109 protein-coding genes, 3 tRNA genes and 1 pseudogene (2 of these 113 running past the window's edge) are annotated in these 113,141 nt (G+C 63.6%); 81 read left to right on the plus strand and 32 right to left on the minus strand.

Going from position 1 to position 113,141, the window contains the following annotated elements; translation table 11 throughout:
• The 3 genes from C7449_RS06265 to C7449_RS06275 all read left to right on the plus strand — a co-directional run.
• Window positions 1–329 carry the final stretch of a GNAT family N-acetyltransferase gene (locus C7449_RS06265; protein WP_108001908.1) on the plus strand. It extends 748 nt beyond the left edge of the window, so only the last 329 of its 1,077 coding nucleotides appear in the window; the start codon falls outside the window, past its left edge; the stop codon is at window positions 327–329.
• 242 nt (window positions 330–571) lie between these two features.
• Window positions 572–1,597, plus strand: coding sequence for a lipid II:glycine glycyltransferase FemX (locus tag C7449_RS06270; RefSeq protein ID WP_170115811.1), 1,026 nt, complete (start codon window positions 572–574; stop codon window positions 1,595–1,597).
• Window positions 1,598–1,693: 96 nt separating this feature from the next.
• The gene (locus C7449_RS06275; RefSeq protein WP_108001910.1) at window positions 1,694–2,629 is read left to right on the plus strand and encodes a sialate O-acetylesterase; all 936 of its coding nucleotides are present in this window, start codon (window positions 1,694–1,696) and stop codon (window positions 2,627–2,629) included.
• Window positions 2,630–2,925: 296 nt separating this feature from the next.
• On the opposite strand, the gene C7449_RS06280 is transcribed toward C7449_RS06275, so the two are convergent.
• The 10 genes from C7449_RS06280 to C7449_RS06325 form a co-directional block, all read right to left on the minus strand.
• Window positions 2,926–3,001, minus strand: a tRNA-Phe gene (locus tag C7449_RS06280).
• Window positions 3,002–3,176: 175 nt separating this feature from the next.
• Window positions 3,177–3,383, minus strand: coding sequence for a DNA gyrase inhibitor YacG (gene yacG / locus C7449_RS06285; protein WP_108001911.1), 207 nt, complete (start codon window positions 3,381–3,383; stop codon window positions 3,177–3,179).
• 3 nt (window positions 3,384–3,386) lie between these two features.
• Entirely contained in the window at window positions 3,387–4,007 is a 621-nt protein-coding gene (locus C7449_RS06290) for a Maf-like protein (RefSeq protein WP_108001912.1), read from the minus strand.
• A gap of 49 nt (window positions 4,008–4,056) precedes the next feature.
• Window positions 4,057–4,275: a translation initiation factor IF-1 gene (gene infA / locus C7449_RS06295; protein ID WP_004435948.1), complete on the minus strand. Its 219-nt coding sequence runs from the start codon at window positions 4,273–4,275 to the stop codon at window positions 4,057–4,059.
• A gap of 117 nt (window positions 4,276–4,392) precedes the next feature.
• Window positions 4,393–4,836 carry an arsenate-mycothiol transferase ArsC gene (locus C7449_RS06300; RefSeq protein WP_374828160.1) on the minus strand — a complete coding sequence of 148 codons (444 nt, stop codon included), beginning with the start codon at window positions 4,834–4,836 and terminating at the stop codon, window positions 4,393–4,395.
• Window positions 4,837–4,873: 37 nt separating this feature from the next.
• On the minus strand, window positions 4,874–5,341 hold the full coding sequence (locus C7449_RS06305) for a UPF0262 family protein (RefSeq protein ID WP_170115817.1): 468 nt from the start codon (window positions 5,339–5,341) through the stop codon (window positions 4,874–4,876).
• A gap of 16 nt (window positions 5,342–5,357) precedes the next feature.
• A complete protein-coding gene (gene hisD / locus C7449_RS06310) occupies window positions 5,358–6,656 on the minus strand; it encodes a histidinol dehydrogenase (protein ID WP_108001915.1) in 1,299 nt (432 codons plus the stop codon).
• A 130-nt stretch (window positions 6,657–6,786) separates the two neighbouring features.
• On the minus strand, window positions 6,787–7,224 hold the full coding sequence (locus C7449_RS06315; RefSeq protein WP_108001916.1) for a DUF2948 family protein: 438 nt from the start codon (window positions 7,222–7,224) through the stop codon (window positions 6,787–6,789).
• Between the two features lie 172 nt (window positions 7,225–7,396).
• Window positions 7,397–8,689 carry a UDP-N-acetylglucosamine 1-carboxyvinyltransferase gene (gene murA, locus C7449_RS06320; RefSeq protein WP_108001917.1) on the minus strand — a complete coding sequence of 431 codons (1,293 nt, stop codon included), beginning with the start codon at window positions 8,687–8,689 and terminating at the stop codon, window positions 7,397–7,399.
• A gap of 246 nt (window positions 8,690–8,935) precedes the next feature.
• Entirely contained in the window at window positions 8,936–9,157 is a 222-nt protein-coding gene (locus tag C7449_RS06325; protein WP_108001918.1) for a hypothetical protein, read from the minus strand.
• A 156-nt stretch (window positions 9,158–9,313) separates the two neighbouring features.
• Between C7449_RS06325 and C7449_RS06330 the strand changes: the two genes are divergently transcribed.
• A tRNA-Thr gene (locus C7449_RS06330) sits at window positions 9,314–9,388 on the plus strand.
• A 174-nt stretch (window positions 9,389–9,562) separates the two neighbouring features.
• Window positions 9,563–9,760, plus strand: a complete 198-nt coding sequence (locus C7449_RS06335) for a hypothetical protein (RefSeq protein WP_108001919.1) — start codon at window positions 9,563–9,565, stop codon at window positions 9,758–9,760.
• Between the two features lie 47 nt (window positions 9,761–9,807).
• On the opposite strand, the gene abc-f is transcribed toward C7449_RS06335, so the two are convergent.
• On the minus strand, window positions 9,808–11,430 hold the full coding sequence (abc-f, locus tag C7449_RS06340; protein WP_108001920.1) for a ribosomal protection-like ABC-F family protein: 1,623 nt from the start codon (window positions 11,428–11,430) through the stop codon (window positions 9,808–9,810).
• Between the two features lie 279 nt (window positions 11,431–11,709).
• On the opposite strand from abc-f, the gene pncB reads away from it, so the two are divergent.
• From pncB to visR, 14 genes are all read left to right on the plus strand, one after another.
• The gene (gene pncB / locus C7449_RS06345) at window positions 11,710–13,014 is read left to right on the plus strand and encodes a nicotinate phosphoribosyltransferase (RefSeq protein ID WP_108001921.1); all 1,305 of its coding nucleotides are present in this window, start codon (window positions 11,710–11,712) and stop codon (window positions 13,012–13,014) included.
• Window positions 13,015–13,640: 626 nt separating this feature from the next.
• Window positions 13,641–15,230 carry a globin-coupled sensor protein gene (locus tag C7449_RS06350; RefSeq protein WP_108001922.1) on the plus strand — a complete coding sequence of 530 codons (1,590 nt, stop codon included), beginning with the start codon at window positions 13,641–13,643 and terminating at the stop codon, window positions 15,228–15,230.
• A 115-nt stretch (window positions 15,231–15,345) separates the two neighbouring features.
• Window positions 15,346–15,645 (plus strand): STAS domain-containing protein, encoded by a 300-nt coding sequence (locus C7449_RS06355; protein ID WP_108001923.1) that lies wholly within the window; start codon window positions 15,346–15,348, stop codon window positions 15,643–15,645.
• Window positions 15,642–16,007 (plus strand): chemotaxis response regulator CheY1, encoded by a 366-nt coding sequence (gene cheY1 / locus C7449_RS06360; protein ID WP_108001924.1) that lies wholly within the window; start codon window positions 15,642–15,644, stop codon window positions 16,005–16,007. Before C7449_RS06355 ends, cheY1 begins: the two co-directional genes overlap by 4 nt.
• 16 nt (window positions 16,008–16,023) lie before the next feature.
• Window positions 16,024–18,303 (plus strand): chemotaxis protein CheA, encoded by a 2,280-nt coding sequence (locus C7449_RS06365; protein ID WP_108001925.1) that lies wholly within the window; start codon window positions 16,024–16,026, stop codon window positions 18,301–18,303.
• A 4-nt stretch (window positions 18,304–18,307) separates the two neighbouring features.
• The gene (locus C7449_RS06370) at window positions 18,308–18,772 is read left to right on the plus strand and encodes a chemotaxis protein CheW (protein WP_108002086.1); all 465 of its coding nucleotides are present in this window, start codon (window positions 18,308–18,310) and stop codon (window positions 18,770–18,772) included.
• Complete coding sequence (gene cheR / locus C7449_RS06375; protein ID WP_108001926.1) at window positions 18,769–19,671, plus strand: protein-glutamate O-methyltransferase CheR; 903 nt, start codon at window positions 18,769–18,771, stop codon at window positions 19,669–19,671. The genes C7449_RS06370 and cheR overlap by 4 nt, the downstream gene beginning before the upstream one ends.
• Window positions 19,668–20,738: a protein-glutamate O-methylesterase CheB gene (cheB, locus tag C7449_RS06380; protein ID WP_108001927.1), complete on the plus strand. Its 1,071-nt coding sequence runs from the start codon at window positions 19,668–19,670 to the stop codon at window positions 20,736–20,738. The genes cheR and cheB overlap by 4 nt, the downstream gene beginning before the upstream one ends.
• Window positions 20,725–21,114, plus strand: a complete 390-nt coding sequence (locus C7449_RS06385) for a response regulator (protein ID WP_108001928.1) — start codon at window positions 20,725–20,727, stop codon at window positions 21,112–21,114. Before cheB ends, C7449_RS06385 begins: the two co-directional genes overlap by 14 nt.
• Complete coding sequence (cheD, locus tag C7449_RS06390; RefSeq protein WP_108001929.1) at window positions 21,111–21,665, plus strand: chemoreceptor glutamine deamidase CheD; 555 nt, start codon at window positions 21,111–21,113, stop codon at window positions 21,663–21,665. The genes C7449_RS06385 and cheD overlap by 4 nt, the downstream gene beginning before the upstream one ends.
• An 85-nt stretch (window positions 21,666–21,750) precedes the next feature.
• Window positions 21,751–22,143 (plus strand): hypothetical protein, encoded by a 393-nt coding sequence (locus C7449_RS06395; RefSeq protein ID WP_108002087.1) that lies wholly within the window; start codon window positions 21,751–21,753, stop codon window positions 22,141–22,143.
• 336 nt (window positions 22,144–22,479) lie between these two features.
• Entirely contained in the window at window positions 22,480–24,162 is a 1,683-nt protein-coding gene (fliF, locus tag C7449_RS06400) for a flagellar basal-body MS-ring/collar protein FliF (RefSeq protein WP_108001930.1), read from the plus strand.
• A 577-nt stretch (window positions 24,163–24,739) separates the two neighbouring features.
• Entirely contained in the window at window positions 24,740–25,480 is a 741-nt protein-coding gene (visN, locus tag C7449_RS06405; protein WP_108001931.1) for a transcriptional regulator VisN, read from the plus strand.
• Window positions 25,481–25,491: 11 nt separating this feature from the next.
• On the plus strand, window positions 25,492–26,235 hold the full coding sequence (gene visR, locus C7449_RS06410) for a transcriptional regulator VisR (protein WP_108001932.1): 744 nt from the start codon (window positions 25,492–25,494) through the stop codon (window positions 26,233–26,235).
• Window positions 26,236–26,257: 22 nt separating this feature from the next.
• On the opposite strand, the gene C7449_RS06415 is transcribed toward visR, so the two are convergent.
• From C7449_RS06415 to motA, 6 genes are all read right to left on the minus strand, one after another.
• Window positions 26,258–26,716 (minus strand): hypothetical protein, encoded by a 459-nt coding sequence (locus C7449_RS06415; protein ID WP_108001933.1) that lies wholly within the window; start codon window positions 26,714–26,716, stop codon window positions 26,258–26,260.
• Window positions 26,713–27,804 (minus strand): flagellar biosynthesis protein FlhB, encoded by a 1,092-nt coding sequence (gene flhB, locus C7449_RS06420; protein ID WP_108001934.1) that lies wholly within the window; start codon window positions 27,802–27,804, stop codon window positions 26,713–26,715. Before flhB ends, C7449_RS06415 begins: the two co-directional genes overlap by 4 nt.
• Before the next feature lie 148 nt (window positions 27,805–27,952).
• Window positions 27,953–28,987, minus strand: a complete 1,035-nt coding sequence (gene fliG / locus C7449_RS06425) for a flagellar motor switch protein FliG (protein WP_108001935.1) — start codon at window positions 28,985–28,987, stop codon at window positions 27,953–27,955.
• Between the two features lie 46 nt (window positions 28,988–29,033).
• The gene (gene fliN / locus C7449_RS06430) at window positions 29,034–29,660 is read right to left on the minus strand and encodes a flagellar motor switch protein FliN (RefSeq protein WP_108001936.1); all 627 of its coding nucleotides are present in this window, start codon (window positions 29,658–29,660) and stop codon (window positions 29,034–29,036) included.
• A 51-nt stretch (window positions 29,661–29,711) separates the two neighbouring features.
• Window positions 29,712–30,638, minus strand: coding sequence for a FliM/FliN family flagellar motor switch protein (locus C7449_RS06435; protein ID WP_108001937.1), 927 nt, complete (start codon window positions 30,636–30,638; stop codon window positions 29,712–29,714).
• Window positions 30,639–30,656: 18 nt separating this feature from the next.
• Window positions 30,657–31,532 (minus strand): flagellar motor stator protein MotA, encoded by an 876-nt coding sequence (gene motA, locus C7449_RS06440; RefSeq protein WP_108001938.1) that lies wholly within the window; start codon window positions 31,530–31,532, stop codon window positions 30,657–30,659.
• Between the two features lie 184 nt (window positions 31,533–31,716).
• Here motA and C7449_RS06445 point away from each other — a divergent pair, with 184 nt between their 5' ends.
• From C7449_RS06445 to C7449_RS06625, 37 genes are all read left to right on the plus strand, one after another.
• A complete protein-coding gene (locus C7449_RS06445) occupies window positions 31,717–32,496 on the plus strand; it encodes a DUF1217 domain-containing protein (RefSeq protein ID WP_108001939.1) in 780 nt (259 codons plus the stop codon).
• On the plus strand, window positions 32,496–33,221 hold the full coding sequence (flgF, locus tag C7449_RS06450) for a flagellar basal-body rod protein FlgF (protein WP_108001940.1): 726 nt from the start codon (window positions 32,496–32,498) through the stop codon (window positions 33,219–33,221). Before C7449_RS06445 ends, flgF begins: the two co-directional genes overlap by 1 nt.
• A gap of 6 nt (window positions 33,222–33,227) precedes the next feature.
• Window positions 33,228–34,649: a flagellar protein export ATPase FliI gene (gene fliI / locus C7449_RS06455; RefSeq protein ID WP_108002088.1), complete on the plus strand. Its 1,422-nt coding sequence runs from the start codon at window positions 33,228–33,230 to the stop codon at window positions 34,647–34,649.
• Between the two features lie 2 nt (window positions 34,650–34,651).
• Window positions 34,652–35,206 carry a flagellar protein gene (locus tag C7449_RS06460; RefSeq protein WP_108001941.1) on the plus strand — a complete coding sequence of 185 codons (555 nt, stop codon included), beginning with the start codon at window positions 34,652–34,654 and terminating at the stop codon, window positions 35,204–35,206.
• A gap of 178 nt (window positions 35,207–35,384) precedes the next feature.
• Window positions 35,385–35,765: a flagellar basal body rod protein FlgB gene (gene flgB, locus C7449_RS06465; RefSeq protein ID WP_108002089.1), complete on the plus strand. Its 381-nt coding sequence runs from the start codon at window positions 35,385–35,387 to the stop codon at window positions 35,763–35,765.
• Window positions 35,766–35,767: 2 nt separating this feature from the next.
• Window positions 35,768–36,187 (plus strand): flagellar basal body rod protein FlgC, encoded by a 420-nt coding sequence (gene flgC / locus C7449_RS06470; protein WP_108001942.1) that lies wholly within the window; start codon window positions 35,768–35,770, stop codon window positions 36,185–36,187.
• Window positions 36,184–36,525, plus strand: coding sequence for a flagellar hook-basal body complex protein FliE (locus tag C7449_RS06475; RefSeq protein ID WP_108001943.1), 342 nt, complete (start codon window positions 36,184–36,186; stop codon window positions 36,523–36,525). The genes flgC and C7449_RS06475 overlap by 4 nt, the downstream gene beginning before the upstream one ends.
• Before the next feature lie 10 nt (window positions 36,526–36,535).
• A complete protein-coding gene (gene flgG / locus C7449_RS06480; protein ID WP_108001944.1) occupies window positions 36,536–37,318 on the plus strand; it encodes a flagellar basal-body rod protein FlgG in 783 nt (260 codons plus the stop codon).
• A gap of 21 nt (window positions 37,319–37,339) precedes the next feature.
• A complete protein-coding gene (gene flgA / locus C7449_RS06485) occupies window positions 37,340–37,858 on the plus strand; it encodes a flagellar basal body P-ring formation chaperone FlgA (protein ID WP_108001945.1) in 519 nt (172 codons plus the stop codon).
• A complete protein-coding gene (locus C7449_RS06490; protein WP_108001946.1) occupies window positions 37,855–38,970 on the plus strand; it encodes a flagellar basal body P-ring protein FlgI in 1,116 nt (371 codons plus the stop codon). The genes flgA and C7449_RS06490 overlap by 4 nt, the downstream gene beginning before the upstream one ends.
• On the plus strand, window positions 38,967–39,509 hold the full coding sequence (locus C7449_RS06495) for a MotE family protein (protein WP_108001947.1): 543 nt from the start codon (window positions 38,967–38,969) through the stop codon (window positions 39,507–39,509). The genes C7449_RS06490 and C7449_RS06495 overlap by 4 nt, the downstream gene beginning before the upstream one ends.
• Window positions 39,506–40,216, plus strand: a complete 711-nt coding sequence (gene flgH, locus C7449_RS06500) for a flagellar basal body L-ring protein FlgH (protein WP_108001948.1) — start codon at window positions 39,506–39,508, stop codon at window positions 40,214–40,216. The genes C7449_RS06495 and flgH overlap by 4 nt, the downstream gene beginning before the upstream one ends.
• 33 nt (window positions 40,217–40,249) lie before the next feature.
• Window positions 40,250–40,759 (plus strand): flagellar basal body-associated FliL family protein, encoded by a 510-nt coding sequence (locus tag C7449_RS06505; protein ID WP_108001949.1) that lies wholly within the window; start codon window positions 40,250–40,252, stop codon window positions 40,757–40,759.
• Window positions 40,756–41,496, plus strand: coding sequence for a flagellar type III secretion system pore protein FliP (gene fliP / locus C7449_RS06510; protein WP_108001950.1), 741 nt, complete (start codon window positions 40,756–40,758; stop codon window positions 41,494–41,496). Before C7449_RS06505 ends, fliP begins: the two co-directional genes overlap by 4 nt.
• A gap of 331 nt (window positions 41,497–41,827) precedes the next feature.
• Window positions 41,828–43,018, plus strand: coding sequence for a flagellin N-terminal helical domain-containing protein (locus C7449_RS06515; protein ID WP_108001951.1), 1,191 nt, complete (start codon window positions 41,828–41,830; stop codon window positions 43,016–43,018).
• 307 nt (window positions 43,019–43,325) lie between these two features.
• Window positions 43,326–44,516, plus strand: coding sequence for a flagellin N-terminal helical domain-containing protein (locus C7449_RS06520; protein WP_108001952.1), 1,191 nt, complete (start codon window positions 43,326–43,328; stop codon window positions 44,514–44,516).
• 228 nt (window positions 44,517–44,744) lie between these two features.
• The gene (locus C7449_RS06525) at window positions 44,745–45,989 is read left to right on the plus strand and encodes a flagellin N-terminal helical domain-containing protein (protein ID WP_108001953.1); all 1,245 of its coding nucleotides are present in this window, start codon (window positions 44,745–44,747) and stop codon (window positions 45,987–45,989) included.
• Window positions 45,990–46,340: 351 nt separating this feature from the next.
• Window positions 46,341–47,336: a flagellin N-terminal helical domain-containing protein gene (locus C7449_RS06530; RefSeq protein ID WP_108001954.1), complete on the plus strand. Its 996-nt coding sequence runs from the start codon at window positions 46,341–46,343 to the stop codon at window positions 47,334–47,336.
• A 330-nt stretch (window positions 47,337–47,666) separates the two neighbouring features.
• Entirely contained in the window at window positions 47,667–48,293 is a 627-nt protein-coding gene (locus C7449_RS06535; RefSeq protein WP_108001955.1) for a hypothetical protein, read from the plus strand.
• On the plus strand, window positions 48,290–49,519 hold the full coding sequence (locus C7449_RS06540; protein WP_108001956.1) for a MotB family protein: 1,230 nt from the start codon (window positions 48,290–48,292) through the stop codon (window positions 49,517–49,519). The genes C7449_RS06535 and C7449_RS06540 overlap by 4 nt, the downstream gene beginning before the upstream one ends.
• A 4-nt stretch (window positions 49,520–49,523) precedes the next feature.
• Window positions 49,524–50,825, plus strand: coding sequence for a chemotaxis protein MotC (gene motC / locus C7449_RS06545; protein ID WP_108001957.1), 1,302 nt, complete (start codon window positions 49,524–49,526; stop codon window positions 50,823–50,825).
• Window positions 50,822–52,225, plus strand: a complete 1,404-nt coding sequence (fliK, locus tag C7449_RS06550) for a flagellar hook-length control protein FliK (RefSeq protein WP_146165054.1) — start codon at window positions 50,822–50,824, stop codon at window positions 52,223–52,225. Before motC ends, fliK begins: the two co-directional genes overlap by 4 nt.
• Entirely contained in the window at window positions 52,161–52,727 is a 567-nt protein-coding gene (locus tag C7449_RS06555; RefSeq protein WP_108001959.1) for a transglycosylase SLT domain-containing protein, read from the plus strand. The genes fliK and C7449_RS06555 overlap by 65 nt, the downstream gene beginning before the upstream one ends.
• Before the next feature lie 269 nt (window positions 52,728–52,996).
• Window positions 52,997–53,668 carry a transcriptional activator Rem gene (gene rem / locus C7449_RS06560; protein WP_108001960.1) on the plus strand — a complete coding sequence of 224 codons (672 nt, stop codon included), beginning with the start codon at window positions 52,997–52,999 and terminating at the stop codon, window positions 53,666–53,668.
• 120 nt (window positions 53,669–53,788) lie between these two features.
• Entirely contained in the window at window positions 53,789–54,988 is a 1,200-nt protein-coding gene (locus C7449_RS06565; protein ID WP_108001961.1) for a flagellar hook protein FlgE, read from the plus strand.
• A gap of 38 nt (window positions 54,989–55,026) precedes the next feature.
• Window positions 55,027–56,460 carry a flagellar hook-associated protein FlgK gene (flgK, locus tag C7449_RS06570; RefSeq protein ID WP_108001962.1) on the plus strand — a complete coding sequence of 478 codons (1,434 nt, stop codon included), beginning with the start codon at window positions 55,027–55,029 and terminating at the stop codon, window positions 56,458–56,460.
• Window positions 56,461–56,464: 4 nt separating this feature from the next.
• Window positions 56,465–57,526, plus strand: a complete 1,062-nt coding sequence (locus C7449_RS06575; RefSeq protein WP_108001963.1) for a flagellar hook-associated family protein — start codon at window positions 56,465–56,467, stop codon at window positions 57,524–57,526.
• Between the two features lie 38 nt (window positions 57,527–57,564).
• The gene (flaF, locus tag C7449_RS06580) at window positions 57,565–57,912 is read left to right on the plus strand and encodes a flagellar biosynthesis regulator FlaF (RefSeq protein WP_108001964.1); all 348 of its coding nucleotides are present in this window, start codon (window positions 57,565–57,567) and stop codon (window positions 57,910–57,912) included.
• Complete coding sequence (gene flbT / locus C7449_RS06585) at window positions 57,909–58,355, plus strand: flagellar biosynthesis repressor FlbT (RefSeq protein WP_108001965.1); 447 nt, start codon at window positions 57,909–57,911, stop codon at window positions 58,353–58,355. The genes flaF and flbT overlap by 4 nt, the downstream gene beginning before the upstream one ends.
• Complete coding sequence (gene flgD / locus C7449_RS06590; RefSeq protein WP_108001966.1) at window positions 58,349–58,762, plus strand: flagellar hook assembly protein FlgD; 414 nt, start codon at window positions 58,349–58,351, stop codon at window positions 58,760–58,762. Before flbT ends, flgD begins: the two co-directional genes overlap by 7 nt.
• 6 nt (window positions 58,763–58,768) lie before the next feature.
• Window positions 58,769–59,035: a flagellar biosynthetic protein FliQ gene (locus C7449_RS06595; RefSeq protein ID WP_108001967.1), complete on the plus strand. Its 267-nt coding sequence runs from the start codon at window positions 58,769–58,771 to the stop codon at window positions 59,033–59,035.
• A gap of 131 nt (window positions 59,036–59,166) precedes the next feature.
• Window positions 59,167–61,254 carry a flagellar biosynthesis protein FlhA gene (gene flhA, locus C7449_RS06600; protein WP_108001968.1) on the plus strand — a complete coding sequence of 696 codons (2,088 nt, stop codon included), beginning with the start codon at window positions 59,167–59,169 and terminating at the stop codon, window positions 61,252–61,254.
• A complete protein-coding gene (gene fliR, locus C7449_RS06605; protein WP_108001969.1) occupies window positions 61,251–62,000 on the plus strand; it encodes a flagellar biosynthetic protein FliR in 750 nt (249 codons plus the stop codon). The genes flhA and fliR overlap by 4 nt, the downstream gene beginning before the upstream one ends.
• A gap of 7 nt (window positions 62,001–62,007) precedes the next feature.
• Window positions 62,008–62,406, plus strand: a complete 399-nt coding sequence (locus C7449_RS06610; protein ID WP_108001970.1) for a hypothetical protein — start codon at window positions 62,008–62,010, stop codon at window positions 62,404–62,406.
• Between the two features lie 203 nt (window positions 62,407–62,609).
• On the plus strand, window positions 62,610–63,179 hold the full coding sequence (locus C7449_RS06615; protein ID WP_108001971.1) for a rod-binding protein: 570 nt from the start codon (window positions 62,610–62,612) through the stop codon (window positions 63,177–63,179).
• A gap of 14 nt (window positions 63,180–63,193) precedes the next feature.
• Window positions 63,194–63,562: a hypothetical protein gene (locus C7449_RS06620; RefSeq protein ID WP_108001972.1), complete on the plus strand. Its 369-nt coding sequence runs from the start codon at window positions 63,194–63,196 to the stop codon at window positions 63,560–63,562.
• Window positions 63,559–64,074 (plus strand): hypothetical protein, encoded by a 516-nt coding sequence (locus C7449_RS06625; RefSeq protein WP_108001973.1) that lies wholly within the window; start codon window positions 63,559–63,561, stop codon window positions 64,072–64,074. The genes C7449_RS06620 and C7449_RS06625 overlap by 4 nt, the downstream gene beginning before the upstream one ends.
• Before the next feature lie 78 nt (window positions 64,075–64,152).
• On the opposite strand, the gene C7449_RS06630 is transcribed toward C7449_RS06625, so the two are convergent.
• A complete protein-coding gene (locus C7449_RS06630) occupies window positions 64,153–64,947 on the minus strand; it encodes a WecB/TagA/CpsF family glycosyltransferase (protein WP_108001974.1) in 795 nt (264 codons plus the stop codon).
• 391 nt (window positions 64,948–65,338) lie between these two features.
• Between C7449_RS06630 and folD the strand changes: the two genes are divergently transcribed.
• The 6 genes from folD to C7449_RS06660 all read left to right on the plus strand — a co-directional run bounded on the left by folD (window position 65,339) and on the right by C7449_RS06660 (window position 71,976).
• A complete protein-coding gene (gene folD / locus C7449_RS06635; RefSeq protein WP_108001975.1) occupies window positions 65,339–66,238 on the plus strand; it encodes a bifunctional methylenetetrahydrofolate dehydrogenase/methenyltetrahydrofolate cyclohydrolase FolD in 900 nt (299 codons plus the stop codon).
• A 459-nt stretch (window positions 66,239–66,697) separates the two neighbouring features.
• The gene (locus C7449_RS06640; RefSeq protein WP_108002090.1) at window positions 66,698–68,056 is read left to right on the plus strand and encodes an ABC transporter substrate-binding protein; all 1,359 of its coding nucleotides are present in this window, start codon (window positions 66,698–66,700) and stop codon (window positions 68,054–68,056) included.
• 114 nt (window positions 68,057–68,170) lie between these two features.
• Window positions 68,171–69,181, plus strand: a complete 1,011-nt coding sequence (locus tag C7449_RS06645; RefSeq protein WP_108001976.1) for a carbohydrate ABC transporter permease — start codon at window positions 68,171–68,173, stop codon at window positions 69,179–69,181.
• Window positions 69,182–70,327: a carbohydrate ABC transporter permease gene (locus C7449_RS06650; RefSeq protein WP_108001977.1), complete on the plus strand. Its 1,146-nt coding sequence runs from the start codon at window positions 69,182–69,184 to the stop codon at window positions 70,325–70,327.
• A gap of 36 nt (window positions 70,328–70,363) precedes the next feature.
• Window positions 70,364–71,455 (plus strand): ABC transporter ATP-binding protein, encoded by a 1,092-nt coding sequence (locus tag C7449_RS06655; protein WP_108001978.1) that lies wholly within the window; start codon window positions 70,364–70,366, stop codon window positions 71,453–71,455.
• Between the two features lie 107 nt (window positions 71,456–71,562).
• Window positions 71,563–71,976, plus strand: a complete 414-nt coding sequence (locus C7449_RS06660; RefSeq protein WP_108001979.1) for a hypothetical protein — start codon at window positions 71,563–71,565, stop codon at window positions 71,974–71,976.
• Between the two features lie 25 nt (window positions 71,977–72,001).
• Here C7449_RS06660 and edd read toward each other — a convergent pair whose 3' ends face one another.
• The 5 genes from edd to C7449_RS06685 all read right to left on the minus strand — a co-directional run bounded on the left by edd (window position 72,002) and on the right by C7449_RS06685 (window position 79,016).
• Window positions 72,002–73,822: a phosphogluconate dehydratase gene (gene edd / locus C7449_RS06665; RefSeq protein ID WP_108001980.1), complete on the minus strand. Its 1,821-nt coding sequence runs from the start codon at window positions 73,820–73,822 to the stop codon at window positions 72,002–72,004.
• A 94-nt stretch (window positions 73,823–73,916) separates the two neighbouring features.
• Window positions 73,917–74,615 carry a 6-phosphogluconolactonase gene (pgl, locus tag C7449_RS06670; protein WP_108001981.1) on the minus strand — a complete coding sequence of 233 codons (699 nt, stop codon included), beginning with the start codon at window positions 74,613–74,615 and terminating at the stop codon, window positions 73,917–73,919.
• A 9-nt stretch (window positions 74,616–74,624) separates the two neighbouring features.
• Window positions 74,625–76,097 (minus strand): glucose-6-phosphate dehydrogenase, encoded by a 1,473-nt coding sequence (zwf, locus tag C7449_RS06675; protein WP_108001982.1) that lies wholly within the window; start codon window positions 76,095–76,097, stop codon window positions 74,625–74,627.
• 91 nt (window positions 76,098–76,188) lie between these two features.
• Window positions 76,189–77,475, minus strand: a complete 1,287-nt coding sequence (locus tag C7449_RS06680; RefSeq protein ID WP_108001983.1) for an NAD(P)/FAD-dependent oxidoreductase — start codon at window positions 77,473–77,475, stop codon at window positions 76,189–76,191.
• A 104-nt stretch (window positions 77,476–77,579) separates the two neighbouring features.
• On the minus strand, window positions 77,580–79,016 hold the full coding sequence (locus C7449_RS06685; RefSeq protein WP_108001984.1) for a glutamine synthetase family protein: 1,437 nt from the start codon (window positions 79,014–79,016) through the stop codon (window positions 77,580–77,582).
• Between the two features lie 181 nt (window positions 79,017–79,197).
• Between C7449_RS06685 and C7449_RS06690 the strand changes: the two genes are divergently transcribed.
• Window positions 79,198–80,379: a BaiN/RdsA family NAD(P)/FAD-dependent oxidoreductase gene (locus tag C7449_RS06690; RefSeq protein ID WP_108001985.1), complete on the plus strand. Its 1,182-nt coding sequence runs from the start codon at window positions 79,198–79,200 to the stop codon at window positions 80,377–80,379.
• Window positions 80,380–80,592: 213 nt separating this feature from the next.
• On the plus strand, window positions 80,593–80,736 hold the full coding sequence (locus C7449_RS21735; RefSeq protein ID WP_170115812.1) for a hypothetical protein: 144 nt from the start codon (window positions 80,593–80,595) through the stop codon (window positions 80,734–80,736).
• A gap of 80 nt (window positions 80,737–80,816) precedes the next feature.
• Here C7449_RS21735 and C7449_RS06695 read toward each other — a convergent pair whose 3' ends face one another.
• Together C7449_RS06695 and aceA are read right to left on the minus strand one after the other, a co-directional pair.
• Entirely contained in the window at window positions 80,817–81,056 is a 240-nt protein-coding gene (locus tag C7449_RS06695; protein WP_108001986.1) for an SMc00767 family acetate metabolism repressor, read from the minus strand.
• Between the two features lie 210 nt (window positions 81,057–81,266).
• The gene (gene aceA / locus C7449_RS06700; protein WP_108001987.1) at window positions 81,267–82,556 is read right to left on the minus strand and encodes an isocitrate lyase; all 1,290 of its coding nucleotides are present in this window, start codon (window positions 82,554–82,556) and stop codon (window positions 81,267–81,269) included.
• A gap of 241 nt (window positions 82,557–82,797) precedes the next feature.
• Between aceA and C7449_RS06705 the strand changes: the two genes are divergently transcribed.
• The 5 genes from C7449_RS06705 (at window position 82,798) to C7449_RS06725 (ending at window position 88,425) form a co-directional block, all read left to right on the plus strand.
• Window positions 82,798–84,213, plus strand: a complete 1,416-nt coding sequence (locus C7449_RS06705; RefSeq protein WP_108001988.1) for a helix-turn-helix domain-containing protein — start codon at window positions 82,798–82,800, stop codon at window positions 84,211–84,213.
• Window positions 84,214–84,376: 163 nt separating this feature from the next.
• Entirely contained in the window at window positions 84,377–85,477 is a 1,101-nt protein-coding gene (locus C7449_RS06710; RefSeq protein ID WP_108001989.1) for a polyamine ABC transporter substrate-binding protein, read from the plus strand.
• Between the two features lie 72 nt (window positions 85,478–85,549).
• The gene (locus C7449_RS06715; RefSeq protein ID WP_108001990.1) at window positions 85,550–86,689 is read left to right on the plus strand and encodes an ABC transporter ATP-binding protein; all 1,140 of its coding nucleotides are present in this window, start codon (window positions 85,550–85,552) and stop codon (window positions 86,687–86,689) included.
• 4 nt (window positions 86,690–86,693) lie between these two features.
• Window positions 86,694–87,605: an ABC transporter permease subunit gene (locus C7449_RS06720; protein ID WP_108001991.1), complete on the plus strand. Its 912-nt coding sequence runs from the start codon at window positions 86,694–86,696 to the stop codon at window positions 87,603–87,605.
• Window position 87,606: 1 nt separating this feature from the next.
• Window positions 87,607–88,425 (plus strand): ABC transporter permease, encoded by an 819-nt coding sequence (locus tag C7449_RS06725; RefSeq protein WP_108001992.1) that lies wholly within the window; start codon window positions 87,607–87,609, stop codon window positions 88,423–88,425.
• 52 nt (window positions 88,426–88,477) lie between these two features.
• Here the strand turns inward: C7449_RS06725 and C7449_RS06730 are convergent, their stop codons facing one another.
• The gene (locus C7449_RS06730; protein ID WP_170115813.1) at window positions 88,478–90,223 is read right to left on the minus strand and encodes an AsmA family protein; all 1,746 of its coding nucleotides are present in this window, start codon (window positions 90,221–90,223) and stop codon (window positions 88,478–88,480) included.
• Between the two features lie 237 nt (window positions 90,224–90,460).
• On the opposite strand from C7449_RS06730, the gene C7449_RS06735 reads away from it, so the two are divergent.
• On the plus strand, window positions 90,461–92,395 hold the full coding sequence (locus tag C7449_RS06735; RefSeq protein WP_108001994.1) for an acetoacetate--CoA ligase: 1,935 nt from the start codon (window positions 90,461–90,463) through the stop codon (window positions 92,393–92,395).
• A 260-nt stretch (window positions 92,396–92,655) separates the two neighbouring features.
• On the opposite strand, the gene C7449_RS06740 is transcribed toward C7449_RS06735, so the two are convergent.
• Both C7449_RS06740 and C7449_RS06745 read right to left on the minus strand, forming a co-directional pair.
• Window positions 92,656–94,323 carry an ABC transporter permease gene (locus tag C7449_RS06740; RefSeq protein ID WP_108002091.1) on the minus strand — a complete coding sequence of 556 codons (1,668 nt, stop codon included), beginning with the start codon at window positions 94,321–94,323 and terminating at the stop codon, window positions 92,656–92,658.
• A 161-nt stretch (window positions 94,324–94,484) separates the two neighbouring features.
• Window positions 94,485–98,051 (minus strand): ATP-binding protein, encoded by a 3,567-nt coding sequence (locus C7449_RS06745; RefSeq protein WP_108001995.1) that lies wholly within the window; start codon window positions 98,049–98,051, stop codon window positions 94,485–94,487.
• Between the two features lie 233 nt (window positions 98,052–98,284).
• Here C7449_RS06745 and C7449_RS06750 point away from each other — a divergent pair, with 233 nt between their 5' ends.
• A complete protein-coding gene (locus C7449_RS06750; protein WP_108001996.1) occupies window positions 98,285–98,734 on the plus strand; it encodes a phasin in 450 nt (149 codons plus the stop codon).
• Window positions 98,735–98,895: 161 nt separating this feature from the next.
• Window positions 98,896–98,972 (plus strand) — tRNA-His (locus C7449_RS06755).
• A gap of 44 nt (window positions 98,973–99,016) precedes the next feature.
• On the opposite strand, the pseudogene C7449_RS22520 reads toward C7449_RS06755, so the two are convergent.
• Window positions 99,017–99,139: pseudogene (locus tag C7449_RS22520) on the minus strand (transposase); the annotation flags it as partial.
• A 645-nt stretch (window positions 99,140–99,784) separates the two neighbouring features.
• On the opposite strand from C7449_RS22520, the gene C7449_RS21540 reads away from it, so the two are divergent.
• The 4 genes from C7449_RS21540 to C7449_RS06780 all read left to right on the plus strand — a co-directional run bounded on the left by C7449_RS21540 (window position 99,785) and on the right by C7449_RS06780 (window position 105,462).
• Window positions 99,785–101,665: a N,N-dimethylformamidase beta subunit family domain-containing protein gene (locus C7449_RS21540; protein WP_146165055.1), complete on the plus strand. Its 1,881-nt coding sequence runs from the start codon at window positions 99,785–99,787 to the stop codon at window positions 101,663–101,665.
• Between the two features lie 42 nt (window positions 101,666–101,707).
• Window positions 101,708–102,454, plus strand: coding sequence for a TylF/MycF/NovP-related O-methyltransferase (locus C7449_RS06770; RefSeq protein WP_108001999.1), 747 nt, complete (start codon window positions 101,708–101,710; stop codon window positions 102,452–102,454).
• 268 nt (window positions 102,455–102,722) lie between these two features.
• Window positions 102,723–103,751 carry a polysaccharide pyruvyl transferase family protein gene (locus C7449_RS06775; RefSeq protein ID WP_108002000.1) on the plus strand — a complete coding sequence of 343 codons (1,029 nt, stop codon included), beginning with the start codon at window positions 102,723–102,725 and terminating at the stop codon, window positions 103,749–103,751.
• A 229-nt stretch (window positions 103,752–103,980) separates the two neighbouring features.
• A complete protein-coding gene (locus tag C7449_RS06780) occupies window positions 103,981–105,462 on the plus strand; it encodes a lipopolysaccharide biosynthesis protein (RefSeq protein ID WP_146165056.1) in 1,482 nt (493 codons plus the stop codon).
• Between the two features lie 226 nt (window positions 105,463–105,688).
• On the opposite strand, the gene C7449_RS21545 is transcribed toward C7449_RS06780, so the two are convergent.
• The gene (locus C7449_RS21545) at window positions 105,689–106,240 is read right to left on the minus strand and encodes a hypothetical protein (RefSeq protein ID WP_146165057.1); all 552 of its coding nucleotides are present in this window, start codon (window positions 106,238–106,240) and stop codon (window positions 105,689–105,691) included.
• An 841-nt stretch (window positions 106,241–107,081) separates the two neighbouring features.
• Window positions 107,082–107,741: a GntR family transcriptional regulator gene (locus C7449_RS06790; RefSeq protein ID WP_108002003.1), complete on the minus strand. Its 660-nt coding sequence runs from the start codon at window positions 107,739–107,741 to the stop codon at window positions 107,082–107,084.
• An 87-nt stretch (window positions 107,742–107,828) separates the two neighbouring features.
• Here C7449_RS06790 and C7449_RS06795 point away from each other — a divergent pair, with 87 nt between their 5' ends.
• The 4 genes from C7449_RS06795 to C7449_RS06810 all read left to right on the plus strand — a co-directional run bounded on the left by C7449_RS06795 (window position 107,829) and on the right by C7449_RS06810 (window position 111,435).
• The gene (locus C7449_RS06795; protein WP_108002004.1) at window positions 107,829–108,446 is read left to right on the plus strand and encodes a TRAP transporter small permease; all 618 of its coding nucleotides are present in this window, start codon (window positions 107,829–107,831) and stop codon (window positions 108,444–108,446) included.
• On the plus strand, window positions 108,446–109,711 hold the full coding sequence (locus C7449_RS06800; protein WP_108002005.1) for a TRAP transporter large permease: 1,266 nt from the start codon (window positions 108,446–108,448) through the stop codon (window positions 109,709–109,711). The genes C7449_RS06795 and C7449_RS06800 overlap by 1 nt, the downstream gene beginning before the upstream one ends.
• 28 nt (window positions 109,712–109,739) lie before the next feature.
• Window positions 109,740–110,738 carry a TRAP transporter substrate-binding protein gene (locus C7449_RS06805; protein WP_108002006.1) on the plus strand — a complete coding sequence of 333 codons (999 nt, stop codon included), beginning with the start codon at window positions 109,740–109,742 and terminating at the stop codon, window positions 110,736–110,738.
• A 373-nt stretch (window positions 110,739–111,111) separates the two neighbouring features.
• Entirely contained in the window at window positions 111,112–111,435 is a 324-nt protein-coding gene (locus C7449_RS06810; protein ID WP_245414298.1) for an ATPase inhibitor subunit zeta, read from the plus strand.
• 162 nt (window positions 111,436–111,597) lie between these two features.
• Here C7449_RS06810 and C7449_RS06815 read toward each other — a convergent pair whose 3' ends face one another.
• A complete protein-coding gene (locus C7449_RS06815) occupies window positions 111,598–112,479 on the minus strand; it encodes a LysR family transcriptional regulator (RefSeq protein ID WP_108002008.1) in 882 nt (293 codons plus the stop codon).
• A gap of 120 nt (window positions 112,480–112,599) precedes the next feature.
• Here C7449_RS06815 and C7449_RS06820 point away from each other — a divergent pair, with 120 nt between their 5' ends.
• A protein-coding gene (locus tag C7449_RS06820; RefSeq protein WP_108002009.1) for a CoA-acylating methylmalonate-semialdehyde dehydrogenase crosses the window boundary here: on the plus strand, window positions 112,600–113,141 show its beginning. The gene runs 955 nt beyond the window's last position; only the first 542 of its 1,497 coding nucleotides appear in the window; its start codon is at window positions 112,600–112,602; its stop codon lies off the right edge, out of view.

Genomic DNA, 113,141 nt, shown 5'->3' on the forward strand with positions numbered 1-113,141 from the left:
ATGGCCGCACTGCAGCCGCACGTTTCGCTGTGGAATGCGGTAATCGGTTGTGGGATCTGAAGATGGGCTACGATGAAAGCTTGAGCGAGTGTTCGCCGGGCGTGCTGCTCACCCAGGAAACAATGCGCGATGCGATCGATCGAGGGCTGGAAGCCCATGAGTTTCTAGGCAAGGCGGAGGCCTGGGAACGCCACTGGCCGTGCGAGCAGAATGATCTGACCTCGATCAGGATCTATCCCTTTTCGATCAATGGGGGGCTCTCCGTCCTTCGGGATGGCTATCAGTTCGCCTCGAAGCGCGTTTTTAGCCAAACTAATGCTGAGAGTTGATCCGCTTATGCGGAGCCGGATGTTGCCGATCCTCCAGTACAGTCGCGCTTGTTTGGCTGGCCGCGCCGATGGCAGCGTTGCGCGTGGCAGGAGGACATCAAGTGCCCATCGAGCCGTGAGATCGGCCTTTACGTGTAAGTATTTTGATGAGGTTGACCCGCCATCCATGGTGTGGAGAAAATGCCCTTGTCGTGTTGCGTGTCGCATTCCTGGTTGGTCCAGTCAAAAATGGAGTGTCCGAGATGCCGATGCGCGGTTCTGTGGCAGAGTATCACTATGAGCATGCCGACGTGGACGATTGGCGCAACTGGTTACGCCGCGCGCCGGTCAGCTATGTGGGGCAAAGCGATGCCTACGGTGAAGGCAAGGCCACGCAAGGCTGGTCGGTTTCACGGGTTGTTTTCCGAAACCGCAACAGGGCCGTAGCCGCATGCCAGATCCAGGAACGCCGGATCGCCGGCATTCTTGTCGTATCCCGGGTGCATCAGGGGCCGCTTTTTTTCGACTCCAACCCGTCCCCGGATGTCGTGCTCGGCGTCTATCGTGCCTTGCGTAAGGGCTGGGGCCGGCTATGGACCGGACCGCTGGTGATTTCGCCTGCTCTCGTCGATACCCCGGAGAACCGCAAGATCCTTCGCCTGGCGGGCTACCGGAAGCGCTCTGATGTCGCGGTTCAATCGGCCCTGCTCGATTTGAACGGCACCGAGGGAGATCTTTTCGCCCGGCTATCGTCAAACTTCCGCAATCGTTGCCGGAAGGCCGAGAAGGCGGGCGTCACGGTGGACGTTTCCAACAGCCCCGAGGTCATTGACTGGCTGGTCAGGAACAATATCAACACTCTGTCCGCCAAGAATGTGTTCGCCAACACGGTCGAGTTTTATCAGGCGGTCGCAAGAGCGGCGGGTGACGATTTCTTCGTCCTGCGAGCACTTCACGGCGACGAACCTGTTGGCGGAGCAATCTTCCTGCGGACGGGAAACACGACCAAGTACGAGATCGGCTGGCGTTGCCCGAAGGCCCATAATCTGTACCTTGGATATGCCCTCATGTGGAATGCGATCAAGGAAGCGAGGCGGCGCGGGGCAGTGCTCTATGATGTGGGTGGCCTGGGCGATGCGGGCGGCTTTACCCGGTTCAAGCGCGAAATGAAGGGCAGGGAATACCAGCTGATCGGGGATCACATCGGCTTTGACCTGCCCGATACCCCGAGCCTGCGCCTGATACCCAGCCAAATCGGGCAGTTTGCCGCGCTCGCGATCGTCACTTGAGCACGGCCCTGCAAGCTTCCGGCGCATAGCTAGCCTGTCGGGATGCTCGGATCTCTGCGGTATGCATGGGGAAGCTGATCAGTATTCGGTGGCGAAATGCGAAAAGTAGTTGCTGGCCTGATCGTGCTCCTTTTCATGTATTTCTTCGGTGCCATGAGTGCACGGCACGACATCTTCCCTTGGCCGCAGCTTGTCGAACTGAGAGAGCGTTTCCCCAGGGCAAAAGCCGCAGAGGAAAGCCGTTACATGTTCGAGCCTGACGGCCGCCTCATTGCCGACGAAACCAAAACCGCCGTTTCCTGCCCGAGGCAAACCGATCGAACCGCGGTTCTACTGGTACTCGGCCAATCCAATGCTGCAAACCATGCCGGCCAGCGGTACAGATCGCAGTATGGCCCGCGGGTCGTCAATTTTTACGGAAAACGATGTTTTGTCGCGGCTTCGCCACTCCTTGGGTCGACCGATACGAGGGGAGAGTATTGGACATTGTTGGGAAACCTGCTGATCGCATCGGGTGACATCGACAACGTGGTGATCGCGCCCCTCGCGTTTTCCGGCTCGGAGATTGCACGATGGGCGCAAGGTGGCGACCTCAACGCACTTTTGGTCGATACGGCGAGGCAACTTAAAGACGCCGGTTATCGCGTGACGGATGTCCTATGGGATCAGGGGGAGGCCGACTACGTCAAGGCTACAAGCGCGGACACCTACCGTGCGGGATTACTGTCCATGGTCGATACCCTGCGTCAGGAAGGTATCGACGCTCCCGTCTACATTACCATTGCCTCGAAATGCCTGGAGCCGAGCAACGGAGGCTTGAAGACACATGCGCCGGACAATGCAATCGTGCGTGCTCAGTTGGCCTTGTCCAAGGGTGGAAACGGGTTGAAGGAGGGCGTGAATACCGACGCACTGCTCGACGAAGTCGATCGTTACGACGATTGCCACATGGCTGCCACCGGCGCGGAGAAGGTGTCGCGGGCATGGGCTGGCCTTCTGCTCGCTGATCGCCAGACAGCGCATGCCCAATGATCAGAGCAAAGGATCTCCGCGGGCGTCCTTCTGCTGGCGGTCGCGCGGACCGCGGCTCCAGTTTCACCATCGCTGGCGAACTGCGGCACCTTCCTTGGGCGGCGCGGATCGAGACTGCGATCTCTCCCAGGCAACGTCGATCTGCAGAAGAGGGGCTGGGCCCATTGCCATGTTGCAATCATGTCGCGTGGATTTGCCGAAGTCGCTTGGGAAATGCAGGAGATGCCCTTGCAACATGGCGCAACATGAATTTCCGCATGAAGCGGCTTCTGTTCTGACAGTTTCGCCTGGAAAAATGGTGCCCGGAGGCGGATTTGAACCACCGACACGCGGATTTTCAATCCGCTGCTCTACCAACTGAGCTATCCGGGCATCCGTGTGGTTCTCGATTGAAAACCGCGGGGCGCTTGGTTTCGCCCCGGAAGCGAGCGGGGTTATAGCATCTTGCTCGACGGTGTCCAGCCCCCAGAACGGTTTTTCGCCGGAAAAAACTGGTTTAGGCAAGCTGCGGAAAAGATTGATCTTTCGTTCCGCTATGCGACAGCCGCTACTGGTCTTCGTCGGGCTTTGCCTCGTCGTCGCTGACCGGAATGGAATAGGAACCGGACAGCCAGCGGTTCAGGTCAAGGCTTCGGCAGCGCTCCGAACAGAAGGGATAGTGCTCGCGTGTCGATGGACGGCCGCATTCGGGGCAGGGGCGCGTTTTACGCAGCGGTTCGACCTTGGCGGCCGGCTTTTCAGTCTTGGGTGTCATCTCTCAGGCCTCGGCCCAGCGCCGTTGGACGTCATAGCCCTCGCCCGAAAGCAGGGCCAGCGTTTCCTGCAGCGGCAGGCCGACGACATTGCTGTACGATCCGACCAGCTTGACGACGAAGCTGCCGGCGATCCCCTGGATCGCATAGCCGCCCGCCTTGCCGCGCCATTGTCCCGAAGCAAGATAGCTCTCGATGTCGCGGCTGGAAAGCCGCTTGAACCGGACCTTGGTGTCGACGATCCGTTGCCGGATCTTCCTGTCGGGCGTGACCAGGCAGATTCCGGTGAAGACGCGGTGGCTGCGGCCGGAGAGAAGATGCAGGGCGCCGGAGGCCTCGTCGACCATCTCGGTCTTCGGCAGGATGCGTCGGCCGACCGCCACGACGGTGTCGGCGGCGAGGATGTAGCTGCCCTCGGCGCCCGGATCGCCCTTGATCGCCGCAAGTGCTGCTTCCGCCTTGCCGGTGCACAACCGCCTGGCCAGCGAGCGGGGATGCTCCGATCGCTTCGGCGTCTCGTCGATGTCCATGGGCATCAGCCGGGCGGGCTCTATTCCCACCTGCGCCAGAAGCTCCACGCGGCGCGGCGAGCCGGATGCCAGGATGAGCTTGTTTTCGAAAGCCATGGAACCTCGAGGAAGCCGGGCGGGCAGGGCGGCGGCCGGACGAGCGGGATTACTTGAAGCGGTAGGTGATGCGGCCCTTGGTCAGGTCGTAGGGCGTCATCTCGACGAGCACCTTGTCGCCGGCAAGCACGCGAATGCGGTTCTTGCGCATGCGGCCGGCCGTATGGGCGATGATCTCGTGTTCGTTCTCGAGCTTTACTCGGAACGTGGCGTTCGGCAGCAGTTCCGTGACGACGCCGGGGAATTCGAGGACTTCTTCTTTTGCCATATTGTAGTGGTGATCCTTCGTTGACGGGCGGCAGGATGCCTGCCTGTCGAATTTTGCCGGAAACTACACAATCGCCGGTGTTTTGTGAACACCAATGATCCGGCTTTCTGCATTTGCTCAATTGGAGACCGGCATGCCGGGTCCGAGCCGGGTCGCGATCAGCGAAGCCAGGTGGTTCCGAACGTCGCGGTAGGCGGACAGAATCTGGTTGCGCGTGCCGGTGGCGACCGTCGGGTCGGGCGTCGCCCAGTAGACGACCTCGATGGCATTGGCGCGTGTCAGCTCGAGCGCCGCATGGTGTGCCTCGGGCGCGAGCGTGACGATGAGGTCGAAATAGTCGTCCTCCAGCTCTTCGAACGAGCGGGGTGCATGGCTGCCGATCGAAAGTCCGATCTCGTCGAGGACCGCGTCGACGAAGGGGTCGCGCTCGCCGGGACGGATGCCGGCGGAGGCCACATAGGTGCCGACCGGCAGGACACTGCGGGCGATCGCCTCGGCCATCGGCGAGCGCACCGCATTCATGCGGCACAGGAAAAGCACCGACCGAGGGGTTCGCATCATGGCCTGCCCCTGTGCGTCGTGCCCCGCCACCATCCGCTCACCCGCGCCAGTAGAGAACGCAGACCAGGGTAAACAGCCGCCGCGCCGTATCGAAATCCAGCTTGATCTTGCCGGCAAGCCGGTCCATCAGCGTCTGCGATCCGTCGTTGTGCACGCCGCGACGCCCCATGTCGATCGCTTCGATCTGGCTCGGCGTCGCCGAGCGGATGGCCTGGTAGTAGCTCTCGCAGATCAGGAAGTAGTCCTTCACGATCCGCCGGAACGGCGTCAGCGACAGGATGTGGGTGGCGACCGTGCTGCCGTCCTCGGTGGTGATGGCGAAGATCAGCTTCGAATCCAGCAACGACAGCTGCAGCCGGTAGGGACCGCCCGAATGACCCACCGGCTCGAAGAAATTTTCCTCGATGAGGTCGAAGATCGCCACCGCCCGTTCATGCTCCACATCCGGAGTGGCCCGGCCGATCGTCTCGTCCAGGACCACGTCGCACAGCCGGAACGCGGGCATCTTCGTCATCCCGTCGTCACCCCGACGGGTTGAGCCGGATGGCGACGGAGCGGGCATGGGCACCGAGCCCTTCCGCCTCGGCAAGCGTGATCGCAGCCGGCCCCAGGCTCCGCAGCTGGTCCGGACCGAGCCGCAGGATGGAGCTCCGCTTCATGTAGTCGAGCACCGAAAGGCCCGAGGAAAAGCGCGCCGAGCGGGCGGTCGGCAGAACGTGGTTCGGTCCGCCGACATAGTCGCCGATCGCCTCGGGCGTATGGCGGCCGACGAAGATCGAGCCGGCATTGCGGATCTTCGGCACGAAGCTCTCGGCATCGGCGGTGGCGATCTCCAGGTGCTCGGCCGCGATGCGGTTGGCGAGCGGCACCGCCTTCTCGAGATCGGGCACGAGAATGATCGCGCCGAAATCGCGCCAGCTCGCCTCGGCCGTCTCCGAGCGCTCCAGCGTCTTCAGCTGGCGGGCGACCGCCGCCTCGACCGCATCGGCGAGCTCCGCGCTGTCGGTGATCAGGATCGACTGCGCGCCGCGGTCGTGCTCGGCCTGGGCGAGCAGGTCGGCGGCCAGCCAGTCGGGGTTGTTCTCCCCGTCAGCAATCACCAGCACTTCTGAGGGCCCGGCGATCATGTCGATGCCGACCGTGCCGAAGACCTGGCGCTTGGCGGCGGCGACGAAGGCGTTGCCGGGTCCAGTGATCTTGGCGACGGGCTCGATCGTCTCGGTGCCGTAGGCGAGCGCCGCCACGGCCTGGGCGCCGCCGATCCGGTAGATCTCGTCGACGCCGGCGATGCGCGCGGCGGCGAGCACGATCGGGTTGATCGCGCCTTCTTTCGCCGGCACCACCATGACGAGGCGCGGCACGCCTGCGACCTTAGCGGGCACGGCGTTCATCAGCACCGAGCTCGGGTAGCTGGCGGTGCCGCCCGGAACGTAAAGGCCGACCGCGTCGATCGCCGTCCAGCGCGAGCCCAGCCCGACGCCGATCTCATCCTCGTAGACGTCGTCCTTCGGCAACAGGCGGGCGTGGTGTTTCTCGATCCGCGCGGCGGCGAGTTCGAGCGCCGCGATCAGGTCGGCCGGCGTGTCGCTATAGGCGGCTTCGATCTCCTCGGCGCCAACCCGCATGGGCGTAACGGCAAAATCAAGGCTGTCGAAGCGCAGCGAATAGGCCGCCAGCGCCTTGTCGCCGTTTTCGCGCACGTCCTCTATGATGGCGCGAACCGTCGCGTTCACGTCCTCCGAAACCTCGCGCTTGGTTGTCAGGAAGGCGGCGAACCGTGTTTCGAAGTCGCCGTCGCGATAGTCCAGCCTGATCGCCAATCTTTTAACTCTCGTTCGGGGACAAGACGTCCCGCTGCATCGTTGAAATAAGGGCCGGTGAGGGCAGCAGCAATCTGAGATCGCGGCTGCGCATTGTGCCTCAACGGACGTCGAAAAACTCCGGGTGAGCCTAGCCTGCCGGGTGGCTGGGCTTCAAGCCGGTTTCCCACGTAGCGCCCGTATCCGCAAGCTGACTTTCGATGCATTCAACGTCGAGGGCGATGGACGCCGCGCCCGACATCAGCAGTTCGATCGTTCCGTCCGGACCGTCCTCCTTCGGAGTGAAACGAATCGCCAGCAGGCAGAGCACAGCGTCGTGGTTGGACTGGTCGATGCCGATGGAGCGCACGGCCTGTACGCGCTTGAAGGCAACCAGCGTCCGCCGCCGCTGGAAACCCTTTCGACCTTCGGCGGCCTTCTCCCACACGAAACGGTTCAGGGCTATGGTGAAGACGCCATGGCGCGCATCCCAGGTGATGTCGCCGACCTTGAAGACAGCGTCCTGCAGATGGGCAGAGACGACTGCGAGATCGTCGGCATCCAGTGCCATCAGCTTCAGACTGTCCATTACGCTCCTTTTCCGCGGGCCACGGGCCCCCTGATCCCTGCCTGGCATCCCTCGTCGGCACTTCCGGCCAGGCGGGGGGCGTGCCGCTTACCTGGCCAGCAGATAGGGTGTCAGGCGCTGCGCCGCAACCGCGCAGGAGATGTTTCGGCAGGTCCGACGACCGCGTCGCCGATCAATCGCTGACCCGTTCGACCGACGCGCCGCAGCGCCGCAGTTTCTCCTCGAGCCGCTCGAAGCCACGGTCGAGATGGTAGACCCGGGAGACCATCGTCTCGCCCTCCGCGGCCAGGCCGGCGATCACCAGCGAGACCGAGGCGCGCAGGTCGGTCGCCATGACAGGCGCGCCGCGCAGGCGCTCGACGCCCTCGATCTTGGCGGTCTGGCCGGACAGCGAGATCTTCGCGCCGAGGCGGGCAAGCTCCTGCACGTGCATGAAGCGGTTCTCGAAGATCGTCTCGGTGATGTGCGAGACGCCGGTGGATTTCGTCATCAGGCCCATGAACTGGGCCTGCAGGTCGGTCGGGAAGCCCGGATAGGGGTCGGTGACGATGTCGACCGGCCGAATGCCGCCGCCGTTGCGGACGACGCGGATGCCGCTCTCGGTCGCGGTGATCTCGGCGCCGGCCCGGCGGATGGCCTCGAGCGCGGTCTCCAGAAGGTGGCAGTCAGTGCCCTCGAGGACGACGTCGCCGCCGGTCATGGCAACCGCCATGGCATAGGTGCCGGTCTCGATCCGGTCCGGCAGCACGCGGTGGCGGGCGCCGGAAAGCGAGGTGACGCCCTCGATCGTGATCGTGCTGGTGCCGGCGCCGGTGATTCTGGCGCCCATGGCGTTGAGGCACTTGGCGAGGTCCTGGACCTCCGGCTCGCGGGCCGCATTGCCGATGACCGTGGTGCCGCGGGCGAGCGTCGCCGCCATCATCATCACGTGGGTGGCGCCGACCGAAACCTTGGGGAAGGTATAGCGCGCGCCGATCAGGCCGCCATCCGGCGCGGTGGCGTCGACATAGCCGCCGTCGATCTCGATCTTCGCGCCGAGCGCGGCCAAGCCCTCGATGAACAGGTCGACCGGGCGCGTGCCGATCGCGCAGCCGCCCGGCAGCGATACCCGCGCCTTGCGCTCGCGCGCCAGAAGCGGGCCGATCACCCAGAAGCTGGCCCGCATGCGGGCCACCAGCTCGTAGGGCGCGGTGGTGTCGACGATCTGCCGGGAGGTGAAGTGGATGGTGCGCGAATAGCCTTCGCTCTGGCGCTCGCGGCGGCCGTTGACGGAGATGTCGGCGCCGTGATTGCCGAGGATGCGGATGAGCTGCTCGACGTCGGCGAGGTGCGGCACGTTTTCCAGCGTCAGCGTGTCGTCCGTCAGGAGCGAGGCGATCATCAGCGGCAGGGCTGCGTTCTTGGCGCCGGAAATCGGGATCACGCCCCTGAGCTCGTTGCCGCCTACAATCCTGATACGATCCATGTGCACACTACGGGCCCGTGCCCGCCCTTCTCAAATGCGGCTCCTGAGGAAGGCGCCTCTTTAGAGCATCGTTGTCTGAAAATGAAGTCCGCCGCATTCTCGCGGGGTCGGAGTATTGTGTATGACGCCGATCAGTCCATGCGGGAGAAACCTGCCGACCCCGACCGCATGCTGGCGACGCAACGCGCCGATACATCCATCGCGGGATCGTCGCCGGTTTTCGCGCCGAAGCAGCGGCCGGGCACCCTAGGACGGCGATTCGTCCTTTTTTGCGGCAGGCAGGCCCTCCGTCTCGTCGGCATCGCCGGCCCGCCGTGCGCGCGCCTGCTGCTTGCGGCGGGCAAGATTGTCGCGCAGCGCCCTGGCGAGCCGCGCCTTGCGCGCGGCATCGTAGCCGGATGGCTGCGCCTTGCCTTTTCGCCCCTCGCGGTTGCTGTTTTCCGGGTCTTTGTCGTCGTCGTCCTGCATGTCCTATCGATAGCGCGGATCGGCGTTCTGCAAAAGCGCGCCGTGCCATCCGGGAAATTGTTGTCGGCTTCATGCGTTTGCGGCTTGCATAGGGGGGAAGACTATGGCAATAGGCGCCTCGCTTGACGCGAACGCAGCCACACTGCTTCGCCGGATGCTGCTATAGCTCAGGGGTAGAGCACTCCCTTGGTAAGGGAGAGGCCGAGAGTTCAAATCTCTCTAGCAGCACCATCAAATTCCCGGAAATATCAATGCTTTGCGGGGCGCCATACAGACGCCCCACAGCCCGACATACAGTGACTTGGGCACTTATTTGCGCACTCTTGCCTCGGACTTGCGCGCGCCGGCGGTCGGTGAATTCCGCGAGCGTTCAGGACGGGGCTCCGACAGGTTGTGAAACGCTTTTTGATCCTGTTCGCCGATGCGCTGGCGGCTGCTCAATCCACCGCTGACGAAGAAGCGGCGCGCTTCATCAACGGCGTGGCCATCGTGCGGTTCATGGAGGCGACGGTTGTGGCGCCAACCGATCGGTGCGAGAGCGACGGCAAGCCCGTGATGATCGCGTCCAAGGTCTCCTCATGGGAAGAGTTAAATGCCGCCTGAGCGGCATCGCGGCGCTACACCGTAGGCACCCAGGGAGCAGCGGCCTGTCACCCGCGCAGGCCCGGTGCCTCCTGTCCGGTCCGTTCCACATACTCGGTATAACCACCACCATACTGGTGGATCCCGTCCGGGGTCAGCTCCAGCACCCGGTTGGAAAGCGCCGACAGGAAGCGGCGGTCGTGCGAGACGAACAGCATGGTGCCTTCGTAGGCCGAGAGCGCCTTGATCAGCATCTCCTTGGTGTCGAGGTCGAGATGGTTGGTGGGCTCGTCCAGAACAAGGAAATTTGGCGGGTCGAACAGCATCGCCGCCATCACCAGCCGCGCCTTCTCGCCGCCGGACAGCACCCGGCACCGCTTCTCGACGTCGTCGCCGGAGAAGCCGAAGCAGCCGGCGAGCGCTCGGAGCGGCGCCTGTCCGGCCTTCGGAAAGCGTTCCTCCAGCCATTGGAGTATGGTGCTGTCGCCGTCGAGCAGGTCCATGGAATGCTGGGCGAAATAGCCGAGCTTGACGCTGGCGCCGAGCGATACGTTGCCCTTGTCCGGCGTGGTCGTGCCGGTGACCAGCTTGAGCAGCGTCGACTTGCCGGCGCCGTTGACGCCCATGATGCACCAGCGTTCGCGCCGGCGCACCATGAAGTCGAGGCCGTCATAGATTATACGGCTGCCATAGGCCTTTTGGACGTTCTTCAGGTTGACGACGTCTTCGCCGGAACGCGGCGCCGGCGGGAAGTCGAAGGCGACCGTCTGGCGGCGGCGCGGCGGCTCGACACGGTCGATCTTGTCGAGCTTCTTGACGCGGCTCTGCACCTGCGAGGCGTGAGAGGCGCGGGCCTTGAAGCGCTCGATGAACCTGATCTCCTTGGCGAGCATGGCCTGCTGGCGCTCGAACTGGGCCTGCTGCTGCTTTTCGTTCAGCGCCCGCTGCTCCTCATAGAAGCCATAGTCGCCGGAATAGCTCGTCAGCGCGCCGCCATCGATCTCGATGATCTTGGTGACGATCCGGTTCATGAACTCGCGGTCATGCGAGGTCATCAGCAGGGCGCCGTCATATCCCTTGAGAAAATCCTCAAGCCAGATCAGGCTTTCCAGATCGAGGTGGTTGCTCGGCTCGTCGAGCAGCATGACGTCCGGGCGCATCAGCAGGATGCGGGCGAGCGCCACGCGCATCTTCCAACCGCCCGACAGCTTGGCGACGTCGCCGTCCATCATCTCCTGGCTGAAGCTGAGACCGGCGAGGACCTCGCGGGCGCGCCCCTCCAGCGCATAGCCATCGAGCTCCTCGTAGCGTGCCTGGACCTCGCCGTAACGCTCGATGATCGCATCCATTTCGTCCAGCCGGTCCGGATTCGACATCGCCGCCTCCAGCTCGCGCAGCTCCGCCGCCACCGCGCTCACCGGTCCTGCCCCCTCCATCACCTCGGCAACGGCCGACCGTCCGGCCATCTCGCCGACGTCCTGGTCGAAATAGCCGATCGTCAGGCCCTTCTCGACGGTGACCTGTCCCTCGTCCGGCAGTTCCTCCCCGGTGATCAGCCGAAAGAGCGTCGTCTTTCCGGCCCCGTTCGGGCCGACAAGCCCGATCCGTTCGCCGCGGTTCAAGGCCGCCGAGGCTTCCATATAGAGGATGCGGTGACTGTTGGACTTGCTGATATTCTCGATGCGGATCATTGAAGGACGGCCCGGTTGGTTGGGAGCACGCCTATGCCACGGGCGGGCGCAGCTGTCACGCGAGCTGACATCCTTTGTCGCCCGGCCGCCGCGTCGATCGACCAGGCTCTCGGCGCTCAGAAGCGGTGGTTCCGACCTGCCCGGCGAGCGGTGCGCAGGTACCTGCATCTTGCGACAGTCATGCAACCCGTGCCATGAGTGCGGCTGGGTGGCGCGCGGGCGGCCTCGGTCCGACGCAACGGGCCGTCACAGGGCAGCGGTGCAGCGAGGTGCGGTTTGATGACCAAGACGGATATTGCCCGTCGCGTATACGACAATGCCTGGAAGCTCGACCCGATCGTGCGCAGCCTGCTGGATACGGACTTCTACAAGCTCTTGATGCTGCAGATGATCTGGAAGCTCTATCCGGACGTCGACGCCACGTTTTCTTTGATCAACCGGACAAAGACGGTGCGGCTCGCCGACGAGATCGACGAGCAGGAACTGCGCGACCAGCTCGACTATGTGCGCACCATCCGCTTCACCAAGAAGGAGATGATCTGGCTCGCCGGCAACACCTTCTATGGAAAGAAGCAGATCTTCTCGCCCGAGTTCCTGGCCTGGCTCGCCGATTTCCAGCTGCCCGAATACCATCTGGCGCGCCGGGACGGCCAGTACGAGCTGACGTTTGAGGGGCGCTGGTCGCACACGACGATGTGGGAGATCCCGGCGCTCGCCATCGTCAACGAGCTTCGGTCGCGATCGGCGATGCGGGGCATGGGCGAGTTCGCGCTGGACGTCCTCTATGCGCGCGCCAAGGCCAAGATGTGGGCCAAGGTAGAACTTTTGCGCCAGCATCCGGACCTGCGCATCTCCGACTTCGGCACCCGCCGGCGCCACTCGTTCCTCTGGCAGCGCTGGTGCGTCGAGGCGTTGAAGGAGGGGATCGGGGCCTCGTTCACCGGAACCAGCAACGTGCTCCTGGCAATGGATACGGATCTGGAGGCGCTCGGCACCAACGCCCACGAACTGCCGATGGTCGCCGCCGCACTGGCGGACACCGATGCGGAACTGGCGGCGGCCCCCTACAAGGTCTTGCAGGACTGGAACCGGCTCTACGGCGGCAACCTGCTGATCGTGCTGCCGGATGCCTTCGGCACGGCCGCCTTCCTGAAATATGCGCCGGACTGGGTCGCCGACTGGACCGGCTTCCGTCCCGACAGCGCGCCGCCGATCGAGGGCGGCGAGAAGATCATTGCCTGGTGGAAGAAGATGGGGCGCGACCCGCGCGAGAAGCTTCTGATCTTCTCGGACGGCCTCGACGTCGACACGATCATCAGGACCTATGAGCACTTCAACGGGCGTGTGCGCATGAGCTTCGGCTGGGGCACGAACCTGACCAACGACTTCGTCGGCTGCGCGCCGAAACGATTCCGGGGGCTGGATCCGATTTCGGTGGTCTGCAAGGTCAGCGACGCGAACGGCCGTCCGGCCGTCAAACTGTCCGACAATCCGCAGAAGGCGACCGGCGATCCGGCGGCGGTGCAGCGCTACCTGAAATTTTTCGGCACCGAGGATTTTGTCGATCAGGCCGTGCGGGTGTAGGCCAATCCCGGAACAGCTGCCGGCGGCCCGCCGGTTCCTGCGTTCCACGACATGCAGGCGCGCCAGCGCACATGCCCGCTGGAACAATGCCGGCGGGGGTCAGAATATCGCCGCGGTACGGGCGGAGCGCCGGCCGTCGATTCCGATCAGTGCGGCGAGGGCGGCAAGGGTCGCGACGGTCAAAAGCATCGCGCTCATCCAAAGAACAATCATTGCTCGTTTCCAGAGGACGTCATCGTCTCGAATCGCTTATAGCAGGCAAACCTTGCTGATGGCTTGCTGATTTTGCGGCCTGCAGGGCCGCATGCGGGCCATGGCTGAAGCATGGGGTGGCCCATTAACCTTCAGGCAAGGAATTAACCATAAACATGACGCCACGCGTCGGAATGGGAAATCGCACCGCTTCCCAGCCAGGCATGATGCCGTACCGCCCGGACCGGTTTCGACCCGGTATCAAGCTTCAACTGAAATCGACCATGGACCGGCAAGCGGTTGCCATCATGCGCCGAGCGATCGGAGCAGCGTGGATGATCGTCCCCGCATGACGCTGGCACCCTCTCCATGGCGAAGTCACCGGTCCGGCCCGCGACAGCGGCCGCCGGACCGCAGCGGATGTAGGGACCAACGTGCAGGAACAGCCAGCAGAACAGGCTCCGACAGCGCAGGCGGCAAGCCTTCGCGACCGCCTGAGATTCGCTGGCGTCGAACCTGCCCACGGCGAGGTGCTGCGTACCCATCGCCAGACGCTGGAGCGCCATGTCGAGACGGCGCTGCGCGACCTCTTCCAACGCTTCCAGACCTTCCCCGACGCGGCGCGCAACTTCCAGAGCGAGCGCGCGATCGATCGCCTGCACGACCTGCAGGCCTCCCACTGGAGCGTGCTGACCGATGCACGCTTCGACAGTCTCTATGCCGAGCGGGTCAAGGTGTTGGCCGATGCGGAAAGCCAGATGGGCCTCGACCCGCGATGGCGCATCTCCGGCCACGCGATCGTGCTGGAGCACGTGATCGGCGGGCTCATTGAGGAGTACTGGCCGAAGGCGATCCTTCCCGGCGCGCGGAACACGCGCCGCAAGGAACTGGCCGAGCTGATTTCCGCCTTCGTCCGCATCGCCATGGTCGATGCTGAAATCGGCGTCTCGCTGCGCTTCAACCAACTGCGCCACAATCACCACCGCGCCATGGGCGAACAGCGCCAAGCCGACCGCGGCGCGCTCGAGGATGTCTTCGGAGAGCTCATCCGCAGCCTTGCCAACCTCGACTTCACCCACAGGACCGGTGGGCAGATGCCCGAAGACTGGCGCGAACTCGCCGGCACGCTCGACGGGGCGCTTGACGAGGTGCAGCGCGGCCTGGGCGACGTCATCGCGCGGGGGGAGGAGTCCGCCGCGCTGGCGCAGGCCCTTTCGGCCCAGGCGGAACAGGTGTGCGCGCGCTCGGCGGCGCAGTCGGCTGAGCTGGCCGGTACCGTGTCGACCCTCGAGGAGATCGGCGGGCGGCTGAAGCTGAACCTGGCCGAAACACGCAAGGCCGAGACCGCCGCACAGGCGACGCGGCAGTCGGCCGAGCAAAGTGGCCGCATCGTCGGCGAGGCGATGTCGGCAATGGCCGACATCGAGGCCTCGGCCGAGAAGATCGGCCAGATCATCGGCGTGATCGACGAGATCGCCTTCCAGACGAACCTGCTTGCGCTCAATGCCGGGATCGAGGCGGCGCGGGCGGGTGACAGCGGCCGGGGCTTTGCCGTGGTGGCGCAGGAAGTGCGCGCGCTGGCGCAGCGCTCGGCGGATGCGGCGCGGGAGATCAAGCAACTCGTCACCGGCACCAAGGCGCAGGTAGATGCCGGCGTCGACCGCGTCAATCGCACGCAGGACGCCATCGGCGGCATCGTGCGCCAGGTGGCGGATATCAATGATGCGATCGCCGGCATCGTCCAGCAGGGGGCCGAGGAGATCGGCGGGCTCGACGCCGTTGCCGGCGATCTCGGCCGGATCAGCGCCCAGGCCAGGGCCGATGCCGAGCTTGCCGGGAACACCGGTCAGTCGGGTGCCGACCTTCATGCCGTCATTGCCGAGCTCGGAAGGACGATCCGGCAGTTTCACATCGGCAATGAGGCGGTGGCGGGCAGTCCGGCCGGCCGGACAGAAGCGGCGCCACTTGGCCGCCCAGCGACAGCGACGCCCCTGCTTGCCGCCGGCTATGGAGGCGGACGATGAGCTTGCGTCATGTTTTTTCGACCGAGTCGAGCCGGCGCGGCGGTGCCAGTCGATGTCCGGTCGCATCGGGCCCCCGGACTTCCAACGTGCACAGACGCAGACAAGGAACACAGTGATGGCGAGCAAGAAGGCGGCTCCGAAAAGCTTGAGCCTGGCACCCGTGCTTGATCTCAACGAGGCGACGGCGCTTCGCGACAAGCTGATGGCGCTGAAGGGCAGCGACCTGTCGATCGACGCTTCGGCGGTCGAGCGGGTCGGCGCGCTCTGCGCGCAGGTGCTGGTGTCGGCCGCCAGGAACTGGGAAGTCGACAAGCGCGCCTTCTCGTTCAGCAGTGCGTCGGAGCCGTTCCTCAAGACGATGCAACTCATCGGCGTCGACATCGAACACCTGCTGGCCAAGGAGACTCAGCGATGAAGAAGAAGGTGCTTACCGTGGATGATTCACGGACGATCCGGAACATGCTTCTGGTGACGCTCAACAATGCCGGGTTCGAGACGATCCAGGCGGAGGACGGCGTCGCCGGGCTGGAGGTCCTGGAGGAGGCAAACCCGGACGTGATCGTCACCGACATCAACATGCCCCGCCTCGACGGCTTCGGCTTCATCGAGGGCGTGCGCCGCAATGAGAAGTATCGCGCCGTTCCGATCCTCGTGCTGACCACCGAAAGCGACGCCGAAAAGAAAAACCGCGCCCGCCAGGCCGGCGCGACCGGCTGGATCGTCAAGCCGTTCGATCCCACCAAACTGATCGATGCAATCGAGCGCGTAACCGCCTAAATCGAGGTTCTTCCCGATGGACATGAACGAGATCAAGGAAATCTTCTTCCAGGAGTGCGAGGAGCAGCTCGCCGAACTGGAATCCGGTCTCTTGAAGCTGAACGACGGCGATCGCGACCCGGAGACGGTCAACGCCGTGTTCCGCGCGGTGCATTCGATCAAGGGCGGCGCCGGCGCGTTCGGCCTGGATGATCTGGTGTCTTTCGCGCATGTCTTCGAGACCACGCTTGATTGCGTTCGATCCAACAAGCTCGAGCCGAACCAGGATGTGCTGAAGGTCATGCTGAAGTCGGCCGACGTGCTGGCCGATCTGACCAATGCTGCCCGCGACGGCGGCAGCGTCGACGAGGCGCGCAGCAAGCAGCTGATCCGGGAACTGGAAGCGCTGGCTAACGGCGAAATGTCCGCCGCCGCCGAAGCTCCGGTCGCCCGCGCCGCGCCAGTGGCGGCGCCGGTTCCGGCTGCCACCCCGGCGGTCAACGATGAAGGCTTTCAGCCGATACCGTTTTCGTTCGACGATTTCGGCGATGAGGAGCAGCCGGCCGAATCTGGCGTGCCGACCTACGAAATCCTCTTCCGGCCCAAGAGCGAGCTCTACGCCAAGGGCAACGAGGCGTCCCTTCTGCTGCGCGATCTTTCACGTCTCGGCGAAATGAGCATCCATTGCGACACGGACGCCCTGCCGCTGCTTGAGGACATGAACCCGGAGGAGGCCTACTTCGCCTGGAAGATCTCCATCACGACCGACAAGGGCGAGGATGGGATTCGGTCGGTGTTCGAATTCGCCGAGTGGGACTGTGACCTCGAGATCCGCGCCGTCGAGAAAAAGAGCGAAGCGGGCGTGGAGGCGCAGGACGAACTGCCGATGCAACCCGTCCCGTTCGACCTTTCGATTCTCGACGAGCCGACGGACGTGATCGTCAGCGAGCCCGAGCCGGTCTCGCCTGCATCCGCTGCGGACTTCGGGAGCAACGTCGTGCCGATGGCCGGTGCCGGGCGCGACGAGGCTCCGGCAAGCGAGCAAAGGGCAGCTGTCGCACAGCCGGCCGCCGGGCCCGCGGCAGCATCCGCCGCATCATCGGCAGCGGCTGCGCCGACCATACGCGTCGATCTCGATCGGGTCGACCGGCTGATCAATCTCGTGGGCGAGCTGGTCATCAATCAGGCGATGCTGTCGCAGAGCGTGATCGAGAACGACAACAACGGCCTGTCCTCGATCAACATGGGGCTCGACGAGTTGCAGCAGCTGACGCGCGAGATCCAGGACTCGGTCATGGCGATCCGCGCGCAGCCCGTGAAGCCGGTGTTCCAGCGCATGTCGCGCATCGTCCGCGAGATCGCCGACGCCACCGGCAAGTCCGTCCGGCTCGTCACGGAAGGCGAGAACACGGAGGTCGACAAGACGGTCATCGACAAGCTGGCCGAACCGCTGACCCACATGATCCGCAACGCCGTCGACCACGGTCTCGAGCCACCGGAGAAGCGCCAGGCGGCCGGCAAGAACCCGGAAGGCACCGTTCGCCTGACGGCCAAGCACCGCTCGGGCCGGATCGTCATCGAACTGGCCGACGACGGCGGCGGCATCAACCGCGAGAAGGTCCGCCAGAAGGCAATCGACAACGATCTGATTGCGCCGGATGCCAATCTGTCGGATGAGGAGATCGACAACCTGATCTTCCATGCCGGCTTCTCGACGGCCGACAAGATCTCGGACATCTCCGGCCGCGGCGTCGGCATGGACGTGGTCAAGCGGTCGATCCAGGCGCTCGGCGGCCGCATCTCGATCTCGTCCCGCCCCGGTCAGGGGTCGGTGTTCACCATGAGCCTGCCGCTGACGCTGGCCGTGCTCGACGGCATGGTCGTCACCGTCGCCGGCCAGACGCTGGTGGTGCCGCTGACGGCGATCGTCGAGACGCTGCAGCCGGAAGCCTCGGCCATCCATTCCTTCGGTGCCAGCCAGCGCCTGATCTCGATCCGCAACTCCTTCTGCCCGCTCGTGGACGTCGGGCGGATCCTGAATTTCCGTGCCACGCAGGCCAATCCCGTCGAGGGCGTCGCCCTCTTGGTCGAATCCGAAGGCGGCGGCCAGCGGGCGTTGATGGTCGATGCGATCCAGGGCCAGCGGCAGGTCGTCATCAAGAGCCTGGAGGCCAACTACACGCACGTACCCGGCATCGCCGCGGCGACGATTCTCGGTGATGGGCGCGTGGCGCTCATCCTCGACGTCGATGCGGTCGTCGCCGCTTCACGCGGGCAATCCCTGAAACAGGAAATCTCGCTTGCAGCGACTGGATGACGAGATGACAAACAAAGCCAAGACCTTTGCCGAGGGCCGCGAGATCATCGCCTTCCGGATCGGCGATCAGGAGTTCTGCGTCGACATCATGTCGGTGCGGGAGATCCGTGGCTGGACGCCCGCCACCGCCATGCCGCATGCGCCACACTATGTGCTCGGCGTCATCAATCTGCGCGGCGCGGTCTTGCCGATCGTCGATCTCTCGCTGCGGCTCGGCATGAAGGCTGCCGAACCGACGATGCGGCACGTCATCATCGTCGCACAGGTCGGCGCCAAAACCGCCGGCCTGCTCGTCGATGCCGTGTCGGACATCCTCACCGTCACCGACGCCAACCTGCAGCCGACACCCGACATCGCCAGTGACCTGGAGAAGAACTACGCCCGCGGCATTCTCGCGATCGAAGGGCGCATGATCTGCATGATCGAGCTCGAGGCGCTGTTCCCGCAGATCGAAAGCGAGGCGGCATGACCGTGTCGATGGCCTTCGATCCCAGGCTGCCTCCGGACGAGTGTCTGGCAAGCGGGGAATTTCCGCTGACCCGCCGCGACCTCTCGGAAATCGCCGCGATGATCTACGCCGATGCCGGAATCTACCTCAACGAGACCAAGGCCTCGCTCGTCTATTCGCGCCTATCGAAGCACATCCGCAGCCTCGGCCTCAAGGGCTTCCGGGAGTATTGTGCGCTCGTCTCATCGCCGGCCGGTGCGCAGGCACGTCGCGAGATGCTGTCGCACCTGACGACGAACTTCACCCGCTTCTTCCGAGAGAACCACCACTTCGAGCACTTGAAGACGGAGGTTCTTCCCGAACTGATCGCGCGGGCCAAGGCCGGCGGCCGGGTGCGCATCTGGTCGGCGGCCTGTTCGGACGGGCAGGAGCCTTATTCGATCGCGCTCACCGTACTGTCGATGCTGCCGAACGCCAGCGACTACGACTTCCGCATCCTGGCCACCGACATCGACCCGAAGATCCTCGCCCAGGCCCGTGCCGGAGCCTACGATGCCACGGCGCTGGAGACGGTGACACCGGCAATCCGGAACCAGTACTTCCGCGAGGTCGATATCGACGGTCGCCGGAGATGGCAGGTCGACGAGCGGGTAAAGCGGCTGATCACCTACAACGAGCTGAACCTGATCGCGCAATGGCCGTTCAAGGGGCCGTTTGACGCCATCTTCTGCCGCAACGTCGTGATCTACTTCGACGAGCCGACGCAGATGAAGATCTGGTCCCGGTTTGCCGGCATGCTGACCGCGGGCGGCTACCTGTACATCGGCCATTCCGAGCGGGTATCCGGCGAGGCCAAGGCCAGCTTCGACAATACCGGCATCACCACCTATCGATACAACGGCAAGGAGAGACGCGCATGACCGCACCCGCACGCGTACTTGTCGTCGACGACTCGCCCACCATGCGCGGACTGATCACGGCCGTCCTCAACGCGGATCCGGACGTAAACGTCGTCGGCCAGGCCGGCGACGCCATGGAGGCGCGCAACGCTATCAAGCAGCTCGATCCGGACGTCGTCACCCTCGACATCGAAATGCCGAACATGAACGGGCTGGAGTTCCTCGACAAGATCATGCGGCTGCGCCCGATGCCGGTGATCATGGTTTCGACGCTGACTCATCGCGGCGCCGATGCGAGCCTGGCGGCGCTCGAGATCGGCGCCTTCGACTGCGTCGGAAAGCCCCAGCCGGGCGACAGCCGCCCATTCGCTGACCTGGCCGAAAAGGTGAAGGCCGCAGCGCGCTCGCAGCGCCGCCACCTGCGGCCGGAGCCGCCTGCACCACTGGCCCCGGCCGCGAACGTGAATGCGCCGGGCGCATATCGGCCCGGCCGGAAGGTCGTGGCGATCGGCGCCTCCACCGGCGGCGTCGAGGCCCTGATCACGGTGCTGCAGAAGTTCCCGGTCAACTGCCCGCCGACCGTGATCACCCAGCATATGCCGCCGAGCTTCACCAAGAGCTTCGCCGAGCGTCTCAACCGGCTGTGCGCTCCCCGGGTCGAGGAAGCGGTGGACGGCGCCCGGCTGGAAATCGGCAGGATCTATCTGGCACCCGGCGGAGACCGTCACCTGCAGATCGCCAATGCGTCGGCCCCGTGCTGTCGGCTGGTGGAGCGCGATCCGGTCAACGGCCACCGGCCGTCGGTCGATGTGCTGTTCGATTCGGTTGCCGAGCTTGCCGGCCGCAACGCCGTGGGCGTCATCCTGACCGGGATGGGACGCGATGGCGCGGCAGGGCTATTGAAGATGCGACACGCCGGTGCGCACACCATCGGCCAGAACGAAAAGACATGTGTCGTATATGGGATGCCGAGAGTGGCATATGAGTTGGGCGCCGTGGAGCATCAGCTTCCGCTCGCGTCCATCGGGGAGGAAATCCTGAAGAACACCGCGGCCGCAGGGAAGGAAGCGAACAATGTCTATCGCTGAGAAAATCAAGGTACTAATCGTCGACGACCAGGTCACCAGCCGCCTGCTGCTCGGCGACGCGTTGCAACAGCTTGGCTTCAAGCAGATCACCGCGGCCGGCGACGGCGAGCAGGGCATGAAGATCATGACCCAGCAGCCGCACCACCTAGTGATCTCCGACTTCAACATGCCGAAGATGGACGGGCTGGTGTTCCTCCAGCACGTTCGCGCCAATCCGGCGACGAAGAAGGCGGCCTTCATCATCCTCACGGCCCAGGGCGATCGGGCGCTGGTGCAGAAGGCGGCGGCGCTCGGCGCCAACAACGTGCTGGCCAAGCCCTTCACCATCGAAAAGATGAAGGCGGCGATCGAAGCCGTGTTCGGGGCCCTGAAATGACCAGTGATGCCGGGATGCGTCGCATCCACGTGATCCAGGGCGAGTACAAGGTGGTGAGCGGTCCGGACGTCGTGCTGACGACGATTCTGGGGTCCTGCGTCGCCGCCTGCATGCGTGACCCAGTCACCGGTGTCGGCGGCATGAACCATTTCCTTCTGCCGGGTTCGGCCGAGGCGATGGCATCCGGCGGCGACGCAACCCGCTACGGGGTGCACCTGATGGAACTGCTGATCAACGGCCTGCTGAAGCAGGGCGCGCGCCGCGACCGGCTCGAGGCCAAGATCTTCGGGGGCGCCCGGACGATCGCTCGCTTTTCAAACGTGGGTGAGCAGAACGCCCAGTTCGCGCGGCAGTTCCTGACCGACGAGGGCATCAGGATCGTCGGGGAGAGCACCGGCGGCGAGCATGGCCGCAAGCTGGAGTTCTGGCCGTCGACGGGGCGGGCCCGCCAGTACGCTTTGACCGGGGCCGAAGCGCAGCGCGCCGTCGCGCTGGAGCAGCGGCCGATCCCGGCACCGAAGCCCGCCGAAAGCGCGATCGAATTCTTCTGAGGGCGGCAGCGGCTTCGGAAACACAGAAATGAACCAGCCGCAGGCAGGGCCCGGCTTGGCCGCAACGGCCGAAGATGGAGACGAAATGAAAGCCGAGTACCTGAGTGAAGCGTCTGACAGGGCGGAGTCCCTTCCGGCCGTGCTGATGCGGGTGGTTTCCGAGCTCCACGACGTTGCCATTCTGATCGAACGGGTCGAACCGCAGCTGGTCGCCCTCCACCCGGAGGACGGGCCGAACTCGGCCGAGCGCATGAGAGTGCTGCAAGGGCTCGACCTCGCGGTGCAGAAGGCCCGCGGCCTGGCTGACTTCATCGGTGAGATCACGTCCGACATGCCCGAAGGCTGGGCGGTCGACGTCACGACTGCGCTGAACCTGGTTAAGCTCGCCGACATGCAACAGGCGTTGGCCGACGGCGGATGCCGCGACGACCATTCGCAGCCGCTCTCCGTCGCCTCGGGGGATTTCGAGGCCTTCTGATTCGGCACCCCAGCGCATCGACCGCAAGTGCATCGATCTCCAAGCGATGCACCGACTTTTGGCGCGATCAAACCCAATCAGTTGAAAACGCTCGCTAAAAACCAATCTCACGTTGCGTCAGGCAGATCGCGCGCACTTTCCCAGGCTGCAATTCCGCGAAACGTTCGCGCAAGTTTCGCCGTCTAGCTTGCCGGGCGGGTCGGTCTGACCTGCGTAATTCTTGGGGCTGAAGGGGCCGATGGCTGTGGCACCTTTCCGGGATTGGGCAATTTAAACTGATCGGGCGTTGCCATTTCATGGCCGTTGGCAGCCCGGGAAAGTTCGTGCGGGAACAGAATGAATCTGTTGGAACAGCTAAAGGGTATGGCCAGGAACCTGGCTTCGCTGGGGCAGGCGAAGTTGGCAATCCTGGCCGGTGCAGGGGTCGTCACCGTCGGGCTGGTGCTTGCCGCCGCCCTGTTTGTCAACAAGCCCGCCTACGAGACCCTGTATGTCGGCCTGGAAAGCTCCGACGTCAATCAGATCAGCATCGCGCTGGCGGAAGCCAACATCGATTTCTCGACCGGGGCGGATGGTGCGAGCATCCAGGTTCCCGTCGGCGATACCGGCAAGGCGCGGCTCTACCTTGCCGAACGCGGCCTGCCGAGCAGTTCCAATGCCGGCTACGAGCTGTTCGACAAGGTCGGATCGCTGGGCCTGACGTCCTTCATGCAGGAAGTCACCCGGGTGCGGGCCCTGGAAGGCGAAATTGCCCGCACGATCCAGCAAATCAACGGGATTGCCGCTGCGCGCGTCCACATCGTCATGCCGGACCGGGGTAATTTCCGCAAGGCGCAGCAGGCGCCCACGGCTTCGGTGATGATCCGCGCCAGCAGCACGGCCGGCCGCAAGGCCGCCGCCTCCATCCGACACCTCGTCGCAGCCTCGGTCCCTGGTCTCGAAGCCGAGCACGTGACGATCCTCGATTCCGCCGGCCAGCTGCTCGCCTCGGGCGACGACGCGGACAACAACTCGCTCAACCGCTCGCTCAACATCGTCCAGTCCGTCCAGGAGGACATCGAGCGAAACATTGAAAAGGCGCTGGCGCCGTTCCTCGGCATGGACAACTTCCGGACCAGCGCCATGGTGGCCCTCAACACCGACTCCCAGCAGACCCAGGAGACCGTCTACGATCCGGAATCGCGCGTCGAGCGTTCGGTACGGGTGACGCGGGAAAGCCAGAAATCGAACCAGAGCACGCTGCAGAAGCCTGCGACGGTCGAACAGAACATTCCGCAGGGCGGCCCCGAGGCGGGGGTAGGTCCGCAATCGAGCGACGAAGCGGACAAAAAGGAAGAGCAGACCAACTACGAGATCAACAGCAAGACGGTCGCCACTGTCCGCAACAGCTACCAGATCGAGCGCCTCTCGGTCGCCGTTGTCATCAACCAGGGACGGCTTGCCGCACTGGTCGGCGAACCGGCGGACCAGGCCAAGATCGATGCCTACCTGGCCGAGATGCAGAAGATCGTCACGTCCGCCGCTGGCCTCGATCCGCAGCGTGGCGACGTCGCGACGCTCACGGCCATGACCTTCCTCGACCACCAGCTGCTCGACGAGGCCGTTCCGGGGCCGGGCGTACTGGAGACGCTTACACGCAATCTGTCGACGATCATCAACGCGCTTGCATTCGTCGCCGTCGCCTTCCTGGTCGTCTGGTTCGGGTTCCGTCCGGTGGTCCGCTCCATCGCGGGTGGCAATGCGACAGCCCTGGAAGCCGACTCGGCCGGCCTCGAGCTGCCCGACTTCTCTCCGGCCGTCGGCGTGGGCGCTGGCAGCGGCGCGCTGATGGATGGCTTCGGCTCGGACTTCGGCTTCGACAGCACGGACGATCTCCTCAGCGCCGGCGACGACAGCGAGAGCGTCTTCAACCGCCGCGTCAAGGAAGGGCCGGAGCGGCGTCTGGCCCGAATGGTCGAGATCAGCGAGGAGCGTGCGGCCAAGATCCTGCGCAAGTGGGCCGAAACACAGGCCGCCTGATCGCCAGCCAATCCTCGATTATGGCCCCGCCGCACTGGCCGGGCATCTGCTTGAGCGCAACAGGGTGTTCTCAGCCCGCTCAATCGGCCGGTCTGGCAGGTAGGCAGAGCGCTTTTCTTGCGGACTGTGACTCAAAAGAAACGATTTCAGGGTGCCGGATGGGCAGAGTATGTCACATGCCGGTAATTTTTCCGCCGGGACCCCACCTCCGTGAAAAAAAATGCACGCGGTGACGAAAGCGTGCGGCAAACCGAAGAGCACGATCGGCCGAACACAAGGCGGTGGCCGATCGGTTCGCCAGTTCCTGAAACGCAATTCTTAACAGAAGTTTAAGGCCTGGGGGTCGTGAGGCTGCCCGCGGGTCTTCGAGTTGCGGGCGAATCGATTCAGAACTTCGCCGGGCTGTAAAGCCGCTGGTAGTGGTCGTGGCTTTTGAATCACGTCCATGTACACTCTTAGTCACTGATTCGTTTGGTGAATCCCACCAATGCGGCTTGATCGCCAACGGCGCCGGAGTTGCGGCGCGGGGCGAGGGGACGGCGGGATGATCCAGCCGAATTCGGCAACGGGGGCTGTAATGGAAACGATCAGGGCGGATGTTGCGCCCCGGGAATCCTATGGATTTCCTGCGGTAGCCGGTGAGCGAAAGAGCGGGCGCGAACTTCTTGTGCATCAGTTGGGACGTTGCAGGGATCGTGCCAGCCTGCCGGCCGGCATGCGTGCCCTGACCCAATACGTCAATGCGTCGCACTATCTTCTTGTCCGCCACGACATGTCGTTCGAAACCGACATCGGGTTCGTTGTGGCCTCCGACTGGCCATTCGACATGGTGCGCAAGCTCGCCGGATCGATCAGCGCGGCGCAATCGCGCATGAGCGAGTTCGACCGCTGCTGCAAACTGATGCAGCCGACCTTTGCGCAGTTCGCCGACGACGTCGCCTTGCCGGCCGGGCTGAGCCGCGAATACTGCGCCATCGCCTTCAATGTCGGCCGGGTGCGCATGACCCTGCTCCTGCTGTTTCCGGAACATTACGTTCTCTCCCAGAGCAAACTGCGCGACACCGGGCTGCTGGTCGGCTACTTCGCCAGCGTCTGTTGCCAGCCGACCGCGCGGCAGGAGCGCGAATCGGAGCTGACGGACCGCGAAATCGAGTGCCTGTACTGGATCGCCGAGGGCAAGACGAGCGACGATATCGCCGTGATCCTCGGCATCTCGAGGAACACCATCAACAACTACATCACCAGCGTGATGCGCAAGACCGGGACCAGGACGCGTTCCGAGGCAATTGCGTGGGCGGTGCGAAACAATCTCGTCTGAGAGGAGAGCCGATGGAGATCCAGCTCTCAAAAAATGCTGCTGTCAAACCGGACGCCCTGAATGCCAGGCTTTCCAAGCCGCAACGCGCGGCGGACACCGTGGTCGCCCTGCAGTCCATGCAGAAGAAGATCGGCGCCGAGGATTTCGCCGTGCTGCGGGTCCGCGGCCATGGAGCGCCCTCGGCACGGCGGTTGGGCTGCACGCTGAGCAGCTGGGCCGACCGCGCCGAACACAATGCAGCGGCGCTGCTCGAGGCTTACGGCGATGGCCTGATGGCACACCTGGAAACCTCGATGCTCCCGGTCGTCTGGGAGGGGGCTGCGGTTTGCGAGCTGGCAGCCACGGAACAGATGCCCTTCATCGAGCGGTTTCCGTCACAGCGCCTGCCGTGCCGCGGCATTGCCTTCCCGGTTCGCCTTGCAGCCAGCGGCAGCGGCTTCGTCGTGTTCACCGGCGATTTCCTCGCAATCGACAGCGACGTGATTGTTGACCTGCACATGCGCGCCAACCGCATCATGGTCGATCTTCTGGCTGCGGACGAAAGGAAGATGCAGCCGGCCGAAGCGCTGAACGAGCGCGAGATCGCCTGCCTGCAGATGGCCGGCGACGGCTGCATCAGCGAGGCCATCGCCGAAAAGATGGGCCTGTCGGTCCACACCGTGAATGCCTACCTCGGCACCGCGACCACCAAGCTGGATGCGGTCAACCGCATCCAGGCGATCGCCAAGGCCATCCGCCTCGGCTATATCCGCTGAGTTAGCGCTGCTTTAAGCGTCTCTAGGCGGCGGAGCGCGCCTCGAAGCCGCCCGTGGTCGAGCCCAGGCGCTTGAACTGCGCGTCCCGGAGGCTTGCGGCGAGCAGGGCGGTGTTGTCGTCCGGATCGGCAGCCGGATTGTCGAAGGCGACGTGGGTGATCTCTACGCCCGCCCGCTCGTTGCCGAGCTGCAGCCGCGCATAGACGGTGACGCCCTGCGGACGCAGTTCGAGGTCCAGCGTCACTTCCGGCTCGTCGCCCCAGTCGAGTTTGTAGTCGCCGCCAGCACCAAATACGACGGTGCCGGGCAGGAAATAGAGCTCGGCGGCCGATGCGACCAGATCAGCCAGGTTCCCGTAGCACTCGAAGCGCAGCAGCGATACCAGGTCGGCCGCGTCGAGCAGCCGCAGTTCCGATGCAACCGGGCTGATGGCTTCGGCGACAATCCTCTCGCGCTGGGCGGAATAGGTGCATTTTCTCATCGGATCTCGTTTACCCGTCTGGTCTGGGGCGAAGCTTGGTAGACCCGGTGAATCAGCTCCGCCACGGCTTTGTAAAACACCGGCGGAATGACACTATCGACCGAGACTTGCGCAAACATGGAGCGTGCAAGCGGCGGATCCTCGAAAACCGGAATCCCGTTCTGCTCGGCAAGCTCGCGAATCTTCAGCGCGACGAGGTCCTGGCCCTTGGCGACCACGATCGGAGCATCCTGTTCCTCCCGAACGTAGCGCAGCGCCACGGCGAAATGGGTCGGGTTGGCAATGACGAGAGTGGCGCGCGGCACCGAGGCGATCATCCGTTTGCGGGCACGATCGCGCTGGATCGATCGCAGCCTGCTCTTGACGATCGGGTCACCCTGCGCCTGCTTGTGTTCCTCCTTGACCTCCTGCTTCGTCATGCGCAGTTCGGAGAGCCAGTGATGGCGGGTCCAGGCGAAGTCGATGCCCGCGATCGCGGCCGTGGCGAAGAGAATGACCATCATGATCGCGCTGGCCTTGTCGGCGATGATCCGAAGAATCGCCGCAGGATCGATGAACATGGTGTTGAGCGCCGCGAAATAGTCGTCCCACAGGACCAGGACGACGATGACGGAAACCACGCCGATCTTGATGAGCGACTTGCCGAACTCGACGAGGCCCGGCTTGCCGAACAGCCGGCCCAATCCCTTCATCGGGGACAGGCGCGACATCTGTGGGCGCACCCGCTCCAGAACCGGGCTCGGCATGTTCTGAAGAACCGAGGCGGCGAGCCCGAACAGCATCATCATGGCGAGCGCCGGCAGGAGCAGCGCGCCGGCTTCCCAGGCGAGATGGCTGAAAAGGGCGACGACGTCGCCGCTGGTCTCGAGATCCCAGGCCTCGGGCTGTTCGAAGAGGTCCCGCAGCGTCTCGGCGATTCGCGCCAATCCGCCCGGCAGGAAGAAGACGAGAAAGAGATAGATGGCGACGGTTGATGCGAAGACCGGGATCTCGCGGGCGAACGGCGTGTTGCCTTTCTCGGCCGCGTCGCGCAGCTTTTTCTCGGATGGGGCCTCTGTCTTGCTATCCTTGTCCTCGCCGTCGGCCATGGACACCACTCCAGCAACGCGCCGGCCAGCCGCTCGGCTGCCATCGCCGCGTATTCGCCGCCATCGCGGCATGAAAAAGGGGACCCGCCTCCTTCGAGATTCGGGTCCCCTGGACGCTCGGTCCCCGCAGCGGGGGAGTCAAGCCGGATCAGGCCGCGGCCTGTGTCTCGTCCTGGTCTTTCAACTGAATCTGGCCGGCAGCGGCCAGGCGGATCGCTTCCTGCGTGATCGACCGGCGGGCGATCGCCACCTCGCGCGGATTGCCCTGGTCCGGCACCGCCAGATCCTGTTCGATCATCCGCCGCTGGCGGGCGCCGATCGACGACAGCACCGCCTCGCGCAGAGCCGGCGGGGCGCCGCGCAGCGCTGCGGTGATGATGTCGCCGGCCACGTCGTTGAACAGCGCCACCCGGCTCCGCTGCGGCATGGCGAGCAGATCCTCGAACAGGAAGATCTTCGGGCGGACCTTCTTCACCGAAGCTGTGCTGATCGTCCCGAGCGAGGCGAGCATTTCGTCGACCTGCTCCTTCTCCAGTTCGTTCATCATCTCGGCGACCTTCACCGAGCCGGGCGAATTGCGCTCGGCCTCGAAGGCATTCATCATGTCGATCACACGGTTCTCGATGATGGCGGCCGCCTTCGGGCTGACATCCTTGAGATTGACGGTGCGGTTGATGATGTCGGCGCGGCTTGCCTCCGGCACTTCCAGCAACACCTTGGCGCCGAAAGCCGAGGGCATCATCGACAGGATGTAGGCAATGGTCTGCGGGTGCTCCTGCAGCAGGAAGCGGGTGATGAAGGCGGCATCTGCATCCTGGAGGCGATCCCAGATGGTCGTCTCGTAGGCCTGGAAGGCGGTCCGGCGGCCGAGCAGCCCGTCCACCTCGTCCGGCGTCAGGCCTTCCTCGAGGATGCTCTCCATCATCTTGGCGTTGTCCATCAACCCGGCGCCCTCGGTGAAGAGGTCCTCGAATTCGTTGACGAGTTCGAGCAGTTCATGGGGCGGGATCGGCCGGAGGTTCTGAGCCGCGGCGATGATGCCCTGCAGTTCGCCCTGGGTGAAGTACTTCAGGAGCTTGCCGGCGACCGGCTTGCCCATGGCCAGCAGCACCGCCGCAGCCTTGTCTACCGGAGTGAGCGGCGCGCCAACTGCGGTGCTGCCGAAATTTTCGAAATCCATCATGGATGCCTCCTGAGACCTAGAGCAATCAATCTGCTCTGATACCGGTTCAGTTTCTGGATGTGCTCAAGACCTCGATCAGCTTGACCCCGAAGCGGGTGTCGTCGTTCTCGAGGATGGTGATTTCGCCCCGCCCGATGACGCGGCCGTTGACCATGACGTCGACCGGTTCGCCGATGCGACGCTCGAGCGCGATCGTCGCGCCCTCGCTCAGGTTCATCAGCGCCGAAACCGGCATCTGCGACGAACCGAGGACGATCTGCATCTCGATCGGGATGTCCATGATCAGGCCGAGGTTGGCCTCAAGGGCGCTGCCCGGTCGCGGCTGCGTGGTGTCCTCGAACGCGGCACCGCCGAAATCGCCGCCGCCGAAATCGCCGCCGGCAAAGCCGGTGTCGTCGAAGCTGGTCTCGCCGAAGCTGGAGGCCGCGCCGGTTCCGAAGTCGCCGCCGAAGTCGTTTCCGGTCGCCGCCGTACCGAAGTCGCCGCCGAAGGCAGCAAGGGGGTCGCTGTCCTGGCTCGCCGGAAAATCCATGCCGAAGTCGGTGGCCGCCGGGCCACTGGCGTCCTGCTTCAGGACGCCGCGCAGATCGTCGATGGCCTGCTCGAGCTCCGCGTCGTTAGCGTTGATGGTCGAGGCGAGGTCGTCTGCGAGGGGTGCTTTTTTCGGTGCCATGTGATCACTATTCCATTCGAAACTTGCCCGAGGCGTGTTGCCGGCCTGATCCTATCCGACGATGTGTTGCAGCAGTTCGTCTTCCGATCCGTACGTATCCTTGACGCGGACCGTGTAGCGGGCGCCGGAGCGGCCGAATTCGCAGACATAGAGCTTGCTGCCGTTGGCGCTGACGTCGACGCGGACGTCGCCGCTGTCGTGGAACGGGATGACGTCGCCGGCCTGCAGGCGGGCGATGGTTTCGAGCGTCTGGCGCTCCAGCCGGATCCTGGCCTCGAGCTTGACCTTCGAGCGCTTCACCTGTTCGCTCAGCTGGTCGCTCCATTCGCGTCGCGTATTCGTCGTTTCGCCCTGGCGCGGAGCGGCAATCGCCGATTTCAGAAGCACGCCCTGCGGTACGACCACGAAGAAGCTTGACAGCACCGGACCGACGCCGACGGACATCTTCACCATTGCGGCAAATCGGTCCTCCGAGCCATCGTCCGGCGACCGGCGGCTTTCGACGTTGTGAGCCGCTCCGATCGCCGGTGTGCTGGTGTTGCCCACCGCCTTCGGCAGCACGCTGCTGATCCGATCGACCACCATGGCGGCGACGTCGAGTTCGATCTGCGACAGTGGACGCGGCTCCGGTTCCTCGACCGAATCGCTGATCGCGCCGAGCATGTTTTCGACGAGCGTGATGATCAGGGGGCTGTCGCAGATGACCGCGTAATGGTCGCTCCACTGTGGCAGCGCGCAATCGGCGAGCGCCATCGCTCCTCCGAGGTCGGAGACCAACTGGCCGTAGCGGCCGACTTCGTAGCCGGCATAGGAGATCGCGACCTCGAAGCCGAACTCGCGTTGCAGGATGTCGGGCAGGAACGCGGCAAAGTTCTCGCCGAGGGCGGCGCAGCGCCTGGAGATCGTCTCACGGTCGCCGAGCTGGCCGGTGAGGCGGGCGAGCACGATGGGATCGTGTTTCGGCATTGCTGACGTCATGATCTTGTTTCCGCTCCCTTACGCCGCCCTTGCGTCGCCGCCGCCGGGGTTCATCATTTCCTGTTCGACCGCGTCGATCGACGGGCGCTCATAGGACGAAATGGTCTTGCGGCCGTATTCCAGAGCCACCTGCGGGACCGAACCGTTCATGTAGGCGAGCAGGGTCTGCTTGACGATGATGTAGAGCCGGTTCTGCTTGGCGCGGACCGACTTGATGGTGGTGGCGATCGGCGAGACGACCGAATAGGACAGAAACACCCCGAGCAGCGTCCCGACGAGCGCGGCGGCAATCTTGCCGCCCAGGATCTCGGGCGATTCGTTGATGGCGCCCATCGCCTTGACCACGCCGAGCACGGCGGCGACGATGCCGATCGCCGGCAAGGCGTCGGCAACCGTGTTCAAGGCTGCATAGGGCTTCATCTTGTCGCTGGTGATGGTCTGGATTTCCTCGTCCATCAGCGCCTCGATCTCGTGGGAGCGGGCATTGCCGATGATGATGAGGCGGACGTAGTCGCAGATGAAGGTGGTCAGTTCCTTGTTCTGCAGGACCGTCGGGGCCGACTGGAAGATCGTCGATTCTTCCGGATTGTCGATGTGGCTCTCGATCTCGTTGCGCGACTTCGTGCGCAGGTCGCGCATCAGGCTGTAGAGAACGCCAAGCGTGTCGAGATAATGGCGTTCCTTCGGCACCTTGTGCTTGAAGGCTTCGCCCAGCGCCTTGCCGGTGTCCTTCACCACTTTCATCGTGTTGGCGATGATGAAGCCGCCGAGGCCGGCGCCGCCGATGATCAGGAGTTCGAAGGGCTGGTTGAGCACCTCCAGGTGCCCGCCCATGGCCATATAGCCGCCTAGGACGCAGCCGAAGGTGACGATCAGACCGATGATGATGTTCATTGTAAGCCCACAAGCCTCGACAGAATTCCGACGGGTATCTGCATAGGGTTCCAGCCTTGTGTGAGGCTGTACCACGTACCTCCGTGAAATCGTCGCCAGTTACAGGTTCGCACAAGCAAGGGCCGGCAGGTTGGCGCCGCATGGGGCCCTGCGTCCCGACCAGCCAAAAGTGCGGACAGCGATCGTGACGACGACCTATACGAGCTACAGACTGATCACCGCCGACCTCGCGACCTCGCTCAAGCGGGTCGCCGAGCAGCCGGACGTGAAGCGTGAAAGCGCGTACTACCTGTCGAAGATCGGCTCGATCAAAACCATCGACGCATTCTTCGCCGACAGCCGTCTCTACAATTACGCGATGAAGGCGCACGGCCTGGAGGACATGGCCTATGCCAAGGCCTTCATGCGCAAGGTGCTGACGGAAGGCATCGACAGCGACGACGCCTTCGCCAACAAGCTCTCCGACAGCCGCTACAAGGACCTGGTGCAATCGTTGAATTTCGCCCGACATGGCGAGGCGGCGACCAGCTTCGACCGCGCCGGGCAGGGGGTCGTCGACAAGTACAATCGCCAGACGCTGGAAGTGAACGCCGGCGAGGAGAACACCGGGGTGCGGCTGGCGCTCTATTTCGAGCGGATGGCGTCTTCGATCACCAGCGGCTATTCGATCATCGCCGACGACGCGATTTCGCAAGTCGTCCGCACGGCGCTCCAGCTGCCCGCCGAATTCGTCGGCACCGACGTGGATCGCCAGGCCGCTTACTACGAGGATGTGCTGGACCTCGAGGATTTCCAGGATCCGGTCAAGGTCGGCAAGTTCCTCGAGCGCTTTACCGCGATGTGGGAACTCGACAACCCGTCCGGCTCCTACGATCCGTTGACGGTGTTCCGGTCGAGCAGCCTGACCGGAATTTCTACCGATCTGCTGATTTCCATCAACAACCTGAAACTTGGAGGCCGGTAATGGAAACTGGGCTTTATGTCTCGCTTTCGTCCCAGATCGCGCTCGACCGTCGGCTGACGACGCTTGCAGACAACGTCGCCAATGCCAATACCGTCGGGTTCCGGGCGACCGAGATCAAGTTCAACGACGTCGTCGCCAACAACGGCAAGGCCAAGATCGCCTTCGTGAACGAGGGCAACGAATATCTCTCGACCCGCAACGGCGGCATGACCGAGACCAACGGCATGCTCGACTTCGCGATCCGGGGTGAAGCCTGGTTCGCAGTCCAGACGCCCGCCGGACAGACGCTCACCAGGGATGGCCGTTTTACGCTGACGGAGAACGGCGACCTCGTGACGCTCAACGGCTATCCGGTCCTGGACGCCGGCGGCGCCCCGATCCAGATCGACGGCAATGCCGGACCGGTGAAGATCAGCGCCGATGGCCAGCTGAACCAGAACGGCCAGCCTATTGCGGCCCTCGGCCTGTTCGAGGCGGACCTGTCGGCCGGCTTCGTCCGGGCCGGCAACAGCGGCATCATTCCGACGCTGGCTCCGGAGCCGGTCGTGGATCGGATGGATGTCGGCGTCGCCCAGGGCTTCGTCGAGGAATCGAACGTCAACCCGATCTCGGAGATGACGCAGCTCATCACCGTCACCCGCGCCTTCGAAAGCATCAACTCGCTGCTGCAGCAAAGCGAGTCCTCGATCGACAACGCCATCAAGACGCTCGGCGGCAGCCGGTAAGACATGATGAGCACTGCGGGGAACGAGAAGAACGATCAGCCGGCGGCCGGCGACGGCGCCCGCAAGCTGAATGCGCTTGCGGGTCTCGTGCAGCGCTATTCCGATCCCGAGTTCTCGGTCGCCCATGGCGGCCACGTGCAGACGATCGCGGCCGGTAACTACACGGTCAGCGGGTTGTCGCGGCATGTACGGCTCGGAGAGTTCGTCGCCCACCGCAGCCCCACCGGCATCCATCTTGGCGAGGTCGTGCGCGTCGAGCCGGATACCGTCGTCGTCTGCCCGATCGAGCCGGGCGAGCCGATCGGCATTCATGATACCGTCATCCGCAAGGGGGCCTTCCGGATAGCGCCGACGGCGGGATGGTGCGGCCGCACCATCAACGCGCTTGGCGAGCCGATCGACGGGCGCGGGTCCCTGGCGCAGGGCGACGTGCGTCGGTCGATCTCCAATACCGCGCCGCCGTCGATGACCCGCCGGCGCGTCGAGACCGGTTTTACCACCGGCGTCCGCGCCATCGACATCTTCGCGCCGCTCTGCCTCGGCCAGCGTCTCGGCATCTTCGCCGGCTCCGGCGTCGGCAAGTCGACCCTGCTGTCGATGCTGGCGCGCGCGGACGCCTTCGACAAGGTGGTGATCGCGCTGGTCGGCGAACGAGGCCGCGAGGTGCGTGAATTCATCGAGGACACGCTCGGCGACAACCTCTCGAAGTCGGTCGCGGTCGTCGCCACCAGTGACGAAAGCCCGATGCTGCGCAAGATGGCGCCGCTCACGGCCGTCACGATCGCCGAGCATTTCCGCGATCAGGGCGACAACGTGCTTTTGATCGTCGACAGCGTCACCCGCTTTGCCCACGCGATCCGCGAGGTGGCGACCGCCTCCGGCGAGCCGCCGGTGGCGCGTGGCTATCCGGCCTCGGTCTTCACGGAGCTGCCGCGCCTCTTGGAGCGTGCCGGCCCGGGAGAGGAGGGGACGGGCACGATCACCGCGATCATCTCGATCCTCGTCGACGGCGACAACCACAACGACCCGATCGCCGATTCGACCCGCGGCATCCTCGACGGCCATATCGTGCTGGAGCGCAGCCTCGCCGACGAGGGCCGATATCCGCCGATCAATCCGCTGTCGTCGATTTCGCGACTGGCCCGCAAGGCCTGGACGCCGGATCAGGAGAAACTGGTGGCGCGGCTGAAGGCGCTGATCCACCGCTACGAAGAGACCCGCGACCTGCGCCTGATCGGCGGCTACCGCCCCGGCAGCGACGCCGACCTCGACATGGCGATCAGGCAGGTACCGGTCATCTACGACGTGCTGCGCCAGACGCCGGCCGACGGTGTGGCGGTCGATTCGTTTGCCGACCTGGCTCTGGCGCTGCGCAACGCGCCGGCGAACCAGCCGGGCGGTGTTCCTAATGCGAGGGCAAGAGGTTGAGCATGACCGATTATGATGCGGACAAGGTGGTGCCGGCGTTGAGGCGGCGGGACGGCGATCAACGCAACCTGAGCGACCGTGTGCTGACCGTCGCCGGCGTGACACTGGCGGCAGGCGCCGCCTTCTTCCCCTGGTACGTCTTCCTGCATCCGCAGGATTTCTCCGTTCCGCTCTGGAAGGGTGACAGGCGCGACCTCCCCGATTCCCCCGCCCGCGATGTGATGAGCGTTTCGCCGTCGGCCATGATCGATGACGACCAGGACTCGCCGGAGCGTGGAATCGATCCGATCAGGACGGCGACCGTGCCGAACCTCGGCAATGAGAACAAGACCGGCGCGACGCCGGAGGGCGCGCGTGACCAACCGCTTCCCCCGGCCGCCAGCTTCCGGCTGATGCATGTCGCCAACGGCCGGGCCCTGATCGAGGACGCGACGGGCATGTACATTGTTCGCGTCGGCTCCATCCTGCCGGACAACAGCCGGCTGGCGACGCTCGAGCAGCGCGACGGTGAATGGGTGATCGTGACCTCCACCGGCGACGTCTACAAGCGAAACTGATTCGCCTGATCGCACCGTCCTGCAGTCGACAGCCGCCGGAGAGAAACCCGGCGGCTTTCGCGTTGAAGAGCCTCGATTTTGAGGCAAATCGGCCGAAATGCGAGGAACGCTAGGCCGGCAAGTCCCACGCAAGATTGACGCCATAGGTTCCGGTCGAACAAGGATGGAGCTTGTCGTCATGCAACCAATTCAATTCTTCGAACTGGCTTCCAGACAGGCCGAATGGCTCTCGGTGCGCCAGTCAGTGGTTGCCGGCAACATCGCCAACGCCAACACGCCCGGCTATCTGGCCAAGGACGTGACGCCCTTCCAGTCGGTGCTCGAGAACACCGGCATCCGGATGGCCGCCACCAATCCCGCGCATTTCACCGAAGCGCGCCTCAGCAGCGAGATCACCGATGTCGAGCCGAACGAGGATGTGGGCGTGCAGATCTCCGGGAATTCGGTCGGTCTGGCCGAGGAACTGATGAAGCAGGGGCAGGTCAAGCGTGAGTTCGAGCTCAACGCGGGCCTCGTCAAGGCGTTTCATCGCATGATGCTGATGACTGTCAGGAAATAACAATGGATCCGCTTGTCGCTTCAATGAAGGTCGCCGCCTCCGGTCTGGAGGCGCAGTCCACCCGCATCCGCATCGTTTCGGAAAACCTGGCCAACGCCCGCTCGACGGGCGATGCCCCCGGCGCCGACCCCTATCGCCGCAAGACCATCACCTTCGTTTCCGAGCTCGACCGCACCAGCGGTGCCGCGCTGGTCGAGGTCGATCGCCTTGCCGAGGACGAGAGCGATTTTTCGGCCGAATTCGACCCGGGCAATCCGGCGGCTGACGAAAAGGGCATGGTCAAGATCCCGAACGTCAACGTGCTGGTCGAAATGGCCGACATGCGGGAGGCGAACCGCTCCTACGAGGCCAACCTGCAAAGCATCAAGCAGTCGCGCGACCTGATCAGCGCGACCATCGACCTTCTGAGGGCATCGCAATGATTGAACAGGTCCGGAGCGTATCCTCGCTCTTTACGACATCGGGTCCGGCCGGCGCCACGATGGAAACCTCCATCGCCGGCAGCGCGGCACAGACGGCAATGCAGCCGGCGGCGCAGCCGCCGATGAGCTTCGCCGCGGTTCTGGGCGACGTGGCGACCGATGCGGTCAACGCGATGAAGCTGAGTGAAACGAAATCCTTCGAGGCGATCCAGGGCAAGGCGAGCACGCGCGAAGTCGTCGACGCGGTGATGAACGCCGAGCAGGCGCTGCAGACGGCGATCTCGATCCGCGACAAGGTCGTGACCGCCTATCTCGAAGTCGCCCGCATGCAGATCTGAGGACCGTGCCATGAAAGCTCTTGCCATCGCCGCAACCGGCATGAACGCGCAGCAGACCAATCTCGAGGTCATCGCCAACAACATCGCCAACATCAACACCACCGGCTACAAGCGGGCGCGGGCCGAATTCTCCGACCTGCTCTACCAGACCGAGCGGGCCCAGGGTGTGCCGAACCGCGCCAACACGGCGATCGTGCCGGAAGGCGCCATCATCGGCCTCGGCGTCAAGACCGCCGCGGTGCGCAACCTGCATCTGCAGGGCGGCCTGACGCAGACCGGCAACTCTTTCGACATCGCGCTGGTCGGGCGCGGATGGTTCCAGATCGAGGCGCCGGACGGCACGATCCTCTACACGCGCTCGGGCGCCTTCAACACCAATGCCGACGGCCAGCTCGTCACGCTCGACGGTTACGCGGTCGCTCCGGGGATCACCGTGCCGGCCGATGCGACCGACATCACGATCAACCGGTCGGGCCAGGTCTTCGCCACCGTCGGCGGCCAGCAGCAGGACCTTGGCCAGATCACGCTGGCGACCTTCGTCAACGAGGCCGGCCTGGAGCCGCTCGGCGAGAACCTCTTCCGTGAGACCGAAGCCTCGGGGGCTGCAACCGTCGGCGCGCCGGACGAGAACGGCATCGCCTACATGCAGCAGAACTATCTCGAGGCCTCCAACGTCGATCCGGTGAAGGAGATCACCGACCTGATCTCGGCCCAGCGCGCCTATGAGATGAACTCCAAGATCATCCAGGCGGCGGACGAGATGGCGGCCGTTGTGAGCAAGAACCTCCGATAATCTGAAGCAGACGAGGGAAACATGATGTTTCGCCTGAAACAGACGAGCGCAGGGAAGAAAACGAACGGAAGGGCGAGAACGTTCGCCGCGTTCCTCGCCCTGACGTTTGCAGGCGTCGCGGTCGGACTGGACGCAGCTCCTGCCGTTGCCCAGGTGCGCTATGCGGTCGTGCCGAAGCGAACCATCTATCCCGGCGAGCAGCTCGACCCGACGCAGCTCGAAGAGGTGGAGGTCACCAATCCCAACATCGCCCCGGGCTTCGCCGAGGAGATCAATGCCGTCAGCGGACTGGTCACGAAGAAGACGCTGCTGGCCGGGCGGATCATTCTCGTCTCGGCACTGCGAGAGCCCTTTGCGGTGGCGCGCGGCAAGACCGTCCGGCTCGTCTTCCAGAACGGCCCCCTGACAATCTCTGCGTCCGGCATGCCGCTCGAAGACGCCGGCGTCGGCGACCTCATCAAGGTCCGCAACATGGATTCGGGCGTCATCGTCTCGGGAACCGTGATGGGCGACCATACAGTGCACGTGGTGGCAAAATGATCAGACCGCTCCTGTCGCGCCTCTTGGGCGTCGTCGTCGGGCTCGCTCTTACGGTTGCGCCGGCCCATTCGGCCGCGCGCATCAAGGACGTCGCATCCCTGCAGGCGGGACGCGACAACCAGCTGATCGGCTACGGTCTCGTCGTCGGACTGCAGGGAACCGGCGACAGCCTGCGCTCCTCGCCCTTCACCGAACAATCCCTGCAATCGATGTTGCAGAATCTCGGCATCAACACCGAGGGCGAGCGGTCGCGCGCGCGCAACGTCGCAGCCGTGCTCGTCACGGCGACGCTGCCGCCATTCGCCAGCCCCGGAAGCCGCATCGACGTGACGGTCGGGTCCCTGGGTGACGCGACGTCGCTGCGCGGCGGGTCGCTGGTGATGACCTCGCTTTCCGGCGCCGACGGGCTGATCTATGCGGTCGCGCAGGGGTCTGTCGTCGTGACCGGCTTCAACGCGCAAGGCGATGCCGCGTCGATCCAGCAGGGTGTCACCACCGCAGGCCGCGTTCCGAACGGCGCAATCATCGAGCGCGAACTGCCGGCCCGTTTCAAGGACAGCGGCGACCTGGTGCTGCAGCTGCGAAACCCGGACTTCTCCACCGCGGTTGGAATGGCCGATGCGATCAACCGCTTCGCCGCGGCCCGGTTTGGCGGCCCGATCGCCGACGCCCGCGATTCGCAGGCGGTGTACGTTTCGAAGCCGAAGCGTGCCGACCTGGCCCGACTGATGGCGGATATCGAAAACCTGGTGATCGAGACCGACGTGCCCGCGCGTGTCGTCATCAATGAGCGCACCGGCACGATCGTGATCGGTCAGGATGTGCGGATCTCTCAGGTGGCGGTCAGCTATGGCACGCTGACGGTCCAGGTGACGGAGATGCCCCAGGTGGTGCAGCCGGAGCCATTCTCCCGTGGCGTGACGGCGGTGGAACCGAACACCGACATCGTCGCCCAGCAGGAGGGCGGCACCGTCGCTATCCTGAACGGCCCGAATCTCCGCACCCTCGTCTCTGGGCTCAACAGCATCGGCGTGAAACCCGACGGGATCATCTCGATCCTGCAGGGGATCAAGTCCGCCGGCGCGCTTCAGGCAGAACTGGTGCTGCAATGACGATCAGGCAAAAACGGCTTTCCCTTTTCCGCAAGCTGCGCCCGGTGCTGCTGCCGGCGGCGGCCGCACTCATGCTCGCCATTCCCGGCGCGCTTGCCGAGGAGCGCCCGGTGATCGTCACCAGCAAGGCGACGGCAGACGAGATCCGCGAGTTCTGCACCAACATCTCCGACAAGGCGCGTGACCAGCGCTACCTGCTGCAGAAGCAGGAGCTGGAAAGCCTGCAGAAGGATGTCGACGGCCGCATCGCAATGCTCGAGAAGCGGCGGGCGGAATACGAGGACTGGCTGAAGCGGCGCAACGATTTCCTTAAGGTCGCCGAGGCCGGCCTGATCGAGATCTACAAGAAAATGAAGCCCGACGCGGCCGCAGCCCAGCTGCAGAAGATCAATCCCGAGATCGCCTCGGCGATCGTCATGAAACTCAATCCGCGCATGTCCAGCCTGATACTCAGCGAAATGCAGCCCGACAAGGCCGCCTTGCTCGCCAGCATCATCGCCAGCGCCGCCGACCCGAACACCTCGAAGGACCCGTCATGAAGAAGCTCGCACTCGCCATGATGGCAACTTCGCTGCTGTCTGGCTGCGCCAACCAGGCCGTCAGGGAAATCGGCCGGGCGCCATCGATGAGCCCGATCGGCAGCGGCCTGCAATACGCGCAGACGCCGCAGATGGCTTTGTATCCAAAGCAGCCGGACAACCGCATGGCCGGCTATTCGATCTGGAGTGATGCGCAGGCGAACCTCTTCAGGGACTTGCGCGCGATCAACGTCGGCGACGTGTTGACCGTCAAGATCCGCCTGAACGATGAGGCCGCCTTCGACAACAAGACCAACCGCAGCCGGGTAAACAAGAGCGGCATGAACTTCGGCATCAGCGGGCAGACGCAAGACGCCAGTATCGACACCAAGGGAGACCTCAACTACGGCTCCTCGACCAGCACCAAGGGCGATGGCAAGACCGAGCGCTCGGAGCGCTTGAGCCTTATGGTCGCAGCCGTCGTCACCGGCGTGCTCGAGAACGGCAACCTCTTGATCAGCGGTTCGCAGGAGGTACGGGTCAACCACGAACTCCGCATCCTCAATGTCGCCGGCATCGTGCGGCCGCAGGATGTGGATTCGAACAACCGGATCTCCTACGAGAAGATTGCCGAGGCGCGCATCTCTTACGGCGGCCGCGGCCGCTTGACCGAGGTGCAGCAGCCGCCATGGGGTCAGCAGGTCGTGGACCTCTTCTCGCCGATCTGACCGGCGTCTACGAATCAGGAGCGGAACACGGACATGGCGGACGTAGACCAGGGCGGCGAGGCACCGAAGAAGGCCTCGCCCATCGTCACCATCGCGATCGTCGCGGGCCTCAGCGTCGTCGCCGCTGGCGGCGGCTGGTTCGTCGGCAACATGCTGGCGCCGGCCCCTGCCGAAGCCGAGGCGACGGCCGTCGCGCCGGAAGGCGAACAGGCCGGCAAGACGGGTAAGGACGGCGAAATCCCGCGCCTTGCAACCGAAGAGAACGGCATCATCGCGCTGGAGCCCTTCACCAGCAATCTCGCCTATCCGGCCGACAACCTCGTGCGCATGGAAGTGGCGCTCGCCTTTAAGGGCGCGCCGGACCCGGTGCTCGCCGAGGCGATCCACCAGGACATCATGGCCTACATGCGCACGGTGTCATTGCAGCAGATCCAAGGGCCGCGCGGCTTCCAATATCTCCGGGACGACCTGAAGGAGCGGGTTGACCTTCGCTCTGAAGGCCGCGTAACGAACATCATGTTCCGGACCTTTGTGATCGAATGATTCGATTTCTGACGACGACCTTCGTTGCCCTGCTGGCGATGACCACCATTGCATTTGCGCAGCAGACGCCGGCGCAGCTTCTCAACACGCCGATCGACGGCTCCGTCGCCTCCTGGATCATCCGCACCTTCGGGCTCTTGACCGTCCTCTCGGTAGCGCCGGGCATCCTGATCATGGTGACGAGCTTCCCGCGTTTCGTGATCGCCTTTGCGATCCTGCGCTCCGGCATGGGGCTGGCGACGACGCCGTCGAACATGATCCTCGTCAGCCTTGCGCTGTTCATGACCTTCTACGTGATGGCGCCGACCTTCGACCGTGCCTGGGAGAGCGGTGTCCAGCCGTTGCTCGCCAACCAGATCGACGAGACGGAGGCGGCCAAGCGCGTCGCCGAGCCGTTCCGCGCCTTCATGACCGCCAACACCCGCGACAAGGACCTGCAGCTCTTTGTCTCGCTCGCCGAGGAGCGCGGGCAGACGGTGGTCGAGGACGACAAGGTCGACCTGCGCGCCGTCATCCCGGCCTTCATGATTTCGGAGATCCGCCGCGGCTTCGAAATCGGCTTCCTGGTCGTTCTGCCCTTCCTCGTCATCGACCTGATCGTCGCCACCATCACCATGGCGATGGGCATGATGATGCTGCCGCCGACGACGATCTCGCTGCCCTTCAAGATCTTGTTCTTCGTGCTGATCGACGGCTGGAACCTGCTGGTCGGCAGCCTGGTGCGCTCGTTCAGCTGATTTTTCGTGTCATCCGGTCGCCGTTTTCGCTCCTCCGGCACGCCCACTGGCCATGCAGGAGGCGTTGACTCTTGATCGTGGTTAATTTGCTTGGTTTATACTTTGTTGCACGGAGCATTCCATTAACTATGGCCCTGCTCGGCTCGAAATCTGCCTGCCACCATTAAGAACCTGGCAAGAATCCGAACCTAGTTTCGGTCGCACACGACAGGTTTGGTTTCCGAAATGTTATCTCAGGAGCCAAGTGGCATGAGGCCGATCTGTAGTAGCCGGTAGTATTAAGAAGTCCGGTATGTCCCACCAGTAGTATTCCGTAATAAGGGACAGTAACATGACCAGCATCCTGACCAACGCCAACGCCATGGCAGCGCTTTCGACGCTGCGCTCCATCTCCTCCAACATGGAAGACACGCAGAGCCGTATTTCGTCCGGTCTGCGCGTCGGTCAAGCCGCCGACAACGCCGCCTACTGGTCGATCGCCACGACCATGCGTTCGGACAACATGGCGCTTTCCGCCGTGCAGGACGCCCTCGGTCTCGGCGCCGCGAAGGTCGACACCGCCTATGCCGGTATGGAATCGGCCATTGAAGTCGTCAAGGAAATCAAGGCCAAGCTCGTTGCCGCCACCGAAGACGGCGTCGATAAGTCCAAGATCCAGGAAGAGATCAACCAGCTGAAGGATCAGCTGACCTCGATCGCCTCGGCCGCTTCGTTCTCGGGCGAAAACTGGCTGCAGTCCGACCTGAGCGTTTCGACCACCAAGTCCGTCGTGGCCTCCTTCGTTCGCGACGACCAGGGCAACGTCTCCGTCAAGAAGGTCAACTACGCGCTGAACGGCGGCAACGTGCTGTTCGACACCTCGGGCGGCAACCTGGGCATTCTCGACAAGACCTACAATGTCTCCCAGAAGAGCGTCACCGTATCGGTCAACACCGATGGCGTTTCCTCCGAGCACACCGTTGCTGCTTACTCGGTCGACGACCTGATTGCACAGAACGCCACCTTCACGACCAACACGGTCGGTGGCAAGACGACCCAGCTCGCTGACGTCGGTGGTGCCTACTACGTCAAGATCGACGACAACAACTGGGTCGCAGCTGTCGACGTCACGGGCACCGGCCAGGAAGCGGTTCACGACGAAGGCGGCACCTACTACGGTATCGATACCAGCGCTGCCCCGGCCACCAACGTGTCCGCTCCGAGCTCGATCAAGGACATCAATATCGTCGGCATGAACCCTGCTCAGCTCGACGCCCTGATCTCCGGCGTTGACGCGGCCCTTACCGACATGACGAGCGCTGCTGCCGACCTTGGTTCGATCGGCATGCGTATCGACATGCAGGAAGAGTTCGTCAAGAAGCTGAGCGAATCGATCGACAAGGGTATCGGTCGCCTCGTCGACGCCGACATGAACGAAGAGTCCACCCGCCTCAAGGCTCTGCAGACGCAGCAGCAGCTGGCCATCCAGGCTCTGTCGATCGCCAACTCCGACTCGCAGAACGTTCTGTCGCTCTTCCGTTAATCGGACGGCACATTCGTGGCATGACGGCAAACGAGCCGCACCCGGAAACGGGTGCGGCTTCATCATTCTTTAAGCATCTTCTGGCACGCGCGCGCACACGCGAAAGGTGCAAAATAAAATCACTGGCTGTGCCATTTGGCGGGTCCGTTTAGTGCTTCATTAACCAACCATGGGTTAGCTAAGCCTCATCGAGACGGCGAGTTAACCTTGAAAATTAACGGGTTAGCAAGCATGACGCTGTGCGCCGGCTCCCGGTACGGTCCGGAATGTCCCTTCACACATCAGCCATTCAAGGGGCACCCACGAAATGACTAGCATTCTGACTAACGTCGCAGCCATGGCTGCGCTTTCGACGCTGCGCGGAATCGCCTCCGGCATGGAAGAGACCCAGGCTCGCGTATCCTCCGGTCTGCGCGTCGGTCAAGCTGCCGACAACGCCGCCTACTGGTCGATCGCCACGACCATGCGTTCGGACAACATGGCGCTTTCCGCCGTGCAGGACGCTCTCGGTCTCGGCGCCGCGAAGGTCGATACCGCCTATGCCGGTATGGAATCGGCCATTGAAGTCGTCAAGGAAATCAAGGCCAAGCTCGTTGCCGCCACCGAAGACGGCGTCGACAAGTCCAAGATCCAGGAAGAAATCGACCAGTTGAAGGATCAGCTGACCTCGATCGCTGCTGCCGCTTCGTTCTCGGGCGAGAACTGGCTGCAGTCCGACCTGAGCGTTTCGACCACCAAGTCCGTCGTGGCCTCCTTCGTTCGCGACGACAAGGGCCATGTCTCCGTCAAGAAGGTCGACTACGCACTGACCGGCGGCAACGTGCTGTTCGACACCTCGGGCAACAACCTGGGTATCCTCGACAAGCAATACAACGTCTCGCAGAAGAGCGTCACCGTATCGGTCAACACCGATGGCGTTTCCTCCGAACACACCGTTGCTGCTTACTCGGTCGACGAACTGATTGCACAGAACGCCACCTTCACGACCAACACGGTCGGTGGCAAGACGACCCAGCTCGCTGACGTAGCAGGTACCTTCTACGTCAAGATCGACGACAACAACTGGGTCGAAGCTGTCGACGTCACGGGCACCGGACAGGAAGCGGTTCACGACGAAGGCGGCACCTACTACGGTATCGATACCGCCGCTGCGCCGGCCACCAATATTGCCGCACCGTTTTCCGTCGCCACCATCAACATCATCGGCATTTCGAACGCCAACCTCGACGCCCTGATCTCCGGCGTTGATGCGGCCCTCACCGACATGACGAGCGCTGCCGCCGACCTCGGCTCGATCGGCATGCGCATCGACATGCAGGAAGAGTTCGTCAAGAAGCTCAGCGAATCGATCGACTCCGGTATCGGCCGTCTCGTCGACGCCGACATGAACGAAGAGTCGACCCGCCTCAAGGCCCTGCAGACCCAGCAGCAGCTGGGCATCCAGGCGCTGTCGATCGCCAACTCCGCTTCGGAAAACATCCTGACGCTCTTCCGTTAATCGTTAAGATATTTCACGAAATCGAGAGCCGCCCCCCAAGGGCGGCTTTTGCGCATTGTTAAACTTCATAAACGCTCTTTAAGATTTGTTAACCATCGCCGGCTTAACTGCGCTCATCGTAACGATGGGTTAACCAAGACGAAGCAGCGGTTAACGGCATCAGGCCAGACCATCGTGCCCGGCGCTTCCGGGATGTCCCTCATCTAGCCAATCCAGGGGCAAATCATCATGACCAGCATTTTGACCAACGTCGCAGCGATGGCTGCACTGCAGACCCTCCGCTCGATCGACACGAAAATGGAAGAAACGCAGTCGCGGGTCTCCAGTGGTCTCCGCGTGGGCACCGCCTCCGACAATGCTGCCTATTGGTCGATCGCGACCACCATGCGCTCTGACAATATGGCCTTGTCCGCCGTTCAGGACGCTCTCGGGCTGGGCGCCGCCAAGGTCGACACAGCCTATGCTGCAATGCAGACAGCTGTCGAAGTCGTGAAGGAAATCAAAGCGAAGCTGGTCGCCGCGACGGAAGAAGGGGTTGATCGATCCAAGATTCAGGAAGAAATTGAACAGCTGCAGGCGCAACTGCGGACGATTGCCTCGGCTGCAAGCTTCTCCGGCGAAAATTGGCTTCAGGCCGACATAACCACTCCTGCGACAGTAGTGACGAAAAGCGTTGTCGGCTCTTTCGTGCGAGCAGCCGATGGAAGCGTCTCGGTCAAGAAGATCAACTATAATCTCGGTGCAGACACCGTTCTTTTCGATACGTCTGGAAACAAAAACGGCATCCTCGACAGAGTATTCAATGTTTCCCAGAACGCCGTGACGCTAACCGTAAATACGAGCGGCGTCGGCGCGGAGCACACGGTTGCGGCATATACGATCGACCAGCTGATCGCCGCAGGAGCGACCTTCACCACCAACACCGTCGGAACCACAACGACGCAGCTTGCGCAAGCGACCGCTGACCTGATCGTCGGCGGGGTTACGGTCATCACCAACGGCGACTACTTCGTTCAGGTAAGCGGCAACACCTGGGCGCGGGCTGTCGACGTGACCGGAACGGGCCAGGAGGCGCTCCATTACGACGGTGCCGCGATCTACTACGGCGTTGACACCAGCAACACCCCGGCAATCGACATCCCGGCACCGGAGTCGGTTGATACGGTAGACATTACACTTCTGACCAATAATGAACTCGACGTCATGGTGAGCGCCGTTGACAAGGCTCTCGAGGTTGTCATTAGCGCCAGTGCCGACCTTGGTTCGATCGCAATGCGCATCGAAATGCAGGAAAATTTCGTCGCGAGCCTCACAGATTCCATCGACTCCGGCATCGGCCGCCTCGTCGATGCGGACATGAACGAAGAGTCGACGCGACTCAAGGCGCTGCAAACGCAGCAGCAACTGGCCATCCAGTCGCTGTCGATCGCCAACACCAGTTCGGAGAACGTTCTCCAGCTCTTCCGTCAGTAAGCGGCGTCCCGGGCTAGGGGGCGACTTCGTCCCGCCCTGAAGGAGAAAATCCGCGGTTCCGCAAGGGACCGCGGATTTTGCGTTTGTCATGGTGAACGACAACCGTGCTCATCCACTCGCCCGCCTTGCGCCAAGCTTGCCGGATTGTCGAATATTTACAAAACCGTCACAAAGCCTAATAGAGCCTTAATGGCGTTAACCATTCGTTAACCATTTCTCGTTAACCCTTCGTTAGTAGAACGACGGACTGTCGCCCAGGGCAAACGGTTGGCGGCAGCGCGCATGACGCAGCTCCGCCGTTGCCGGTTGCCACTCCGGCCTGAAGCAGATTTTCCAGCCAAGGCGTTTCAGATGTCCAGCATATTGACCAATGCGGCCGCCATGGCCGCGCTTCAGACTCTGCGTTCCATAGACAGAAGCCTCGAGACCACCCAGGCTCGAGTCTCCTCCGGCATGCGCGTCGAGACCGCCGCCGACAACGCGGCCTACTGGTCGATCGCCACGACGATGCGCTCCGACAACCGCGCACTTTCCACCGTCCAGGATGCACTCGGTCTCGGCGCCGCGAAGGTCGATACCGCCTACGCCGCCATGGAAAGCGCCATCGAGGTGGTCAAAGAGATCAAGGCGAAGCTGGTCGCCGCCTACGGCGTCGGCGTGGACCGCTCGAAGATCCAGGAAGAAATCGAACAACTGCAGCAGCAGTTGACCAGCATCTCCGAATCGGCCTCCTTCTCCGGCGAGAATTGGCTGCAGGAGAAGATAAGCGACGGCGGAACGCCGCCGGCGCCGGTCACCGTCAACAAGCAGGTGGTGGCCTCCTTCATCCGCAATTCTTCCGGCAACGTCGCAGTGACGACGGTGGATTATCCGCTCAACGGCAGCTCCGTCCTGTTCGACCTCAGTGGCGGCAAGCTCGGGATCCTCGACAAGGAAGCGACGGCGGGTGCGGCGCCCGGAACGGCACTCGGCTTTTCCGTCTCGACCCTCGACATCAAGGACCTCGCAGCCGTCGCAGGCGTGCTGGACACGGCGCTGCCGCCGGGGCCGCACACCCCCGAGGACGCGCTCGACGCCATGGTCCAGTTCGTCGATTTGCAGCTCGAAGCAATGACGAGCGCCGCCTCGAGCCTCGGCTCGATCCAGAGCCGCATCGACATGCAGGAAAGTTTCGTCTCCACCCTGATCGACGTGATCGACAAGGGCATCGGCCGTCTTGTGGACGCGGACATGAACGAGGAGTCGACCCGTCTGAAGGCCCTGCAGACGCAGCAGCAACTCGGCATCCAGTCGCTGTCGATCGCCAACACCAATTCCGAGAACATCCTGCAGCTCTTCCGGCAGTAGTGCCGATCGGGCACCGCTGAAGGTCGGTGACCTTCGGCGCAAGCATACCGGCGCGTCATGGACATCGGCGCGGCGGGACGCTTGGGCCGCGCGATTTGCCCTGGCGCGGCCCAAGACCTTCATCCTCGCACAAGTTTGGCGATCTAGTCTCGAAGGCTGCAGTGGGATTGTGCGCCAGCCGGCGGGCGTCGGACGCGCGGATCCCCGAAAAGATAAGGCAGCGGCGTTGAAGGATGGACATGGGTCGAGGCACGGAACAGGGCGATGCCGGGTGGGGCACTGCGGTGCGGCAGCCGCGCCGGCGGCAGGCGCAGTGAACGGAAAAGCACCATGAGCCTGCAGCTTGCCAGATACCTGAAGGACTTCAGCCCGCCGCGGCAACCGCATTCGCATGCGCGCGATGGCGCGGACGAAGTCCCGTTCGACTTGCCCGAGCCACTGCCGCAGATCGATATCGAAGCCGAGCGCGCTGAGGCGTTTGCGGCCGGGCGTGCGCAGGCCGAAGCCGAACTTGCCAGCCGGCACCACGACGAGCTCGAGGCGCTCCGGCTCGCCCACGCGGCGGAATTGGCTGCACTGCGCACCCACTGCGACCAGCAGGCCGGCGCACGGATCGCGCAGCGCTTTGCGCAGATGGAAGTGCAGGTTGCCGAGCTGGTCGCCAGCCAGACGGCGAACGTGCTGGCGCCGATCCTTGGCGAGGCCTTGTCGCGCAAGGCCATCGCCGACCTGGCGGCGATGGTCCGCGCCGGACTTTCTGGTGGCGAGGGTTTCGTCGTGACGGTGACGGGGCCGACGCATCTGTTTGAACAGTTGAGGTCGCATTTCGAGGGCGAGGCTGCGGTGTTCCGGCACCAGGAAGCCGATGACCTCGACCTTGCGGTCGAATTCGGGGAGACGGTCCTGGTGACGCGCATGGCGGCCTGGGCCGACACGATCCGCAAGGTGCTGGCATGAGCGACGGCGACAACAATCATCACGGCCGCAACGAGGTCATCATCGTCAAACGCCACGGCGACCACGAGGGCGAGCATCATGCCTCGGCCTGGAAGATCGCCTATGCCGACTTCATGACGGCAATGATGGCGTTCTTCCTCGTCATGTGGCTGGTCAATGCGGCGAACGAGGAGACGAAAGCCTCCGTTGCCTCCTATTTCAATCCTATCAAGCTCACCGACGACAAGCCGGCCGACAAGTCGCTGAAGAAGCCGGGCAAGCAGGCGCAAGGCGAAGACACCCAGGAAAAGTCGCGGAGCGACGGCGACAAGGACTCGCAGTCGGAGGGCGCGGAGAAGGGCAAGGACCAGAGCACGACCGCCGGCGACCAGGTGCAGTACTCGCAGGCCGATTTCTTCGAAAATCCCTATTCCGTACTGTCGGAGATCGCCCAGGAAGTCGGCCAGCAGGCCAATGTCAGCGCCAAGGGCGACGGCGGCGCCGCCGAGTCCGGGCCTGCCACAGGCGCTGCCGGCGGCGAGGCCTATCGCGACCCCTTCGATCCGGATTTCTGGACCCAACAGGTCGAGATCAGCCAGGCGACCAGCGCCGGCAGCGAGAACGTAGCTAAGCCGGTTCCGGGCCAGCAGGCCGAGAAGTCCGGCGACAAGCCGGATGGTGCGAAGGCGGACGACGCCGGCACTGCGGCCAAGATGGCCGACATGGCTGGCGAGAAGCCGGAGGACGGCGCGAAGCAGGCCGACGCCGGAGCTGCCGCAGCCGAGGCGGTCGAGGAAGCCGAAAAGCTGCAGAAGGAAATCGCCCAGGACATCGCCTCGCTCGGCAAGCTTGCCGAGGGCCTGACGGTGACGCCGGCCGAGGGCGGGCTGCTCGTCAGCCTGACGGATCAGATCAACTCGGCGATGTTCAACGTCGGTTCGGCCCTGCCGAAGAAGGAGATGGTGATCGCGATGGAGAAGATCGGCAAGATCCTTGCCGATCGCAAAGGGGCGATCGCCATCCGCGGCCATACCGATGCGCGTCCTTTCAAGGGCAATGGCGACAACTGGCAGCTTTCCGCGGCCCGTGCGCAGAGCGCCTACTACATGCTGGTGCGCGGCGGGCTGGACGAGAAGCGCATCAGCCAGGTCAGCGGCTTTGCCGACCGCCGCCCGAAGGTGCCCGCCGACCCGCTGGCCGACGCCAATCGTCGCATCGAAATCCTGATCCAGCAGGATGAGGGCTAGCCGGATGAGGACAAGGCGGCGGCTCGGAATGCTTGGCGTGGTGTTTGCTGCGGGCCTCGGGCTCGCAGCATCCGCGCATGGGCGCGACCCGGACGAGCTTGCGCCCTACAAGATGATCCGGTCCCTGCAATTCGTGCAGGATTCGGTCGTGCTCGGCGATCACTCAGCGATGGAGATGCAGCGCTTCCTGCTGTCGACCATCGACGAGCGGCTGCGCACGGCTGATGCTTCTATCTACGCCGATCCGCGCAATGTCGATGCGGCGCTCGTCTATGCTATGAGCGGCGGAAACCCGGAGACGCTCGAGTTCCTGGTGAGGCGCGACGTGGCCGGTCATTTCGACCCGCGCATCACCGATGCGGTCCGCATCTATCTGGGCGGCCGCGGCTCCACCAATGCGCGCACCCTTGCCGAGATCTTCCCCGAGTATCGCAACCTCGCGATCGGCCCCTATCTGGCGTTGGTCTCGGCCAATTCGGTGCTGCGCAAGGATCCGAAGCTCGCGCTGAGCTATTTCGACTGGGCGCGGCTGATCGCGCCCGGCACGATCATCGAGGAGGCCGCGCTGCGGCGCTCGATCCACGCCGCCGAGCAGAACGGCATGGTGGACCGAGGCGTCACCTATTCGACACTATACGCCCGGCGCTTCCTGCATTCGCCCTATGCCAGCCAGTTCGCCGACCTGTTCGTTCGGCTGGCGGTCGAGAATTTCGAGAATATCGGCGAGGCGACCATTCTGGAGATACTGTCCTTCATGGATGTGCCGCGCCGGCGCGAAGTCTACCTTCGCATGGCCCGCCTTGCGGCCATATCCGGCAAGGAGCGGCTGGCCACCTTGGCGGCGGACCGCGCGCAGACGCTGTCTGGCGAGGGCGAAGAAGTGCCGAAGACGCTCGCCGATCTCTATTCGGGCCTGGCATCGATTTCGTCTTCGAATGTCGGTGAGGCGATGGAGAGACTGATCGCCATCCCCGATGCCGAACTTTCGGCCAAGGACCGGGCGCTCAAGGAGGCTGCGCGCGTGATGGCGGAAGAGGTTTTGCGCCCGCCGGTGACGACGGACGGGGCGGAACTGCCGAGCCGGACCGCGGCGCCCGCCGCCGGGTTGATCGAGGATATCCCGGAAGACGAGCGCATGAGCCCGACGGCTGTGGACGCCGGGCGGGCGCGGCAATCCGGCGGACCGGACACCAGGACGGCAGAGACGCCGCAAGCAACGACCGATCCCGCATTCGACGGCTACGTTGCAAGCGGTCGGTCGAAACTCGACGCGATCGACAAACTTCTGGAGGAGGAAGGCAGTTGACGACGATCTATACGGGCGCATCAAGCCAAATCCCCACCCATCACCCCGGCGGACGGGACCGGATGCAAGGCGAAGGCGACGGCAAGGGGGCCGGCCGCTTCGAAGACGCTTTCGAAGCCACCAGGGGCGGCAACGGTTCTGCGAGAAGGGCGGGCTCCAACGGTGAACGCGAGGAGGCCGGTCAGCCGTCTGTGGAGGAGCATCCGGCCGGGCAGGACCGAGCGATGAGCGCGGAAGGCCACGGGTCGACGGCCGGGATCGACGCCTCGAAAACGCACCGCCATCGCTTCTCGGGCTTCGGTCGGCAGGGCGACCACGGCACGCAGCCGGATTCGGATCCGATCCGCGGGAGCCAGCTTGGTCGGTCCGCCAAGGCGCAGTCGAAGTCGCCGGGCGATCGCGTCAGCGGGGAAGCCGCCGGTGGCGACCGCGTCGACGATGCGGCGACGGAGGCCGTGTCGGTCAGCGACTATGACGGACTGCTGTCCCTTCTGACTGCCAACGATGGAGCGACGCCCGATGCCACTGCGGCTGCATCGGTCGGCGTGGCGAGTCATGCGACAAGATCCAGCCAGATGCGCGAAACCGGTCCCGACGACTCTTCATCGGGGGCTGCGGGTTCGCCCGGACGCGGTGAGCACCATACGGCGATCGCTGGTTCGGCCGAGGAGGCCGTCATGGAGGAGCCTGTCGAGAGCGGTAGCACCGACCGGATCTTCCGCCTAGCCCGGTCGGACGGCAGGGGCAAACCGGTCGACATCGCAATCTCCGGAAATGGCGAGACAACTGCGCCAAGGGAACCGGGCGGAACCCCGGCCCGCGTCGAGACCGTCGCCGTGCTGGATTCGCGCCGCTATCTCGGACTGGCCCAGACCGGCAATTCGACCGCGGTCACGGCCGCCATTGCCCAGGATCCGTCCTGGGCTGCCGCGTTGATGGAGACGGCCGACGGGCCGGCCGCCATGACCGGCAAGGTGGTCAACACGCTGAAGATCCAGTTGCACCCGATCGATCTCGGCACCGTGACGGCGACGCTGCGCCTCCAGGGGGAGGCGCTGGTGGTCGATCTCAAGGTGGAAACCGGCAAGGCCTATCGCAACCTCAGCGACGACCAGGAGGCCATCGTCAGAGCGCTGCGCGGCCACGGGTTCACCGTCGACCAGGTCAGCGTGCAGCTCTCGTCGCCGTCCGACCGTAGCGGCGGAGCGGGGCAGGGCGATGCACAGGCGCAGTTCTCGGGCCAGCAGCAGGCCAGGGAAGGCAACGGACGGCAGGGCGGAGGCGAGTCGCGCACCTCTCCCAACCGGGGCTCAGACGAAGGAATCGTACATGACAATGGGCAGGCAGGCGGTCTCGATAGCACTGGCCAGCGTCGCGGCACTGGTGGCGTCTATCTGTGACGCCGCCGCTTCGGCGGGCAGTTGCGAGCGTGAAATCCTGGCCGCGGCATCCAAGTACCAGATCCCGGCCGGCATCCTCTACTCGGTAGGCCTGGCAGAGACCGGCCGCAAGGGCTCGCTGCAGCCCTATGCGCTGAACATCGAGGGACAGGCCTACTTTGCAGCAAGCCAGGGGGAGGCGCTCGCACGCTTCAAGCAGGCGCGCGCCGGCGGCGCCACGCTGATCGATCTCGGCTGCATGCAGATCAACCACCATTTCCACGGTTCGCAATTCGCCTCGCCGGCTCAAATGCTCGATCCGCGCCGCAACGTCGAATATGCCGCGCGGTTCCTGGCCGAACTTCATGCGCGTCACGAAACCTGGACCATGGCCGTCGCCCGCTATCACGCGGGGCCCAACAATGATCCCGCGCAGAAAAAATACGTCTGCCGTGTGATCGCCAACCTCGTGGCGACCGGCTATGGCAGCTGGACGGACAACGCCCGCACCTTCTGCCAGTGACGCAATCTGGAGTTGAATTTGCGTCGGGGCGATAAATGTGGCGCCAATTGGAAGGCAATGCGGCACACAAGAGGCTAGCGCATGACCGTTAACCTTTTCCACGAAAAAATAGTCGCTTCCTGTGTCTGGCATACTAGATGTAGTCCAAATCGCCCCACAAAGGTTAATCAATTATTAAATAGTCCGGGTAATTTTATCTAATTGCCGCTGAATCCCGCGATTCGTACCACCTTCCCAACGAGGCACCACACTGATTCGGAGGCGGACGAATGATCGTAGTGGTTGATGAGCGCGAGCTCGTTAAGGATGGTTATACTTCACTGTTTGGGCGCGAGGGTGTTCCCTCGACGGGCTTCGATCCCAAGGAGTTCGGCGAGTGGGTCAACTCGGCGGCCGACACCGATATCGAGGCCGTCGAGGCCTTCCTGATCGGCCAGGGCCAGCAGATGCTGGAACTGCCGCGGGCGATCCGTGACCGTTCCCAGGCGCCGGTGATCGCCGTCAGCGATAGCCCTTCGCTTGAAACGACGCTGGCCTTTTTCGATTGCGGCGTCGACGATGTCGTTCGCAAGCCGGTGCATCCCCGTGAAATCCTGGCACGCGCCGCGGCCATCCGCCGGCGCCTGAAGGCGATCGCCAACTACACCGACATCGGGCCGATCCGCGTTTTCTCGGACGGACGCGACCCCGAGATCGACGGTGCCGTGTTCCCGCTGCCGCGCCGCGAGCGCCGCATCCTCGAATATTTGGTCGCCAACCGCGGCCGGCGCCTGTCGAAGACCCAGATCTTCAACGCGATCTACGGCATCTTCGACGAGGACGTCGAGGAAAACGTCGTCGAAAGCCACATCAGCAAGCTGCGCAAGAAGCTGCGCAAGAAGCTCGGTTTCGATCCGATCGATTCGAAGCGCTTCCTCGGCTACTGCATCGACTGGAGCTGACCTGCGCGCCGGGCCGCCAGGCCCGGTGATCGCGAGCGCCTCGTGAGGCAACTGGCAGACAGCCTCACGCAAGGCCCGCTCCCTACTCTCGGCAAGACATTCGAATAGCGAGGAATCAGCATGAGCCTCTACGGTACCATGAGAACCGGCGTGTCCGGGATGAACGCTCAGGCCAACCGCCTGAGCACGGTGGCCGACAACATCGCCAACGCCAACACCACCGGCTACAAGAAGGCCTCGACGCAGTTTTCCTCGCTGATCCTGCCGTCCACCGGCGGCGCCTACAATTCCGGCGGCGTCACCACCGACGTGCGCTATTCGATCTCGCAGCAGGGGCCTTTCACCTACACCACCTCGGCGACCGATCTTGCGATCAACGGCCAGGGCTTCTTCATCGTCACCGGCGCCGACGGGATCGAGTATCTGACCCGTGCCGGCGCCTTCACGGTGATGGACGACGGCAGCATGGTCAATTCGGCCGGTTTCAAGCTGATGGGCTACCAGTATTCGTCGACGGCGGACCCGACGATCGTCGTCAACGGTTTCGATGGGCTCAGCGAAATCAACCTGTCCTCCGGCTCGTTGAGCGCCACCGGTTCCACCGGCGGAGCGCTCGACTCCAATCTCCCGTCCAACGAGCCGGTCGGATACACGAAGACCACCTCGCTCGTCGCCTATGACAGTCAGGGCAACACCCGTCTTCTGGACTTCATCTATACCAAGACCGCCGACAACACCTGGACGCTGGACGTGCAATACAACGGCGCGTCGATCATAGATCCCGGCGTCCAGACGCTGAACTTCGACGCCGACGGCAAGTTGACCTCGCCGATGTCGATCGCGACGGTTGCACAGACCATCAACGGTGCGAACTTTGCCGCACTCAACATCACCATCGGCGGCAGCACCCAGTTGAACGCCGAGTTCAACGTCTCGAACGGCAAGATCAACGGCAATGCCGCAAGCGAAGTGGTCGGCTACGAGATCAGCAGCGACGGCGTTGTTTCCCTCAAGTACGACAACGGCAAGCTCGAGCCGAAATACCGCATCGCTATGGCGAACGTGCAGAGCCCGGACAATCTCAAGCCGCTGCCCGGCAACGTCTATGCGCAGAGCAACGACTCCGGCGTCATCGTCATGGGTTATGCCGGCAACGGCGGATATGGGTCGATCCTCTCTGGCGCGCTGGAAGATTCCAACGTCGACATTGCCGAGGAACTGACCAGCATGATCGAGGCCCAGCGCAACTACACGGCCAACTCGAAGGTCTTCCAGACCGGCTCCGAGCTGATGGACGTTCTCGTCAACCTGAAGCGTTGACGCGAGCGAGTGCTGCAATAGAACGGTAGGTTGATACGATGTCGCTTTCAACGGCAATGAAAATTGCCCAGTCCAGCTTCTCGAACACGGCGATCCAGACGGCTGTCGCTTCGAAGAACATTGCGAACGCGAGCAACCCCGCCTACAGCCGCCGGGCCGCAGTCCTAGCCTCGGCGGATAACGGGGCGACGGTGGTGCAGACCTTCCGCGCCCAGAACGAGGCGTTGCAGAAGCAGAACCTGCTCAGCATTTCCAAGTCTGCAGCGCAGGACACGACACTGGCCGGTCTCGAGCGCATCAAGACCATGCTCGGCGGCAACGACTATGAGCTGTCGACGTCGAAATACCTTGCCACCCTGCGCGACAATCTCCAGGCCCTGGCCGACAAGCCGAGCGAGCGCTCGCTTGCGGAGACGGTGATCGCCAGTGCGGTCGACGTTGCCAACTCGCTCAACACCAGCACCGAGGCGATCCAGAAGTTGCGCGCGGAGGCTGATGCGGACATCGCGACCTCCGTGGCCGAGCTGAACCGCCTGCTTGCCGAATTCAAGACCTACAACGACCAGGTCAAGGCCGGCACCGCGGCCGGACGCGACGTCAATGATGCGCTCGACGAGCGCGACAGGCTGCTGACACAGATCTCGGAGATCATCGGCGTCAGCACGCTGGTTCGCACCAACAATGACGTGGCCCTCTACACCAGCGACGGCACGGTTCTGTTCGAGACCTACCCGCGTGCGGTCACGTTCGCGCCGACCGCCACCTTCACGGCCACGGTCCCCGGCAACCAGGTATTCATCGAAGGCGTAGCAGTGCCGGCCGGCTCGGGCGGCAATACCAGCGCCAGGGGCACGTTGTCGGCGCTCCTGCAATTGCGCGACGACATCGCTCCGACCTTCCAGACGCAGCTCGACGAGATGGCGCGCACGCTCATCTCGATGTTCCAGGACAACGGCCAGCCGGGTCTCTTTACCTGGATGGATGGCCCGACGCAGTCGACCGTCGTGCCAGGTGCGCTGACCGACGGTCTCGCCGGAGCGATCCTCGTCAATCCGGCCCTGATCACCGCCAAGGGCGGAAACCCGCTCCGTCTTCGCGACGGGGTGAACCTCAACCAGAACACCAACAACGACGCGAGCTTCTCCACGCTGCTGCAGGGGTATGCCGCCGCGTTCCAGACGAACAGGACGTTCGACGTCGCAAGCGCCATCGACACGAACGCCAATATTCTCGACTTCGCCACCGCGTCGATCGGCTGGGTCGAGCAGTTGCGCAGCGCCGCGGTCACCGCACGGGACGACAAGGCGGCACTGCTGTCGCGCACTCAGGACGCGCTGAAGAACGTGACGGCGGTCAGCCTCGACGAGGAGCTGTCGCTGCTGCTCGATCTCGAGCAATCTTACAAGGCTTCGGCGAAACTCGTAGCGGCGGTCGACGAGATGATCACCGCGCTTCTCCAGGCGGCAGGCTAAGCTCATGAAGACGTCCTTCGTATCCAACATGACCATGCAGAGCACGTTGCTTCGGACCATCGCCGAAGCCCAGACGGAGCTCATGCAGCGCCAGAAAGAGACGACGACCGGGCGTCACGCCGACGTTGGCGCCGTTCTGGGCGCCAAGACCGCCCGCACGCTCAATCTGCACCGCGACCTGCAGCGATTGGATTCGCTGCTGGCCACGAACGCACTGACCCAGCAGCGGCTCAGCGCTTCACAGCACGCGCTGGGACAGATGTCGGAAGCGGCCAACCAGTTGCAGGAGACGCTTGTCGCGCTGACCGGGGCCGAATCGCACACGCAACTCGACAGGGCGAAGGAAAGCTTCGCCAGTGCTCTGTCGCTGTTCACCAGCGCTGCCAATACGTCCTTCAGCGGCGAGTACCTCTTTTCCGGCATCAACACCGACGTGATGCCGATGCAGAACTATCTTGCCGCCGGATCGACGGCCAAGGCGGACTTCGACGCGGCGTTTTCCACCTTCTTCGGCTTCCCCCAGTCGGACCCGCAGGTGGCGAACATCACCAAGGCCCAGATGTCGTCCTTCGTCTCCGACCTTGAAGCCATGTTCATGGACACGACCCCGACGGGGACCTGGGCAACCAACTGGTCGAACGCATCCGACCAGAACATGGCCAGCCGCATCAGCAATTCCGAGGTCATCCAGAGCTCGACTAACGCCAACACCGATGGGATGCGCAAGTTCGCGCTCGGCGCGGTGATCGGCTACGAACTGCTCAATCTCGGCCTGGCCGCCGAGACGCGCAAGGAGGTCAGCGACCGGGCGCTCAACCTGATGGGCTCCGCCATCACCGGCATCGACGGCGAGCGCTCCACCCTCGGTGTTTCGGAAGCCAGGGTCAAGCAGGCCAACATCTCGCTCGAGGCTCAATCGAAGATCCTGACGACCAGCATCAACGATCTTGAGAAGGTGGATACGAACGAAACCGCGACACGCATCACGACGCTCGAGACGCAGCTCGAGCTCGCCTACACGCTGACGGGGCGGCTGCAGAGAATGAGCCTGGTGAATTATCTCTGATGATCAGAGACGCGACGGCAAACATGAAGGGTGTCTGAATGTACCAGTTCTCATACGTCGAGATCATGGAGGATGGCGTCGAGACCTCCAGAAGCCGCGAGCGGCAGGTTCTCGACCGTTCGATCGAGCTTCTGCGCAAGGCCCAGGCGGCCAAGGACTTCGGCCGGGACGCCATCGAGGCGACCTACTACACGCGGCGGGTCTGGATACGGTTCGTCGAGGATCTCGGCAATCCGGAAAACCAGCTCGACCAGGAGCTGCGCGCCAATCTCATTTCAATCGCCCTATGGATCTTGGGGGAGGTCGAACGGATCCGCAAACGCGAATCGACCAATTTCCAGGGGATCATCGACATAACCACCATCATCAGGGATGGCATAAAATGAAAAGCACACTGCGGATCTCACTGAAGTCCGGCGAGCGCATCTTCGTCAACGGGGCGGTATTGCGGGTCGACCGGAAGGTGGCTCTCGAATTCCTAAACGACGTCACGTTCCTGCTGGAGAACCACGTGCTCCAGCCCGAGCAGGCGACGACGCCTTTGCGCCAGCTGTACTTCATCGCGCAGATGATCCTCATGAATCCGGAAGGCGCCGAGCAGTCGACGGCAATCTTCCGCAAGTCGGTGATCATGCTGCTCAACTGCTTCAAGAACGAGGAGGTGCTGGCGGAGCTGAAGCGCATCGACGGCCTCGTAACCCAGGGCCGCGCCTTCGAAGCGCTGAAGGCGATCCGGGCCCTTTATCCGATCGAGGATCGCATCCTCAACGATCACGAACTGACGCCTGCGACGGTGGAGCACATCCGCAAGGAGATCGCCATATGGTAACGCCGGTCGGCGCCGCGGGAAGCGGCTACACGCCGAACGTATCGGCCACAGAATCGGGCACAGATGCGAACAAGGCGACGCTGAACTACGAGAGTTTCCTGAAACTGCTCGTCGCGCAGCTGAAGAACCAGGACCCGACCGAGCCGATGGACCCGACGCAGCAGATGGCGCAGCTCGCCACCTTCTCCCAGGTCGAGCAGACCATCAAGACGAACAAGAACCTGGAGAGCCTGCTGCAGCGCACTTCGCTGCAGGAAGCCAATTCTGTGATCGGTCGCACCGTGACCAACGAGGACGGCACGATTTCTGGTGTCGTCAAGGAAGTGACGCTGTATACCGATGGCATCGTCGCCACGCTTGATTCGGGCAAGAAGCTCGTGATCGGCCCGGGTGTGAAGGTGCAGTGATCCGACATGAATGAGGCCGACGCCCTCGACATCGCGCAAGCCGCCATCTGGACCGTGATCGTCGCATCCGGTCCGGCGGTCCTTGCCGCCATGATCGTCGGCGTCAGCATCGCCTTCATCCAGGCCCTGACGCAGGTTCAGGAAGTCACGCTGACCTTCGTCCCGAAAATTCTTGCGATCCTCATCACGGTGGCGATCTCGGCGCCCTTCATCGGCGCGCAAATCTCCATTTTCAGCGACATCATCTTCTCCCGGATTGAATCCGGTTTCTAGATCGCGACCGGCCGTCAGGTCCGGTCGGCCGTTCGTCGGCGCTGCCACCCTCGCGCAAGTTTCGCGGGCTAGGAGTCTGGCAGCATTGCGGTCCCTGGTGGCCGCGCCTCTCATGACGAGACGGGACGACAATGGCACAGGTACCGGCACTCTCCATCCCAAAGGTCAATCCGAGCGGCCGGGATGTCGCCTTCGCAATAGGCATCGTCACGATCCTCACGATCCTGTTCCTGCCGATCCCGACGTTCCTGATCGACATGGGGCTCGCGTTCTCGATCGCCTTTTCGGTGCTGATCTTGATGGTGGCGCTGTGGATACAGCGGCCGCTCGACTTCTCTTCGTTCCCGACCATCCTGCTGATCGCCACGATGATCCGGCTGGCGCTGAACATCGCCACCACGCGAGTGATCCTGTCGCACGGCCACCAGGGGCATGATGCCGCCGGCGGCGTCATCGCCGGGTTTGCAAGCCTCGTCATGTCCGGCGACTTCGTCATCGGGCTGATCGTCTTCCTGATCCTGATTACGGTTAACTTCATCGTCATCACCAAGGGCGCGACCCGCATCGCCGAGGTCGGCGCCCGCTTCACGCTCGATGCCATCCCCGGCAAGCAGATGTCGATCGACGCCGATCTCTCCGCCGGCCTCATCGACGAGAAGCAGGCGCAGCACCGCCGGCGCGAACTGGAGGACGAAAGCTCCTTCTTCGGTTCAATGGACGGTGCGTCGAAGTTTGTGCGCGGCGATGCGATCGCCGGCCTGCTCATCACCGCCATCAACATCTTCGGCGGCATCATCATCGGCTACTTCCGCCACGGCATGCAGATCGGCGAAGCGGCCGACGTGTTCGTCAAGCTGTCGGTTGGCGATGGCGTCGTCTCGCAGATCCCCGCCCTCATCGTATCGCTTGCCGCGGGCCTGCTGGTTTCCCGCGGCAGCGCACCCGGTTCCACCGACCAGGCAGTCGTCAACCAGCTGAGTGGCTACCCGCGCGCGCTGATGGTTGCCGCCGGCCTGATGGCGCTCCTGGCGGTGATGCCGGGCCTGCCGTTCTTTCCCTTCATGGTGCTCGGCGGCGTCATGGCCTTCGGCGGCTGGATCATCCCGCGCCGCCAGGAGGAGGAGAACAGGCTCAAGCGCGAGCAGGAGGCGAAAACCGCGATGGAGACGAAGGAGGCCGACAAGGACTCCGTCAAGGCGGCGCTGAAGACGGCGGAGATCGAACTCCTGCTCGGCAAGCAGGTTTCGACGCGGCTCCTCGGCGCCCATCAGGAACTGGCCTTCCGCGTCGGCAAGATGCGCAAGAAGTTCGCGACCCAGTACGGATTCGTCGTTCCGGAGATCAAGGTCTCGGACGACATCTCCATCCCCGACAAGTCCTATCACATCCGTATTCATGGAACGACGGTCGCCTCCAGCCTGGTGCGCGTCGGCGAGGTGCTGGTCGTGACCGGCGGCGGCCGCAAGCCGAGCGTTCCGGGAGACGATATCCGCGAACCCGCCTTCGGCATGCCGGCGGTCTCGGTCCTCGAGACCTTCGCCGACGACCTGCGCCGCGAAGGCTTCCATCCGATCGACAACGTTTCGGTGGTGCTGACGCATCTGTCCGAAGTCATCCGAAACAACCTGCCGCAGCTCTTGTCCTACAAGGACGTCAAGATCCTGATCGAGCGGCTCGATCCCGAATACCGCAAGCTCGCCGACGAGATCTGCTCATCGCACATGTCCTATTCGGGCCTGCAGGCGGTGCTGAAGCTGCTGCTGGCCGAGCGCGTCTCGATCCGCAACCTGCATCTCATCCTCGAGGCGGTCGCCGAACTCGCCCCGCATGTGCGCAAGACCGAACAGATCGTCGAGCATGTCCGTATCCGCATGGCGCAGCAGCTTTGCGGCGATCTCGCCGAGAATGGGGTGCTGCGCGTGCTGCGCCTCGGCAATCGCTGGGACATGGTCTTCCATCAGGCGCTGAAGCGCGACGCCAAGGGCGAGGTCGTCGAGTTCGACATCGATCCGCGGCAGCTTGAGGAGTTCAGCGAGCAGGCGACTAAAGTAATCCGTGAATTCCTGGACCGCGGCACGCCGTTTGTGCTGGTCACCTCGCCCGAATCCCGGTCTTATGTGCGCATGATCATCGAACGCCTCTTTGCCACATTGCCGGTCCTGTCCCACGTCGAACTCGCCAAGGGCATCGAGATCAAGATCCTCGGCTCGATCTCATGATCACCGATCCGCAGGGGACGGTGCTCGCCCTGTTTGCCGCCTTCTGCCGGGTCGGCGGCTGCTTCATGCTGCTGCCGGGCTTCTCGTCTGCCCGCGTCGCCATGCAGGTCCGGCTGTTCGTCGCCGTCGCTGTATCGATGGCGGTACTGCCGCTGCTCTGGGACACGATCTATCCGAAGACGCAGGGAGCGACGGTCTCCTATCTTCAGGTGATTCTGTTCGAAACCATGGTCGGCGCGGTGATCGGGCTGATCACCCGCTACTACGTGCTCGGGCTGCAGTTCGCCGGAACGGCGCTGACGATGATGATCGGCTTCAACTCGCCCCCTTCGCAGGACATCCTCGAGGAGGCAGCGGAGAACCAGCTGACCAATCTGATCAGCTTTGCCGGCCTGATGATCCTGTTCATGCTGAACTTCCACCACGTCGTGCTCCGGGCGCTGGTGGATTCCTATACGGCTCTGCCGATGGGCGGTTTCAATCCGCAGAGCGCGCTGATCTCGCTCACCGATACCCTGGCGCAGACCTTCAGCATCATGCTGCGCCTCGCCAGCCCCTTCATCATCTATGGCCTGTTGTTCAACGTCGCCGTCGGCCTGATCAACAAGCTGGCTCCGCAGATGCCGATCTACTTCATCTCGCTGCCCTACATCATCATGGGCGGACTGTTCCTGCTCTATTTCGGCATCTCCTCGCTTCTGGAAATCTTTGCCGGCGGCTTCATCCCGGTCTTCGAGGGACGTTGAGGTGTAGATGAAAAGCCGATCCGACAAGTTGAAGCGCCTCGTCACCGTGCAGCGCCATCTCGAGCAGATGGCGGAGATTGACCTGGCGGTGACGACGCAGCAGCGCCAGGAGGTGGCCGAGACGATGGACGCGGTTGCAGGCGCGATCAGCTCGCTCAATCCGGTCCACCGCAATTTCTCCGGCATCTACGCCGCACAGATCGGCAAGCTGCGCCACAAGGATACGATGCTCGCCGGCGTGCAGCAGATGCACGAGATGCGCATCGTCCGCGAGCGCGCGAAGGGCGACCGGCTGGAGGAGCGCATGCAGGAGGCACGCCTCCTGGAGGAGCGCGAAGCCGAGGACAATGCGATTCACGACCTGATCGACCAGCATGTCGCCAGGCGAGATGCTGGCGATCTTTAACGGCCCTGTCGCGTCGGCATGGCCAGCCTGCCGTAAGGTTGAGCAGCGATAGTCGAATCCGACCCGAGGAAATGCAGCCTTGCGGCGCTGCCGATTGTCGCGACGATCCCGTCCGCTGTATTGGTGCCGTAGCGTCCTCGCGAACAACAGCTGGCATCCTGCCATGACGGCGGCACGGCCGGACATTCGAGAGGCAACGAGACGTGGCGATTTCACCCCCAAGTGATCTGGTGCTCGACGTTCTGCGCGCCGCCGATCCGGCATCGGTGCAGGAGGCGCAGGCGAAGCTCAAGTCGAACCGCGCCAGCTTTGAGGCGACGAGCCTTGCGGACGCGGGCAATGGCTTCGGCACCGCCGTCGGTATTCTGAACCGGGATTCGTCCGGTGCCACGGCAGGTTCGGCAGCAACGACGGGCATTGGTGGCGGCAAGGCCATCCCGGAGACCTACCGCAAGTTCGAGGCCATGGTGCTGCAGAACTTCGTCAAGTCGATGCTGCCCGCCGACAGCGAGGAGATCTACGGCAAGGGCACGGCCGGCGAGATCTGGCGCGGCATGATGGCCGAACAGATCGGCGAGGTGATCGCCAAGGGCGGCGGCATCGGTATTGCCGCAAGCCTGGCGAAGGACAACGACAAGAAGGATGCCACAAACGATATCGCCGTGATCGATCCGAATGCGCAGCGCGTGTCTACGGCCATGCTTCAGGAGATGCAGCGCACTGCCTTCGCCGAGCTGATGCCCGGTGAAGAGAACAACAAAAAGACGTCCTGATTGGAGGAAGAACGATGGAATCGGCAACAAACGATCTCCGCATCCGCACCGTACTGAACCGGCTCGAGACGATTGTCGACGCGGAGAACGCCGGCATCGGCGTCGATCCGGATTTCGACCTGCAGACATCGAACGCCCACAAGAGCCGCTGTCTCTACGAGCTGGCGATGCTTTCGCGCGACATCACGCCCGAAGAGATGCCGAAGTCCGTCGCCTCGCAGCTGAAGAGCCTGCGCGAGAAGCTGGCCGCCAACGCGCAGCGGGTCGCCGCACATCTGGAAGCGGTCCGCGCCGTGGTGCAGTTGCTCAAGGACGCGGTGCGTGAGCAGGAGGCGGACGGCACCTATTCGCAAGAACAGTTCCGCTTTGGATACCAGCCGTGATCAAGCTCGTCCTCACCGGCGTCTGGATCTGCGTCATCACGCTGGCCTCGGTCTATTTCTCGATGCAGATGGCAGCGGCGCCCAGGGTCGACGAGGACGCGGCGCGGGCGGCTGCGCTGGAGTTGATCAAGGGTACGCAGACGACCATTCCTGTTATCCGGGACGGCGCGGTCAAGGGCTATTTCCTGACGCGGGTATCCTTCACGGCCGACGGTGACCTGGCGGCAAAGCAGGTCGTTCCGATCGGCGAGACGATCACCGACGAGCTCTATACGTTGCTGGTCGGTGAGCGGATGGTCGACATCGAAAATCTCGACCGCTTCGATGTCGAGGCGTTCCGCACGAAGATCAGGGACGGCCTGAATACGCGGTTTGGCGAGCAGATCATCGATCGGGTGCTGGTCGAGCAGATCGATTACATCGCCAAGGCGGAGGTCAACTCAAAGCCCATCCGCAAGGGTACCCCCATCGTCAGGAACGATTCGCCGGCGAGGCCCGCCGGTTCGCAGTGAGACCAGGGGCGGAACTGGCCATCCCCTATCGCGTGGCGCCGGCATGGCTCCCGCCCCGCGCCAAGGAGACCCCCGCAGTCACGCCCTGCCGTTGCGGCGCCGGCCGAACAGGATCTGCAGCTTGTACCGGGCGACACGGTAGAGAAAAAGCGGATTTCCGACGATGTAGCGGTACCAGAGCCGTTGGGGCTCCTGCATCAGGCGATACAGCCACTCAAGGCGGAAACGACGCATCCGCACCGGTGCACGCGGCACGCGCCCGGCCACGAAGTCGAACAGGGCTCCAACACTGATGACGAGCCGTGCATGACCGGGGGTGACGTGCCGGTCGATCCACTTCTCCTGCACGGGACTGCCCATGGCGACGAGCAGGATGTCGGGTTGCAGTTCCCGCACCTTCGCCATCACGGCGTCGGATTTGCTCCGGTCGAAGAAGCCGTCGGACACAGCCTGGAATTCGTGCCAGGGCGTGTGCGCTTTGAATTTCTCCGCAGCCCTGAGCAGCACGTCCCGCTCCGCACCGATCAGGGCGATGCGCTTCGGGGTCTCCATGTAGGTCAGAAGCGCGGGCACGAAGTCGGTTCCGTTGAGGTTGGCGGGGAACGGATGGCCGTGAAGAAGTTTCGAGGCAATGTCGACGCCGTGCCCGTCCGGCAGCACGAGCTGGCGCTCCAGCGCATTCCGGTACTCGGCATCGCTGAGCATCAGGTTGGCGTTATTGGCGTTCAAGAAGGCGATCGTCGTCTGCCCGACCGGCAGGTCGGCGACCCGCGCGGCGAAATCGAAGGCTGCGGCCCAGTCGAGGTCGCAGACCGGTATGCCGAGAATGTCGCGCTGCGATGCGACAAGCGAGCCGTTCGTCCGAAGGTTCATGCCCGGCCCCGCAAGCGGGAGCCAGGCGAATACGCCCCGCGTGCCGCAGAAGGCCGGAAGGAGGGATCGGTCGGGTGTGTGCGGCTATGGTCCAGCAGGTCAGTCATCGGGCGCAGTCCATCAGGGCTTCGCCTCGCTGTATCAGCTTCGCTTGAAGCCGGACTTAAATCATCCCTTCAAGTGCGCCGCATTCCGTTCAGGATCTGTTTACCTTTCGCATGCGCCGAGGCGGGCTTGACCTTCGGCGGCGTCCTGAGGGCCGGGTCATGGTTGCCCATCCGCCTTGTGAGTTGCTTGCAAATTTCGTTTCGGAACAGCATAGGACGCTAAAAGGCTATTGCCGCCGATTTCCTGGGGTTAGATTTCGCGCAGTCTGCGAGGGGAGAATAAAGTGACCACCATTATTGATGGGAAGCAGGTTGCCGCTTCCGTGATCGACGCCGTCAAGTCCGCCGCCCGCGAACTCGAGCAGGATGCGGGCGTGAAAACCGGCCTGGCCGTCGTGATCGTCGGCGACGATCCGGCGAGCCATGCCTATGTGTCGTCGAAGAGCCGGATGGCCAAGGAGTGCGGCTTCACCTCCATCCAGCACACGCTGCCGGAAGAGACGACGCAGGAGGAACTGGCGGCGCTGGTCCAGACGCTGAATGCGGACGACACGATCCACGGCATCCTCGTACAGCTTCCGCTGCCGAAGCACCTGAACTCCGAGCCGATCATCCAGTCGATCCTTCCGGAGAAGGACGTGGACGGGCTGCACGTCGTCAATGCCGGCAAGCTCGCCACCGGCGATCTCGACGGCGGGCTGATCTCCTGCACGCCTGCGGGCGCCATGGTGCTGGTGCGCGGCATCCACGGCGACGATCTCTCCGGCCTGAACGCCGTCGTCATTGGCCGCTCCAACCTGTTCGGCAAGCCGATGGCGGCGCTGCTGGTCAACGCCAATGCGACCGTCACCACCGCGCATTCGCGCACGAAGGATCTCGCCGCGGTCTGCCGCAATGCCGATATCCTGGTCGCTGCGGTCGGCCGGCCGGAAATGGTCAAGGCTGACTGGGTGAAGCCCGGCGCGACCGTCATCGACGTTGGCATCAACCGCGTTCTGGCGCCGGAAAAAGGCGAGGGCAAGTCGCGCCTCGTCGGCGACGTGGCCTTCGAGGAATGTGCAAAGGTCGCAGGCGCCATCACGCCCGTCCCGGGCGGCGTCGGCCCGATGACCATCGCCATGCTGATGGCCAACACCGTGATTGCCGCCTATCGCAAGAGCGGCCGCAAGGCGCCGAAATTCTGAGCGGCAGGCGGGCCTCCAGCTCCGTTTGAGGGGCTGCCTCCTCCCACTGGCGTGGCGCGTGAATACGGCGCGTCACGCCGTCCCGACCCTCGGTCCCGCCTTCCTCTCTGAAGGGGAGGGCGGAGAGTATCCTGCCCTCGACTTCCTCGGGCCAAGGCGGCGCAGCCGCCCTCCGGCTCCGCGCTGCTGGACCGCCGCAATAGCCGTTCTCGCCCGTGATCGCCGGCACACCGCCCGGTTGAGGCACCACTGGGCGCCCACCAGGCCGTGGCGTCCTCCCGAAAACAAGAAATCTCAACGCGTTGCGCCGCATATGCAGCGCGGCATGGCCCGGCGATGCCCTTGACGGGGGAGGGCGCATGCGGAATGTTGCGCGTTAGAGGCAGTTTGACAGACGTAGACGGGGGAAATTCTGGAGGAGCCCGGCGTCAGGCCGGGCATGTGATGGGAGGCAATCACATGAAGAAACGCCTGCTGATGGCAGCCGCCATGATGTCGCTGACGGTCGGGATCGCCGGCGCGGCCGACCTGAAGTTCAAGCCCGGCGAGGATGCCAGGTTCAACTGGCAGAGCTTCGAGGAGTTCAAGAAGGGCTACGACCTCAAGGGGCAGACGCTGACGATCTTCGGCCCCTGGCGCGGCGAGGACGAAGCGCTGTTCAAGAACGTCTACGCCTATTTCGTCGAGGCGACGGGCGTCGACCTGAAATATTCCTCCTCCGAGAACTACGAGCAGCAGATCGTCATCGACACGCAGGCCGGCAGCCCGCCGGACATCGCCATCCTCCCGCAGCCGGGCCTGATCGCCGACCTCGCCTCGAAGGGCTACCTGACACCGCTCGGCGACGAGACGAAAAAGTGGCTGCTGGACAACTACGCCGCCGGCCAGTCCTGGGTCGATCTGGCCACCTACAAGGACCAGAACGGCAATGCGCAGCTGTTTGGCTTGCCCTACAAGATCGACGTGAAATCGCTCGTCTGGTACGTGCCGGAGAATTTCCAGGACGCCGGCTATGAAGTGCCGAAGACCATGGAAGACCTCAAGGCGCTGACCGAGAAGATCGTCGCCGATGGCGGCACGCCCTGGTGCATCGGGCTCGGATCGGGCGGGGCCACCGGCTGGCCGGCCACCGACTGGGTCGAGGACCTGATGTTGCGCACCCAGCCGCCGGAGACCTATGACAAGTGGGTCACCAACGCCATTCCGTTCACCGATGCCGCCGTCACTGGCGCGCTCGATGAGTTCGGCTGGTTCGCCAAGAACGACAAGTTCGTCGCCGGCGGCACCGCCGCGGTGGTCTCCACCGATTTCCGCGACAGCCCGAAGGGCCTCTTCTCCTCGCCGCCGAAGTGCTACCTGCACCACCAGGCCTCGTTCATCCCCTCCTTCTTCCCGGCGGGGACAGTCGTCGGCGAGGATGCCGATTTCTTCTACATGCCGGCATATGCCGCCAAGTCCGAGCTCGGCAACCCCGTTCTCGGCGCCGGGACGCTGGCAATGATCACCAAGGACACGCCGGCGGCGCGCGCCTTCATCGAGTTTCTGAAGACGCCGATCGCCCATGAGGTCTGGATGGCGCAGTCGAGCTTCCTGACGCCGTTCAAGAGCGCCAACAAGGACACCTATGCGAATGCGCCGATGAAGAAGCAGGGCGAGATCCTGCTGAACTCGACCACCTTCCGCTTCGACGGCTCCGACCTGATGCCCGGCAAAATCGGCGCCGGGGCCTTCTGGACCGGCATGGTGGATTTCGTCGGCGGCAAGTCGTCGGCCGAGGTGACCGCGGGCGTCCAGAAGGCCTGGGACGCCATCAAGTAGCTGGTGTGCTTTGTTGGACGCCCGGTGGATCACCCGGGCGTCCGGAGAGCGGGAGGTGCAATGCCGCTCGCAGCGCGACAATGCAGCCGCAAGCACTCCGATCGGTAGGGGACCATGCCGCAGCTCCTGTTCGCCATAGTCACGATGATGGCCGGCGTGCTGGCCTGCGCCTTCTATTTCCTTGCCAGCAACTGGCTTCTCGACCGCATTTTTCCGTCGCAGGGGCTGTCCGGCCCGAAGGCGTCGCGGAACCTGCGCATCTCCAGCGCCATCCGGCCATGGCTGTTCATGCTGCCCGCGCTGCTCGCGCTTGCCGTCTATCTCGTCTATCCCGTGTTCGAATCCGTCCGCCTCAGCCTCCACGACCGCTCGGGGCGGGACTTCGTCGGGCTCTCCAACTTCTTCTGGATGTTCGGTGACGGCGAGTTCCGCCAGTCGATCTTCAACAATTGCCTGTGGCTGCTGGTGGTGCCGGCCGTTTCGACGTTCCTAGGGCTGGTCATCGCCGCCCTGACCGACCGCATCTGGTGGGGCAATATTGCCAAAACCCTGATCTTCACGCCGATGGCGATCTCCTTCGTCGGCGCGGCGGTGATCTGGAAGTTCGTCTATGACTACCGCGCCGAAGGCAGCGAGCAGATCGGCATACTGAATGCACTCGTCACCTATTTCGGCGGCGCGCCCGAGGCCTGGATCACGCTGCCGTTCTGGAACAACTTCTTCCTGATGGTGATCCTGATCTGGATCCAGACCGGCTTTGCCATGGTGATCCTGTCGGCGGCGCTGCGCGGCATTCCGGAGGAGACGCTGGAGGCGGCGGTGATCGACGGCGCCAGCGGCCTGCAGATCTTCTTCAAGATCATGGTGCCGCAGATCCGGGGCACCATCGCCGTCGTCTGGACCAACATCACCATCCTCGTGCTGAAGGTGTTCGACATCGTGCTCGCCATGACCAACGGACAATGGCAGACGCAGGTGCTCGCCAATCTCATGTTCGACTGGATGTTCCGCGGCGGCGGCGATTTCGGCCGGGGCGCTGCGATCGCCGTGGTCATCATGGTCCTGGTCGTGCCGATCATGATCTGGAACATCCGCAACGCGACGCGTGAGACGGGAGGTCACTGAATGTCCGGCGCCACCCGCTCGCCGCTGTCGATCGTCGTCCACCTCTCCGTCCTGCTGCTCGTGGCGCTCTGGACGTTGCCCACGGCGGGCCTGCTGATCTCGTCGCTTCGGGACAAGGACCAGCTCGCCGTCTCCGGCTGGTGGACGGCGCTGTCGACCTCGACCCAGAACCTCGTCCAGCGCGCCGCCTCGCCCGAGAGCCAGGTGGAAAAAGACGGGAAGTTCGTGATCTTCGGAAACCTGCTCGAGGGCCAGAAGGGCAGCGTCTCCGCCTTTGGCTATTCGAGCCGCGAGCCCGCCGCCTTCGCGCCGGGCCAGACGGCAAAACTCAACGATGGCGAACAACTGACCGTGCGGGCGGACGGAAGCTACGAGATCGTCTCCGACACGAGGATGGAGGGCACGCGCGGCCAGCGCATCTTCTTCACCGCCGCCGTGCCGCCGCGCTTCACCCTCGACAACTACCGCGAAGTGCTGAGCGCCGAGGGCATCGCCGCCTCCTTCGTCAATTCGCTGACGGTGGCGATCCCCTCGACCATCATTCCGATCCTTGTCGCGGCCTTCTGCGCCTACGCGCTCGCCTGGATGCGGTTTCCGGGTCGTGCCATCCTGATCGCGGTGGTCGTCGGCCTGCTGGTCGTGCCGCTGCAGATGTCGCTGATCCCGCTTTTGAAGCTCTACAACGGCGTCGGCGCCTTCTTGGGCGTGCCGGCCAAGACCTATGTCGGCATCTGGCTGGCCCATATGGGCTTCGGCCTGCCGCTGGCGATTTACCTGCTGCGCAACTACATGGCCGGCCTGCCCAGGGAGATCATGGAATCGGCGCGGGTGGACGGCGCCAGCGACTTTGACATCTTCGTCAAGATCGTGCTGCCGCTGTCCTTTCCCGCACTTGCCTCCTTCGCGATCTTCCAGTTCCTCTGGACCTGGAACGACCTGCTCGTCGCGATCGTGTTCCTTGGCACCGGCCAGGAGCAACTGGTGCTGACCGGGCGGCTGGTAAACCTGCTCGGCTCGCGCGGCGGCAACTGGGAAATCCTCACCGCCTCGGCCTTCATCACCATCATCGTCCCGCTGATCGTCTTCTTCGCCCTGCAGCGCTATCTCGTGCGCGGCCTACTGGCGGGATCGGTCAAGGGCGGCTGAAACGGGAAGAGATCGAGTGGACATCTGGGAGGGGGAATGACCGGGCTGGTATTGAAAGACATCCGCAAGTCATTTGGCGCCGTGGACGTGATCCACGGCATCGACCTTGATATCAAACAGGGCGAGTTCATCGTTTTCGTCGGCCCTTCCGGCTGCGGAAAGTCGACGCTGCTGCGCATGATCGCCGGGCTCGAGGAGATCACCGGCGGTGATCTGCTGATCGACGGCGAGCGCGTCAATGACGTGCCGCCGTCGCAGCGCGGCATCGCCATGGTCTTCCAGTCCTACGCGCTCTACCCGCACATGACCGTCTACGAGAACATGGCGTTCGGTATGCGGATCGCCAGGGAGAGCCGGCAGGAGATCGATCGCCGCGTGCGTGCCGCCGCCGAGACCCTGCAACTGACCAAATATCTCGACCGGCTGCCCAAGGCGCTCTCCGGCGGGCAGCGCCAGCGGGTGGCGATCGGCCGCGCCATCTGCCGCAATCCCAAGGTCTTCCTGTTCGACGAGCCGCTGTCGAACCTCGACGCGGCCCTGCGCGTCGCCACCCGCATCGAGATCGCAAGGCTCGCCGAGCGGATGGCCGATACGACGATGATCTACGTCACCCACGACCAGGTGGAGGCGATGACGCTCGCCGACCGCATCGTCGTGCTGTCGGCCGGCCATATCGAGCAAGTCGGCGCGCCGCTGGAGCTTTACGAACACCCGGACAACCTATTCGTCGCCCGATTTTTAGGCTCGCCGGCCATGAACGTCATTCCGGCCAGCGTGACGGCGACCGGGGCGACGACGACAGTGGAGCTGAAGGGCGGCGCTACCGCGACGCTCGCCATCGCGACGGCACCAGGGGAAGCCGGCAAAAGCGCCAGCTTCGGCGTGCGGCCCGAGGACCTGCGGATCACCACCGACGGCGACTTCCTGTTCGAAGGGACGGTCTCGATCGTCGAAGCGCTCGGCGAGGTGACGCTGCTCTATATCGAGGGGCTTGTCGAAGGCGAGCCGATCATCGCCAAGATCCCCGGAATCCAGCCGGTCGCGCGCGGCGAGAGCGTGCGCTTCACCGCCGAAAGGAGCAAGCTCCACCTGTTCGATGACAGCGGGAAAAGCTATCGCGCAAGGTAGGCCGCCGGTGAGTCGGATACCGCTTTGGACCGCGCGTTCAACCGCATCTTAAGGGTTTTCCGACTAGGCTGCCCACCTCGAAAAAGCAAGGCATCGGGAATAGCGAAATGGGCATGCATCTTCCTCCTCAGCGTCCGAACTATCTGAGCAAGGAGGAGTCCTTCATGTACGACCGGGAAAAGACCTTCCCGATGGAGGATACCTGCAACGAGGCCCGCATCGAGTTCACCGAGAACGGCGGCATCGTCAACCTCGCGTCCCGCCGCTGCCAGATCATCAAGCTGTCGCGCAGCGGCGCCGTCCTGAAGATGTCGACGCGGTTCAAGCTGCCGAGAAATTTTTATCTCGACATCGTCAGCGCCCGCGTGCCGATGATCGGCTGCCTGGCCCAGCGCGTCCACGCCAACGATACGGTCGAAGCGCGCTTCCTGCGGCTGCTCGCCGAAAAGGAACTGAACCGCATCTTCGTCTACAGCACCCATCCGAACCATCGCAACCGGACGCTGGATATTTACGGCTGACCCCTCGGGGCCGCCGGTTTACCCGTCACGCAAACAGCACGCTCGCGCCGCGGTCTGCCGGTCCGGCAATGGCACGGAAGGCGGAGAAGAGCTCGCGACCCATGCCGAACGCGTTGCCCGAAAGATCGGCCATGGCCGGGGCACGGGCGGCGAACTCGGCGGCATCGACCATGACCTCGAGCGTGCCCGCGGTCGCGTCAAGCCGAATGAGGTCGCCTTCGCGGATGCGGGCGATCGGCCCGCCGTCGACCGCCTCCGGCGTCACGTGGATCGCCGCCGGGACCTTGCCGGAAGCGCCCGACATGCGGCCGTCGGTCAACAGCGCAACCTTCTGGCCGCGGTCCTGCAGGATGCCGAGCACGGTCGTCAGTTTGTGCAGCTCGGGCATGCCGTTCGCCTTCGGCCCCTGGAAGCGGACCACGGCGACGAAATCGCCCTCGAGCTTTCCTGCCTTGAAGGCGGCGTTCAGCTCCAACTGGTCGTGGAACACCTTGGCCGGCGCCTCGATGACGTGACGTTCCGGCTTGACGGCCGAGATCTTGACGACGGCCTTGCCGAGATTACCGGACAGCATCTTCAGCCCGCCGGTGTGCTGGAAGGGATGCTCGACATTGGCAAGCACCTTCGGGTCGTGGCTGATGTGCGGCGCCGGCTCCCGCCGGACATTGCCGTCGCCGCCCAGCAGTGGCTCGATTGCATAGGCGTGCAGCCCCTGGCCATAGACGGTGCGGACGTCGTCGTGCAGGTAGCCGGCCTTCAGCAGTTCCTTGATCAGGAAGCCCATGCCGCCGGCGGCATGGAAATGGTTCACATCGGCAAGGCCGTTCGGGTAGACGCGCGCGAGCAGCGGCACGACGTCGGAGAGGTCAGAAATGTCCTGCCAGGTCAGGACGATGCCGGCGGCGCGCGCCATGGCGATCAGGTGCAGCGTGTGGTTGGTCGAGCCGCCGGTGGCGTGCAGGCCGACCACGCCGTTGACGATCGAGCGCTCGTCGATCATCTCGCCGGCCGGCGTGAACTCGTTGCCCTGGGCGGTGATGGCAAGCGCGCGTTTTGTCGCTTCCTTGGTCAGCGCGTCGCGCAGCGGCGTGCCGGGATTGACGAAGGAGGCGCCGGGCATGTGGAAGCCCATGATCTCCATGAGCATCTGGTTCGAGTTCGCCGTGCCGTAAAAGGTGCAGGTGCCGGGGCCGTGATAGGACTTTGATTCCGCCTCCAGCAGTTCGGCGCGCCCGACCTTGCATTCGGCGAACAACTGGCGCACCCGCGCCTTCTCGTCGTTCGGCAGGCCCGAGGTCATCGGCCCAGCCGGGATGAAGACGGCCGGCAGGTGTCCGAAGGTGAGCGCTGCGATCACCAGCCCCGGAACGATCTTGTCGCAGACGCCGAGATAGACGGCCGCGTCGAACATGTTGTGCGACAGGCCGATACCGGCGGCCATGGCGATCAGGTCGCGCGAAAACAGCGACAGCTCCATGCCCGGCTGCCCCTGCGTGACGCCGTCGCACATTGCCGGCACGCCGCCCGCCACCTGCGCGACGCCCCCAGCCTCGTGCGCCGCCTGGCGGATCAGCGCCGGATAGGTCTCGAACGGCTGATGGGCCGAGAGCATGTCGTTGTAGGAGGTGATGATGCCAAGGTTGGGAACGCGATCGCCGGAAAGCGCCGCCTTCTCGCCGGGTGAGCATACCGCAAACCCGTGTGCGAGATTGCCGCACGACAGGACCGTGCGATGCACGCCCTCCGCGGCCGCGGCCCTGACCCGCTCGAGATAGGTCTCGCGGTGGGGCCGCGAGCGTTCGACGATACGGGCGGTGATGGCTTCGATGCGGGAATCGGCGGACATGGGAGCTATCCTGACTTCGTTCTGCGATGTTGACGCAGGCGCCTTCCGGCCGGATTTATGCTGGGTGGGCTCGGCTGGGGCGGCGCCGGCGTGGCTAGGGCGCCCAGTAGACGTCGACGGGCGTGGACGCGCGGCGGAACACGGCGCGCACCGGCATCTCGTTCTCGTCGCCTGCGGCCAGCGCCTTTTCGAGAGTCGCCTTCTTGGCCTGGCCCTCGATGTGCAGCACCAGCAGCCGGGCATCCTGGAGGCTGGAGAAGGTCAGCGTCAGGCGGGTCTCGCCGGCGCCTTCCGCCTCCATCGTGATCACCCCGCGCGGGGTATCGGCGGCGAGTGCCGCGGCCAAATGGTTCCCGGCCGGGAAGAACGATGCCGTGTGGCCGTCGTTGCCCATGCCGAGGATCACGACGTCGAACGGCGCGCCGAGGGCTGCCACCTTCTGCGTCACGGCTCGCGCCGCCTCTTCGGCATCGGCCGAGTTCTGGTAGAGCGGCAGGAAGCGGGCCTTCGCCGCCGGGCCCTGCAGCAGGTTTTCCGACACCAGCAGATGGTTCGAGCGCGGATTGTCGGCCGGGACGAAGCGCTCGTCCACTAGCGTTATCGTCACCTTCGACCAGTCGATGGTCTTGCCGGACAGAGCCCGGAAGAACTGCTTCGGCGTCGACCCGCCGGACACGGCAATCGTCGCCGCACCGCGTTCGGTGATCGCTGCCTCAAGGGCCGAGGCCACCGTGTCCGCCAGTCCCTCGGCCAGCGCCGCGCCGTCGGGGAATTCATGAAACTTCGTCACCATGCCGCCGCCTCAGCTCTCGTGCCAGGTACGACCGTCACGCTCGATCAGCGCTATCGCCTGGCTCGGTCCCCAGGTGCCGGCGGTGTAGCCCTGCACCTGCTGGCCCGTCGTCTCCCAGGCTTTCAGGATCGGATCGATCCATCGCCAGGCAGCCTCCACCTCGTCGCGGCGCATGAACAGCGTCTGGTTGGAGCGGATGACGTCAAGCAGCAGCCGTTCATAGGCGTCCGCGTTGCGCACGTCGAAGGCGCGCGCGAAGGTCATGTCGAGGGGAACGTTGCGAAGGCGCATGCCGCCGGGGCCGGGATCCTTGATCATCAGCCACTGCTTGACGCCTTCGTCGGGCTGCAGGCGGATGATCAGCTGGTTTGCCTCGATGCGCCCGGCCGCCGGCTCGAAGATCGAATGCGGGATCGGCTTGAAGGTGATGACGATCTCGGAGACACGCGTCGCCATCCGCTTGCCGGTGCGGATGTAGAAGGGCACGCCCGCCCAGCGCCAGTTGCCGAGCTCGGCCTTGATGGCGACAAAGGTCTCGGTGTTGGAGACGCCGCCTTCGAGTTCTTCCAGGTAGCCCTTGACCGGGCCGCCTGACGAGGCGCCGGCGCGGTACTGCCCGCGCACCGTCAGGCGCTCGACGTTGTATTCGTCGATTGGCTTGAGCGCCCGCAGCACCTTCAGCTTCTCGTCGCGCACAGCTTCCGCGTCCATCGAAGACGGCACTTCCATCGCCACGAGACAGACCAGCTGTAGAATGTGGTTCTGCACCATGTCGCGCAGCGCGCCTGCCTTGTCGTAGTAGCCGGCGCGGCTTTCGAGCCCGACGGATTCCGCCACCGTGATCTGCACATGGTCGATATGGGCCGAATTCCACAGCGGCTCGTACAGCGCATTGGCGAAGCGCAGCGCCATCAGGTTCTGCACCGTTTCCTTGCCGAGATAATGGTCAATGCGGAAGATCTGGTCCTCGCGGAAGACCCTGCCGAGCGTGGAGTTCAGTTCCATGGCGGAGGCGAGGTCCCGACCGATCGGTTTCTCGACGACGATGCGGGTCTGCTTGGTGATCAGCTTGTGATCGTGGATCTTCTGGGCGATCTCGCCGAAGATCGCCGGCGCCACGGCAAGATAGAAGGCGCGCACACGCTCCTTGCCCGGCTCGAGAATGTCCTTCAGCGCATCCCAGCCCTGTTCCGATGTCGCGTCGACTGAAACATAGAACAGGCGGTCGGTGAATGCCTTGAGCTGGGCATCGTCGATCTCTTCGGGCTTGAGATGTTCGCGCAGCGCCTTGACGGCGAACTCGCGGTAGCCCTGGTCGGTCATGGCCGCGCGCGACGCGGCGATGATGCGTGTCGGATCGGTGAACTGGCCCATGATCTGGCGGTGGTACAGCGCCGGCAGGAGCTTGCGCTCCGCAAGGTCGCCGGTGCCGCCGAACACGACGTAATCGAATGGACCGACGGGGATGAACTGGCTGCTCATTGCAAATCTCGATCTGGTTCGCGTTGACGCCTTGTACTCTAATCGATTTAAAATGACCAGAGCGCGACACGGCAAAATCGAGACGGTTCGGTCAGAGCTTGTCGCGCAGCGCGTACCAGGTCATTGCAAGAAATAGCAGAGGCGATCGGAACCGATGCCCGCCGGGGAAGGGCGGAATCTTCAACGCCTTCAGCATGTCGAGGTCGGCGCTGCCTCCCGTCGCTTCCTCGGCATAAAGCTTGCCGCAATAGTTCGACAGCATTACGCCATGGCCGGAATAGCCGCCGATCGATGTGATGCCGGGCATGACCTCGCGCACGTATGGCTTGCGCGACATGGTGATTCCGACCGAACCGCCCCAGCTGTGGGTGATCTCGATCTCGGCGAGTTCCGGGTAGATCTCGGCGATCTGCCGTCGGATGTGGACGCTGATGTCCTGCGGGTTGTCGGCCGTATAGGCCTCACGACCGCCGAACAGCAGGCGGCCGTCGCGGCTGCGGCGGAAGTAGCGTACCACGAAGCGGGAGTCGGACACCGACTCGCCGCCGGGGATGACGGTCGGAAACTTGTCGAGAACCCTCGTTGCCCCGATGAAGGAGCGGATCGGCATCACGTGTGCCGCCGTCTCCGGCTCGAGATTGCCGATGTGGGCGTTGCAGGCGATCAGCGCCTTGTCGGTAGTGATGGTGCCCCTGGGGGTCGTTATGACAGCCTTGCCGCTGCTGCGATCGACCTTCAGTGCAGGCGTCCGTTCGTGCAGCACGGCGCCGGCGGCAGCGGCCTCCCGGGCAACGCCGACGAGCAGCTTCAGCGGATGGATATGGCCGGTGCCGGTGTCGCGCACGCCGAACAGGTAGCGTGTCGAGCCCAGCCGCTCCTGGGTTTCCGCCTTGTCCATGAATGTGGAATGCGGATAGCCGTAGCGCTTTGCGGCGATCTCCGGATTGGCGCGATAATATTTCTCGAGATTCTGCTTGTGCGAGACGCTCAGGTGCCCCGGAACGAACTCGATGTCGAGGCTCTGCGAGGCGGCAAAGTCGTGGATGTGCTGCTTGGCGCGTTCTGCGAGCTGGAACAGATTCTTGGAGCGCTCGTAGCCAAGTTCCTCCTCCAGTTCCTCCGGCCAGGCCCGCTGGCCGGTGCCGAGCTGGCCGCCATTGCGGCCCGAGGCGCCGTCGCCGAAGCGATGGGCGTCGATCAGGACGACGCGCACGCCCTTTCTGGCAAGATGATAGGCCGCTTGCAGGCCGGTGAAGCCGCCGCCGACGATCGCGACGTCCGCCTCGCAGGAGCCGGACATCGGCGCATATTCGGGACGCTCCCCGACGGTTGCTTCGTACCAGGAAATGCCGGGGGAGATCGGGCTCTGCCAGGACATAGGGATGCTTTCATCGAAATGGGTTGGGTACGGCGGCACCGGAGCCACCCTCGCGGTCTGCACGCAGGCCCGGCTTGCGCGTTCCGGGTTCCGCCGTACGGAGATCAGACGTTGAGCAGCAGGAATTCCCGCTCCCAGGGGCTGATCACCTGCATGAAGGTCTCGAATTCACCGCGCTTGACGCCCGCATAGAGACCGATGAACTCGGGATCCAGCACCTGCGCCAGCGCCGGATCGCCCTCCAGCAGCGCGACCGCCTCTAGCAGGCCACGCGGCAGGTCGATCGAGCCTTCGTTCGCCGCAAGATCGGTCGGCGGCGTCGGTTCGACAGCGTTCATGATGCCGAGCAAACCACAGCCGAGCGAGGCGGCCAGCGCCAGGTAGGGGTTGGCGTCCGAGCTCGGAAGACGGTTCTCGACGCGGCGGGCATTGGCATCGGAGACGGGGATGCGGAACGCCGTGGTGCGGTTGTCGTAGCCCCAGGCGTTGTTCACCGGCGCCGACATCTCCGGCGTCAGGCGCCGGTAGGAATTCACGTACGGCGCCATCATCACCAGCGTCTTTGGCACGTAGTTCTGCATGCCGCCGATGAAGTGGAAGAATTCCTTCGAGGGCGAGCCGTCCGGATTGGAGAAGACGTTCTTGCCGGTCTTGATGTCGACCACCGACTGGTGGATGTGCATGGCCGAGCCCGCCTGGCCTTGCATCGGCTTGGCCATGAAGGTCGCATAGATGCCGTGCTTCAGCGCCGCCTCGCGGATCGTGCGCTTGAACATGAAGACCTGGTCGGCAAGCTCGATCGGATCGCCGTGGCGCAGGTTGATCTCGAGCTGTGCCGGTCCTTCTTCGTGGATCAGCGTGTCGATCTCCAGACCCTGCTTCTCGGAGAAATGATAGATGTCGTCGATCAGTTCGTCGAACTCGTTGATGCCGGCGATCGAATAGCCCTGGCCGCCGAGGATGGAGCGGCCGGAGCGGCCCTTCGGCGGGCGCAGCGGATAGTCGGGGTCGTCGTTCATCGCCACGAGATAGAACTCGATCTCGGGCGCCACGACCGGCAGCCATCCACGCTCCTTGTACATTTCGACGACGTTCTTCAGGACGTTGCGCGGCGCATAGGTCACGTTTTCCCCGGTCGATCCGACGACGTCGCAGATCACCTGGGCGGTCGGGTCGGATTCCCACGGCACGACGCTGAGCGTCGTAAGATCCGGCACGAGCTTCAGGTCGCTGTCGCGCGGCTCATAACGGAACTGGCCGGTCTCCTCCGGATACTCACCGGAAATGGTGTGGCGATAGACGGCGGAAGGAAGCGCCAGCGAGGTGTTGGACGTGAACTTCGACGACGGCATCATCTTGCCGCGCGGTACCCCGGCAAGGTCCGGGGTGATGCACTCAATATCCTCGATGCCTCGGAACCTGAGCCAGTCGACCGCCTCTTTCCACGTCTTCACACCGCGCGGTGCAGTGAGGGAGGGAGGGATTTTGGCGGAGCGGCTGACTTTCTGGACGGTAGTGGCAACGGTCTTTTTTGAGGGCATGTTACACCGGATTTGGTTTCGGATGAGGCATCATAGCGGGACTTTGGGCCTTGGCTAGGGGGGCAAAAACCTGAAAATCGGGCCTATATCGGCTGCCCGCCGATCGTCGCACGGCCGCGCGAGACGATTGACTTTCGCGGCCCGGCGCCGGAAAGGAGGGGCGAAACGAGGACGGTGCGGCGTGGCGGACGAAAGGGACGTGGTCATCATCGGTGCCGGCGCTGCCGGCATGATGTGCGCGATCGAGGCGGGCAGGCGCGGTCGCCGGGTGCTGGTGATCGACCACGCCAGGGCACCGGGCGAGAAGATCCGCATCTCCGGCGGCGGCCGCTGCAACTTCACCAACATCCATGCCGGCCCGAAGAACTTCCTTTCGAAGAACCCGCATTTCTGCAAATCGGCGCTGGCCCGCTACACACCCCGCGACTTTCTCGCCCTTGTCGAGCGCCACGGCATCGCCTGGCACGAGAAGACGCTCGGCCAGCTGTTTTGCGACGGCTCGGCGAAGGAAATCATCGCCATGCTGCTGAAGGAGATGCGCGAGGCGGGCGCCGAGTTGCGGCTCTCGACGGACGTCTCCTCCGTCGAGCGGACGGGGACGGGCTTCCGGATCGCCACCAGCGATGGTCCCGTGCAGGCTCGGTCGCTGGTGATCGCGACGGGCGGGAAGTCGATCCCGAAGATGGGCGCGACCGGCTTCGCCTACCGGATCGCCGAGCAGTTCGGTCTGCGCATCGTCGAGACCCGGCCGGCGCTGGTGCCGCTGACGCTCGATCCCCAATCGCTTGCCGAGCATGACGGCCTGCCCGGTGTTTCGGTCGAGGTGGTGGCCAGCCACGGCAAGACGGAGTTCCGCGAGGCCATGCTGTTCACCCATCGCGGCCTGAGCGGCCCGGTGATCCTGCAGATTTCCTCGTTCTGGCGCGAGGGCGAGGAGATCGTCCTGCATCTGCAGCCTGATCTGGACGTGGTCGGGATGCTGGCATCAGCTCGAAGGACGAATGGCCGGCAGGCGGTGCAGACGGTGCTGGCCGAGCACATGCCGCGCAAGCTGGTGCAATTGCTGGTCGGCCGGGCCGGTGTCGAGGGCACGCTCGCCGAACTGTCCGGGCGCAAGGTCGAGGCGCTTGTCGAATGCCTTCGCCGCTGGCGCATCCGGCCAGCCGGGTCGGAGGGCTACCGTACGGCCGAAGTCACGCTCGGCGGCGTCGACACGGACGACCTTGATTCCCGCAGCATGGCGGCAAAGTTCGTTCCGGGCCTCTACTTCGTCGGCGAGGCCGTCGATGTCACCGGCTGGCTGGGCGGCTATAACTTCCAGTGGGCCTGGGCCTCGGGCTTTGCCGCCGGCCAGGTCGCCTGAGCGGCTACGACGCCATCGTCCAAGCGAAAGCGGGCGTGACGACGGGTGGATTTACCCTTCGTTAGGAGTTGCGGGCCGATCCTGTTTCGGAGCCGGCGTTCCCGGCGCCAGTATCGACCGGGCGACCCGTCGGAACAGCGCGTGGGAACAGCATGACGTGGGCCGGCTGGCCGGATCACCCGGGTGCCCGTATCTCGTAAACGGAGTCTCGCCATGCCCGCCCAACATCGCCGTCCCGCCGCCCGCGCGATCGCCATTGCCGCCGTCGAGGAAAGCCAGCGCCGCGCGCTCGGGCTGGCCTCCGGCACTCTTCTTGCCGCACTGCTTCTGGCCATCTTGGCGGCCGGCCTGCTCTAAAGGCCTCAAGGCGGCGACGCGGACAGACACCCGATCGGTTGTCTCGGCCGGGTGCCGATTCTTGCCGCGGCAGCCAGATATCAGGCCCTTCCCTGTGTCACGATCACCGGAACCAAAAGATCGCCCCAGTTGCCGTCGCCGCCGTGGTGACGGGCGGAGCGGACGAGTTCCACCGATACGCCTGCCTCGACTGCCTTGATCACGGCCTGGTTCAGGCGGTGAAGGTCGTTCGCCATGATGCGGATCGCCGCTTGCTGGTCGGGCGTCATGGCGCTGGTTTGTTCCTCGGCGCGCTCCTTTACGCGAGTCTGGACAGTCATGGCATTTCTCCTCTTTTGCTCGGGGTTCTTGAACTCTGCTTGCCGTTGTCCCCTCATCCGCCCGCCGGCCCCTTGTCTCCCCGCAGACAGGGAGAGGGGGCGTTGGCCGCGGCCGTATTCACACGCGCGACGTCGACGTTAGGGGCGCGGCCCTCTCCCCGTTGGGGGGAGGGCAAGGTTTGGGAGTGTCGGGCCTCAACGGGCCTGCCGTTACTCGGCCGCCGGCCGGAACTGGTCATGCTCGGTCGATTCCTTCATGGCGGTGGTCGACGACTGGCCGCCGGTGATCGCCATGGAGACGGCGTCGAAGTAGCCGGTGCCGACCTCGCGCTGGTGCTTCGTTGCCGTGTAGCCATGGACCTCGGCGGCGAACTCGGCTTCCTGCAGCTCCGAATAGGCGGCCATCTGGCGGTCCTTGTAGCCGCGGGCGAGCTCGAACATGCCGAAGTTCAGCTGGTGGAAGCCGGCGAGCGTGATGAACTGGAACTTGTAGCCCATCGCCCCCAGTTCGCGCTGGAACTTGGCGATCGTTGCGTCGTCGAGGTTCTTCTTCCAGTTGAACGAGGGCGAGCAGTTGTAGGCGAGCAGCTTGCCGGGATGCGCCTTGTGCACGCCTTCGGCGAACCGGCGCGCCTGCTCCAGGTCCGGCTTCGACGTCTCGCACCAGATCAGATCGCAGTGCGGCGCATAGGCGACGGCGCGGGCGATGCACGGCTCGAGCCCGTTCCTGACCTGATAGAAGCCTTCAACCGTGCGGCCGGCGTCATAGTCGACGAATGGCTGGTCGCGCTCGTCAATGTCGGAGGTCAGGAGCTTGGCGGCCTCCGCATCGGTGCGGGCGATGACGAGCGTCGGCGTGCCCATGACGTCGGCGGCAAGCCGGGCGGCGTTGAGGTTGCGGATGTGCGCCGCCGTCGGGATCAGCACCTTGCCGCCGAGATGGCCGCACTTCTTCTCCGAGGCCAGTTGGTCCTCGTAGTGCACGCCGGCAGCGCCGGCCTCGATGAAGGCCTTCATGATCTCGAAGGCGTTGAGCGGACCGCCGAAGCCGGCCTCCGCGTCGGCGACGATCGGGGCGAACCAGGTGTCGACCGACAGGCCCTTGCCTTCGGCGGTCTCGATCTGGTCGGCGCGCTGGAGGGTGCGGTTGATGCGCCGGGCGAGTTCCGGCGCGGCATTGGCCGGATAGAGCGACTGGTCGGGATACATCGCCGAGGCGGTGTTGGCGTCGGCGGCGACCTGCCAACCCGAAAGGTAGATCGCCTTCAGGCCGGCGCGCACCATCTGCATGGCCTGATTGCCGGACAGCGCGCCGAGCGCGTTGACGAAATCCTCCTCGTGGATCAATTGCCACAGCCGGTTGGCGCCGTTTTCCGCCAGCGTATGCCTGATCTGGACCGAGCCGCGCAGGCGCTTCACGTCCTCGGCCGTATAGGGCCGCGTGATGCCGTCGAAACGGCCTTGCGGTGCGCTCGGAACGAGATTGTAAAATTCGGTCATCAGGCTGTCCTCCATTCGGAATGTGCTGCGCGTGGCATCCCGGGTTTGGGTGCCACGGCCGGTGCAAGTGCTGTTGGAATATTTACAGTGCACTGCACAAATGCGCGAGCGCCTTTCCCAAGGCGCGCCCGGTAAACGGGTTAAGTTGTGGTGAGATTGACAAGGTTGGAGAGTTGAATTGTAAATAATGTAAAAATTCCAAGTCCCGAAATTGCGGGCGGAGATGTAAAAGGATGTCACAATGGCTGAGAACAAGATCTTTGCCGGGCCGAAGGTGCGCCGCGTCCGCAACACGCTCGGGCTCACCCAGACGGCAATGGCCGAGGCGCTTTCGATCTCGCCGTCCTACCTGAACCTGATCGAGCGCAACCAGCGGCCGCTGACGGTTCAACTGCTGTTGCGACTGGCCTCCGTCTTCAAGGTCGATCTGGAGGATCTGCAGGGGGAGACGAGCGGCAGCGTCCGGCAGTTGCGTGAGGTTTTTGCAGATCCGCTGCTTGCGGGGGAGTTGCCCGGCGACCTGGAACTGGTCGAGGTCGCCGACGCCGCTCCGAACGTGGCGAGCGGCATCCTCAAGCTCTACCGCGCCTATCGCGAGCAGGCCTCTCGTCTTTCGGATCTGGCCGACCTCCTGTCGCGTGAGGGCCATGCAACCTCGCTGGCCGAGGCGCGGCTGCCGATGGACGAGGTGCGCGAGAAATTCGAGCGGCGGCCCAACTATTTCGACGGGATCGACGTCGCCGCCGAGCGCTTCCATCAGGCGCTGGCACCCGGCGATGACCTGGCGGGGTCGCTGAAGGCCTGGCTGAAGCGGGAGCATGGCGTCGTGGTACGTCTCCTCCCGGTCCATGCGATGCCAGCCCTGCGCCGCCGCTTCGACCGGCATTCCATGCGCCTGTTTCTATCCGAGCGGCTGTCGCTGCACGACCAGTTGCGCGAAATCGCCATGGAGGCGGTGCAGATCGCCCTGGGGGAGGAGATTATGGCGGACCTCGAGCGGCTGGCCCTGTCCGGAAACGAGGCGCGGCGGATCGCCCGCTTCGAACTGGCGCGCTACGCCGCCCATGCGTTGATGATGCCCTATGAGGCTTTTTTCACGGCGGCGCAGCGGGCCCGCTTCGACATCGATGTTCTGCGCGCGCGCTTTGCGGTCTCCTACGAACAGGCGGCCAGCCGTCTGACAATGCTGCAGCGCCCCGGGCGCGCGTCCGTTCCGTTCTTCCTGCTGGAGGTCGACAATGCCGGCAACCGCATGCGTCGGGCCGGGGCGCAGGGATTTCCGCAGGCGCGCTTCGGCGGCCAGTGCCCGAAGCTCAACATTCATGCGGCCTTCGCGCAGCCGGGGCAGGTTCTCGTCGACCTTGTCGAGATGGCGGACGGAGCGGCCTTCCTCACCGTATCGAGAACGCTCGAGGGACCGCAGGCGGCCTTCGACGAGCGGGTGCGTCGCACGGCGCTTCTGGTCGGCTGTGACGCTGCTTTGGCTGCCGAAACGGTCTATGGCGAAAGCGTCGGCCGTCATGGCCCTGTCCTGGCGGGAACCGCCTGCCGGCTGTGCGAGCGGCAAGGATGTCTCGCCCGTGCCGAGCCGCCCGTGACGCGCCCGCTGGGCTTGGACGAAATGGTGGCCGGTCTCAGCCTTTTCGACTTCCAGTGAGTTTCTGCTTGCTTTCCGGTTCGAAAGCGATTTGAAATATGATAGCAAAGATGAAAATGTGATAACAAAGCGACAATACTTCACATGAGAATGAAGCTTGTGGCGCGTCGAAAAACAACGATAATCGGGAACCGACGCAGCTTAGGAACTGGGAGCCATATTCATGAAAAGACGTAATCTTTTGGCGACTGCCGCCATCGCCGTCCTGATCGGCGCCGCCGGCGTTCCGGCGTTCGCGCAAGAACGGGTTGTCAACGTCTACAACTGGTCCGATTACATCGACGAGTCGATCCTTGCGGACTTTACCAAGGAGACCGGAATCAAGGTCGTCTATGACGTCTTCGATTCCAACGAGACGGTTGAAACGAAGCTCCTGGCCGGCGGTTCCGGCTACGACGTCGTCGTGCCGACCGGCAACTTCCTGCAGCGGCAGATCCAGGCCGGCGTTTTCCAGAAGCTCGACAAGTCCAAGCTGCCCAACCTCTCCAACATGTGGGACGAGATCTCACAGCGCGTCGCCGTGTATGACCCTGGCAACGAGTATGCCGTGGACTACATGTGGGGCACGACCGGCATCGGCTACAACGTGAAGAAGGCCAAGGAGATCCTCGGCACGGATGCGGCGCCGGGTTGGGACGCGCTCTTCAATCCGGAGATCGCCGCCAAGTTCAAGGATTGCGGCATCTACATGCTGGATACGGCCGACGAGGCGATCCCCGCCGCTCTCAACTATCTGGGCCTCGATCCGAACTCCAAGGACACCGCCGACCTGGAAAAGGCCGGTGAACTCTTGACCTCGGTGCGGCCGTTCGTCCGGAAGTTCCACTCGTCCGAGTACATCAACGCCCTCGCCAACGGCGACATCTGCCTGGCGCTCGGCTGGTCGGGCGACGTCCTGCAGGCGCGTGACCGGGCCGCGGAGGCTGGCGCCGGTGTCGAGGTGAATTACTCGATTCCGGATGGCGGAGCCCTGATGTGGTTCGACATGATGGCGATCCCCTCCGATGCGCCGCATGTCGAGGAAGCGCACGCCTTCATCAACTACATCATGAAGCCCGAAGTCGCGGCCAAGGCCACGAACTACGTCTTCTACGCCAACGGCAACAAGGCTTCGCAGGCCTTCGTCGACAAGGCGATCCTCGATGACCCGGCGATCTACCCGCCGAAGGAGACGATGGAGAAGCTCTACACGAAGGTGCCCTACGACCCGAAGACGCAGCGGGTGGTCACCCGCATCTGGACCAAGGTCGTCACCGGCCAGTAAGCCCAGGAAATGCAGATTGCCCGGAAAACCCTTCCGGGCAATTTGCCGTCTGCGCATCATCGGGGATCGTTCATGAAATCACTCGGCAATATCCGTCGCTCCTTCACGCCCTGGGCCGACCCACAGTCCAAGCCGTACATATCCTTCAAGAACGTCACCAAGAAGTTCGGCGATTTCACCGCGGTCGACGACCTGACGCTCAACATCTACCACCGCGAGTTCTTCGCTCTTCTCGGGGCATCGGGCTGTGGCAAGTCGACGCTGTTGCGCATGCTTGCCGGCTTCGAGCGGCCGACCTCCGGAGAGATCATCCTCGATGGCCAGGACATCGCCGGCATCCCGCCCTACAAGCGGCCGGTCAACATGATGTTCCAGTCCTATGCGCTGTTCCCGCACATGACGGTGGAGCGCAACATCGCCTTCGGGCTGCGGCAGGACGGCATGCCGAAGGCGCAGATCTCCGAGCGCGTCGCGCAGATGCTGAAGCTCGTCAAGCTCGAGCAGTTTGCCCAGCGCAAGCCGCAGCAGCTGTCGGGCGGCCAGCGCCAGCGCGTGGCGCTCGCCCGCTCGCTGGCCAAGCGGCCAAAGGTGTTGCTGCTCGACGAGCCGCTCGGCGCACTCGACAAGAAGCTGCGCGAGGAAACGCAGTTCGAACTGATGGACCTGCAGCAGCAACTGGGCCTCACCTTCGTGGTCGTCACGCACGATCAGGAGGAAGCGATGACCATGGCCGACCGCATCGCCGTGATGAGCCACGGCAAGGTCGTCCAGGTCGCCACGCCCGCAGAGATCTACGAAGCGCCGAACTCGCGCTTCGTCGCCGACTTCATCGGGGACGTGAATATCCTCGAAGGCAAGGTCAAGTCCGCCGATAACGGCCGCGTCGAGATCGCCAGCGACGATTTCACCGTTCGTACGCTGAGCGATGCCCGGCAGTCGGCAGGCTCGAGTGCTGCATTTGCCATCCGTCCGGAGAAGCTGAGGATCAGCCGGACCGCGCCAGCCGATCCGAGCGTCAACGCCTCGCAGGGCGAGATCTGGGATATCGGCTATCTCGGCGACATGACCGTGCTGCACGTCCGGCTGCCGAGCGGCAAGGTGGTCAAGACCTCGATGCTGAACGCCCAGCGCGAAGTGGAGAATCCGATCGGCTACGACGAGAAGGTCTGGGTCTCCTTTGCCGAGACCGCCGGCGTCGTGCTGAGGGATTGAGACGATGACCAAGCTCGGCTCCGCCATCTTCCGCCGCCTGGTCATCATCGTTCCCTATGCCTGGCTGCTGTTCTTCTTCCTGATCCCGTTCGTGATTGTCTTCCGCATTTCGCTGTCGACCACGGCGATCGCCCAGCCGCCCTATGTGCCGGTATTCTCGCTTGCGGACGGTCTCGCCGGCACGATGGAGAAGATCCGGCAGTTGAGCTTCGACAACTTCACCTGGCTCGCCGAGGATGCGCTCTACTACACCGCCTATCTCTCCAGCCTGAAGATCGCCACGGTTTCGACGCTGCTGACGCTGCTGATCGCCTATCCGATCGCCTACGGCATGGCGCAGGCGCCGCGCACCCTGCGCCCGACGCTGTTGATGCTGGTGATCCTGCCGTTCTGGACGAGCTTCCTGATCCGCGTCTATTCCTGGATCGCGATCCTGAAACCGGAAGGGCTGCTCAACCAGTTCCTGCTGGCGATCGGCGTGATCCACGAGCCGCTGATCATTCTCAACACCAATTGGGCCATCTATATCGGCATCGTCTACTCCTATCTGCCCTTCATGGTGCTGCCGATCTATTCGGCGCTTGAGAAGATGGACCACTCGCTGATCGAGGCTGCCCAGGATCTCGGCTGCCCGCCGATTACCGCGTTCTGGAAGGTCACCTTCCCGCTGTCGGTGCCGGGCGTGATCGCGGGCTGCATGCTCGTCTTCATCCCGGCGGTCGGCGAATTCGTCATCCCCGACCTGCTGGGCGGGTCGCAGACGCTGATGATCGGCAAGACGCTGTGGACGGAGTTCAATTCCAACCGCGACTGGCCCGTCTCGGCGGCGGTTGCGACGGTGCTGCTGCTGATCCTGGTCGTGCCGATCGTCTTCTTCCAGAACATCCAGGCGAAAGCCGACGAGCAGGGGAAATAGCATGCCAAGCTGGTCACGGTTCAACATCGCCTCGATCGTGCTGGGCTTTGCCTTCCTGTACCTGCCGATCGTCCTGTTGGTGATCTTCTCGTTCAACGAGTCCAAGCTCGTTACCGTCTGGGCCGGCTTCTCTACAAAGTGGTACGTGGCGCTGTTCCATAACCAGGGGCTTCTCGATGCCGCCTGGGTGACCATCCGCGTCAGCCTTATCTCCGCGACCGTCGCGACCGTGCTCGGCACCATGGCGGCACTCGCCCTGGTACGCTACACCCGGTTTCGCGGGCGGCTTCTGTTTTCCGGCATGGTTTACGCCCCGCTGGTCATGCCGGAGGTCATCACCGGCCTGTCGTTGCTGCTGCTGTTCGTTGCGATCGGCTTCGATCGTGGTTTCTGGACGCTTACGCTCGCGCACATCACCTTCACGATGTGCTTCGTGGCCGTCGTCGTACAGTCCCGCCTGCTGTCGTTCGACCGTTCGATCGAGGAGGCGGCGCTCGATCTGGGGGCGACGCCCTTGCGGACCTTCTTCGAGGTAACCCTGCCGATCATCGCCCCGGCCGTCTTCTCGGGTTGGGTGCTCGCCTTTACCCTGTCGCTCGACGACCTGGTGATATCGAGCTTCACCACCGGACCCGGTGCCACGACGCTTCCGATGAAGATCTACAGTCAGGTCCGTCTCGGCGTGACCCCCGAGATCAACGCGGTCTGCACCATCCTGATTGCCTTCGTCACGATCGGCGTTGTCGTCGCCTCCGTCACGACCAAACGGCGTGAGGTGCAGCGCCAGCGCGACGAGCAGGCGGCGTTCGCCGGCAGGTAAGGGGCCGCCAAAGGCTCCCAGCAGAGATTCCCGACCGGTACGGCTGCCGCGCTCAGTCGGCGGGAAGTTCAGCCAACGGTTTCAGAGGCGAGATGACCAGTTCGGCCCAGGGGCCGCCGAGGAGGAAGTTGACCCTGGGGCTCACCACCGACGTGTCCGCTCCCTGGCGATCCTGGATCGAGCCGGCCATCGCCACGCTGCCGCCCCGATAGGGGATCATGCCGGAGACGGTGAGCGTCTTCTCCGTTCCCTCGAAGGTTGCCCTGGAGAGCTCCGCCAGGCCATGGTCCAGCCGGCCCTCGAGCGTCGCGGCCGTGAACTCGAAGCTGCCGCCAGCGGCCTGCTTCATGCCGAAGGGGGCGTTGCCATGGGCCAGTTGCTCAAAGGCGGTGTGGTCGAACCCTGGAATTGCCCCATGGTCAAAATGTAGGGCGAACATGCCGGTGAGGTCGGCCCCGTCCAGCGCTCGCCACGGGTTATCGGTGAAAAGCTCGACGTGCGCCGAGCCCCGCCCGTTCGGTAGCGGACCTGATATCGCCAACTGGCCGGCGAGCGCGCCGAGATCGACGTCGTTCAGCGAAAGCTGCAGTTCGCCGCCCGACTTCGGGTGTCCCTGGTTGAGCGCCAGCCGGCCGCTGACCCTGCCGCCCAGCAGGGCGGCGTCGCCGATATCCAGCGAGGCCCGGCCGTCGTTGGCACGGACACCGGCTGCAAAATCGGACAGGACCAGCGGTTCTATCAAGGCTTCTTCGGAAGACAGGCGCAGATCGAGATCGATGCCGCCGAAGGCGGTCGGTGGAAGCGAGCCGTCATCCTGCGTGGGCGGCGCGAGGACTTCCAGCAACGATAGTAGGTCGACCCGGTCGAAGGCCAAGGTGCCGCCGACCTTGGGCGCGCGTCTCGGGGGCAGGCTGAGATCGAGGATTCCCTTCGCCGTCGAACCCTGAATGCTGAGGGTCAGGCGGTCGAGCCGGGCGGTGTAGCCGTTGGCAGTCATCGTGCCTTCGACGGTCATTGCGTCCCGTTCACTTGCCTGCCCCCAGTTCACACCGCGCCAGGCGAGGAATTGGCCGAGCGAAGGTGTTGCAATCCTGACGCGACCGGTGGCGAAGACACCCTTCGAGAGGTTGGCGGTGCCGTCGAAATCGATGCCGAGGAAATCGGAGTTGAGCGAGGTATGGACCGCCCCGGTGCCGCCTTGAAGTAAGGCCAGCGGCTCGTCGGCGCTCAGGCGCCAGTTCATGACCTTGCCCCCGACCACGCCCAGGAGGGACAGCTTCAGGCCGGAGGACGCCTCCGGCCAGTCGATCTTCCCCTCGATTTTCGTGATGCGGAAATGCTCGTTCCGCGGCATGTCGTCGACGACGATCGTACCGTCGCGAACGATCATGGTGGCGGGCTTGGGAACCGACTGGGCAGATGTCTCTTCGGCCTTGCCGCCGTCTTGCCAGTTCGACCTGCCTTCGGCATCGCGGCGAACATGGAACACCGGCCGCACGAACTCGACCTCTCCGAGGTCAGGCCCGCCGAACAGGGAACCGATGATGCTGAACCGCACAGAGATATGCTCGGCGGTCAGCAGGTCGGCCCCCTCGTTTTCCGTCAGCTTCGGGTTGCGCAACCGAGCATTGTCAAACCCCACCCGCGGGTTCGGCCAGAACGCGAAGCTGGGTGCGCCGGAAAAACTCAACTGCGCATCAGTCCAGCCCGACAGCCGCGCTTCGATCTCGCTTTGGACACGCTCCGACGAGATGAGATAAGGGCCGGCAAGGCGGAGTACCAGTGCCAGTCCGGCCATCGCCAGGAACAGCCGCAGCAGGTTACCCGGGCGGAGTAGATTGTAAGAGCTCATTTGCCTCGACGGTCGGTTGTCCGCGGGCGTGTTTGGCGCCCTGCTCAGGGGATAGGCTTTCAGGAAGAAGAAATCAAATGAGGGGCAGTGAAAAATGCCGGTTATGCAAGCCCTCGCGGCGCTGTGCCGACTTCATACTGCGCCGCAACATGCTATACAGGCGGGATTGGAGTGGAGGAGCATATGAATCAGGAAAGACCGCTTTGGGAGCCGTCGCGCGACGTGCTGGAAAAGAGCCCGATGGCTCTGTTCATGAAGGCCTGTGGGTTCCACGGCTATGAGGATTTCCATGCCTGGTCGGTCGAGGATCGCGCCTCGTTCTGGTCGGCCGTCTGGGACGACTGCCGGGTGGTCGGCGATCGCGGCGGGCGCGCTCTCGTCGATGGTGATCGGATGCTTGAAGCGCGCTTCTTTCCCGACGCGACGCTGAATTTCGCGGAGAACCTGCTGCAAAGGACCGGCAGCGACGATGCTCTGATCTTCCGGGGCGAGGACAAGCTTTCTTACCGCTGGAGCTGGGATGATCTGCATGCCCAGGTGTCGCGCCTGCAGCAGGCGTTTGCCGCCATGGGCATCGGCGTCGGCGACCGCGTCGCCGCGATGATGCCCAACATGCCGGAGACGATCGCATGCATGCTCGCCGCAGCCTCGCTCGGCGCGATCTGGTCATCCTGCTCCCCCGATTTCGGCGAGCAGGGCGTGCTGGACCGCTTCGGGCAGATCGAGCCGAAGCTCTTCATCGCCTGCGACGGTTACTGGTATAACGGCAAGCGCCAGGACGTCGGCGCCAAGGTCCAGGCAGTGGCGCAGGAACTCGGCGTGCCGGTGCTCGTAATCCCCTATGCCGGCGATGCCGTTGCCACCGCCGCTTCGATTGAAAACGGCATCACCCTATCCGACTTCGTCGCGCCCTACAGTGCCGTGGCCGTAACCTTCCGCCACCTGCCGTTCGGCCACCCGCTCTATATCCTATTTTCCTCCGGCACGACGGGTGTGCCCAAATGCATCGTCCATTCGGTCGGCGGCACCCTGCTGCAGCACCTCAAGGAGCACCGCTACCACTGCGGCCTGCACGAAGGGGAGCGGCTCTTCTACTTCACCACCTGCGGCTGGATGATGTGGAACTGGCTGGCTTCCGGGCTCGCCGTCGGCGCCACGCTCTGCCTCTATGACGGCTCGCCGTTTCACCCGGATGGAAACGTGCTGTTCGACTATGCCGCCGACGAAGGCTTTTCGGTTTTCGGGACCTCGGCCAAGTACATCGATGCGGTCCGGAAGGGCGGCCTGACGCCGCGCACCAGCCATGATCTGTCGAAGCTCCGCCTGATGACCTCGACCGGCTCGCCTCTCTCGCCGGAAGGCTTCAGCTTCGTGTACGAAGGCATCAAGCCGGATGTTCAACTCGCCTCCATTTCCGGCGGCACGGACATCGTCTCCTGCTTCGTGCTCGGCGTGCCGTTGAAGCCTGTCTGGCGCGGCGAAATCCAGGGGCCGGGGCTCGGCCTCGCCGTCGACGTCTGGAACGAGGATGGACAGCCGGTCCGGCGCGAAAAAGGCGAGCTCGTGTGCACCAAGGCCTTCCCGTCCATGCCGGTCATGTTCTGGAACGATCCGGATGGGGCGAAGTACCGGGCGGCCTATTTCGAGCGCTTCGACAATGTGTGGTGCCACGGCGATTTCGCGGAATGGACGGAACATGGTGGTATCATCATCCATGGGCGCTCGGATGCGACGCTGAACCCGGGCGGAGTCCGCATCGGTACGGCCGAGATCTACAATCAGGTCGAGCAGATGGAGGAGGTGCTCGAGGCGCTGTGCATCGGCCAGGATTGGGACGACGACGTGCGTGTGGTCCTCTTCGTGCGGCTTGCGCCCGGTGTGGTGCTCGACGAAAACCTGGAAAAGGCCATCAGGACGCGCATCCGCAGCGGCGCGTCGCCGCGCCACGTGCCGGCCAGGATCGTGGCTGTCGCCGACATCCCTCGGACGAAATCCGGCAAGATCGTCGAGCTGGCGGTGCGCGAGGTGGTCCACGGCCGGCCCGTCAAGAACAAGGAGGCGCTTGCCAACCCGGAGGCCCTGGAACTCTTCGCCGACCTGGCGGCACTTAAGAGTTGAGGTTGCCGATCCGTCCTGCCTGTTAACGGTTTCAAGCCGCCCGGATTAACCAACTTCAACGAGAAGTGAATGGTGCGGCGGCTTGAAAATCGCCTGGGTAAGGAATTGTTAAGCCGCGCAAGGCCATCGTCAATCCGACTTGAGCACGTCCAATGTGAGGACGGTCCGGCGGCTCGACCGCCTCATGGCATGAGGTCTAACCTGACGCTTTAGTTGGACAGCATTGAATTGTTGCGGGCGGCCGAAAGGCCGCCCTTTTTTTATCGGCTGCCGCTGGTATCGTTCAGCGAGCGCGACACGAGGAACACCGGCACGAGCCCGGCCACGACGATGATGATCGAGGCCACCGACGCATCCTCGACCTTCGCCCGCGAGGCGTCTTCATAGACGAGCGTCGCCAGCGTGTTGAAGTTGAACGGGCGCAGCATGATCGTCGCCGACAGCTCCTTCATGGACTCGATGAAGACCAGGAGCGCCGCCGTCAACGTCGCCGGCCGCATCATCGGCAGCAGCACCGTCCGCAGCGTCTGTCCGCTCGTCCGCCCCAGAGTGCGGGAGGCCATGTCAAGGTGTGGCGAGAGCTTGTGGAAGCCGGCTTCGATCGTACCCTCGGCCATTGTGAGGAAACGCACCGTGCAGGCGTAGACGATGGCAAAACCGCTGCCGGTGAGCAGCAGGCCGGTCGACATCCCGGTCCAATCGCGCGCGACCGCGTCGATGCCGTTGTCTAAGCGGGCGAGGGGGATCAGTACGCCCATCGCCAGCACCGTCCCCGGTACGCCGTAACCCAGGGAAGCAAGGCGGCCTGCCACCATCGTGATCGGCGAGCGCGCGCTCCGCGCCGCATAGGCGAGCAGGAAGGCGAGCAGGACTGCGGCGCATGCAGTCGTGAACGAGATCAGGATACTGTGCCAGAAGGCCGACAGCAGCCGCAGCGACACGAACTGGTCCAGCCGCCGGAGCGCGTAGGAACCGAGCACGAGCACGGGAATGGCAAAGCCGAGCAGCGGCGGCACCATGCACGCGACCATCGCCGCCCAGCGTTTCCAGCCCCTCAGGTCGAGCCGGATCGAGTCAGCAACCGCTGCCGTCGTCTTGCTGCTTGCAAAGCGCTGGCGGCGGCGGGCGGCTCGTTCGACGAGAAGCAGCACCACGACGAAGACGAGCATGACGCAGGCGATCTGCGCGGCGCCGGCGAGGCTGCCGCGGTTGAGCCAGGTGTCGAAGATCGAGAAGGTGAGCGTCTGAACGCCCAGGTACTCGACGGCGCCGATATCGTTCAGGGTCTCCATGGCCACCAGAGTCAGGCCGACCATGATCGCCGGCCGCGCCATCGGGATCTGCACCTTGGCGAACACAGAAAGCGGGCTGGCCCCCAGCGTGCGGGCGACGTCGGCGGCGGCGCGTCCCTGCATCAGGAACATCGCCCGTGCCGCCAGGTAGATATAGGGATAGAGCACGCTCGACAGCACCAGCACGGCGCCGCCGGTCGTGCGGATGTCCGGAAACCAGTATTCCCGGCGCATGGTAAAGCCGAATGCGGCCCGCAAGATGGTCTGCACCGGGCCGGTGTAGTCCAGGAATTCGCCGAACGCATAGGCGGAGAGATAGGACGGGATCGCCAGCGGCAGGACCAGGACCACGGACAGCAGGCGGCGAAGCGGAAATTCACAACTCGCCGTCAGCCATGCCGTGGTTACGCCCACGATCGCCGTTGCGGCGCCAACGCCGGCCAGCAAGAGCAAGGTGCGCAACGTGGCGCGCGGCAGGACGTTGCTGACCAGATGCGGCCAATCGGCACCCGACCCACCGGCCGCAATCAGGACGATGGCGATGATCGGCATGAGCACGATCAGCGAGGTGAAGAGCGCCGTGCCGACGAGCGTGCGATGCGCATTAGCGCCCGGCCTGCTTTTGTTCTTTGCCATGGCGATGCGGGAAAATACCTGCAACGACGTTTCCTCGTGTCCGCAGTGCCGCAAGGGCGGTACGTCTGCCTTGCCGGCTGTTTTCTGCTGGCGGGCAGCGCGGGTCCAGGCGTCCTGAGGCAGTGCGGCTGCCCGCGCCGCACTGCAGTAGCGCAATTGCCTCAGACTGCCAACACGCGCGGCGACGGAAAGGTGACTTCCACGAGGGTGCCTTGGTTCGGGCTGGAACTGATGGCGAAGCTGGCGCGGTTCGCGTCGACCATCGCCTTGGTCAGCGGCAGGCCGAGCCCGGTGCCGTCACCACGCTTGCGCGCTCCCGTCGTCACCTGCCGGAAGGGCTTCATCGCCTGCTCCAGTTCACTGCGCGTCATGCCGACGCCGGTGTCGCGGATGCGCAGCACGACGCTGCCATTGGGCTCGTAGGCGGTCGACACGACGATCTGGCCGCCGGACGGCGTGAAGCGGATCGCATTCGTCAGGATGTTGAGGGCGATCTGCTTGATCGAGCGCAGGTCGGCCACGACCGGCGGCACGGCTGTCGAAAGCGAGGTGCGGATGATCACCCGCTGGCTGTTGGCATGCGGCTGCACCAGCGCCACTGCTTCAGAGACCGTCTCGTTCAGCCCGACCGCGGTGAAGTCGAGCTCCATCTCGCCGGCCTCGATCTTGGAGATGTCCAGGAGGTCGTTGACGATGTCGAGGACGTGCCGGCCGGAGCGGCCGATGTCGTTGGCATATTCGACATAGCGGGGATGGCCGATCGGGCCGAAGCGTTCGCTCGCCATCATGTCGGAAAAGCCGATGATCGCATTCAGCGGCGTACGGATCTCGTGGCTGACGCGGGCGAGGAAATCGCTCTTGTGGGCATTGGCCGTCTCGGCCGCCCGCTTGGCATTACGCAGTTCCTCCTCGGTGCGCTTCCATTGCGTGATGTCGCGGATGACGGCGCAGTAGCCGCTCGAGGACGACAGCCGGCCCATCGTCATGAACAGCGGAATGAAACCTCCCGATGCCTCGCGGCCGATCACCTCGCGCCCGTCGTTGAGCACGCTCGCAACGCCGTGGCCGGACAGTCCCGCCAGGTAATCGAGCACGGCCTTCTGGCTTTCGTGTGCGAAGAGCAGCGCGAACGGCCTGCCGCGGATATCGTCCTCGTCATAGTTGAAGAGCGCGCTGGCGGAGCGGTTGATCGAGCGGATCTCGCCGTCGTGACCGACGATGACGACACCGTCCGTCGCCGTCTCCAGGATCGAGCGCAGTTCGATGGCCTCGTTGCGCAGCGTCTCGGCCTCCTGCTCGTGCGGGAGGGAGGCGGCCGCCGCCGACATCTCCGGCGCCGGTGCGTCTGCCACGCTTGCCCCGGTCGGCGACAGCGCCAGCATCAGCGCCGAGCCGCTCTCCCAGCGCACCGACTGCAGCCGCGCCCTCACCGGTACCACGGTGACGCCGTCGGCATGGCGAAGCAGCATCGTGCCCGGGTGCTCCCGGTCATCCGCCTCCGGCCGGTCGAGCAGGGCCTCGAGGCCTCCGGCGCGCTCCAGTTCCGACAGCGAATTGAAGCCGGTGAGGTCCAGGAACTCCGGATTGGCATGGATCAGCCGGTCGCCCGCGTGAATCAGCAATGCCACCGGCAGCGCATCGACGACCGCTGCGGTGAGGCCGTACTCCATCGAAACGCGCGGCGCCACGATCGGCGCCGTTCGGGTCGGAATGTCGTCGGCGTGGTCGCCGATCTCGAGGCCCGGGCTCTCCTCGCGCGCATCGGCAGGAGCGGTGTGGCCTGCCTCGGCCGGGGCATGTGGACCGGTGCCGTCTTCGCCGGCGCGTTTCACTTCCGCAGCAAAGTCTGATGCCGCAGCTTTGTGAGCTTCTGGCGGCGCCGCGGCCGGCGGCCCGGGCTCGGCGTCGCTCGCGGCATGCGTATCCTCGGGCCGGCGCTTGCCGAAGGTCTTGCCGAGGTGCCGGGCGATCTCTCGGAATGCAGCCTGCTCGCCGGTGGTCAGGGCACTTGGCCTGCCGCGCCGGTCGTCGAGCTGGACGATCTTGTCCGATGCGCGCCGGTCGGGCTCAACCAGCCGCAATGCCGGCCGTTCGCCGCGGAACTCGTCGTCGCTTTCGTCGGCAGCGTTATCGGCGTCCGGCAGGCTGCCTGCCGGGGAATCGGATGGTGCTGCCGTTTCTTCTTCCTGCTCGCCGGCAAGGAGCGCATCGAGTACCGACGGCGCAGGCGGCGGCGTCTGCGCGGGGTCCTCCGCGCCGGCAGCCGGCAAGGCCGGCGCTTCGGCCGTCGCGGTCTCGCCGGCTGTGGCTTCGTCCGCCTGTTCGGTCGCCGCGGCCAAGCCGCCGAGCTTCAGCCCTCGCGCATCCGGATCCTCGACCACGTCGGCGACGCGGACTATTCCGAAACCGCGGAAGCCGTCGAACTCGCGGTTGCGCGAGTAGGTGGGAAGGGCGGCGAGATCGACAGGGACGGCCAGGCTGGTCCCCTCGACCGGCCAGAGGATCGTCTTGCCCGACCAGGTATCACGACGGCGCAGCAGGTTTGCGATGACACCATCGGCGTCGAAATCGAAGCGGTGGGCGACCTCGACGAAAGGCATTCCGATTACGGCGGCGGAGTGCGGCCCGACCACCCGGGCGAACTCATCCGAGACTTCGCTGAACACGCCTTCGGCGTCGATCTTCCAGACGAACCGGACCGGACGGGTAGCGGGATTGAAGACGAACCGGCTGTCGTCACCCGTGGATGCCGACACCGCCGGTGCAGGCTCGAGCGGTGTTCTCGCTTCGCTTTCTGTTGCGGCCGGCGGATTGTCGCCACTCTTGCCGGCGTCGGTTCCGGCCGCGTCATCGGCACTGGCGGGAAGCGCCTGCCTGTGCTGGTCTTCGCCCGGCTCCTCCTGTGCGATCGCTTTGCTCATCTCTTGCGGCAGCGCAGCGACTGGCGCAGCGGTCTGAACGGCAACTGGTGCCGCACTCGCCTCCGGAACTGCGCCGGAAGGGGCCGATTGTGCGGCCGGGGCAGTGGCGGTCGCGGTTGGCTCCTGTTCGGCGTCCATGTGGCCAAGGATGGTCTCCACGGCGAGCAGCAGGTTGAGGGGCGGCTCGGCCGAAATCCGGCCGAGGGCCGCCGGCAGCAGGCCCTTGCCCGTCGGTACCGGCCGCTTCACGAGCCCGTCGCGCTCGCGCTGCGCCGCCTCAACCATCCGCCGCCTTGCCTCCTGGCTGATGCCAAGTCCGGTGAAGCCGGCCGAGGCCGCAATGATGCCGCCCTCACCGTCGAGCACCGCCATGTGGGTGTCGGGGTCGTCGAAGCCGTCGAGAAGCGATGCGGCCCGTTCGGCCGCGGGTTCGTCCTTGGCTGCAATTGCAGTGCAGAACAGGATCGCGTCTTCGTCCGGGGCAAGCGTGATACGCTCGACATGGACGGTCATCGGCTGGCCGCGGAAATTCGGGCCGATGCGCAGCAGCAGGTTCCGCCCGATACCTTTGTGGGGGATCTGGCGCGCTGCGGCCGCGAGCTGGCGGAACACGACGTCGCCCGGCGTCGGCGCCTCCAGGAAGTCATAGATCGAGGCATGCCCGAACAGTGCCGCGCCGCGTCCGTTCGCCCACAGCACGTCGCGCATGTCCGTCGAAAACAGCACGACGGCATCGCCGCGCGCAAACGGCAGCCGCACCCGCTCATGGACGGCAACGTCTATAAAGGGGTACTGATGAGCGGACATCGGCAGCCTGTTATGGTTTCCGGGCGGCCACTGCCGCACGCTTAACGCTTTATTAATAGCGGTGCGATGCCGGCCGGTCCAGTTTCGGCCTGCTTTCCCTCCCACGGTTTCGGCCGGAAAGGTTAACGTTGTGCATCGCACAAACATGTTGCAATGCACAATAAGATGGCGTATATGAGCGTCATCGCAATTGGCGCTCCCCACGGGGCGGCCACATTCAAGGATGACTGGAAATGGCAAACAAGAAGACTGACGATGTATTCTCCGTTGCCGCATTCGATCCGGCAAAGGTAACCGAGAGCCTCCGTGACTTCGCCGAGAAGGGCGCGGCGCAGACGAAGGACGCCTATGCCAAGATGAAGGCTGCCGCCGAAGATGCGACCAAGACGGTCGAGGCGACCCTCGAGAACGCCCAGTCCGGCACCGTCGAGCTCGGCCTCACCGCCATCGAGGCGATGCGCACCAACGCCGAGAATTCGCTCTCGCACATGGAAGCGATGCTTGGCGTGAAGTCGGTTTCCGAACTCTTCGAACTGCAGACCGCATTCGTGCGCAAGCAGGCCGAGGTCGCCGTCGAGCAGGCCCGGATCATGCAGGAAGTGACCCGGAAGGTCGCCGAAAAGGTCGCCGCGCCCGCCAGGTCGGCCGCCGAAAAAACCTTCAAGACCTTCAAGGCTGCCTGATCACCCGCACTGCCGCTCCGGCCTGCGTGCTTTTGCGGCAAGACAATATAAATGAGGGCTGGGCGCGTCGACCGGCCCTTTTTCGCATGAAGAGCAAGAAGGGGCTTGCAATCTCGTCGGCGTGCCCGTATTTGAGCCCCCAAGCGCAAGGCGCTTCCCGTGCGGTTGTAGCTCAGTTGGTTAGAGCGCAGGTTTGTGGCACCTGAGGTCGTAGGTTCGATTCCCACCAACCGTACCATTCCAGTTCTTGTCCGACCCGGACACATCGGCAACAGAACGTACCTAAGACATCGGTGACAACTTCGTGCCGAACGGGTTGTAGATGGTTTGCAAGGTCCTCTGCTCCAGGTCGATATATCCCAGATCATAGCTCATACATCTGACGAGCCAAATGCCGTCGGCGATTAGGCGTTTGGCCGCCCTGGCGTTTCGTCGAGACTGTATGTCTCGTCGGGCACGTAACCGTCCTGGTCGAAAGCACGCCAGAGCCGGTGTCCTTTCCCGCCGATCAGCGCGGCTGCCTCGTCCGGATGCCATAGATCGTTCGAACTCGCAGGCTTCCGTCGCAAGCGGCTGGCAAATATTAGGCCCGACTTCTTCGTCCAACAGCGGATCGCTTCGCATGAACCGATCTTGCCGCACTCCAGCAGCATCTTCTTTGATCAAACGCCGGCCTAGCGGAATCGGAGTAGAGGCAGACCCCATGGACGATCACAGCAGGCGGGGAAACGTTGGCGCTTACAACTGACAATAGCCTGTATCATGACCGACCTTAGAGGGACGGCGGCTTGCTCGCGGCAAGAGTGAATCAGCAGCCCCCAATTGGAGGATGACCGGCCGCGCCGATGCCATCAAACGGGCAGTGATAGCCTCTGCTACGTAGCCGAAAAGCGGTTTAAGCAGGGCCAATTGGCCGTTGAGGGAAGCGTACAGAGGAGTTTATAAATTTGATAGGTCTTGCAGGACGCCAGTTTCGTTCTGTCGCCAGAAGATTTCACGGCATGGGGAATGAGTAATTACGACTGGCAAATGCGGGGCAGGGAGGGGGAAATGGAGGGCAGCGTCAAAAGTAGAGGGCAAAAGACACATACGTTACGTACCGATGATTACTGCGTTATAGTCAAGGGGAGCGCCACTGTTGGAAACACGCTGACGGCAAGTGTTTTCAATCAAAACGGCAAAAGTCTTGAGGGCGAGGCGTCTTATAGTTGGCAGAAAAAAGTTTACGGGGCATGGACGAATATTGCCGGAGAGACGAGTGCTCGCATCAGAATACCATCGGGTCTTGTTGGCGCCGAAATCCGAGCTGTTGCAGTTTTGTCGGTCGCCGAGGGCCCTGACAACTTCGTCAGTACGGCCGTCAGCGTGGCTTCTCAGAACCCAATTGTAATCGAAAATCAAAACGATGGCACAACTGATTGGAAGATTACCAATCCGGCGATGAACCACGAGATCGAGGCCTTTGCGGATGCGACAAGCATTAACGCAGGCGAAACCTTGAATCTGAAGGTTTCTTTGTCTTCCGCTGGAAAATATGACCTCGACGTCTATCGCCTTGGCTACTACGGCGGTGCGGGCGGTCGACTTATATCCAGCGCGCCCGGTCTGGACGGATTAACTCAGTCAAGCCCCACCATGACCAATCCTGCCACGCGCTTGATCGAATGCCTGTGGGACGTATCGCACGAACTGAAAACATCAGCAACTTGGACAAGCGGACTTTATGTTATCAAGTTAACTGACTGCAGAAGCGGCAAACAGTCGCTTGTCCCATTTGTGCTGCGCAAAGACTTTCAGCCAAGCGACATAGGCTTTCAAGATGCAGTAACGACTGCTCAGGCGTATAACATGTTCGGCGGCTTCAGTGTATATGATGCTAATAGCGTCGGCAATAAAAGAGCATACCAGGTAAGCTTTGACCGCCCCTATGATGCTGCCCATTTCGGTTTCAGCAATACCGATGGTTTCAATTGCAACAACATGCTCGCTTGGGAGTACAACATGGTCCGCTGGCTGGAGTCGCAGGGATACGACCTGTCGTACTACACCAATGTGGATGTCCACAGCAGACCTTTGCAAATTCTTTCGCAGAGAATATTTCTGTCGGTAGGTCATGATGAATATTGGTCGATGGAGCAGCGTGATCGAGTCGAGTCGGCCCGCGATAACGGTATTCATCTCGCCTTCTTCTCTGCCAATACTGCTTATTGGCGGGTACGGTACGACAGCTCGAGCCGTGGGCAGTCAAACCGCGTTGTTACCATATACAAGGATTCGTCCGGTATCGGAGCCGGCCTCTGTCTTGATCCGCTGGCTCAGTTGGATCCTGCTGCGTCAACTTCACTGTTTCGCTCCAGGGAGGTGAATCGACCGGAGAATTCATTGTTGGGGGTGGGCTATGTGTCCGAACAAGATAAAGTCTATGAGGGTTTTGATTTCATCGTTTCCAATGCTGCCGACCCTATCTACGCCCATACAGGTTTAAGAAACGGCGACAGGCTGAAGGGATTGGTCGGGTACGAGTGGGATGCGGTTCTAGACAACGACGCATCGCCCGACGGACTCGTCATTGTTTCGGAATCCTCCACCCGCGCGAACAAAACGCTGTCATCACTGCCGGGCGGCACAAATCCAAATGTCTCCCATGCTGCCTATTACAAAGCGAAGAGTGGGGCGCGAGTGTTTTCGACCGGATCAATTCAATGGGTATGGGGCTTAGACGACAGTTGGACTTTCCAGCCTCCTCGGCTCACGAGAAGTTGGCGGAGAAGACTAAAGGACTCGGTGAAGCGTCTGGTTTCGCTCGTCGTTACTGTTCCGATAAGGAATATGCCCCGCGTGGATCGCCGCGCTCAGCAGATGACGGTCAATCTTTTTTCCCAGATGGATGTGAGACCGCAGACCCCCTCCTCCTGGCTTATTTTGTCCTGAGGCTTCGCCGAGGTGGGTGCTGTTGCGGGGAGAGGGGGCGTTATGAAAACAGTGCATAGAGTTGCGCGTGGGGCGCGTGGTCGCCTCAATGCGCTTTTGGAGCGCAGCCGTCGGACTGCCTACCCGAAGGCCGTTCGACAGGCTTGGGCAAGGGTGCGTGCTGAATACCTTTCATACACGACTGATCACCAACTTCATCAATTGCTGGAGGTAGTGCGTCGTACCGCGCCGAGCGGAGCCTTGATCATTGAGGCAGGTTGCGCGCGCGGCGGTTCAGCAATTCTCATGTGTTCGGCCAAGTCGCCTCAGCGCCCCATGCGCGTGTATGATGTGTTCGAGATGCTCCCTCCGCCTTCGGAGCACGATGGCGACGACATGAAGGCTCGGTACGCTGAGATCGCTGCCGGCGAAGCCGTCGGCCTTGGAGGCGCGCAATATTATCTCTATGATGATGACCTGCTGGCGACGGTGACGAACAATTTCGCCAGGTTCGGTTATCCCCTCGAGACCAACAACGTCCAACTGATAAAAGGTAAGGTGCAAGACACGCTTACAGTCGATGAGCCGGTCGCGTTGGCCAATATCGATGTGGATTGGTACGAGCCTGTCAGCGCCTGCCTGGAGCGGGTTATGCCTCATCTGATCGTCGGCGGCGCGGTCGCACTTCGCGCCTATTCGGATTGGTCTGGGTGCCGAAAGGCAGCAGACGATTACTTCTCTCGCGCAGGGCGGGAGGGGTTGAGCTTCGACCGCTCGGCCGGCCACATGCTTGTGACCCGAACGCATTGAACTTTTCCGTCCGAGAAAGACATTTCTGGGACGCACCTCCCGCACTGGACACAGCAAGGACGTCGACGACCGCGCCGCCAAATATCCAGAACGCAAGACCGGCAATGAATGGCGCTTCGCTCGGGCGCCCGTAAGTGCTCCTCCAGGGCGGTGTGCCGATGACAGTGTCCAAGAGGGGGTGCGCAGGCTTGTCACTTGCTAGGCTGCCAGCAACGACAGGCTCCCGCATTCGCAAACCGCCGCAGTGCATGATCGAGGGTAGGCGCACATGACCGGTACAGCACTGTCGGCCAAAGACGCGGCGCAAAAGGCACGGCAGGCGCGAGCGATCCGCGAGTGTCTCGACCGGCACATCCCCGCATGCCAGCCGGTAGCGCTTCTGCAGTTCCCGTTCGACTTCAATGTCGGCAACCACATGATGTGGGTGGCCGCCATGGACTACCTGAAGGAACGTAGGGTGCCGATCGCCTACACGGCCCATGGGTGTAACCTTGACCTCAAGGAAATGAAACGCGCTGTCGGGGACGGCACGATACTCTTCTCGGGTGGGGTCACGGTCTCGCGCCTATGGCCGCGCCACGCGGAGGTCAAGCGCCTCGTCGCCGAGGCATGCCCGGACAATCGCCTCGTGTCGCTGCCGTCGACCATGCTGTTTGTCGACGACGAGGACCGCCGCGCGGCGAGCACGATCTTTGGAAATCATCGCAATGCTGTACTGTTGGCCAGGGACCCGGTCAGCGCTGAATCGGCGCGCAGTGTATTCCCCGGCAACGTCCAAGTAGAGGCGGTCCACGATTCCGCGCTGCTCCTCCCGCCGCAGCCAAGGCACGCCGCGCCTGATCACGATATCATCTGGCTCGCCCGCGACGATATGGAGCGCGTCGGATGCCTGGCGCCAACTGGCGTCGAAGTGTTCGACTGGGTGCGCTATGATCCCGCCGGCATGCGGATCCTGTTTCCAGGGCGCTTCTTCTCCCGCCTTCGCAAACTGGCGCCAGCGCTCCGTTCGATCGCAAACAGGCAGATTACCCGCAGCTACGATCGCTTTGCGCGCTACGTGCTCGCGAGCGGCAACCGCAGGCTGGATACCGGCAAGGTATTGGTTACTGACCGCATGCACCCACACATTCTCTGCGCCCTGCGTTCGCAGCATAGTGTGCTGCTGCCCGATCGCTTCGGCAAGAACCGCGCTGTGTACGAGTACACAGGTCGGCACTACAGCACCGTCCACTGGGCCGACACACCTGAGGAAGCCCTTGACATCGCGTATACCGTCGCCCGGAGCACCCCGATCTAGGAGGCCGTCGAGGAAGCGACTGACGTGGTCGTGAGATGATCAGATCAACTTTTTTTCAGTTCTTCAGCGAGGCGGCGACCGATCCAGTGAGGACTTGCCAAACCCAGTGATTTTGGCTTCGCTGTTTCTTCTACCAGCCGTCAGCGTTGCGACGTACCTGACCTTTCGTTGGTACCTCCAGCAACACCGCATCAGCATTGCAAGCGCAAGCGCAAGCGAGGAGACGACGTTGGAAGGTGTACGCAAACAGCTCAGTGTCGGGGCAATGTGGACCGCCGGCGGACGCGTTGTCGCAAATCTTCTCGGCGTGGTTAGCATGCTGGCGCTGGCTCGACTGCTGTCACCTGCCGATTTCGGCCTGGTGGCCCTCGCGACCATCGTCCTCTCGATCATCTCGGCCATAACGGAACTTTCGCTCAGTTCGGCCCTCATCCAGCACAAGAGCCCGCAGCGAGAGCATTACGACACGGCCTGGACACTGAACATGGTGCGCGCGGCGGTGATCGCCGTCCTACTGGTTGGCGCAGGCCATCCCGTCGCCTGGGCCTATCAGGACGATCATCTGATCGGCATATTCTTTGCGCTTGGAGGCGGCGCGCTGATCAGCGGTCTCGTGAACCCCCGACTTGTGGACTTCCGGCGGCGTCTTTCCTTTCACCAGGAGATATTCATCGACCTGATCAGCAGGGTGGCTGGCGTGGTGGTTTCGGTCGCCATCGCCCTGCTTCTTCGAAGCTACTGGGCTCTCGTAATTGGCACGCTCGCCTCGCAGGTGGTCGGTGTGATCATGTCGTACGTCCTGATTCCCTATTTGCCGCGCCTTTCGTTTGCTCACTGGAGAAATCTGTTCTCGTTCTCCGGGTGGGTGGCGCTCAGCTCTGGCCTCAATGAGCTCAACTGGCGCGCCGACCAGCTTGCGCTTGGCGCCATGCTGGGCGCCGGTCCTCTCGGCCAGTACACCGTAGGCGATAGACTTGCCTCGCTGCCTGTGCGTGAATCCACGGCGCCGATCGCAGGCTTGCTCTTCCCAGCCTTTGCACGGCTTCAGGACGATCCGGAACGCCTGCGGCATGCATTCCTTCGATCCCAAGGCCTGCTTGTTGCAGCGGCGCTGCCGGTAGGAATCGGGTTCGCGCTGGTTGCCGAGCCCTTCATCAGCATGGTGCTTGGCCCGACGTGGTCCTCGGCTGCGCTGGTGGTTCAGGTGTTGGGCGCGGTCTTCGCCATCAGCGCCTTTAAAATGCCGGTGACACCTTTGGCCATGGGACTTGGCTGCACGCGGTCGCTGTTTCAGCTCGACCTCGTTTTCATCTTCATCCGCTATCCCCTGATTTTCGCCGGCCTCTTCCTGGGCGGGCTGCCTGGGCTTCTGTTCGCGCGATGCATCAGCGCCGCGATTGGCATCCTGATGTATGTCTTCCTGGCGAAGCGTCTCACCGGCGTGTCGGCGAGGGATCAGTTTCTCGCCGGCTGGCGTCCGATCGTCGCCGCGCTGGTTATGGCTGGCTGTGTCTGGGGCGTCGGCCTCATGCTCACCGGCAGGCCAGAGGCCCTGCAACTGGCGATCATGATATTAATCGGCGCAATCGCCTATTTCGGGACAAGCTTCGTCTTGTGGCTGTCAGGCGGCAAGCCTGCAGGCCCCGAACGCGAAGCGTTGGACTTGCTCCAGTTCGTTCGCCGGAGTATCCGCGTAGTCCGGCAATCCTGAGCGGCACATAGGCGAGTTTTCGCCAGTTCGACTGCACGAAAGGCCGGAACATCGCTGCAAGGAATCATGGACGCAGACTCCATATGGTTCGCCGGCGTTCGAGGCGGCCATGCCATCGCAGCTTCTCAAGGCGCGGCGCGACAGCGGGTCAAGAACATTGCGGATCATCCGCAATTATTGCCAATTCATGTCGAGCGTCGGGTGAAGGCACGGTGCCTCCTCATCCTCATCCTCGTCGTTGCCGCTGTCGCTGGTAGATTGGCTCGTCATCGACAGCGTCATTGCCGCCAAGCATGGGATCGCTGCCCGGATCGGTAGCGCTATCGACCATACTGTCCTCGACCGCGCTCGCCGGCATGGCGGGCAGGGACGGATCGTGCAAGGGCAATTCGGGCAACAGATAGTTCGGGAATGTGTCCATTGTCAGCGGCGAGAGTCCGCTTCGGCCGATCAGGTCGAATACCGGCCCACCTGTGCTCCCCGTCCAGCTGGCAGGCAGCATCGAGCCAGTGCTCACCTCCTTGTCCGCTTCCACCTGATCGTTGTGCAATTTAAACAGCCGATCGCTGGCTCCCATCCCTTCTTCAGGCCGGCCCGCAGGCCTGTCATCGCCTTGGGGAGCCTGTTTTCCGGCACGGGGTTCGGTCAGCCACGCTGGCATCATCGACATGTGATAGAGGGCCATCCCGATCAGCCGGGCCGGGCGACCCACAAGATTCCGTTGCGATGCCGCGGCTTGGCTTGGATCTGTTCCGGTGCCTTTTGACTTGATAATCATCCCGGTAACCGCGCCGAGACCTGTGCGCGCCCCTGTTTTTTGCTGTCATAGTGGCGCCGACCGACGGTTCCCCGTTTATGGGGCAGGATGGCGCCACGCCCGAGCACACGACTGCAGGATCATCCGCAACGCGCGCGAGATGATTACCTCAAAACATCGCCGGGGATTGCAAGATTGAGCACAATTACGTCGAGGTGCCGCGCTATCGCAGACCTTAACGCATCAGTGGCTGTGCTGCCCCGCTCGGCGATTCAAAATCGTGGAACTGGGAAAAGATACTGACCAGGCCCTGAAACAATATCGGGTGATCATCAACACACTGACTGTGGTTTTTATACATGCCGGCCTCCCCCGAAAAAAAGCCAGCGCTTGCTGTTAACTAGAAACTAACCGATATGATGTTTGGCAAATAATAATACCAAGCGTGTTATTAATGTCGAGCCCGATTTGGCGCTCAGCACTCGAAAGCCCTTAATACATTAGCCTGTCATGTGCTCATTACGGTCCCCTGAAGGAGTAGAATGGCAAGCCTCCGGCAGTGGTCGAGACCGCTTGCTACAACTCGCTTGAAGGTCTGACAGCGACGGTGTCTGGAAAATAATCGTAGTTATGCCCGATAATTTCCCAGAAGACATACTTTCACGGCCCGCAACCACAGGCAGTAACCTGGTAGATGGCGCGTCGCCGATCAAGGTGTGACGACGTTGCTCAAGCGTTACTTCGGCATATGTCCTTAGGGTGGTCGAAGGCTGGTCAGGGGGGCGCGTCCCCGCTCAGCGCCTGCGGCTTTATGCTGGCGGCCGGCGCGGCACCGTTCGCGCCGATTCCGCCTGCGCGACGATCAGTTCTGGCGCTTGATCCGGGCCAGCAGGTCCGTTCTGACGGCAACGAGATGGGCTTCCAAAAGCTTTGCCGCTGCCTCGAATTCGCCGGCACGACTGAGGCAGATCAGTTCGGCGTGTTCTTCCATGGCCCGGTTCATCGCGTCGATGCTCGACAGTTGAACCCGGGTGTAGCGGTCGCTGGTCTGCAGAAGCGACGCGACGATCTGCTGCGTGCGCGGCAGGTTGGCACGCTGGTAGAGAGCGACGTGCAGCTGGGCGTTCAGCTTGCCGTACTGGTTGATTTCCCCGCCCTTGATCACGTCCACGTAGGTCGCCTGGATCTGCTCCAGCTGTTCGAAATCCGCCGCCGAGAGCAGGGGGGCTGAGCGGCGGAAGAGGCGCGGCTCCAGAAGCGCGCGCAGTTCGAACACATCGTCGATCTCGGCTTGCGAGAGTTCCGATACCACCGCGCCCTTCTGCGGCACGATCCGCACGAGCCCTTCCGCCTCCAGGTGAAACAGCGCCTCGCGGATGGGAATGCGGCTGACGCCGTAAGTCTCGGCAAGCGCATCCTGTCGCAGCTGGCTGCCGGCAGAATAGTGGCCGGAGAGGATAGACTGCCGGATTTCCTCGAGCAGGGCGCCGGAAAGCGTGCGGTGTTTCAGAGTCGAAGCCATGCGTATCCCCTACAGGGAAAAGGAAAAAAATCGGTTGACTCGCAAAATGTATAAAATCTACATTATACCATATTTGGGGGAATATCCATGTCCGATCCGGCCGCCACAGGCGGAAAAATCGCACCCGCGACACGCTTTGTCGTGCGTATTTCGGAAGGTGTTCTGGCTGTCGAGAAGGTCGCCGTCGGCGGCCTGATGGCCGTGTTGACCGGCCTGATCCTGATGAACGTCGTCACCCGCTACACGGGCATGCCGCTCTATTGGGTCGACGAGGCGGCCGTATACGCCATGGTCTGGCTGGCGTTCATCGGAGGCTCGGCACTCACAAGACTGCGTCTGGACTTTTCGATGACCTTGCTGACGGAGCGGCTTTCGCCGCCGGCGGCCCGGGTCATGCAGATCCTGTCGACGCTGATGGTCATGGCATTTGCGATCGCTCTTGCGGCGATGTGCTACGTTTGGCTCGATCCGGTCGGCATCGTGAGGGCCGGCTTCGATGCCAAGGCTTATGCCGCCGAGAGCTTCAACTTCATCTACACCGAGCGCACGCAGACGCTGAACTGGCCCACCTGGGCCGTCAATCTCGTGATTCCCCTCTTTGCGATCACCATGACGCTGCATGGCCTTGCCAACCTGGTGGAGGATCTCGGCTGGTCCGAGCGCCGCACCCATCCCGAATTCAAGACTGCCGAGGGGATCAACTGATGGTTACGGGCGCAGCATTTCTGGTGTTCATGCTGATCGGCGTTCCGATCGGCATCTGCCTCTGCCTGGTCAGCGTGGTCTACATTTTCGCCTCTGGCAATCCCCTGCTTTTCCAGAGCTTTCCGACGCAGCTCTTCGGCGGCGTCGACAGCTACGGGCTCATCGCCATTCCGCTCTTCGTGCTGATCGGCGAGATCATGAACGGCGGCGGCATCACCAAGCGCATCATCGAGATGACAATGGCGTTCATCGGCGCCATGAAGGGCGGTCTTGCCTATGTGAACCTGATCGCGAACATGTTCGTGGCCTCGATCCTCGGCTCGGCCACCGCGCAGGTCGCCGTCATGGCACAGATGATGGTGCCTGAAATGGAGAAAAAGGGCTACGACAAGACCTTTGCCGCCGGCCTGACGGCCTATGCTGGCATGCTCGGCCCGATCATTCCGCCATCCATCATGTTCGTGGTCTATAGTGTTCTCGCCCAGGTGCCGGTCGGCGACATGCTGGCAGCCGGCATCGTGCCGGGCGTCCTGCTAACGATCGCGTTCTGCTTGATCATCGCGTTGATGGGCTTTTTCTACAATTATCCGCGTGGCGAACGGGCAACCTTGCGCGAACGCGCCCGCACGGTTCTCAATGCGCTGCCGACGCTGCTGATCCCGGTGATCATCGTCGGTTCCATCCTGAGCGGGCTCGCCAATCCCACGGAGGCGGCCGCGGTCGGCGCCGTCGCAGCCATTCTGGTTGGACGTTTCTGGATCGGCGAACTGCAGCTCTCGCAGCTTCCGACCATGTTGCTGCGTGCCGGCATTTACTCCGCTGTCGTGCTGTTCCTCGTCGCAGCGGCCGGCGTGTTCTCCTGGGTGCTCGTCTACGGCATGGTGCCGCAGCAGGTTGCCGGCTGGGTCCAGGCCATTGCCTCCGATCCGATCACCTTCATGCTGCTGGTCAATGTCATCCTGCTGGTCATCGGTACCGTCATCGACGGCGCGCCCGGTCTGATCATGACGGTTCCGATCCTGCTGCCGATCGCCACCGAGGTCTATGGCATCGACCCGATCCATTTCGGCGTCGTCGTGGTCATCAACCTCGTGCTCGGCTTCCTGTCGCCGCCGGTCGGCCTGTGCTTCTTCGTCGCCGCAGCCGTGACGGGCGCCAAGCCCGGCAAGATGTTCATCGTGACGCTGCCGTTTTTCTTCGTGTCCTGCCTGGTGCTCGTCCTGCTCTCGATCTTCCCGGCGCTCTCGACCTTCATGATCCGATAACCAAGCGATCCAACCAGAGGAAGTTGATATGACGCTTACACGCAGAACATTGATCCGCAATTCCGCCCTCGGCGCCGCCGCCTTCACGCTGGGCGCGCCGTCGGTCCTGCGCGCCCAGGAAGCGCGCATCCTCCGCCTCGGCATCACCACGCCTCCGGGCCATCCCTGGAACAATGCCGCCCTCAAGGTCGGCGAGGCGCTGAAGGCCGAAACCAACGGCCGGCTGTCGATCGAGGTCTTCCCGGCCAACCAGCTGGGCAACGAAGCGGCGATGATGCAGCAGATGCAGAGCGGCGCCCTCGACCTCGGCTGGATCATGACGGCGGAACTCGGCTCGCGCATCCCTTCGGTCGCCGCAATCAACGCCCCCTGGGTTGTCGATTCCACCGCCAAGGTCGCCAAGCTCGTCCGCGATCCGATCGCCATGAAGCTGCTGGAAGTCCTGCCGGCGGAAACCGGCACGATCGGGCTTGCCTGGGGCATCACCACCATGCGCGTCGTCTTCTCGGCCAAGGAGATCAACGGCCTCGAAGATCTCAACGGCATGAAGCTGCGCATCAATACGACGCCCGCCTACCGCGACTTCTACCAGCTGCTGGGCGCAGCCCCGACCCCGATCCCGACCCCGCAGGTATTCGACGCCATGTCAAACGGTCAGGTGGACGGGCTCGAGGCCGACCTCGACCTGTCGTGGAACCAGCGTTTCGATAAGGTCGCCAAAACCATGCTGAAGATGAACGCCATCTTCATGCCCGTCGTCGCGCTTGCCTCCGGTCGCGTCTGGAAGACCCTGCCGGAAGCCGACCGCGAGTTGATCAGCAAGGCGACGAAGACGGCGCTTGATGCCCAGATCGACGCGACCGTCGAGAACGAGCCGAAGCTGCTGGAACAGTTCGCCGCGGCCCCGATTCCGATCAAGGACGTGCAGGTTGCCGACGCGGAGAAGATCATCGCCGACTACGACAAGATCTGGCTGCCGAAGGCACCGATCCTGGCGGATCTTCGCAAGGTCGGCGCAACTCTCTGAGCAGCCGACGGCGCTGTAAATGACCGGGCCCGCATCCTTTCGAAGACAGGGTGCGGGCCCGATTGATTCGAGCGTTATTTCGCTTCAGGGCCGCCAACCGGCCTACAATGCGGCCAACGAGGCAGCACGTGGCGCGCGACGGCCGGAGTGCGCTCCCGCAGGCCAACGTGCTATATTGCCGAGTGCGGGGATGGCGCGCATGAGAAGCGGACGGGCCAGCGCGCTGGGGACTGGCATGGCTCGCCGACTACGCCGTGCAGGGGCAGGCGGGCGGGCCGCTGCCGCAATAGGCGCGGTGGCCGGCTGCTGACTTCATGTGGCTCACGGCGCGTTGCCGGAACTGTTCCGAGCAGGCGCGCAATGGACAACCCCAATGACGAGCCCCCATGCGGATATCCTGAGAATGGTACGGCGCAACAGACTGGTCGGCATGTGGGCGGCGGAAAAACTGGGCCTCGTCGGTGAAAGCGCTACGGCCTATTCGAACGACCTCGCCAAAGCTGCGCTCGAAGCGGAGCGCAATGACGTGCTTGCCAAGATTCGGAAGGACTTCGACGCGGCGGGGGTGGTCCAGTCCGACGAACAGATTCTAAGCGTCATGAGCAATTCCTGGCTGAAGGCCGGAAGAACCGCGAACAGGGCGGATGCCAGTGACGCCGCACTGGTGCAGATCGCGCGCAATCTCCAGTCGAGGTGACGGATTTGACGCCAGGAGCGCTGGCGCGGCCCGGTCATGCGGTCCGGCAGGAGGCCTGCCGTTCAGCCGCCGAACCCTTCCCGAAAATCGTGACGGAGGCCGCGACCGACGACGCTGCACGAAGATTTTCCGGGCTGCGCTGGTCATGCCGTCACCCGCCGTTCAGAGGAAAATGCGCTGCTCCTGCGCCACCAGTTCCTGTACGAAGGCCGTGACGGTGCGGACGCGGGCGAGGTCACGGGCGCTTTCGTGATAGGTGGTCCAGTAGGCGCGGCGGATCGTTGTTTCCGGCAGGATGCGCACCAGTTCCGGGTCGAGCCGGGCGATGTAGTTGTGCAGGATGCCGATGCCGGCGCCAGAGCGGACGGCCTCCGTCTGCCCCGTGGCGCTGGAAATCTCGAAGGATGCGTTCCAGCTGCGCATCACCTCGCCGGTGAAGTCGAGCGAGGCGGTGAAGATCAGGTCCTCCACGTAGCCGATGCGCCGGTGGTGCTTCAGGGCTTCGACGTCCGCAGGCTCGCCGTGCGCCGCGATGTAGGAACGGCTGGCATAGAGGCCGAGCGTGTAGTCGGTCAGCTTGGAGGAAACCAGCCGGCCCTGTTCGGGGCGCTCCAGCGTGATGGCGATGTCGGCCTCGCGCTGGGAAAGCGAGAAGGAGCGCGGCACGGGCACGAGTTGGATCTTCAGTTCGGGATGGCGCGCCGTCAGGGGTCCGAGCCGGGGGGCAAGGAAGGAGACGCCGAACCCGTCCGGCGCGCCGATCCGCACCGTGCCGGCGACCGCCGCATCGATGCGGCCGATCTTTGCCTGCGCGGCCAGCATCTCCGTCTCCATCCGCTCTGCGGCATGGAGAAAAACCTCGCCCTCGGCCGTCAGGTCGCAGCCGTTGGTACGCCGCACCAAAAGGCGCGTCTTCATCTCCTGTTCCAGGGCGGTGATGCGACGGCTGAGCGTGGCGTGGTTGACGCCGAGCCGGCGCGAGGCCGCGAGCAATTGTCCGGTTCGCGCCACCGCCAGAAACATTCGAACGTCGTCCCAGTTCATTCCTTCGCCTTCGGTACCGATCAGGACTACAATTTCTGCACAACGGTTGCTTACCGGAAGCGATTGAGTTGAGCAAATTGTAGTGCGATCATGCTCTCCACAACATCTGGAGGATATCCCATGCGTGAGATCGGACATTTCATCGGCGGCAAGCACGTAGCCGGCAAGAGCGGCCGCACGGCAGACGTCTACAATCCGGCCACCGGCGAGGTTCAGGCCAAGGTGGCGCTGGCAAGCGAAGCCGAGCTCGCCGCCGCCGTCGAGGTCGCCAAGGCCGCCCAGCCGGCCTGGGCTGCGACCAACCCGCAGCGCCGCGCCCGCGTGTTCATGAAGTTCGTCCAGCTCCTGAACGACAACATGAACGAGCTCGCCGAGATGCTCTCGAAGGAGCACGGCAAGACGATCGAGGACTCCAAGGGCGATATCGTCCGCGGCCTCGAGGTCTGCGAGTTCGTCATCGGCATTCCGCACCTCTCCAAGAGCGAGTTCACCGAAGGCGCCGGCCCCAACATCGACATGTATTCGATCCGCCAGCCGGTCGGCATCGGTGCGGGCATCACCCCGTTCAACTTCCCCGGCATGATCCCGATGTGGATGTTCGCGCCGGCGATCGCCTGCGGCAACGCCTTCATCCTCAAGCCCTCCGAGCGCGATCCGTCCGT

Origin of the sequence: Mycoplana dimorpha (assembly GCF_003046475.1) — a bacterium.
GTDB lineage: Bacteria > Pseudomonadota > Alphaproteobacteria > Rhizobiales > Rhizobiaceae > Mycoplana > Mycoplana dimorpha.

What these genes read in the sequence shown, in the direction of transcription:
- C7449_RS06515 (WP_108001951.1), top strand. Translation starts at nt 41,828, where the DNA reads ATGACCAGCATCCTGACCAACGCCAACGCCATGGCAGCGCTTTCGACG.
- C7449_RS06530 (WP_108001954.1), top strand. Translation starts at nt 46,341, where the DNA reads ATGTCCAGCATATTGACCAATGCGGCCGCCATGGCCGCGCTTCAGACT.
- C7449_RS06535 (WP_108001955.1), top strand. Translation starts at nt 47,667, where the DNA reads ATGAGCCTGCAGCTTGCCAGATACCTGAAGGACTTCAGCCCGCCGCGG.
- abc-f (WP_108001920.1), bottom strand. Translation starts at nt 11,430, where the DNA reads ATGATCCGCATCGAGAATATCAGCAAGTCCAACAGTCACCGCATCCTC.
- flgC (WP_108001942.1), top strand. Translation starts at nt 35,768, where the DNA reads ATGGATCCGCTTGTCGCTTCAATGAAGGTCGCCGCCTCCGGTCTGGAG.
- flgA (WP_108001945.1), top strand. Translation starts at nt 37,340, where the DNA reads ATGATGTTTCGCCTGAAACAGACGAGCGCAGGGAAGAAAACGAACGGA.
- C7449_RS06270 (WP_170115811.1), top strand. Translation starts at nt 572, where the DNA reads ATGCCGATGCGCGGTTCTGTGGCAGAGTATCACTATGAGCATGCCGAC.
- C7449_RS06735 (WP_108001994.1), top strand. Translation starts at nt 90,461, where the DNA reads ATGAATCAGGAAAGACCGCTTTGGGAGCCGTCGCGCGACGTGCTGGAA.
- C7449_RS06475 (WP_108001943.1), top strand. Translation starts at nt 36,184, where the DNA reads ATGATTGAACAGGTCCGGAGCGTATCCTCGCTCTTTACGACATCGGGT.
- C7449_RS21540 (WP_146165055.1), top strand. Translation starts at nt 99,785, where the DNA reads ATGGAGGGCAGCGTCAAAAGTAGAGGGCAAAAGACACATACGTTACGT.
- C7449_RS06325 (WP_108001918.1), bottom strand. Translation starts at nt 9,157, where the DNA reads ATGCAGGACGACGACGACAAAGACCCGGAAAACAGCAACCGCGAGGGG.
- fliN (WP_108001936.1), bottom strand. Translation starts at nt 29,660, where the DNA reads ATGGCACCGAAAAAAGCACCCCTCGCAGACGACCTCGCCTCGACCATC.
- C7449_RS06815 (WP_108002008.1), bottom strand. Translation starts at nt 112,479, where the DNA reads ATGAACTGGGACGACGTTCGAATGTTTCTGGCGGTGGCGCGAACCGGA.
- cheD (WP_108001929.1), top strand. Translation starts at nt 21,111, where the DNA reads ATGACCAGTGATGCCGGGATGCGTCGCATCCACGTGATCCAGGGCGAG.
- fliI (WP_108002088.1), top strand. Translation starts at nt 33,228, where the DNA reads ATGAGCACTGCGGGGAACGAGAAGAACGATCAGCCGGCGGCCGGCGAC.
- C7449_RS06620 (WP_108001972.1), top strand. Translation starts at nt 63,194, where the DNA reads ATGGAATCGGCAACAAACGATCTCCGCATCCGCACCGTACTGAACCGG.
- C7449_RS06595 (WP_108001967.1), top strand. Translation starts at nt 58,769, where the DNA reads ATGAATGAGGCCGACGCCCTCGACATCGCGCAAGCCGCCATCTGGACC.
- C7449_RS06630 (WP_108001974.1), bottom strand. Translation starts at nt 64,947, where the DNA reads ATGAACCTTCGGACGAACGGCTCGCTTGTCGCATCGCAGCGCGACATT.
- C7449_RS06290 (WP_108001912.1), bottom strand. Translation starts at nt 4,007, where the DNA reads ATGGCTTTCGAAAACAAGCTCATCCTGGCATCCGGCTCGCCGCGCCGC.
- C7449_RS06730 (WP_170115813.1), bottom strand. Translation starts at nt 90,223, where the DNA reads ATGGCCGGACTGGCACTGGTACTCCGCCTTGCCGGCCCTTATCTCATC.
- C7449_RS06645 (WP_108001976.1), top strand. Translation starts at nt 68,171, where the DNA reads ATGCCGCAGCTCCTGTTCGCCATAGTCACGATGATGGCCGGCGTGCTG.
- flaF (WP_108001964.1), top strand. Translation starts at nt 57,565, where the DNA reads ATGTACCAGTTCTCATACGTCGAGATCATGGAGGATGGCGTCGAGACC.
- C7449_RS06685 (WP_108001984.1), bottom strand. Translation starts at nt 79,016, where the DNA reads ATGCCCTCAAAAAAGACCGTTGCCACTACCGTCCAGAAAGTCAGCCGC.
- C7449_RS06415 (WP_108001933.1), bottom strand. Translation starts at nt 26,716, where the DNA reads ATGAGAAAATGCACCTATTCCGCCCAGCGCGAGAGGATTGTCGCCGAA.
- fliP (WP_108001950.1), top strand. Translation starts at nt 40,756, where the DNA reads ATGATTCGATTTCTGACGACGACCTTCGTTGCCCTGCTGGCGATGACC.
- C7449_RS06695 (WP_108001986.1), bottom strand. Translation starts at nt 81,056, where the DNA reads ATGACTGTCCAGACTCGCGTAAAGGAGCGCGCCGAGGAACAAACCAGC.
- C7449_RS06490 (WP_108001946.1), top strand. Translation starts at nt 37,855, where the DNA reads ATGATCAGACCGCTCCTGTCGCGCCTCTTGGGCGTCGTCGTCGGGCTC.
- C7449_RS06505 (WP_108001949.1), top strand. Translation starts at nt 40,250, where the DNA reads ATGGCGGACGTAGACCAGGGCGGCGAGGCACCGAAGAAGGCCTCGCCC.
- C7449_RS06365 (WP_108001925.1), top strand. Translation starts at nt 16,024, where the DNA reads ATGGACATGAACGAGATCAAGGAAATCTTCTTCCAGGAGTGCGAGGAG.
- fliR (WP_108001969.1), top strand. Translation starts at nt 61,251, where the DNA reads ATGATCACCGATCCGCAGGGGACGGTGCTCGCCCTGTTTGCCGCCTTC.
- C7449_RS06315 (WP_108001916.1), bottom strand. Translation starts at nt 7,224, where the DNA reads ATGGACAGTCTGAAGCTGATGGCACTGGATGCCGACGATCTCGCAGTC.
- C7449_RS06495 (WP_108001947.1), top strand. Translation starts at nt 38,967, where the DNA reads ATGACGATCAGGCAAAAACGGCTTTCCCTTTTCCGCAAGCTGCGCCCG.
- C7449_RS06355 (WP_108001923.1), top strand. Translation starts at nt 15,346, where the DNA reads ATGGCGAGCAAGAAGGCGGCTCCGAAAAGCTTGAGCCTGGCACCCGTG.
- yacG (WP_108001911.1), bottom strand. Translation starts at nt 3,383, where the DNA reads ATGACACCCAAGACTGAAAAGCCGGCCGCCAAGGTCGAACCGCTGCGT.
- C7449_RS06770 (WP_108001999.1), top strand. Translation starts at nt 101,708, where the DNA reads ATGAAAACAGTGCATAGAGTTGCGCGTGGGGCGCGTGGTCGCCTCAAT.
- C7449_RS06710 (WP_108001989.1), top strand. Translation starts at nt 84,377, where the DNA reads ATGAAAAGACGTAATCTTTTGGCGACTGCCGCCATCGCCGTCCTGATC.
- C7449_RS06800 (WP_108002005.1), top strand. Translation starts at nt 108,446, where the DNA reads ATGGTTACGGGCGCAGCATTTCTGGTGTTCATGCTGATCGGCGTTCCG.
- C7449_RS06725 (WP_108001992.1), top strand. Translation starts at nt 87,607, where the DNA reads ATGCCAAGCTGGTCACGGTTCAACATCGCCTCGATCGTGCTGGGCTTT.
- C7449_RS06435 (WP_108001937.1), bottom strand. Translation starts at nt 30,638, where the DNA reads ATGACGTCAGCAATGCCGAAACACGATCCCATCGTGCTCGCCCGCCTC.
- C7449_RS06555 (WP_108001959.1), top strand. Translation starts at nt 52,161, where the DNA reads ATGGGCAGGCAGGCGGTCTCGATAGCACTGGCCAGCGTCGCGGCACTG.
- C7449_RS06805 (WP_108002006.1), top strand. Translation starts at nt 109,740, where the DNA reads ATGACGCTTACACGCAGAACATTGATCCGCAATTCCGCCCTCGGCGCC.
- C7449_RS06715 (WP_108001990.1), top strand. Translation starts at nt 85,550, where the DNA reads ATGAAATCACTCGGCAATATCCGTCGCTCCTTCACGCCCTGGGCCGAC.
- C7449_RS06610 (WP_108001970.1), top strand. Translation starts at nt 62,008, where the DNA reads ATGAAAAGCCGATCCGACAAGTTGAAGCGCCTCGTCACCGTGCAGCGC.
- C7449_RS06460 (WP_108001941.1), top strand. Translation starts at nt 34,652, where the DNA reads ATGACCGATTATGATGCGGACAAGGTGGTGCCGGCGTTGAGGCGGCGG.
- flhB (WP_108001934.1), bottom strand. Translation starts at nt 27,804, where the DNA reads ATGGCCGACGGCGAGGACAAGGATAGCAAGACAGAGGCCCCATCCGAG.
- C7449_RS06655 (WP_108001978.1), top strand. Translation starts at nt 70,364, where the DNA reads ATGACCGGGCTGGTATTGAAAGACATCCGCAAGTCATTTGGCGCCGTG.
- C7449_RS21735 (WP_170115812.1), top strand. Translation starts at nt 80,593, where the DNA reads ATGCCCGCCCAACATCGCCGTCCCGCCGCCCGCGCGATCGCCATTGCC.
- C7449_RS06300 (WP_374828160.1), bottom strand. Translation starts at nt 4,836, where the DNA reads ATGATGCGAACCCCTCGGTCGGTGCTTTTCCTGTGCCGCATGAATGCG.
- C7449_RS06650 (WP_108001977.1), top strand. Translation starts at nt 69,182, where the DNA reads ATGTCCGGCGCCACCCGCTCGCCGCTGTCGATCGTCGTCCACCTCTCC.
- C7449_RS06395 (WP_108002087.1), top strand. Translation starts at nt 21,751, where the DNA reads ATGAAAGCCGAGTACCTGAGTGAAGCGTCTGACAGGGCGGAGTCCCTT.
- cheB (WP_108001927.1), top strand. Translation starts at nt 19,668, where the DNA reads ATGACCGCACCCGCACGCGTACTTGTCGTCGACGACTCGCCCACCATG.
- flgH (WP_108001948.1), top strand. Translation starts at nt 39,506, where the DNA reads ATGAAGAAGCTCGCACTCGCCATGATGGCAACTTCGCTGCTGTCTGGC.
- C7449_RS06705 (WP_108001988.1), top strand. Translation starts at nt 82,798, where the DNA reads ATGGCTGAGAACAAGATCTTTGCCGGGCCGAAGGTGCGCCGCGTCCGC.
- C7449_RS06745 (WP_108001995.1), bottom strand. Translation starts at nt 98,051, where the DNA reads ATGTCCGCTCATCAGTACCCCTTTATAGACGTTGCCGTCCATGAGCGG.
- C7449_RS06680 (WP_108001983.1), bottom strand. Translation starts at nt 77,475, where the DNA reads ATGTCCTGGCAGAGCCCGATCTCCCCCGGCATTTCCTGGTACGAAGCA.
- C7449_RS21545 (WP_146165057.1), bottom strand. Translation starts at nt 106,240, where the DNA reads ATGATTATCAAGTCAAAAGGCACCGGAACAGATCCAAGCCAAGCCGCG.
- C7449_RS06525 (WP_108001953.1), top strand. Translation starts at nt 44,745, where the DNA reads ATGACCAGCATTTTGACCAACGTCGCAGCGATGGCTGCACTGCAGACC.
- motC (WP_108001957.1), top strand. Translation starts at nt 49,524, where the DNA reads ATGAGGACAAGGCGGCGGCTCGGAATGCTTGGCGTGGTGTTTGCTGCG.
- cheY1 (WP_108001924.1), top strand. Translation starts at nt 15,642, where the DNA reads ATGAAGAAGAAGGTGCTTACCGTGGATGATTCACGGACGATCCGGAAC.
- C7449_RS06305 (WP_170115817.1), bottom strand. Translation starts at nt 5,341, where the DNA reads ATGCCCGCGTTCCGGCTGTGCGACGTGGTCCTGGACGAGACGATCGGC.
- rem (WP_108001960.1), top strand. Translation starts at nt 52,997, where the DNA reads ATGATCGTAGTGGTTGATGAGCGCGAGCTCGTTAAGGATGGTTATACT.
- flbT (WP_108001965.1), top strand. Translation starts at nt 57,909, where the DNA reads ATGAAAAGCACACTGCGGATCTCACTGAAGTCCGGCGAGCGCATCTTC.
- C7449_RS06520 (WP_108001952.1), top strand. Translation starts at nt 43,326, where the DNA reads ATGACTAGCATTCTGACTAACGTCGCAGCCATGGCTGCGCTTTCGACG.
- visR (WP_108001932.1), top strand. Translation starts at nt 25,492, where the DNA reads ATGGAGATCCAGCTCTCAAAAAATGCTGCTGTCAAACCGGACGCCCTG.
- flgD (WP_108001966.1), top strand. Translation starts at nt 58,349, where the DNA reads ATGGTAACGCCGGTCGGCGCCGCGGGAAGCGGCTACACGCCGAACGTA.
- C7449_RS06750 (WP_108001996.1), top strand. Translation starts at nt 98,285, where the DNA reads ATGGCAAACAAGAAGACTGACGATGTATTCTCCGTTGCCGCATTCGAT.
- C7449_RS06775 (WP_108002000.1), top strand. Translation starts at nt 102,723, where the DNA reads ATGACCGGTACAGCACTGTCGGCCAAAGACGCGGCGCAAAAGGCACGG.
- C7449_RS06640 (WP_108002090.1), top strand. Translation starts at nt 66,698, where the DNA reads ATGAAGAAACGCCTGCTGATGGCAGCCGCCATGATGTCGCTGACGGTC.
- fliF (WP_108001930.1), top strand. Translation starts at nt 22,480, where the DNA reads ATGAATCTGTTGGAACAGCTAAAGGGTATGGCCAGGAACCTGGCTTCG.
- C7449_RS06740 (WP_108002091.1), bottom strand. Translation starts at nt 94,323, where the DNA reads ATGGCAAAGAACAAAAGCAGGCCGGGCGCTAATGCGCATCGCACGCTC.
- cheR (WP_108001926.1), top strand. Translation starts at nt 18,769, where the DNA reads ATGACCGTGTCGATGGCCTTCGATCCCAGGCTGCCTCCGGACGAGTGT.
- zwf (WP_108001982.1), bottom strand. Translation starts at nt 76,097, where the DNA reads ATGAGCAGCCAGTTCATCCCCGTCGGTCCATTCGATTACGTCGTGTTC.
- C7449_RS06370 (WP_108002086.1), top strand. Translation starts at nt 18,308, where the DNA reads ATGACAAACAAAGCCAAGACCTTTGCCGAGGGCCGCGAGATCATCGCC.
- C7449_RS06275 (WP_108001910.1), top strand. Translation starts at nt 1,694, where the DNA reads ATGCGAAAAGTAGTTGCTGGCCTGATCGTGCTCCTTTTCATGTATTTC.
- flhA (WP_108001968.1), top strand. Translation starts at nt 59,167, where the DNA reads ATGGCACAGGTACCGGCACTCTCCATCCCAAAGGTCAATCCGAGCGGC.
- flgK (WP_108001962.1), top strand. Translation starts at nt 55,027, where the DNA reads ATGTCGCTTTCAACGGCAATGAAAATTGCCCAGTCCAGCTTCTCGAAC.
- C7449_RS06790 (WP_108002003.1), bottom strand. Translation starts at nt 107,741, where the DNA reads ATGGCTTCGACTCTGAAACACCGCACGCTTTCCGGCGCCCTGCTCGAG.
- aceA (WP_108001987.1), bottom strand. Translation starts at nt 82,556, where the DNA reads ATGACCGAATTTTACAATCTCGTTCCGAGCGCACCGCAAGGCCGTTTC.
- C7449_RS06810 (WP_245414298.1), top strand. Translation starts at nt 111,112, where the DNA reads ATGACGAGCCCCCATGCGGATATCCTGAGAATGGTACGGCGCAACAGA.
- C7449_RS06575 (WP_108001963.1), top strand. Translation starts at nt 56,465, where the DNA reads ATGAAGACGTCCTTCGTATCCAACATGACCATGCAGAGCACGTTGCTT.
- C7449_RS06385 (WP_108001928.1), top strand. Translation starts at nt 20,725, where the DNA reads ATGTCTATCGCTGAGAAAATCAAGGTACTAATCGTCGACGACCAGGTC.
- visN (WP_108001931.1), top strand. Translation starts at nt 24,740, where the DNA reads ATGGAAACGATCAGGGCGGATGTTGCGCCCCGGGAATCCTATGGATTT.
- pncB (WP_108001921.1), top strand. Translation starts at nt 11,710, where the DNA reads ATGACCAAGACGGATATTGCCCGTCGCGTATACGACAATGCCTGGAAG.
- flgB (WP_108002089.1), top strand. Translation starts at nt 35,385, where the DNA reads ATGCAACCAATTCAATTCTTCGAACTGGCTTCCAGACAGGCCGAATGG.
- edd (WP_108001980.1), bottom strand. Translation starts at nt 73,822, where the DNA reads ATGTCCGCCGATTCCCGCATCGAAGCCATCACCGCCCGTATCGTCGAA.
- motA (WP_108001938.1), bottom strand. Translation starts at nt 31,532, where the DNA reads ATGAACATCATCATCGGTCTGATCGTCACCTTCGGCTGCGTCCTAGGC.
- infA (WP_004435948.1), bottom strand. Translation starts at nt 4,275, where the DNA reads ATGGCAAAAGAAGAAGTCCTCGAATTCCCCGGCGTCGTCACGGAACTG.
- C7449_RS06660 (WP_108001979.1), top strand. Translation starts at nt 71,563, where the DNA reads ATGGGCATGCATCTTCCTCCTCAGCGTCCGAACTATCTGAGCAAGGAG.
- flgG (WP_108001944.1), top strand. Translation starts at nt 36,536, where the DNA reads ATGAAAGCTCTTGCCATCGCCGCAACCGGCATGAACGCGCAGCAGACC.
- C7449_RS06795 (WP_108002004.1), top strand. Translation starts at nt 107,829, where the DNA reads ATGTCCGATCCGGCCGCCACAGGCGGAAAAATCGCACCCGCGACACGC.
- fliG (WP_108001935.1), bottom strand. Translation starts at nt 28,987, where the DNA reads ATGATGGATTTCGAAAATTTCGGCAGCACCGCAGTTGGCGCGCCGCTC.
- C7449_RS06565 (WP_108001961.1), top strand. Translation starts at nt 53,789, where the DNA reads ATGAGCCTCTACGGTACCATGAGAACCGGCGTGTCCGGGATGAACGCT.
- C7449_RS06540 (WP_108001956.1), top strand. Translation starts at nt 48,290, where the DNA reads ATGAGCGACGGCGACAACAATCATCACGGCCGCAACGAGGTCATCATC.
- C7449_RS06720 (WP_108001991.1), top strand. Translation starts at nt 86,694, where the DNA reads ATGACCAAGCTCGGCTCCGCCATCTTCCGCCGCCTGGTCATCATCGTT.
- murA (WP_108001917.1), bottom strand. Translation starts at nt 8,689, where the DNA reads ATGGATCGTATCAGGATTGTAGGCGGCAACGAGCTCAGGGGCGTGATC.
- flgF (WP_108001940.1), top strand. Translation starts at nt 32,496, where the DNA reads ATGGAAACTGGGCTTTATGTCTCGCTTTCGTCCCAGATCGCGCTCGAC.
- pgl (WP_108001981.1), bottom strand. Translation starts at nt 74,615, where the DNA reads ATGGTGACGAAGTTTCATGAATTCCCCGACGGCGCGGCGCTGGCCGAG.